The organism is Paenibacillus woosongensis (assembly GCF_009725165.1).
In the GTDB taxonomy this organism is placed as follows: Bacteria; Bacillota; Bacilli; order Paenibacillales; family Paenibacillaceae; genus Fontibacillus; species Fontibacillus woosongensis.
In genome coordinates, this window is record NZ_WNZW01000002.1 from 1 (window position 1) to 115,343 (window position 115,343).

Here is a 115,343-nt window from a genome sequence, read left to right on the forward strand (position 1 = left end):
CCTGTGGGCGCTGCGGCGCAGCCGGCGCCCCTGGCGCGGCGTCCCTCACCTCCGGCAGAATGCCGGGAGGGAGGGAGGGACGCTCGCCGAGCAGCGCGTGGATGCGCGCAGCTCGCTCCTTGGCGGCAGCGCGCAGCGCCTGCAGCCGCCCGGCGGCGCCGGAGCGCGCCAGCAGCGCATCGCGCTGCGCGGCCAGGCTGTGCCGCGCCTCGCTGAGGCGCGGCGCCAGCTCCGCGAGCAGCCCGTCCGCGATCGCGAGGGCTGCGCGGCGGTAGCGGCCGGCGATTCCGGCCGCCACGTCGGCGGCGTAGCGGAGCGTGTACTCGCCGGAGAGCAGCGCGCCTTCGCGTGCAGGACCGGCGATCCACTCTTCCTCTGCCTGCGGAAGCTCCGCCTCCAGCCTGCTCTCCCACTCCGCGCTCCACAGCCCGTGATTCTGCCCGAGACGGCGCAGCAAATCGCGCACATGCCAATCTACCTGCGCTTGCGCTTGCTCCTGCAGCTTGCCTAGGAACAGATCCCTTCTCCGTTCCTTCTCGCGCTCCGTCTTGCCGGCATGGAACAAAAGACCCATCTTAAAGCCGGACTTGCGGCTCTCCAAATACAGTGCGGCAGCTTCCCGAAGATCAGGCGTCATCAAATGCGCATTGGCCAGCAGACCGTCCAATTCCTTGGTCAAATCATTGCGCAGCCGATCGATGAGGCCATCCTGCTCGGTAAGCTCCCGCTCCAGCGCCGACAATTCTGCCTGTAGGCTTAACAGAGCTTCCTCGCCGCCTACTTCCTCAAGCAGCCGCTCCTCTTCTTCCTCGTCGGCATCCTTCAGCCGCTTCAAATACTGTTCCGCTCCGTGGAAAAGCGAGCAGCCGATGCTGAACTCGAGCAGACTCTCCCGAATCTCAAATAGGGAAGCAATCGTCTTCTCCAGCTCGCTCAGCATATTTAACGGATGGGACAGCTCCTTCAGGGATATATAGAACACCCCTGCCGGTACGATTCCCCATAACTCGAAGGCGTCCTCCACGGAACTGCGGTATTTCTCAAACGACAATTCGGTTTCCCGGTGCTTGTCGATCTGATTTACGACGAGATAGAGAGGTTTCCCCCAATCAGCCAGCCGTTTGGCAAACGACAGATTGCTTTCCGACAGAACATGGTTGTAGTCCATGACGTAGAACACGACATCGGCTAAATGCAGCGCCGAATTGGTAGCCATCGCGTGTCCAGCGTCATTGGAATCGACGCCAGGCGTATCCAGCAGCACGCCATGCTGCCCCAATATAGGAACATCATCCCATAGGGAGATCATCGAATATGTATTTCCGTCCCGGCAATAGTCATCCAGCTGATCAAGATGAAGCTCAATCTGCTCCGTATGTGCTTGCTCCGTATCGCTTATATCTCCGTTTTCCGCCTCCGCCCGTGTAAGGACGGCCCGAGGCTCTCCATTGCGAATGGCAGCCACATTGGCGGTTGTCGGTATCGGGCCCGACGGCAGCACCTGCTTGCCGCACAGCCTGTTAATCAGACTGGACTTGCCTGCGGAGAAGTGTCCGCAGAACGATAACGTTAATTCATCAGCTTTCAGCTTCCTTGTTAAATCTTGAATTTCCCGGCAAGCTCTTAGGTCTTTACCTGACTCATATAACTTCAAGAACTGGTCAAGTCGGTCATGAAGCCGCTGATCCCGACCAATTGTCAACGTTTCCATGAATATGTACTCTCCTTATTTATGTTTGCCTAACGCCTCACGAAGCAAGAAGCGGTATTCATTTTTTAGTATTCTCCTCGACATATTCCATGTCTTAGGAAATACATTCATTTTACATGAGTGGCATCCGTCAGGGAAGTCTCATAATTAGTGATTTTCCAGTAAAAATTATAGAACTTCCAGCTTATATATAGAAAAACGCCGCTCAAGGTACATTCTTCGTTGCCAAGAGGCCGATATCTTCGTTTTTGATTAAAAATGAAGCATTTCATCATCTAAAATAAACATTATTTTAGATTCGCCTGTCTTAACCCGTAATATTCCAGATGCCTAAACAAAAAACCGCCTCACGGATATGCCCGCAAGACGGTATTCTGATAGCCAAACCGTTTACACCGAAGGCGCCTCGAGCGAATCGGCCTCGGATGGAATTAGAATTTCAAACACTTTGCCATGCTGTAATATGGTGATTCCTTTCTCCTTATCCTTCATCACGACCACTTCAGGTTTGGCCGCCATGCGCTCCAAGTAATGGCTCGGCACTTCGCCGGAGTCGCTGACAGTCACGCCTTCAATTTCGCGCTCGTCATTCTCCTGCAAGTCGATTTCGATGACCTGCTCGAACATATCGGAGAATTGTTCAAAACTATCGGTGTACACAGAAATACATTTCATGGAGTCTCATCCTCTTCTACCTAGGTTTAAAAGTCACTTCTCTCTATCTTTTCTGACCGGTGACTTTTTCATACGTTTTTTGCCTTCCCGGCAAACATCCAGCAGCGGACAAATCTCGCACTGCGGATTCTGGGCCTTGCAATGATATCTTCCGAAAAAGATCAGCCGATGATGGGTAATCGTCCATTCTTCCTCGGGAACCCGCTTCATCAGCTTCTTCTCGACTTCAAGCACGGAATCGTTCCAGCCTGCCAGACCCAGCCGCTTGCTGACCCGTTCCACATGCGTATCGACGGCGATCGCCGGGACGCCAAATGCGTTCGAAACGACCACGTTGGCCGTCTTGCGGCCCACGCCCGGAAGCTTCACCAGCTCGGCATGCTCGCGAGGAACCTCCCCGTCGTACTGTTCAATGAGAATCCGGCATAAATTCTGAATATGCTTGGCTTTACTCCGAAATAGTCCGATGCGCCGGATATCCTGCTCCAGCTCTTCGAGCGGAACGGCAAGATAATCTTCCGGCGTCTTGTATTTCTGAAATAAATCTTCCGTCACCTTGTTTACGGTTGCGTCGGTACACTGTGCCGACAGCAGCACGGCAATCGTCAATTCAAACGCATTGCTGTGGCGGAGCTCACAGTGCGCATCCGGAAACATAGCGCCGATGCAGTCCAGAATATGACGGACACCCGCGGCATTCATGTCTCCACCTAACCTTTCTTCATGAATCTTCACGACGAAAACCGTCTTGCCCGGGAATGATCCCGCAACAAGACGGTTATTCTCACGAAAATGATTATTGTTTTTCGATTTCAACGAGTCTCTCACCATTGAAATACAAAACAATTTTATCATCATCTTTCAGAGATTGCACGGAAATCGTCGTATCACCTTGGTGAACATACGTATCCGCGTTTACAAAAAAGCGATATTTGTCATCCGCGATGGTCGCTCTTTTAACAACTAGCTCTCTAGCATTTGCATCATAGCGGGAGAATTTCCGCTCTAGCGAAGTCAGAACTTTGACGATAAGGGTACCATCGCTGTCTTTGCGCACCTCTACGCGATCCGCTGATGATAGTCCGCCTGTCCCCGTAGTTACGGACGTTCCGCGAACAACTTTGACGCTGCCCGATAGCGGGAACGATTCGGTTCCGCCGGCAAAGGTTTTGACCGTTAAGGTAGAGGCGTCGATATTTTGCACGCTGCCCAGCGTCAATTTGACAACCTGCAGCGATACCGCTTTATGCCCATTAAATGCCACGTTGATCGTTTGGCCACTTTGGATATTGTTCACCCTGATCGGATTGCCGTTCTCATCCGTGAGAATCGCCTGATCGACATAGAAGCTTTCCGTAAGCCCGTTATTGCTGTTCACCGCTCTGATGCGGCTATAGGACGTATCTACCGAGCTGACCACGAATTGAGCGGAAGACTTTACAGCCAGCGTCTGAACCGCATCCTGGTTCGTACTTAGCATAGCAACTACAGGATCGCCGACTTTTACATCGCTCAGCGTCGCGCTTTTGCCGTACAATTCAATCGTAGGAGCGGTTCCCTGGTAAGGCAGTGCAATTGTTTTATTATCGGATGTCAGCAGCGTAATCTTCTTCTCCGCCGTATTTACAGACACAAAGGTGCCTTCATATTTATAAATCATTTGCACGCTTAGCGCCCGGCTGCCGATATAAGTCACATTAATTTTCCGGTCTTTGTTCAGGACGGATTCCATCCCCGCAAGGGTCGGCTGGTTGGAGTTGTATTCTACCTTCGTCTTATCATCCAAAACAAATACGTGCGGCTTCGCATTCGCATCCAGCACCGTCAGCGTCTTGGACTTGCTATCGTAGTTCACGACCGTAGCGGCCGGCATTTGCTCGGACTGGCGGCCTTCCACCACGATCTTCGTCACCCGCTCCTCAGCATCCAGTGTCAGCTCGACCTTATCGCCGCCGTTCAAATCAGCGATCAGATCGTCAAATGTAGCGTCTTTAATGCCGCCTACGATAATTTCCGGTTTCTCCGTTAACAGCTTCACTTCAGGATATCCGCTGGCATTGCTGTAGGTCAGCAAGCGTCCGTTCTGATCCAATCCAAGCAGCGTCCCTTTGACCGTTCGCTCGATGCTTTGCGTCACCTCAAGGGAATCCAGCACGCTGTTCTTCACCGAATATTTAATGGCCGATTTGGCTTGCAATTCGTTGAGGCTGTTCAGCTTCTGACTTTGGTATAGCAGAATCGTCGTCTCGTCTACTGCATAGGTCTCGACCGTGCCTGAAGCATCGCGAATCGTTACTTTCTTGCCGGTCACATCGACAGATTCAATTGTGCCAGTGCCCGATTTGCTAACCAGAGCAGATTTTACCTGAACAAGCACCGGCTTCCTTGCCGCAGTATAAGTCTCCCGTTGTACGATAATCGTGCTCTCCGGAGTCAAGCTGCTGGCTGCCACTTTATTGCCGTTCTGATCCAGGAACGCTGTTGTATCGTCGAATGTATATTCCACGGAATCGTTATTCACGAGCATCAATATCCGATTACCATTCAGAATACGAAGCAGAGTGCCCTCTGTAGTCTCCAGCTGCTGATTCCCGTCAATGATTTCAACGTACGCCGCCGAACCAATTTTATCGATCGCCAGCACCTTCGTGTAAGTCTTCAAATCGTGCTTCGAGATCTTTAATTGCGAATCCTTGGTGAAGTATACGCTGCGGTTATCGAGAACGAAGCTCTTCAACTGATTATCTACGTACAAGGTCAGCTTGCTGTCGGTCAGCTCGGTCACGATCCCCTCATACACATTAGGATAATTGGCATCTAAATGCTCCGCGCCTTTACCGAAGAAGGTCGCGATTTGTGCCCGTGTCACATTGCCCTGCGGATCGAATTTATTGCCTTCAATCCCTTTCGTAATATCCAATTTGGCGGCCAGATTCACATAACCTCTAACTGAAGAGGTAATTTTGTCGTGGTCTGCAAAGCCAGTTGCCGCTATACCCAGCGCTTTGGCCTCCTCGTCTTTGCCTAAGGCGCGGATAAGAACTTTAGCTACCCATTCGCGGGACGCTTTTTTCTGTCCCCAGGACTCCTTCTCCTTTAAAATAGCCAGCTCTTCATCTTTATCGATCAGATTCTTCTTCAAAGCCAGCTCGACATAAGGTTTCGCGTAACCGCTAATTTGCAGCTCGGCAGGAACCGTATCTCCGCTGCCGACTTCAGCACTTAAATTCATAAAGCGAATCGCCATCGTAATGGCTTCCTGCTGCGTAACGCTATCGCTCGGACGGAACTTGCCGGCATCCCCGACAATGATGCCCTCCGCAGCTAGCTTGTAAATATATTTCTCGGCCCAAAAGCCATTCTGTACGTCGCTAAATAAGGAAAATGCCGTATTTGACGTGTTTGTAATATTTGTTCCCGTTCCCGAATTGGCAGAAGACTCTGCCGGCTCGTCCGCGAAAACGGCTGCGCTGCCGCTTAGGCAGATCGCGGCAGCGAGCATGGCCGATACCGCCTTTTTGGAATTACGTCTATAAGTACGTTTAAATGATGACATCAAATTCTCTCCTTCAACATTGATCTCTTAACCAAGTTCGACGGCGAGCTGCTATTTCCTCCAAAAAGTTGCTATTTTCTTAGAAAAGGATGCTCTAATTCGACATGGCCCATCAATGTGTCCGCCTGCCGGCCATCCACCAGAACTTCTATGGATTGCACTTCTTTGAACTGGAATAACGCCTTCGTCAACGACTCCACGGCGAGAGCTTCGCCGCCAGCTCCAAGCCGGGCCTCGTCTGGCAGAGTTAAATCGACAGTCAGCTTCCCGTCTTCGAGTACAGCCTGCTTGAAATTCACCTTTTCCCAAAGCGGCAGCAGACCAGAAGTCTCGCTTTGCTGCAGCGCCTTTAAAGTCTGCATATATTTCTCGGCATCGGCGCTATACGTAATTTCCTTATTCTCTGGAAACAGTTCGTTCAGCTGATCATCCGTGAAATATGCCTGAATAACCATCGTATTGGCCTGCTCCTCCGGGGAGCTATGATTTGAATCGCCTGCGCCATGAGCAACGGGATTGCTCGGCGGTTCTTGAATCGCCGTTCCGTCTACACTATTGCCGGCATTTCCTTGATTTTCCTGGTTTCCTTGCCCGCCTTCCACGAGCGCATTTGGCTTTTGGCCGCATCCCGCGGTTACGGCAAGCAGAAGCACCAAAACGCCGATGATCCATAGTTTTCTGTTCATGGTCACTTCCTCCTCCTCTAAAGGTGTTCAGGAAGCCGGCAAGCCGGCTTCCTGAATGCACATTTTATGAGCCGCTGGCTATTTTAAACCCAAATACTCTTTGATTCCGTCGACAACGCCCTGGGCTACGCTGTCCTGGAATTTCTCCGTATACAGCAGGGCCTCGTCGCTCTTATTGCTTAAATAACCAACTTCCAGCAGAACCGCCGGCATTGTTGTTTCTCGGGTAACATGCAGACTCTTTGCCCGTACTTTCCGATCGGACAGACCGGAAGACTTGACCAGATATTTATGCATGACATTTGCAAATGGCACGCTTTCTTGCCGCGTATAATATGTTTCTACGCCGCTGGCCGTCGCCGATCCGCTATTGGCATGAATGGATACGAATACGTCGGCATTCAGATTGTTAGCCAGTTTGGCCCGGTCTTGCAGCGTCACATACACATCAGTACTGCGCGTAAGCACATAGTCCAGCTGCGTTTCTTTCTTCAATAACGCTTCGACTTTCTTGACGATAGAGAGGTTAAGATCTTTCTCTTTCTTCTTCGTTACGCTGATGGCGCCCGGATCTGTACCTCCATGGCCCGCATCGATGACGACCAGCGGTTTGCCGCTGCCTTTCGATGGATAGCTCTGATCCACATTCAAATCAATGATGACATAACCGTCGTTTGCATTCAGCAAAGAATAGTTTCTTGCACCTGATAAATCCATGACAATCCTTATCGTTGAAGGATTATCGCTGAACTGCGAGTAGCGGATTTTGGTTACATCCGGATAATCGTTAATGTCCATGAATCCGGTCTGGAATGCATCCAGTGAATGATTAGTTGAAAATGATTCATCAAAGCGGGCATTTGGTATATCGATGACGATCCGGTCTGGCCCCGTCAAGCGAAATACATCGGGGGTTACGTTTTTGTCTACCGCAATAATCAGGCGATTGGCATCAAAGCCGATGCCTTTTACACCCGCCAAATTTTGTTGTTCCGGCACAGGAGTACCGGAACCGTCCCCTGGACTTTCGCTGTCTGAACCGGTGTTGCCAGTGTTTCCGCCTATTCCGTTTCCGCTTCCATGATCCGGGGTAATTAAATATACCGTCTTCGTAGCGTTGTCCCAGCCTACGGTAAGACCCATTTGTTCACTAACAAAACGAAGCGGCACAAGCGTCGTATCCTCTTTCAGTATCGGGGCGACGCCAAGGGCCAGCTTCTTGCCATTCACCGTAGCACTTGCCTGATTCACAACCAGCTTAATCGTTGTATCGCTTTGCTTTATAGTTACCGTGCGCGTCCCTTTTTCCCAATCGACGTCAAAACCCAGCTCCTCCATGACGACACGAATCGGAATCATCACATTGCCTTTCACATTCTGAACCTGGCCGTTCTTTGGCAAGTTCAGCGCTTCTCCGTTCAAATAGATGCTTGTGCCTCCTCCGGCAGCTTGTCCTATTGTCGGAAAAGCGAAAATACATACGAGCATGAATACCAAAAAACCAATTCTTCTCATCCGTCACCCCTACCATCTTAAAATTTTGCCTCGTGATGACCGATGACTTAAGCCCTGTTTCTCGGCATCACCAGACGACATATTAGACGTCCAGAATAACTAAAAGTTGCGTAATCTTTCCTGTTTTCCGACAATAGTCCCTACGACGGCCAGAACAAAAAAAGACTATTTTCAAGCCCGCAAGCTTGGAAATAGTCTTTTTTACTTGAGCAATCCCTGTATTTAACGAGTCATCGGATGGTCGAGCTCCACATGCCCCATGAGACTTTCTACCTGTTCTCCGTCGACCGTAAGCTCCAGGCTCCGAACCTCATCGAATTGAAACATCGTGGCTTTCAGTGAATCGATCGCCAGTACTTCGCCGCCCGAACCAAGCCGGGCCTCGTCAGGCAGACCGATATCAATGCGGAGCTCCCCGTCCGCAAAGGAAACTTTGTTTAGAACGGCCTTCTCCCATAGTGAGAACAAGCCGTTTTCAGAAACCTGAAGCTGCTTAAAAGCTTCGGCATACTTGTCCTCTTGTTGTTCAAACTGGATCTCACGCTGCACCTTCGTCAGCTCCATGAGATCATCATCCGTAAAATACAACTCTACTTGCACGGTCTGCAGATTTGGCTCCTCAACCTGTGTATTATTCTGCCCTGCCCCTTGGGAAACATTAGGTTCGGTTACTTGGGCCGGCTGCTGCTCTCCTTCCGGAGCAGCTTGGGGCTTCTGCCCGCATCCGGCAAGCGCGGCCGCAAGCACAAGCACAGTTCCAGCCATAACAAGCTTTTTCAAAACGATTCCCCCTCTCTGTTACAATCTATACCCGCTTCGTTAGTTTCTGTCACAAGCCTAAATACTCTTTAATCCCGGCTACAATGCCTGCTGCAATTCTATCCTGTACGGCTGGATCTTTCAACACCGCGTCATCCTGGGGGTTGCTGAGAAAGCCTGCCTCCAGGAGTATCGCCGGCATCGTCGTCTCGCGCGTCACTTTCAAATTCTGGTGCTTCACCTTGCGGTCGTTCAACCCTGTTGCTTCGATCATGTATTTATGTACCGTATCCGCAAGAGGAATGCTGACGTCCCGGGTATACAGCGTCTCGGTTCCAGTGGCTGTTGCAGAACCGCTATTGGCATGAATCGAAATAAAAATGTCAGCTTGCAAATCGTTTGCAATTTGTACCCTTTCGTCCAGCGTCGGATATGTATCGTCGCTTCGCGTCAGCACCGTAATAATCTCCGTTTCCTGCTGAAGCAGCTCATTCACTCGCAGCGCGATCGCCAAATTGAAATCCTTCTCCCGTCCCCCCGTTACGCTTGGGGCTCCCGGATCCTTCCCGCCATGTCCAGCATCAATGACAACAAGTCTTTTGCCGTCCGGCCTTGCTGGAATTACAGGAATGACAGGAGGAGTCGCGGCCTCCAAGGTCAGATCGACAAAGAGTGATCCGTTCTCGTTTGTAACAGCAAATTCCCTGCTCTCGTTCAAGTCGATAACGATTCTAATCGTAGATGGATCATTGCTGAATAAGGCATAGCGAATTTTCGCCACTTCCGGGTAACCCTCGACTGCCAATTGTCCTTGGCTTGTCGCGTCCAGTGGCAGCGCATCCATGAATTCGTCGGCAAATTTAGCGTTCGGAATGTCAATCACAATCCGTTCCGGATCTGTCATCTTGAATACGTTCGGCGCTACCGGACGATCGGCTGAGATCATAAGGCGGTTCTCGGTGAAGCTTAAGCTGCTGATCGCCGAGAGATCTCCTTCACTATGATCATTGTCCGCCTGTGAACCGGCATTGCCGCCTCCCGGATTATCCGGCTGCTTTACCGGCTGCTGTGGAACAGCTTCCCCTTCGCCGGCTGGAGGTGTACTGGCCCCTCCACTGACAACGCCACCGCCAGAACCGCCGCTTTCACTGTACAGATGCGCTGATTTTGTTTCGTTATCCCAGCTGACCTTCAGCCCCATCTGTTCACCGACAAAACGCAGCGGAACAAGAGTCGTGTTATCCTGCAGCAGCGGTGGAGCGGACAAGTCAACCTCGCTGCCGTCCACAACAGCCTTAGGGTTGTCTATAAAAAGCTGCAGCAGCCGTTCGTCCTGCTTAATCGTAACCGTCTCCGTCTGCTTCTCCCATCCAACCTCATAACCGAGTCCTTCTGAAATGATACGAATGGGAACCATAACGCTGCCATTAACCAGACCTGCTTGTGCAGCACCTGGCTGCTCCAGCTCCTGGCCGTCCAAATAAATTGAATGACCGGCGGCAGATGCCCCCCCAATGCCCGGCAAAGCCCACAGCATTACAACCAGCATCAACAGAAAACCTAACTTCTTCATCGTATCCCCTACCAATCCCTTTTCCGCCCACCGGCTGTAATATTATACCAGGTTCAAACGACACCAAAATATGACATGCTCATACACGATCCCATGTCACCTTCTAATTAACCCCATACTATCAGAAAATTCGTCCAGATCATAGACTTTAATGCAAGATTCGCGAAAGAGATTCATATATTTGTAGTATGTTTCATAGACAAAAATAGACAGTCCCCCGAACTACTCATGTAGATCGGGGGACTGTCTTTAATGCTGTATTGGCATTATGCGATCGAGTTGCTTGCTCTCTTCGCTTCATAAGCTGAGATGAGATGCTCATGCTGAAGTGTAAGTCCGATATCGTCCAGACCTTGCAGCAGGAACTGGCGGCGGTGCTCATCCAGATCAAACGAAATATTCAGGCCGTATTGATCCGTAATCGTTTTGTTCTCCAAATCAACCGTCAGTTGATAACCCTCATGCGCAGCAGTGCGCTGGAACAGGTCTTCAACCTGTTCTTCGGAGAGCTTGATCGGCAGAATGCCGTTTTTGAAACAGTTGTTATAGAAAATATCCGCAAAAGACGGAGCGATGACACAGCGGAAGCCGTAATCCAGAATCGCCCATGGCGCGTGCTCACGGGAGGATCCACAGCCGAAATTGACTCGCGAGATCAGAATTGATGCACCTTCATAGCGAGGCTTATTCAATTCAAATTCCGGATTTACATTACCTTCCGTGTCAAAACGCCATTCATAGAACAAAAATTGTCCAAATCCAGTGCGCTCAATCCGCTTCAAAAATTGTTTAGGAATAATCGCGTCCGTATCTACGTTTACGCGGTCCACCGGACCGACGATGCCTGTAAGTTTGTTAAAAGCTTCCATGATTAGTTCTCCCCTCTTTCGCCTTCGTTAGCTAACGACTTCGCTTTTCACATTCCATTCGCGGACATCCACGAAGCGGCCTTTAATCGCTGCCGCCGCCGCCATTGCCGGAGAAACGAGATGCGTTCTTCCGCCGCGGCCTTGACGTCCTTCGAAGTTCCGGTTGGAGGTGGAAGCACAGCGTTGGCCCGGATCCAGAACGTCGGGATTCATGGCAAGACACATACTGCAGCCCGCATCGCGCCATTCAAAGCCTGCCTCAATAAATACTTTGTCCAGGCCTTCTTTCTCTGCCTGCAGCTTCACGCGGCCTGAACCAGGAACGACGATTGCCGTTACTTTGTCAGATACTTTGTAGCCTCGTGCGATTTGTGCTGCAGCGCGGAGATCCTCAATACGCCCATTCGTACATGAGCCGATAAATACATAGTCGATTTCGATGTCAGTCATCGGCGTGCCCGGTGTAAGGCCCATATATTCAAGTGCTTTCTCGGCAGCCTTACGTTCGTTTTCCGATGCAAAGTCATTCGGGTTCGGTACAGTTGCGTTGATATTCGTTCCCATACCTGGGCTCGTGCCCCACGTCACTTGCGGAATCAATGCGTCAACGTCAAATTCCACGACACGGTCATACTCCGCGCCCTCATCTGTAGTAAGCTTCTTCCACTCCGCTACAGCGCGATCAAAGGCTTCACCTTGCGGTACATGCTCGCGGCCGCGCAGATATTCGAAAGTCGTCTCATCCGGAGCAATCAATCCTGCTCTGGCTCCAGCTTCAATGGACATATTACATACGGTCATTCTTTCTTCCATCGTTAGCTCGCGGATTGCCTCACCGGTGTATTCGATAACGTAACCAGTTGCAAAATCCGTTCCATATTGGGCAATAACGCCCAAAATCATATCTTTAGCAGTAACGCCAGGTTTGCGTTTTCCGACAAAACGTACCTCCAGCGTCTTCGCCTTGGCTTGCTGCAAGCACTGCGTAGCCATAACGTGCTCTACTTCACTCGTGCCGATACCGAATGCCAGCGCGCCGAATGCTCCATGCGTAGAAGTATGGCTGTCCCCGCAGACGATCGTTTTACCTGGGTGAGTCAAGCCTAGCTCTGGCCCCATAACGTGTACAACGCCCTGATCGATCGTATCCAGATCATAAAGCGTTACGCCGAAATCGCGGCAGTTCTTCGTAAGCGTATCGATCTGCTGCTTGGAAATCGGGTCTTTAATGTTGAAACGGTCTTTCGTCGGAACGTTGTGGTCCATCGTCGCAAAAGTCAGCTCCGGACGACGTACCTTGCGCCCGCTGAGGCGCAGTCCCTCAAATGCCTGCGGAGAGGTTACCTCATGCACCAAATGCAAATCGATATAAATGATGCTTGGTTTTCCTTCTTCCGCATAAATCACGTGATTGTTCCAAATTTTCTCATACATTGTCTTTTTAGCATTACTCATCGTATTCACCCCACTGAAGGATTCGAACATGTAACGAAGCAATAGAGAGAACATAAACTTGCCTTAGTCCACGCTTCGTATGTTGTCATTAATATATCATCTCTCTATTGATTGTTCCAAGATATAATTTCTATAATAGTTATAGGATTTGACTATAAAGGAGGGATGGTAGTTAATTGCCCCGACTAAAAAGAGACCATCACGCATCTAGCCGGCAGGCTATGCCGTGAAAGCCTCTTCTTTCGCCGTGTCGCATAACACCGCGGCATCCCTTGTTATTTATTGAAGCCTTCGATTCCCATGATATGGTCAAGCGGTACAGGCCCGATCATCCGGCTGTCTTTGCTGTTGTTGCGGTTGTCACCCATCACAAAGATATGGTCCTCGGGTACTTCCCATACCTGGCTTTGCTCCGCATACATTTGCTCTTTGATGTAAGGCTCCTCCAGTTGGATTCCGTTTCTGAACACTTGTCCGTCTTTAATCTCGATTACGTCGCCTGGCAGGCCGATCACACGCTTAACGTAAAAGAAGTCCTCCTTCTTGTTGCCTGACAAAATACGGATTAGCGGATGCTCGTTTACGCTGTCCCAAAAAGTTCGGTCGCGGTCAATGCGGCTGTCGATGATGACGATATCTTCATATTTCGGCAGCTTCTCCAGCGCGTGCGCTATTTTCCAGGCATAGATCCGCTGTTTGTCGTCCAGCGTAGGCTCCATGGAATGACCGTTCACCTTATATGGCTGAATAACAAATATGCCGATGAACATGCTGATAATAAAGCCGATGATTATAGACAGGCCCCAGCCCTGAACCTCTTTCCATATTTTCATAGAAACGGCAACCTCCATTTACCAAATCATTTATAATAATTATACAACCAACTCGCCTAATAATAAAATTTTAGAGCAGAATACCTGCTTGAAAGCATTAATAAGTCCTATATTTTATTTAAAAATGATAGGCTATACTTATAGAATGCTAATCACAGTCACGTACTGAATCGCTACACCAATTCAAGAAAAAGGTGATCTCATGGAATTAAGGCAGCTCCTTTATACTTTGAAGATTGCTGAGGAGCGCAACTTCTCCAGAGCGGCCGACAAGCTCCATATCGCTCAGCCGTCGCTCAGCCAGCAATTGTCCAAGCTTGAACAGGAGCTGGGCGTCAAATTGTTCCAGCGAAATACGAGCACCGTCGAGCTTACGCATGCCGGAGCCAGCTTCATCAAGCATGCCCGCAAAATTATGGATGCCGTGGAGCAGCTTCGCCAGGAGATGGACGACATTTCCCAGCTGCGCGCCGGGCGAGTAGTCATCGGGAGCATGCCGATAACTGGCTCGCATTTGCTGCCCTATGTTCTGCCGGCGTTTAAAGAAGCCTATCCCGATATACAGGTTACTCTGCTTGAAGATACATCCTTGAACCTGGAGAAGCTCACGGCAGGCGGCGGCACGGATCTCAGTCTGCTCTCCCTGCCGCTGCAGGAGCCTTCTTTAACCTACGAGACGATCGGCGAGGAGAAAATCGATCTGGCCATCCCCCCGAACCACTACCTCGCCGACCCCGGCAATCGGCCCCCGGGCGGAGTAGCTCTGGAGCAATTGTCCGGCGAATCCTTCATCGTCCTAAAGAAGGGCCAAGGCTTCCGCAAAATCATGATTGATTTATGCCGATCTGCAGGATTTGACCCCGATATCGTGTTCGAGAGCAATAACATTGAGACCGTCCAATCCCTCGTTGCCGCAGGAATGGGCATTACCCTTGTACCGCGCTTTATTGCCCGGGCCAAGCGCAGCGAGCTGATTCCGGTGTATGTCCCGCTGGCGGAGCCGGTTCCAAGCCGCACGCTCGTAATTGCATATCGGAAAGGACGCTATCTGTCCAAGGCAGCCGAAGCTTTTATCGACACGTTCCGGACAACTATTGAGACGCGAATGAAGGAAGAGCCATAACTGCAAAAAGGGCTGTCCCTTAAGCTTAAGGGACAGCCTTTTTTTGCGCTTAGGATATTAAGGTGTTACATTATACAGGCTTGGACGCCGGTCCTCGAACACCGGAATCCTGGAACGAACCTCATCGACCAAAGACAGATCAATCCGCCCGGCAATAATGCCTTCCTCTTCTCCTCCCTCGGCGATGACTTCCCCCCACGGATCGATAATCATCGAATGGCCGAAGAAGTTATCTTTCCCGCTTAGTCCGGTGCGATTGCAGGCTATAACGTACATTTGATTCTCGATCGCCCTGGCCATCAGCAGTGTCCGCCAATGATGCAAACGGGGATGCGGCCATGCCGCCGGCACGAACAAGACCTTGGCCCCTGTCAGCGCAAGCGTGCGCATAAGCTCGGGGAAGCGGATATCATAGCAGATGGAAGCTCCCGAGGTTTGTCCGTCCAAGTCAAAGGTCACTGCGGACTCCCCTGGCGCCAAGTGCTTCTCCTCCTGCATGAGCCGGAACAGATGCATTTTGGAATACGCCGCTACCTCTTCACCACTCACGTCATAAATCCGCATCGTATTGTACACGTCTCCCCCGCGCTTCTCCGCAATCGAGCCGGCTACAATGCAAACCGCATTACGCCGTGCGAAGCCGGAGATCCACTCCCGGGTCTCGCGCCCGTCCACGTCCGCCAATTCATGGATTTGCTCCAGCGCGTAGCCCGTGTTCCACATTTCCGGCAATACGATGACGTCCGGCTTGACGGCCTGGCTGACCGCCTTCTCCATCCAGCTTTCTACGATTTCGCGGTTTTCCGCGGGTCTGCCCATACGAATATCGCATTGGATCATGGCGATGTTCCATGATGTTTGCTGCTGAGTCATGCCGAATCTCCTCTCATCCGTTTAATTCATTTTGAGTACCATCATAAGCGCCCATCCTTAACCATGCAAGTACTGTTTTGATTCAACTGCAAGCAAACGGATAAGCAATCCATTCTATACAGATTGGATAAATCATGTTAAATTATCAATATTGCTATTTTATAGACCGGAGTGTTGAACATGAGCCAACAAAATCGATCACAGGGAGACTCCCTTTTTCCTATTCAGGCCGCTGACGTCATGGATAAGCTGCCGAAGCAGTTTTTTGCTTCGCTTGTCCAAAGCGTAAACCGGGAAATTTCACAGGGACATGATGTGATTAATCTCGGTCAGGGCAACCCCGATCGCCCTACGCCCGAGCATATCGTTAGAGCCGCGCAGCAAGCCGTGGCCAATCCGCAGTACCATAAATATTCCCCGTTCCAGGGCTACAGCTTCCTCAAAGAAGCCGTCTGCCAGCGCTATCGTGAAGACTACGGTGTTACGCTGGATCCGGAGAAAGAGGTTGCCATTCTGTTCGGCGGCAAGACCGGGCTTGTCCAGATCGTCCAGATTCTGCTTAATCCTGGCGACCTGTGCCTGGTTCCCGATCCGGGATATCCCGATTACTGGTCGGGTGCTGCTCTCGCCGGAGCCGAAATGTCCTTCATGCCGCTGAGAGAGGACAACGCCTACTTGCCTGACTATGGAGGCATCTCGCCCCTTGACCGCAAGCGGGCAAAGCTGATGTTCCTGAACTATCCGAATAATCCGACCTCGGCTACGGCGCCGCTATCCTTTTATGAAGACACCGTCAGGTTTGCCGCCGAGAACCAGATCGTGGTCGCGAGCGATTTCGCCTACGGTGCCATCGGTTTTGACGGCCAGAAGCCCGTAAGCTTCCTGCAAGCGGAAGGCGCTAAGGAAGTGGGTGTGGAATACTACACCTTGTCCAAAACCTATAATATGGCCGGCTGGCGTGTCGCCTTTGCGCTTGGAAACGAAAAAATTATTTCGCTGATCAATTTGCTGCAGGATCATATATATGTGAGCTTATTCGGCGGCATTCAGGAGGCGGCCAAGGTCGCGCTAACGGCTCCCCAGGACAACGTCGCCGAGCTTGTAGCCGTGTATCAATCCCGCCGTGACGCTCTATTCGATGAACTGGCGCAAATCGGCTGGGAAGCGCGCAAACCGAGCGGCTCCTTCTTTTCCTGGCTGCCGGTGCCAAGTGGCTGGGATTCCGCCTCCTTCGCCCGCAAGCTGCTTACCGAGGCCAAGGTCGCCGTTGCCCCGGGGATCGGCTTCGGCCAGCATGGAGAAGGCTATGTCAGAGTCGGGCTGCTGAGCAGTGAGGACCGCCTGCGCGAGGCGGTGCAGCGAATCGGCAAGCTTGGCATGTTCTAACTGTTTTGCTTTGCAATGCCGCAGAACGCATGGTATTCTATCAATAAATCCAAATTCGTATTTTCAAATGGATATTTATAAATTTGACTAAACGTGAAGACGGGACCAGTACGATAGACCAGCGTCGTCCAGAGAGTAAATTCCTTAGGCTGTGAGAATTTACCGTTCGCCCTTTCGGAACCCTATCCCCGAGCGGCCGGCCGAGAAGCCGGACAGCGCCCCTGTTACCGGGCTTTGAGTCGGATGAGATATTCATCAATAAAGGTGGTACCGCGGAAGTATAACTTTCGTCCTTTGCGCTGCAAGGGGCGAAGGTTTTTTTATTTTCTTCATCATTAATATTAGGAGTGATCTCCATGCTACGCCGCATCGTTGTCAAAATAGGGAGCAGCTCGCTGACTTCACCGGAAGGAGGATTGAACCGGGCAGCTATCGACTACTTCGCCTCTGAATTAGCCGCCCTCCACGGGCTCGGCTGCCAGGTATTGCTGGTCACCTCCGGGGCAGTAGCCGCCGGATTCCGCGAGATCGGCTATCCGGAGCGTCCAAAGCTGCTTCATGAGAAGCAGGCTGCGGCTGCCGTAGGGCAAGCGCTGCTTATGCAAAATTACCGGGAAGCGCTATCCGAGCACAACGTCGCCTCGGCTCAAATCCTGCTGACCCGCTCGGATTTCCAGAACCGCAAGCGCACGGGCAATGCCAGCATGGCCATCGAGGAGCTGCTTAAGCGCCAGGTATTGCCGATTATCAACGAGAATGACACCGTATCCGTCGATGAACTGAAATTCGGCGATAACGACACCTTGTCCGCGTTGGTTGCGAACCTGCTGCGCGCAGATCATTTGATCATATTAACGGATACGGACGGCCTATATACGGAGGATCCGCGCATCAATCCTGCTGCGAAGCGCATCGGGCAGGTGGACGAAATCACAGACGATATTTACGCTATTGCGGGCGGTGCCGGTTCTGCCGTCGGTACAGGAGGCATGCGCTCGAAAATCGATGCCGCCAAGATCGCCACCCGGGGCGGCGTATCTGTATTTGTCGGCAAGATGACGCTGCCCGGCCAGCTGAAGGACATTCTGGAAGGACAAGGCCAAGGCACATACTTTGAAACGCGCTCCTCTACTCTGCCCCGCAAGAAGCAATGGCTTGGATTTCTATCCACGCCGCTGGGGACGCTGACCGTAGATCAAGGCGCTGAGGAAGCGCTTATCCATGGCGGCCGCAGCCTGCTTCCCGTCGGCGTAAGACAAGCGCAGGGATATTTTCATGCCGGGGATGTCGTTGAAGTTGTTAATCAGGACAAGGAAACGCTGGGCCGGGGAATCGTGAACTATGATTCTGAGCAATTGCAGGATATTATGGGATTAGCGAGCACAGAAGTCGTCAAGAAGCTGGAAGGCATCCACCGTCTCGAAGTCATTCATCGGGATGAATGGATTTCATTAAAATTATAAATAAAGAGCTTTATATTTTTATGATTCCAAGGAGGTATTCAAATGAGCGAAGTAAGACAAAAGGCAGAACTTGCCCGAAAAACAGCAAGCATATTGAACAGTCTGACCACAGAACAGAAAAACCAGGCATTGCTGAACTGCGCCCAGGCTTTGATCGATCATAGCGAAGCCATCATTGAAGCAAACAAGGAAGACCTGCAGCGCGGCCGGGAGAACGGTACTTCGGTTTCCCTGCTGGATCGTCTGGCGCTTACAATAGAGCGTATCGCCGGCATTGCGGAAGGCCTGCGCCAAATCGTAGAGCTGCCGGATCCGGTCGGCGAGACGCTGGAGACGATCGACCGTCCTAACGGCCTGCATATCGTCAAGAAGCGGGTGCCCCTTGGCGTAATCGGCATTATTTATGAAGCGCGTCCGAACGTGACCGTCGACGCCCTTGGCCTGTGCCTAAAGACCGGCAATGCTGTCGTACTTCGCGGCGGCTCCTCGGCCTTGTCCTCCAACCGCAAAATCGTGGAGATCATTCATGAATCTCTGTCGGGCAGCGCCGTTCCTCGCGATGCGGTGCAGCTGATCGAAGATCCAAACCGTTCTTCGGTTGACGAACTGATCAAGCTGAACGGCCTGATTGATGTTGTCATCCCGCGCGGCGGCAGCTCGCTGATCCAGACGGTCGTTCAGAACGCAAGCGTGCCTGTCATCGAGACCGGTGCCGGCATCTGCCATACGTACCTGGATGCGTCGGCTGATCCGTCTATGGCCGCAGATATTACGATGAACGCTAAGGTTCAGCGCCCTTCGGTGTGCAACGCAATGGAGACGCTGCTAGTGCATAAGGACTTTGCGCAGTCCCATTTGGCGGATATCGCTGGCAAGCTGCGCGAGGCGAGCGTAGAACTGCGGGGATGCGACGAGACTCTTCGCCTGATCTCCTGGGCCAAACCTGCGGCCGAAGAAGATTACGCTACCGAATATAATGATTACATTCTTAACATCAAGATCGTCGATAACCTGGATGCGGCTCTGCGGCATATCGACCGCTTCGGCACGAAGCATTCGGAATGCATTGTGACCGAGAATGGTTCGAATGCGGAGCGATTCCAGCAGGAGGTCGATGCCGCGGCAGTATATCATAATGCTTCCACCCGCTTCACGGATGGATTCGAATTCGGTTTTGGAGCCGAAATCGGAATCAGCACGCAGAAACTGCATGCCAGAGGACCGATGGGTCTGCCTGCGCTAACCTCAAGCAAATACATCATTAACGGCAGCGGACAAATTCGGAAGTAAGGAGGCTTCATACGATGACGATAAACAACACGAATAACGCCCCTTCAATATGCTTCTACGGCGCCGGCTCCATGGCGGAGGCTATCGTGCGAGGACTGATCCACCGCAAGGTAGCCCTGCCGGAATCCATTACGATGCTGAACCGCAGCAATCAGGAGCGATTAGCCCATTTGGAGTCTGCCTACGGCATCAAAACGGGACGCAGCGATGCGGAGAAGGAATCGAGTCTCCTCTCCGCATCGGTCATCGTCCTGGCCATGAAACCCAAAGACGCTGGAGAAGCGCTCAAGGCACTAGGACCGAAGCTTAGCCAAGAGCAGCTCATCGTATCCGTCATCGCGGGGCTTTCCATCTTTACGATTCAAGCCTTGCTTGGATATAAAGCGCCGATCGCGCGTACGATGCCTAACACTTCTAGCTCGATCGGTTTTGGCGCCACCGGCATCTCCTTCTCTGCGGAGGTGAACGAAACGCAAACCGCTCAAGTACTGAAAATGTTCGAAGCCGTTGGCACCGTTCAGGTCATCCCCGAAGAGCAAATGGAGATTTTGACCGGTGTATCTGGAAGCGGCCCGGCATACATCTATTATATGATGGAAGCGATGATCGAAGCAGGCATCGAAGGCGGGCTTAGCGTAGAGCAGGCACGCGAGCTTACCGTACAAACCGTGCTCGGTGCTGCTGCCATGATGAAGGAGACGGGTGAAGAACCAGCCAAGCTCCGCAAGGACATTACTTCCCCGAATGGATCCACGCAGGCAGCGCTCGAGACGCTGGCAGCCGGCAGCTTCAACGCTACCGTCAAGGCTGCCGTGCATCGCGCCGCCGAGCGTTCCAAGGAAATGGGCGAAGCCGTAAAGGAGGCATTGTTATGAGCTATTGTACGGCCACGTACCGTATTTATGATGATAGAGCAGACTTTCATAAGAAGGCCGAGTCCATCGCTATCGGCATGACCGTCGGTACATGGACTGAGCTGCCGCAGGTTAAGCAGGATCAGATGCGGGGGCATCTTGGACGGGTCGAGAGCGTCCAGGTCCATGACCCGGAAAGCGGCGTGCCGGGGGAGCGTTATGCCGACGTATCGATCTCCTACCCGGACATCAATTTTACTTCTGACATTCCGGCACTGCTCATTACTGTCTTCGGCAAAATTTCTATGGACGGTAAAATCAAACTGCTCGACCTGAAGCTGTCCGAAGCTTTTCTCAGCGCCTATTCCGGTCCGAAATTCGGTATCCAAGGCGTTCGCGAGCTGCTTGGCGTCCCCCATCGCCCGCTGCTTATGAGCATCTTCAAATCCGTCATCGGCTACGATCTGGGCGGACTCCGCGAGCAATTCATGGCGCAGGCTTTGGGCGGCGTCGATCTTATTAAGGATGACGAGATTCTGTTTGAGAATCCGCTAACGCCTATCGAGCAGCGCGTACGCGTATGCCGCGAGGCTGCGGAGGAAGCCAAACAGGTTACCGGCAAGGAACTGCTCTATGCGGTCAACCTGACTGGACGCACGTCGTCCCTGAAGGAACAAGCACTGCGGGCGATCGATGCAGGTGCAACCGCCCTGCTGTTCAGCGTACTGCCGTATGGATTCGACGTCCTGCACGAACTGAGCAGCGATCCAGACATTACCGTGCCAATCGCAGCGCATCCATCGCTCGCAGGAGCGCTCTACCCGTCGCCGCATTACGGCATTGCCGCATCCTTGCTGCTCGGGAAACTCATGCGCATTGCCGGAGCCGACCTGGTTCTGTTCCCTTCTCCTTATGGATCGGTCGTCATGCCGCGGGAAGAGAACCTGGCCATCCAGCGCGAGCTCATAACCCCCGAGCTGGCGATCCGCAGCAGCTTCCCTGTTCCATCTGCAGGCATCCATCCCGGACTCGTTCCGCAAATCCTAAGCGATTTCGGTACGGAGGTTGTCGTAAATGCCGGGGGCGGAATTCATGGCCATCCAGATGGAGCCAGCAGCGGCGGCCGCGCCTTCCTGCAAGCAATCGACGCCTCATTGAACGGGGTGCCGCTCGAGCAGGCGGCAGAGAGCCTGCCTGAACTGAAAGCCGCGCTCGATATTTGGGGAGGTCGCAAATGAATAGCCGTAAGCAGCCCGTCATTTTCTGTGATTTCGACGGGACGATCACATTAAGCGATAATATCGTAGCGATTATGAAGCATTTCAAGCCTGAGGGCTACGAACCGATCATGGAGCAAATTTTATCCCACGACATATCTATCCGCGAGGGAGTCGGGCGGATGTTCGCCCTGCTCCCTTCCTCCATGAAACGGGAGGTTACGGATTTCGTCTTGGGGCAAGCCGGCATTCGCGAAGGCTTCGCAGAATTTCTAAGCTATCTGCGCGAACGAGGCATTCCGTTTTATGTGACCAGCGGCGGGATCGATTTCTTTGTACTGCCGCTGCTCGCCCCTTTTGATATACCGCAGGAACATATCTACTGTAATAGCGCCGATTTCAGCAGCAAAGGTATCACGATCACGTGGCCGAATCCCTGCGATGAACATTGCGACAACGACTGCGGCATGTGCAAAACGACGGTCATGCGGCGATTCCCGGCCAGCCAATACGAACGCATCCTGATTGGCGACAGCCTGACCGACTTCGAAGGCGCCAAGCTGGCGGACCGCGTCTATTCCCGAGCCCGCCTGACGGAGAAATGCCAGGAACTCGGCGTTAACCACACGCCGTTTGAAACTTTCCATGACATTCGCCAAGACCTTATTCAACGAGAAGGAGATATAATAAGAAAATGAGTTTCCATGCCATTTCTTTAGAAGAGAAGCAATCCGCCCTGGACGAGCTGCGTAAGGCCAAGGAGCAATTTGCCGCGCGCGGCTGGTTTCCGGGCACAAGCGGCAACCTGTCCATCCGCGTCGGGGAGTTCTCTCCCGACTCGTTCCATTTCGCGGTAACGTCAAGTGGTAAAGACAAATCGATCCATACCCCGGAGGATTTCCTGTTCGTTGATGCGGCCGGCGAACCCTGCGAGACAACGAAGCTGAAGCCCAGCGCGGAGACGCTGATCCACGCCAAGATCTACCGCATGACCGGGTGCGGTGCGATCTTCCACGTGCATACCGTGTTCAATAACGTCCTAAGCGAGCTCTACGGCGATCAAGGTTATGTTCCCGTGCAGGGAATCGAGCTGATTAAGGGGCTGGGCATCTGGGAGGAAAATGCGGCCATCGAAATTCCGGTGCTCCCGAACTACGCCGACATTGCTGCAATTGCGAAGCTTGTTCCCGACGCCCTGAAGCCGGAAATCCCCGGCATACTGCTGCGCAACCACGGGATTTACGTTTGGGGCAAAAATGCCTTCGAAGCGAAGCGGCATTTAGAAGCGTTCGAATTTATTTTCGAGGTGGAATATCGCAGACTTGCTTTAAAGTAAATAACGGCCTAATTCCTATGCAACCAGCCCCCTTTGGCTAACGGACACAAGAACCCCTTTTATACTGAATTTGGCAAGGTAAGCGGACATAGGATCCGTTATTCGCTCTATGTAAGCTTGTTTAGTTTACTTTTCGGCCTAATAGCTATCTACGGTCCGATTAGAACGAGCCATAGTACGATTTAGAGTAATTTTACCGAAGAACTTAAAAAGGCAGTTTCATGCTTAGCGCAAACTAAGTACGAGACTGCCTTTCATCATTGACTTAATTAGAAAAATACGATCCAAATAACAACGGCGAGCAATATCCGGTAAATGGCGAACGGCATCAGCTTAATGCGGTTGATCAGTTTCAGGAAGAATCGGATCGACAGCAGAGCAAAAATGAAGGCGCTAATGAAGCCGGCGATGAAGAACGGCAGCGCATCCAGCGTCATATACTCCCAATTCTTGTACAGGGAGATCGCGCTTGCCCCACACATGATCGGAACAGCCATAATGAACGTAAAATCCGCCGCCGCCCGGTGGCTCATCCCCGCCAGCACCCCTCCGGAAATCGTGGAGCCTGAGCGGGAGAATCCTGGCCAAATCGACAAACACTGGATTAAGCCTACGATTAATGCATGTCCATAGGTCATTTGATCGACTGTTTGAATCTTCGGCTCCTTCGGGCCGAATTTATCGGCAGCAATCATCAAGATTGCTCCGAGCACAAGTCCGATCAATACTGTGGATGTAGAGAACAAATACTCATCGATATAATCCTCAAACAGTACGCCCAAGATCCCGGCCGGGATCAACCCGACGATAACCTGCCCCAGCTTCAGCCGCGGCCCCCCTGCGGTTACGGCCTGTTTGCTGAAACGCGACAAGCCAAGCAAATTGAGGATCCGATCCTTGAACACAACCAATACCGCCAAAATCGATCCAAGCTGGATCACGACCTTAAACGTATTGGCGGCATATTTGGAGGACAATAACTGCTCCGTTTTCAGCCACATATCATCTACGATTATCATATGTCCCGTCGAGGAGACCGGCGCAAATTCAGTGACACCTTCTACCAATCCCAGAATGATGGCTTTAATAATATCCAAAAATAACATGCTCCTACTTCCCCTCTTCTCCGATGTGCCGGAAAACTGCTAGATTCGCGTGTTTGGCAGCATACCGCTTGCCTTCCAGCTTTTAAAACTCCTTTAATAGGATAGATGGTTTGCGGCCATTTTTCAAGAAGCCCTCTTCCGTCTGCGCATGAACCAAATGAAAAAGACAATCAGGCCCGCGCCTATGATCACATAAGCAATGTTGGAATAAACGTCCATGAACGCGACGATCTTCTCCCAGGAGCTGCCTACCGCAGCGCCTACGGACACCAGAATCACGTTCCATATCAGCGTCCCGACGGTCGTATAGAGGAGAAACAAGCCGAATTTCATCTTAGCCATGCCAGCCGGAATCGAGATCAGGCTGCGAATGAGGGGAATCATCCGGCAGAACAGGACCGTCCAGTAGCCATATTTATCAAACCAGGCGTCCGCTTTGCGAACATCCTCCTTTTTGAGCCGAAGATACTTTCCCCACTTGTCGATGATCGCTTCCAGGCGATCGACATTTAGCATATAACCTGCGCCGTACAGAATAACAGCTCCAAGCACAGAACCTAGCGTAGCAGCAATGATAACCCCAGTCATCGTCAGACCCGAATACGTCGTCATAAAACCGCCAAACGTCAGGATCACCTCGGAAGGAATCGGCGGAAAAACATTCTCGAGCGCAATGAGTAAAAATATCCCTATGTACCCGAACTGCTCCATAAATTCAGTAATCCAGTTTTCCATATCGTAACCTCCACAGATTGTCTTATCTCTTATTCTCTCAGCCAAGGGCCTTTCTTAAATTGCGCAAATACCGTCTTCTAATGAAGAAGAAGTACATGATTTGAATAACGAAGAAACTCATCAAAATAAATCCGGCCTCCATCGCGATGGAGAAATTCAAGTAGCTCTGCAAAGCAACAAAAGCAAAAAAGCTGTGGATCATCGCCAAAACGATGGGCACGAAGAAAAGCAGTCCGATTTGCCGGGTGATCATCGTGTCGATCTCCTTCCTCGTTACCCCGATTTTCACCATAGTTGTATACTGGCGGCGGTCATAGTCCAAATCCGCATACAGCCTGAAATATAAAAAACTACCCGACGCAATGAAAAACACAGTGCCGACGAGCAGCGCAATAAACAGCATCGTGCTGTAAATGCTCTTCTGAACGGCGAACAGCGTACCGCTGACGGTCATTGCATATGGCTGCTCCTCTTCATAAGCCATTTTCCCCCGGCGGGTCAAGGCATTCCCGATTTCCTCGCCCTGAGCAGGATCCTTGAAGTAAAACCCGAAATAACGGTCTTTCTGCACGGATGCAGGAAGACGGTCCATCCACTCATCACTGACGACGAGGCCGCTGAACTTCCCTTCCATACTGCCGCCCAGCTCCAGCATTAAATAATCAGGGATTGGCACATGCTTCGTAATTCCTCTTTCCACGATCTTCAGCCCTGTGCCAGGTATCGTGTACGAGGCAAGCGGCCGCTCCTTCAGCAGCGGTCTCTCGCGCTGCGAGCCCAGCATAATGAGCGCATCCTGGCCTGTCAACGGCGCTTCCTCAAATGGGATTCCCGCCGCAGCGATCAAACGCGCGTAATCCGAGTACGCTACAAGCGCCATACGCATAGCCGCCGGTGTTGATCTGGATGCTTGAACAACGTCGACGATTCTGATCGGCAGGCTGATGCGCTCATAGGTTATTCCGTGCTCCGCTAACTCGCTTTCTATCTCTAGCAAATGGTCGCGCTCAAGCAAATTAGCCGCTTTGGATACATAGCCGATCCCCGCAAGGTAATCCTGCCGGAATTCATCAGACAACCGGTGTATGGAGGCAAATACCCCGATAGCGCAGAACGTGATCGTGGATATGATCGTCACGAGGAACAGCATTTGCGCATTCCTGCTCATCCGCTGCGCCAGCGCGGGAACCGTCACGATATTCGTCCTCCGCCAGAACAGCCGGGGCCGCCTCCTCACAAATGCCAGGAAGTACGCGCCGAAATGGGCATACAACAGGTATGTGCCGACCACCGTCATCAAGGTTACCGGTATCATACGCATGACAACACTTGCCGCGGTTGAGGTTGCCGCCAAATAATAACTCAATATTACGAGAACTGCGCCTAAACCGGATAGTACCGGCGACTTTCTCGGCGGCTCGACTACCCGCTGATTCGACTGAAACAGCGTCATGAGCTTGCTTTTGCCGATCAGGGCGGGCGTGCACAGAGAGATGAGCAAAAACAGTGCCGCAAACGACAGCAACGTCAGCAGCAGGGCCGCCCAGGAAATGTGAAAACTTAGCCGTTCAATGCCAAGCATATTAGCCCCGGCCATTAGGAACAGCTTCGCCGATACAAGGCCTGCAGCAAGCCCGGTTACAATGGATGCGCCGCCGATTGCCACATTTTCCAGGAACAACATGCGGTTGAGCTGCTTTACGGTCATCCCGTGCAGCCGTAATATCCCAAACTCTCTTTTGCGCGACTGCAAAAAAGAAGCTACTGAATAAATAACGAAAAAAAACGAAAAAAAGTATACAGTCCCCTCCGCCACCTGCAAAGCCTGTACTGCCTGGTCATAAATCATGTTCTCTTGAATGCCGGGATGAAACAGAAACAGAGCGCACAGAAAAAAACCATGACCGAAAACGAGCTGCTTAAATAGTAAGCGGCATAGGTCCGCTTGTTGCGGAGCACATGACTAAAGGCGAAATGTCGAAAGGTCATGCGTATCCCCTCCGAGCAGCGATAGCATATCGATAATTTTCTGAAAAAAAACCTGCCGGCTGCTGCCCCGGTAAATTTCGTTATAGAACTTCCCGTCCTTGATGAATATAACCCGGTGGCAGTAGCTCGCAGCTACGGCATCATGCGTAACCATAAATATCGTCGCCTGCTCCTTCTCATTCAAGGCGGTAAATGCCTCCATCACTTCGCGGGAGGATTTCGAATCCAGATTCCCTGTCGGCTCGTCAGCCAGGATCAAGGAAGGGCGGTGAATCATCGCCCGGGCGATCGCTGTTTTCTGCATCTCTCCGCCGGATACCTCGAATGCATATTTCTTTAACAGTCCGCCGATCCCTAGTCTTTGCGCGATGGCTGCGGCCCTGCTCTCCATTTCCCGTACTGGCGTGCCATCCAGCGTCAATGGAAGCACAATGTTCTCTTCGATCGTCAAGGTGTCCAGCAAATTGAACTGCTGAAAAATGAAGCCCAGCTTACGGCGGCGGAACAATGCAGTATCTTCCTCGCTCATCTGATGCGGCTCTCTTCCTTCGATCAGCACGCTTCCTGACGTTGGTTCATCGATCGTGGCCATGACATTCAGAAGCGTCGTCTTGCCGCTGCCGGACGGCCCCATCACGCCGACGAACTCCCCGCGTTCCATTCGGAAAGTAACACCCTTAAGCGCTGGCGTGGGAACTTTGCCTTCGTATATTTTTGATAAAGCACGCACTTCTAGAACCGACATAGCTCAATATCTCCTATCTGACAGGGATGATCATAGTATAAGTTCTTCCGCCTTCACGAAGCCACATCTTAATCTTACACTTCCCTTACAACACTGTAAGCTTGTGCTTATGAGACGAATCCAAGGCTAGAATATTATTCGGACAAGAGTACCCCGCCTCTCATCCGACTCTATTTCAAGCTCATGGCCCAGTTTACGGCAGATTTCGTTGGCCAAATACATACCCATCCCCGTCGATTCCTGAAACCTGCGGCCATTCTCTCCCGTGAAATAAGCGTCGAATACGCGCGGCAGGTCACTCTCCGGAATACCGATTCCTTCATCCTCGATTTCCAGCATGGTTCGCCCGTTCTTTGCGTAAGCACGGAAATACAGACTGCCGTTCTCCTTTAACGTATAACGGACGGCATTCGTGATCAGCTGGGTCAACACAAAGGTCAGCCATTTCTCGTCGGACACGACGGACAGCTGCGGTTCCATTTCTATGACCGGAAATACCCTTCCGCGAATGAACAAGCGTTTTTGTGCCGTAATCAACGAACGGACTAATTTCTCCAATCCAAGAGTCTCCACATAAATATCATGCTCGAATTGATCAAGACGGGCGGTATAAAGCACCATATCTAGCCCTTTTCTCAGCTTGTCCAGTTCATCAGCGATCGCCACCGATCGTAAATCGCTCTCCTGCTGCACCATCAAATGAACGACAGAAATTGGCGTCTTCATCTGGTGCACCCACTGGTTGATGAAACGGATATGACCTTCGATCTTCTCCGTCTGCCCGCTCACCTCGGAGATATAATGCCGATATTGCGATTTCAACAGGCGATGCAAGCCCTCGGATAACGGCGATGACGGCTTCACATCGGTGAAATCCCCGATCGATTCGGCCGGTTCCTGCAAGCGGCGGTAGAAGGAACGATGCGTCAAATAGCGGAACACTAAATATCCGGCCAGGAGGCAGCTGCTCAGCAGCACCGCATACATGCTGACCGCAGCATTACGATGGCCGTCCAGCCAATAAACAAAGGTAATGACCGCAAGTTGAATAAAGTAAATGACAACGACGGGCCGCTGCTCCCGCAAAAACAGCCTCATGGCGTGTTCTCCCAGCTGGGAACGAGCCGGTAGCCCAGCCCCCGCACGGTCTGAAGCGCATCCTCGATGCCTAGCGCGGACAGCTTCTTGCGAACCCGAGTTACATATACATTTAGCGTGTTGTTATCGACGAAAATTTGTTCATCCCAAATTTTCTCCAACAAACGGTCTCTGCTGACCACCTGCTCTGCTTTTGTCATCAGCTCATCCAATATTTTCATTTCCGTATGGCTCAGCTCGATCCTCATCTCATGAAGGAACAAACACAACCGTTCCCGATCCAAGCGAAGACCGTGCACCTCTACCGGGCGGCCTTCTGCTTGCGCCGCATATGTTCCATAAGCTCGGCGAAGATGGCTATTAATTTTGGCCAGTACGATATCATAATCGAACGGTTTTGTTATATAATCATCCGCTCCGTTATCAAGCCCCATCACCTGATCCATTTTGCCGTCGCGGGCAGACAGAAAAATGATCGGACAGGTCGACAAGCTGCGGATTTGGCGGCACCAATAATATCCGTCATACTTTGGCAAATTGACGTCCAGCAGTACGAGATGGGGAGCAAACTCCCTAAACTGCGTAAATATGCTCTCGAAATCAGTTACAGCAAAAGTCTCATAATCAAACTTATGCAAATATTCCTCCAGAAGCTTGACCAGCCCCTGATCATCCTCGACAATGAAAATTTTGAACATCATCGTTCTCCTTTTTACTACCACGATCTAAAAGTGGCCTGTGGTTCTTAGCCTCTTCTATCTTAGCAAAGAAACGCCCCTATATGCGAAAAAGAAGCCCTGCTGAACTGCAGAGCTTCTACTCATTTTCAATATTCCTCATGCCGCTTGTCTTTGTGCCTTGTCCTGGACAGGAGTTTGACTCCGCCTCCGATAAGCACAAGCGAAACAATAAGCGGCCGCAAATAGCTTGTAATAAACTGGTTAATCCGGAATTCCGGGAGGAATCGGTCGAATAACGGAATCACAAGGCTCATCGTTACATAGTAGATGCCAAGCAGCAGCAGAATCAAACCCAACCAATTCTGGTTATCGCCTTTCCAATCCAAGAGCGGACGATCCTCAAGCTGCAGAACCCGGTCATATCGGCTTGCTGCCTGTAATCCGTCAAAGAAGCTGTAGAACCAGATGACCGGAACAATAAATAGAAACAAGGACAACCGCAGAACATCGATAATATAGAAGCTGCCCAGGAACAAAACCATCAGCTGCAGACCGCGCTTCTGCATCCCGAGGTACATTTGGCCAGCCCCGGGAAAAGCAGACAGCAGCGTCGCCAGCACCTTACTGCGTTTTCCTTCCACCCGGCCCGATTCCCATTCGTCAAACAGCGTTCGATCGACTAGCAGTTCTCCTGCCTGTTTGCGGTGAACCAGCTGCACAGCGTCGAACATGCAGTACAGCCAAATAATCGGCAACAGGCCGAGGAATAGCAGAAACACGGTTTGATGCGTCAACCCGGTGACAACAAACATAATCGTGATTAAGCCGAAGAAGCTGATTAGAAAGGACAGACCCCGCTGCATTAAACCGAGCTGAAAATGACCCAGCCCGGGCACGAACGACAGTAAAATCGTATAGAAACGCTCTGCATCAGCTTCGCCTTTGCGCGGCGTCTCGTACGGATAGGCGGACATATCCGCCTCGGGGGCACGCAGCAGAGTGATGATCAAATCCAGCATGCAGATGCACCAAAGCGCAAATGCACAGATAGCGGCGGCAAGCATAAATTCCCCTTCATTGCTGGCAACGGCAGCAAGGAAGCCAAGCAGCAATCCCCCGAAGAAAAACAGTGGATATAAGACCCCCCTTATCCTGCGTCCCCAATACAAGTGGCCTAGGCCGGGAATGCAATTTAGAACGAATGCCAGCATTTTATTTCGATAACGAGGCAATAGAATCCCTTCCTTTCATGTAATTTATTTAAGGTTTCAAATGATCAATCCAGCCTGCGGTTCTGTCCATAATTTGCTTGCTTACGGACGGCTTGGTTGAAGGAGGCAGGATATGCTCGGTCCCGGAGCTCAGGTGATCAAACGCACCCAGCGATAACAGGAATAAAGTAATCGACGCCGCAATGACGTAATTAAACAGCGGGTGCTCCCTTAAGCCTTTTTTCCGGATTAACGGCTCCGCTGATTCTCTCACTGGCTGCGCGTCCCCATGGATAGAAGTCTTGCGCATCACCGCTTCGATGAATGCTTCCTCCTGCTGCAAGCCGGGCAGTTCCTGTTCATGTTCAGCTAACGCAGCCATATAAGCTGCCAGAGCTTCGTCGTCATGCAGCAGCAATACTTCGGCCTGCCGTGCCTGCTGCTCACATAGTTCTCCTCGGATGTATTTATCCCAGCAGATTTCCCTGCTCTGCTCATTTCTAATGTCCTGCCCCTGGTCATTCATCGCCACTCCTCCTCCTTCCAATGCTCGCGAATCCATGATCTTGCCCGGTATAATCTCGATTCTACCGATTTCACCGCAATAGACTGCTCCGCTGCGATAACATCGTAGCTCTTGCCCTCTAAATAAAACGCCGTAATGATATCCCGATGCCCCGGCGGAAGCGTCAAAATACGGGTTCGCAGCTGCGCTTTGCGTTCCTCATCCATCATTTGCTGCAGCACATCGTCTTCCTGGGCTGGTGCGATATGTAACACTTCCGCAGGATCCCACTGCTCCTCTCTGCGGCGATCCCGTTTCCGCTTTAAATCGATTGATTTATGAATCGCAATACGTGTCAACCAGGTTTTGAAGCCTTCAAACCGGTATCCGGGGAGAGATTTGTATACTTGTAAAAATATTTCCTGTGCGGCGTCCTCGGCTTCCTTATGATCATGAAGCACGGAATAAGCGACCCGGAACACATATGGCCCATATTGGCTGACCAATTCACGGAATGCTCCGCGATCGCCCCGCTGTATTTTTAGAATAAGCTGCTTTTCCTCAATGACTCTCCCCTCCTTCCCATCTATATAGACGAAGCAGCCTGGTGCCGCCCCTGCAAATTATTTGAAAAAACTTATAATTTCTTTATATCATAACAAAGACGCTGGCGATTCCGTGATCGCTAGCGTCTCTACCTCCCAGGCTAATCTCTCATATCTCTTCATTTGCGGTTGTAGCGATTCAGTCATACCGATGGATACGAACCCGAAGGAAATTATAGATTTCCTCCGGGATATTCACATTACAGCACGATTCGAGACCCTCGAAGCCTGGCGAAGAGTTGGCCTCGCATATTTTATAATGGTCGCCATCGAAAAGCAGGTCGATCCCTGCGATATCCAAATTAAGAATCCGTGAAGTTTCCAGCGCAAGCCATTCGATTTCCGGCGTAATTTCATAGGGCTCCACCAAGCCGCCCCGCGAGAAATTGGCCTTGAAGCTATCGCTTCCAGAATAGCGCTTCATGGCAGCCACTGCTCGTCCGCCGATCGTAATTACCCGCAAGTCTATGCCCCGGCTCGTTTCGACGAACTCCTGCAGGATCATCGTGGCATCTTCTTTATAAGCACTAATCATTTCAATTAAATCAATAAATTTGTTGCGACTTTCGGCCAGGAACACGCCGCAGCCCTGGGAGCCCGCAATCGTCTTCACCACGACGGGAAAACCCAGATGCTTGTCCACCAGATCTACATCAACCTTCGAGCGAATCAGCATCGTTTTGGGAACGGGCAGATTATGCTCCGCCAAAATTTGCAAGGTATACATTTTATCCTTTACCGTCTCAATGCTCTGGGACGAGTTGAACGTCTTAACGCCCAACCGCTCCAGATGCCGGATTAATGCCAGACCAAAATAATTCGTCCCGGCCCCCATACGCGGCAGGACGAAATCCGGCAGCTGCAGTACTTCGCCGTCGACCATAACGCTCTTGCGGTCATCCCGGGTAACGATCAATTCGAACTGCTCCGGTGAAAAAACGCGGACGTCCATACGGTGTCTTTCCGCCTCTTCCAGCAATCGTTTCAGTTCGAATGTTTCGGGTCTTACTTCGTTGGTAGCGCTCTTGTAAATGATCCAGCCTTTCATGACATTCTCCTCCCGATCTAATGAATGCACAAACTGGTCTATAGTCAAGATGTCCTAGCACTGCATACCAAACATAACATATTTCGGCCCTACTAAAAAAGAGGAAACCTCTCCTTGGAGAGATTTGGAATTGCTAGGGTTACTAGCACCAAACTCTCCAAGGAGAGGTTCCATTTCTTGTAACACAAATTAGATTATCGCCCCAAGCTCCGGAATTTCTGAGCATATGCCTTGGCATCCTCAACCGTGTGGACGCGGTTACGATTCCACTCCAGCAATATCCGGTCGATATAGCGAAAGTGCACTTTGCCGGCGAAGACGGCTTCCTTCAATGCCAGCAAAATAAGTTCCTCGGGGTAACCATCCTGATCCACCCAGCTTGAAATCGTCTCGCATTCCATCGGCGATAGGGGTCTTGCGAACTCTTTTTCGAATATAACGAATAGGTTCCGTTCGTTCGCCTCCGGTTTGGCTGCTTCCGGCTCACGCTGATGGCTCTGCTGCCGCAGCGCGGCCCGTTCTTCAGCCAAGCACTGCGCCAGGCGTTCATACATCCCAGCCAAATTGTAACTCTCAAACTGGATGCCTGTGCGTTCGTCCCATTCCATATCGATGGAGATCCATTCATTCTTCATCAGCCGCTGAATGACGGAGGAGACCTCCCCAGGCGCTTTTCCCATCCGCTGCTCCAGCTGCTCCATCGAAGGAAAATCATTATGCTCCAGCTGCTTGTATGTAACTAGCTGCAGCAGAAGCATGACTTCCGTATCACTTAAACCGAGTTTTCGGTAATGTGTCAGCAGAGAGGAGGGTACATGCACAACACCTGCTTCCATACCGAATGCGACTCCTTTTGCCCACACCTTCCAACCATCGGTCAATGCCATACGTCCTCACCTTTCTCATCCTTACGAACCCGTACTTGTATTGTATAACGCAGATGACGTCCGGGCTACTGTCCTTTTACGGATAAAGGCGATACAGCATCCGCGGGAACGGAATCGTCTCACGGACATGATCCAGTCCGCAAATCCAGGCGACCGTCCGCTCGAGACCAAGCCCGAAGCCGGAATGCGGTACTGAGCCGTATTTGCGCAGATCCAGGTACCATTGGTAAGCTTCCGGCGACAGCTCGTGTTCCTGAAAGCGGGCCTCCATTAATTCCGGATCGTCGATCCGCTGCGAACCGCCGATAATCTCTCCGTAGCCTTCCGGAGCAATCATATCCGCGCAGAGTACAACCTCCGGACGGTTAGGATCAGGCTTCATGTAGAATGCCTTAATGCCGGCAGGATAATGCGTGATGAATACCGGCTTGTCGTACTGCTCGGCAATCGCTGTCTCATGCGGCGCACCGAAATCCTCGCCCCAAGGAAGGTCAAAGCCTTTCCCATGAAGAAACTCGATAGCTTCGTCATAAGTAATCCGCGGGAACGGGGCTTGAATGCTCTCCAGCTTGGATATGTCGCGGCCAATCGTCTCCAGCTCAGTCCGGCAGTTCTTCAGGACGGATTGAACGACGTGCGTAATAAACTGCTCCTGAACAACCAGGCTTTCTTCATGTTCGGTAAAAGCCATCTCCGGCTCAATCATCCAGAACTCGATCAAGTGACGGCGGGTCTTGGATTTCTCCGCCCGGAATGTCGGGCCGAAGGAATACACCTTTCCAAGCGCCATCGCCGCCGCTTCCATATAAAGCTGCCCGCTCTGCGTCAGGTAAGCATCCTCGTCGAAATATTTCGTATGGAACAGATTGGTCGTGCCCTCCGCGGAAGTTGGCGTCAAAATCGGCGGGTCGACGAGTGTAAAATGATTCTGATCAAAGAACTGCTGGATCGCTCTGATGATTTCCGCGCGAATAACCATGATCGCCCGCTGCTTCGAGGAACGCAGCCATAAATGGCGATGATCCATCAGGAAATCAACGCCGTGCTCCTTCGGTGTAATCGGATAGTTTTCCGTCAGATGGATGACTTTGATTTCCGTCACCGTCATTTCATATCCCGATTGGCTGCGCGGCTCCTCACGGATGAGACCTGTCACATACAGCGAGGATTCCTGGGTCAAGCTTTTTGCCGCATCCCACGTCTCCTCGGATACTTCGCTTTTGACGACGACAGCCTGAATGTAGCCTGTGCCGTCACGGAGCTGAAGGAACTGTATTTTACCGCTTGAGCGTTTGTTGTTTAACCAGCTGCCGATGACCACTGTCTCGCCGACATGCTCGTTAACCTGACGAATCACCGTTTTGTTCGCCATTTATGAACATCTCCTCTAACTAAGCTGATTTATGCATTCTTTTTATTAACAATATGATGGGTATCCCGGGCAATGACCAATTCCTCGTTCGTAGGAACAACAAGAACCTCTACTTTGGAATTTGGCGTGGAAATGCGCCGCGGATCGCCGGAACGGATTTTGTTCAGCTCTGGATCAAGCTCTACGCCAAGATAAGTCAGGTTTTCGCAGACCTTCTCGCGCACGATCGCCGAGTTCTCGCCTACACCCGCCGTAAATACGATGACATCCACACCGTTCATTGCCGCTGCATAAGAACCAATATATTTGCGAAGACGGTACTCATACATTTCAAAAGCAAGCGTCTCGTTGGGTTCGCCGGCTTCCAGCCCATCGGTAATATCACGCATATCACTGCTGCTGCCGGAAATTGCCAGCAAGCCGCTGTGTTTGTTAAGCATGGAGTTGACTTCACTGATCGAGAGCTCTTCTTTGTTCATGACAAACGTGACGACTGCCGGGTCCAAGTCACCGCTGCGAGTACCCATCATGAGGCCTTCCAGCGGGGTAAGACCCATCGAGGTGTCAACGGACACGCCGCCTTGAACAGCGGTCAAGCTGGCACCGTTACCGATATGGCAGGTAATGATCTTAAGGTCTTCGATCGGACGCTCCAGGTAAGCTGCAGCCGCTTTGCTTACATAGTCGTGCGACGTGCCATGAGCCCCATAGCGGCGTACGCGGTGTTTCTTATATAATACTTTCGGGATCGGATATAAGTACACCTTCTCCTCCATCGTTTGGTGGAAAGCCGTATCGAAAGCCACCACCTGAGGAACGCCTGGCATATTTTTCTCTGCCGCGTTTATCCCCATAATTGCCGGCGGATTGTGCAGCGGAGCCAGGTCGAACAAACGGCGAATTTCGGATTTTACTTCTGGAGTAACAAGCGCCGAGCCTTTAAAGAATTCCCCGCCGTGAACGACGCGATGCCCGACGGCCTGAATTTCCTCGACGGAATTCAGGACGCCGTGCTCTTTATCGGTCAGCTTCTCCAGAACTTTACGAATTGCAGTCGTATGTTCCAGAATTTCGCTAACCTCCGTAACTTCCTCTTTGCCTGTCGGCTTATGGGTCAGAATGGAGGAATCCATGCCAATCCGCTCAACGAGACCTTTCGCCAATACGGATTCATCATTCATGTCATACAATTGATATTTCAGGGAAGAGCTTCCCGCGTTGATTACGAGAACTTTCATAGCCGGTCACCATCCTTGTCGTATTTGAAAAATCCTTCACCTGTCTTCACACCCAAATTACCGGCGCGGACCATCTTTTTCAATACGAAGGAAGGGCGGTATTTCAAATCGCCGAATTCGCGGAACATGCGCTCAAGCGCCGCCAAGACGGAATCCAAGCCGAAACGGTCAGCCATTTCAAGCGGACCGTACTGGAACTGATAACCGACGCGCATGGCATTGTCAATGTCCTCTGCCGTAGCAACGCCTTCGCCCAGCACGTGCAACGCCTCATTAATCATGACGCAAATGATGCGGGAAGTGACGAATCCTGGTGATTCATATACCATGATGCCGCGTTTATCGACAACTTCCTCCACAAAATGCTTCGTTTCTTCAAATGTTGCATCCGAGGTTTTCAGTCCGCGGATAATTTCCACGAGGTTGATCTTGGAAACAGGATAAATAAAGTGCATGCCGATCACGCGCTCGGGATACATGGTCGAGCCGGCGATCTCCGTCAAGCTGAGCGTGGACGTGTTGCTGGCCAGAATAATATTGCTCGGGCATACGTGATCGAGCTGCTTGAACACTTCTTTTTTGGCATCCAAATCCTCCGAAATGGTCTCGATAACCATATCACAGGTACCGAGTTCGGCAAGATGGGTTACTTTATGGACTTTGGATAAAATCAGCTTCTTCTCGGCCTTCGTAATGGCCCATTTCTCCAGCTGCTTATCCAAGCTTGTCTCTATCATATTATAAGCGTGGTCCAATTTCTCAGGCGTTTCCTCCACTAGCAGCACATCGAGTCCTTTGGCTGCCAGCATTTCGCTGATCCCCTGACCCATCGTGCCGCCGCCGATGACACCTATTCTTTTGAAGTTCATGGTTCTCTCGCTCCATCCTTTCATCATCTACACATAATATTGTACCCTTCATGTCGAATAATACAATTTTTTATACCCAACATATAATAATATCTTAGCACGGACAAAAAGTAAAAAAAATAACCGGCATACGATTTATGCCGGTAAAAGTGCACTGTCACCAAATTGACATCTAAATTGCTCCCCAGAGAGGCGTTCCTCTCGCAACAGGATCTCCAGTGACTTGTCGAATGCCGCCGAATGATCAAGCAGCAGCTGCTTTGAACGAGCCGCCAGATTATCCAAAATCGCGGCGTTCTCCTTCATGAGCACTTCCTTGGTCATCATCTCCATATTGACGATGCCAAGCGATGTTAACCCTGAAGTCATCATCGTATGCACGATGTTGATCGCCTGCTCAAAATCGTTGCTGGAACCGGTGCTGCGCTCCCCGTAATAAATTTCTTCGGCAGCCGCTCCGGCCAAAGCGATAATGATCTGTCCTTCCAAATAAGCTTTTGTGTATAAATATTTGTCTTCCTGCGGATTGTGCCGGACATAACCAAGCGCTCTGCCGCGCGGACTCAGCGCAACCTGATTCACGCTTCCCGGTGCAACTACCTCGGCGGCGATCGCATGACCCAGCTCATGAATCGCAACGCGCCGTTTCTCTTCTTCTGTAGACACCCGGTCAGTCCGTTCACCGAGCATAACCTTGTCAATGGCCATCGACAAATGGCGCTGCTCGATTTCCTTCTTGCTCTCTCTCATTGCATAAATTGCCGCCTCATTCATGACGCTTTCGAGCTGCGCCCCGGAGAATCCGAAGGATTCCTCGGCGACCTTCTCCAGACTCACGCTGTCATGCAGCGGCTTATTGTTGGCGTGAAGCTCCAAAATATGCATACGGCCCTTCTTATCCGGCAAATCGACCTGGATATGGCGGTCGAACCGCCCCGGGCGCAGCAGGGCGCTGTCCAGCATTTCCTTGCGGTTCGTCGCCGCCATAATTAAAATACGCGGTGTTTCCGTAGAATAAATACCGTCCATTTCCGTCAACAGCTGATTCAGTGTTTGATCGTATTCGCGCTGCTGGCCGCCTTCTCTTTTACCACCGATCACATCGATTTCGTCGATAAAGATAATCGCATTGTCCTTGTTATCTTTAGCGGCACGTGTCCGCGCTTCCTTGAACAGTTCGCGGATCCGTCCTGCCCCGACCCCGACATACATCTCTACGAATTCGCTGCCGGAGGCGGCGACGAAGACGGAATTCGTATAGTGGGCTGCGGCTTTGGCCATCAAAGTCTTACCCGTTCCCGGAGGGCCTGTCAGCAAAATCCCTTTAATTGGCCGAATGCCGAACTGCTTGATTTCCTCATGGCGCACCATGAAATCAAGCGCTTCCTGCAGCTCCTGCTTAGCGCTTTCCTGGCCGCCGATTTCTTCGAAAGTCAGCTTCGCCGGTCCCGCCTTTTTTCGCTTCCGCTCCTGAGCTGCGCCAATCGCAATGCCTCCGCGCATTTTAAGCACAGTGAATACCGCGCCCACCATCAGGAGTGCGAAGATCAGCGGAACTACGTTAAGTCCCATATAAGCCATAAAAATCAATAAAACAGGAACAAATCCGGCAATGGCTTCCCACATCCATTTACGCATTTGGCCACACCCCCATTTTTTGCGGAATGCGTGGCAAAATAACATACTTGCTTGCAGTTCCATAGGTCAACGTCACATAGACGTTCTCATCATCCATATCCGCGGTCGCCTGCAGCGCTTCGTGCTGCTGCACCAGTTGATCCAACGTATGCTGGATTTCGGTGTATTGTTTGTTTTCCATCGCCTGAGCTACGGAAAACAGCGTTTCACTCCATATTTTATCTAAATCCGGTGTTGAATGGTCCGTCACTTCCAGCTTCAGGTTGCGATTGCCGAGCAGCTTCTTGCCGTCTTTCTCAATGTGTCGGACAAGTCCACCCATATCCGTACCCGCTGCAAGATCAAGTTTCAACCCTACCTCTTTAGGGGTAATATTAAATTGAACGCGATTTACGCCCTCGTATTGCTTAACCAGCTTTTGGAACGGGGCTTCAATCGCCCATTGGCGATAGCCAAACCAACCGCCAAACAGCAGTATGGCAGAGACAGCAGCGATAGCGACAGTTTGTCCGATACGTAATTTCATTCGCGGCTTCCTCCTATCCTATATTGTATATATAAATTATTGCATTAAATGATATACTTCGATCTATCACAAACTACAAATAAGAGTATAACATATAGTTCGCGCAATATCGAAACCAAAGTATGAATATATTTAAAATTTTTAGGGAATTGCAAAGAACCTCGCTCCACCCGAGCGAGGTTCTCCCTTTTTACTTTATGGATATCGCAGCTTAATCAACGATTCGGCAGCGTAAATTTATCAGGCAGAATCGAGCCGTCACTAAACTTGAAAAACTGATAGTAGTGATGCTCCTTCTCCTTGTAAAAGAGCTGCCAGACATATTCGCCCTCATAGATCCCCGGCATGAGCCTGACGATTCTGATTCCCGGCAGCTGGCTTTTGATGATATCCCGGATCTGCTGCTCGCTTGTTCCGCTGCTAAGAAGCTCTTCATGCGCTTCCCCGCCTTCCGGCAGCCAGACCATCAGTTCCTCACCGTTCTCGTTTTGTCCTTGAACTACCCAGCATACCTCGTCCCACACTGATTTCCACGTCTTGTCGACCGATACGATGCCCGTTTGCTGTTTAGCCGTCTGAATCGCCGCTGATTCCTCATTCCAAGTATCCTGCATGATGTATACATAAAAACGATGAAGGCCAAAGAGCACAAGCAGCAGAATGAGGATAGAAAGCAGGATCCATTTGGTTCTCTTCTTCAACCTTCTCTTCCTTTCCTAAACAAGCTTGAGGCTATCTGGATAACAGACCTTCAAAAGCCGCCTGTGCTTCATGGCGAATCCGCTCTTCATCCAGAGTGAGGCAAGCGCCGTGCTTAACGATTTGCTTCCCGTCGACCCATACATGCTCTACATCTTTCGGTCCGGCGGAATATACGACATGAGAAACGTAATCGGTTCTCGGTACAAAATGCGCCTGCTCGGTGTTGAGCGCGATGAAATCCGCTTTCATTCCTGCGGCAAGTTTGCCCGTATTGTTAAGGAACACGGATTGGGCCCCGTATTCTGTCCCCATCCGCAGTGCCTCCAGCGCCGGGACTGCCGTCGGATCTCCTGATACCCCCTTGTGAATCAAAGCGGCGAGACGAATCTCTTCAAACATGTCTAAATTGTTGTTGCTCGCTGCACCGTCGGTACCAAGCGAAACGGTAACCCCCGCTTTCAGCAGTTCAGGAACCCGCGCAACGCCGCTAGCCAGCTTCAGATTGCTTCCTGGATTGTGTGAAATCGCAACTTTATGGGCAGCGAGCACTTCAATCTCTTCATCTGTCAAATGAACGCCATGCGCAAGCAGGGTCGGACGCGAGAACATGCCCAGCTTTAGCAAATGCTCCACCGGTCTTGCTCCGTAATCGGCGACGTTTTGCTCCACCTCGGCCTGCGTCTCCGACATATGTGTATGCATCGGCAAGTCAAGATCATGTGCTGCCTGCACGAACTGCTCAATGTAATCCGGCGGGCAGGTATAAGGCGCGTGTGGCGAAATCATCGCCGTAATCCGGCCGTCCGCCTTGCCGTGCCAATTGCGGGCAAAAGCAACCGCTTCATCCAGCTTCTGCTTCTGTACGTCAGGCGGGCACAGCCCGATCGCCCCGCGCATCAGTACCCCGCGGATGCCGGATTCTTCCGTCACCTGTGCGACCTTGTCCATATGATCATACATATCGAGGAAGGTTGTCGTCCCCCCCTTAATCATCTCCAGTACGGACAGCGCAGTTCCCCAGTACACATCATTCCCTGTGAACTTCGCTTCCATCGGCCACATTTTCTCCTGCAGCCATTTTTGCAGCACCATATCGTCCCCGTAACCGCGCAGCAGCGACATAGCTGCATGACCGTGCGTATTGATCAGACCAGGCAAAAACAACAGGCCTTTTCCGTCCATAACTTCCGCATTCTCGCAGCCTTCCGGACGCTCGGAGCCAATATAGGTAATAAGGTCGTCCTCAACGAGCATATAACCGTTAACGACAGGTTCTTGTTCTTCCAGAACGGCAAACGTACCGTTTGTGATTAGCAGTTTACGACTCATTCGAAGTAAGTTCCTTTCCGTCATTCAAATAGTAGGCAAGACTAAGCAGGTCCGTCGTGAAATCAGCCGCATGTATTCTTACCTCCGATGGCACCTTCAAAATAGTTGGCGCGAAGTTAAGAATCGCTCCGATCCCGGCGGCAACAAGCTGATCCGCCACGCGCTGGGCCTCGAAATCAGGAACCGTAATGATACCGATCCGTATGTTCATCGCTTGTACCGTCTCCACGAGCTCCTCGATCGGTTGAACGGTAATATTGTTGATCTTGGTGCCAATTTTGGACGGTGAGGCATCGAATACCGCCACGATTTTCATATTGTCCTTCAGGTAGGCATTATAGTTAGACAGCGCTTGGCCTAGATTACCAGCTCCGACAAGAGCTACATTGATCTGCTGATCCAGATTCAGGATCTGCCGGATTTTTTCAATGAGATAGGACACGTCGTAGCCGATGCCTTTACGGCCAAAATCCCCAAAATAAGCGAGATCCTTACGGATTTGCGCGGGATTAAGATCAAGCTTCTGACCCAATTCCTGAGAGGATACCGTAGGCACTTCACGAAGGCTCAGCTCATTGAGGAAACGCAAATACACTGGCAATCTGCGTACAACCGCATCGGAAATTTTTTCTGATTTCATAGCTTTTCTCCCCTTATAATGGCGCGATATGAATTACGGTTATTGCTCCTTTGCCCCCTGGACTTCGTGAACATCCAGCCATTCGGAAATTCTCGGTACCATTTGCTCGGTCGGCATATGTTCCATTTTCGGCCCAGGCAGCGAATATAAGAAATATTTCCCGTAGTAAGATTCCAAGATGCGCGTATCGTACACCACCACTATCCCGCGATCCTGAGAAGAGCGCACCAGGCGTCCAAACCCCTGTTTGAAGCGGATGACGGCCTGCGGCACGGACAGCTTCATGAATGGGTTCTTCTTCTCCTTCTGAAGCCTTTCGCTCTTCGCCTCGACGAGAGGATGGTTCGGCGGCTGGAATGGCAGGCGGACAATAGCTAGGCTGGTCAGCGCCTCCCCCGGTATGTCCACGCCTTCCCAGAAGCTGCTCGTGCCGAGCAGCACGGATGCTTCCTGGCCCTGGAATCTGCGGGTCAGCTTCGTGCGGCTGCCGCTATCCATTCCTTGGCCGATGACGGTAATTCCCTCGGAGGATAATTGCTCCTTCAGCGGGTCATAAACCTGGCGGAGCATCCGGTATGACGTGAATAACACCAGCATCCGGCCGCGCGTTGCTATTGCCGTCTCGGCTAACGACTGCACCAGCATCTTCACGAAATGTTCATCCCCCACGCTGCCTTTAACGCTCGGGAAATCACGCGGAATGACGAGCAGCGCCTGGTTTCTGTAATTGAACGGCGAAGGCAGCATGGAGGTCAGCAGCCTTTCGCTGTCAGCGGCTTCCTGCAGTCCAAGCTGTTCGATCATGTACTGGAATGACTTATCCACGGACAATGTAGCCGAGGTCATAACCACGCTCTTCTTTTTGTCGAAGAAATAGTTTTTGAGCTGCTGGCTCACATCGATCGGGACCGCGTAAATTTGCAAGGAGCGGCTGCGGTAATTCCCGTTACCTTCGATCCAGTATACGGTGTCCTCGTCATCAAGCTTCATAAACGTACGGATCGCTTCCCGCTCTGTCGCCAAGTCCTTGAGCAGACCGCTGATATCCGTCAGCAAGCTGTCCGCCCCGTAATCCTCCTGCTCGTCCCGGATGTCGTTCAGCACCCGTTCCCCTTTGCGGACGATATCGCCCAGCAGCACATAGATATGATTCTCTAGCGCGCTGAGCGTATCCCAATCCTTAGGTTTCTTGTGCGGCAGCAAGCGAAGAACAAATTGCCCCGGGTCGCCAGGAGCCGCATCGCTTCGTTCCGGCATTAGGGCGAACAGCATTTCGCTCAGCTTGTCCCAGCTTTCCTTCACATCTAGCAGCGAAGGATAAATGCCATCGATTACACTGCACCAGTCCGCGGCTTTCTCGCCGGGCGTACTCTGCAGCAGCATTCTCAAACTAGGCAGCTGCCCTGTCTTACTGTCCTTGAAAAGGCGGGTTAATGTGTGTACGACCGTGAAGTATTTCATGTGAAGCCCCAAATGCTTGCCTGCCACATCTTCCAAATGATGTGCCTCGTCGATGACCAGCCGTTCGTACCCCGGCAGCAGCTGATGCCCTGCCTGGATATCCGTGAACAGCTTGGAATGGTTCGTGATCACGACATCAGCTACGCCAGCCTCGTGTTTAGCCCGGTGGTAGTAACATTTGCGAAACCATGGGCAGGAACGCCCCAAGCAGGAATCAGAATCACTGGCCACCGTCTCCCAGAAATCGCCGCCGCGGCTGCTCAAATTTAGTTCCTCATCGTCGCCCGTTTCGGTCTGGGTCAGCCATACGATCATCTGGGCTGCTGTCATGACATCTTCTTTGGGAGAAACGAAATCTCTCCTACTTATTTTATGTTCAAATTTGCGCAGACACAAATAATGCTGTCTTCCCTTAAATACTGCCGCACGAAATGGAAATGGCACAACGTCCGTTAACAAAGGGATGTCCCGCTCGCGAAGCTGCTCCTGCAAATTGATCGTGTGCGTACTGACCATGACGTTCTCGTCGTGCTTTACGCTGTGATAAATGGCTGGCAGCAAATACCCGAGTGATTTCCCCGTGCCAGTTCCGGCCTCGACAAGCAGGTGCTTGTCTTCGTCGAAGGCGCGCATTACTTCCGCAAGCATCATGTTCTGCGCCTCGCGCTCCTCATATCCTGGCAGCTTGGCGCGCAGATGTTCACTCACCTGCTCCTTGAACTCCGTAAAGCTGATGTTATCTAGCGGATTGTCCAGCATATTCTCCCTAGCGGGCATAATATCCATCCAATCCTCCACTTGCAAAGCGTACTGGCGGTAATACGTAAATCCGTCCATGTCCTGCTCGCCCTGCAGCTGTCTTTCCTGCAGCGCAGCATCAAAGAACCAGCCCAGATCGCTGTCTTCCCCTGCAAACAGGTCGGCGAGCCGCTGCACCGTGAGAAGCGGCAGGTCGTTTAATTCATCCAGGCATTTGAGGAATATATAAGCCGTGGCCAGCGCATCGCTGTCAGCTTGATGGGGCCGGTCATGCTCTATGCCGAACTCGGCAGATACCAGACCGAGCTGATAAGAACCAAGCGAAGGGTACAATATTTTCAAAAAATCCATCGTATCCAGAATGCGCCCGGTAAAAGGCAGGTAGCCTGTTTTGTCCAATGCGCTCTGAAGATAATTAAAATCAAAAGCCACGTTGTGGCCGACAAGCACGACATCGTTTAGAAGCGGAACCATTTCCATCATGACTTCATCCAAGTCCGGCGCATCTTTGACGTCATCCTCGGTAATCCCCGTCAATCCTGTAATAAAAGGAGGAATCGGTATCGTCGGCTTGATGTACGAATGATATACCTGGGAAACGGTCAAATTATCATCTATAATGGCAAGTCCAACTTGAATGATCTCATCGGAGGACTGATTGCCCGTTGTCTCAAAGTCAAGTACAGCATATTTCATTTCTGTTCTATGGTCCCTTTCGTTCCAGTCTCTATTTCTCTTAACAGCATAACAGAAGATGGGCGTTTTGAAAATTGACACAGATGAATACAAAAGAAGCGATGCGCCGCAAAATAACGGATTCCCGCATCGCTCCTGCATTCGGCCCGCCTACATCAATTTCGTAAGCTGAGTGCCATACTGAAGTTTTCCTGTGCTATGCAGACAGGCTTCCCAATTGGCTAACGGTTCCGGCAAGCTAGGGTCGCTGTGGTGAGCAAGGGTGAAAAATTCTCTCGCTTTACTGCGATTTCCCTTTTTCGCCTCAATGCAGCCAAGCGCATTGTAAATAATGGAACGCAGCCGCTTGTTTGGCGCACTCCTAAGGACTGCTTCAAAATGGATTGCGGCCTCCTCGCTTTCATCCAGATGAAGATGGCACATCGCCAAATAGGTGCGGCCGATCAAGCTGTTAGGATATTCCGTGAGTACGGCCTGAAACTGATCCAGGGACTGGGGAAACATCAGCAATTTGTAATATCCCTGGCCTTTGACAAAAGCGTCGGCGCTCATTTCCGGATAATCCTGCTCATATCTATCCTCGAGACTAATGCCGGATTGGCGCAGCGTTCCCATCTTCTCCTCGAAAATAAGCCACTCTTCAATCATGCTATCGCTCATTTGCCGCAGAAGATGCCACTTTCGGGCAAGTTCATGCTTATGAGTCCCTTGGGCGATCGGGTATTGCCGGGCAATTTCATCCAACATTTCATTCATTTCCGCAAACACATGTTGAAACATCATCCGCAACCCACCCTTTAACGAAAATGAAATCAGTGCGAGGCCTTATGTTCATTTTTTGTTCCCGGGGGGCTTTTCATTCCCGAAGGCATTAATTGCATAACACGGGCTGCGAGCATTAACGAATCGTAGCGTGGACTTCCTCTTTGGCAGTCTCTACGGGACGATTGTGCTCATCGACGAACACGACGGTCGGTTTATGGCTTCTCAGCTCCTCCGCGGACATTTGTGCATAGGAAATGATAATCACATTGTCTCCGGGTTGAACCAGCCGGGCTGCCGCCCCGTTCAGGCAGATCACTCCGCTCCCGCGCGGCCCTGGAATGACATAGGTTTCAAGACGCGCGCCGTTATTATTGTTCACGATTTGCACCTTCTCATTCTCGAGAAGATCCGCCGTCTCCATCAGATCCTCATCGATCGTAATGCTTCCAATATAATTCAAATTCGCCTCGGTTACTGTAGCCCGGTGAATTTTCGATTTCATCATCGTTCTATACATGGCTATTTATCTCCCTCCATCGTCAAAATAACGTTGTCGATCAACCGGGTGGCCCCAAATTTGACCGCGGCGGCAATCAGCAGCTTCCCATCTTCATCCTTGACGCGCATCGAGTTTGGTACGGACTCCAGGGAAGGAAATCGGCGGATGTCCGCATAGTCGATCACAGCGGCCGGCTCTGCTTCGATACTCCGAACCAGCTCTAAGACAATATCCTCTGCCGTAGCCGATTCCTTCTCTCTGGCCATCTGTTCCGCCAGCCGCAAAGAACGGGAGATGACCAGCGCCGCCTGACGCTGCTCCGGCGACAAATATACGTTGCGGGAGCTAAGAGCCAGCCCGTCGTCTTCTCGTACGATCGGACAAGGAACGATTTCGACATCCATATTGAGATCCTGAACCATTTGCGTAATAACCGCAACCTGCTGTGCATCCTTCTGTCCGAAATAAGCCCGGTCAGGAGCAACGATATTCAGCAGCTTGCTGACTACGGTAGTCACCCCGTCGAAATGGCCAGGACGCGCTGCCCCGCATAGGTGATCCGTCAGCTCAGCCACGTGAACCGTCGTCTTCGTCGGCTGTGGGTACATCTCATCGACGGACGGCAGGAATACAATATCTACGCCTTCGCGTTTGGCGAGCGCCATATCCTTGTCACGGTCCCGCGGATAACGGTCAAAGTCCTCATTAGGTCCGAACTGGAGCGGATTTACAAAAATGCTCAATACGACAAGATCATTGTCCATCCGAGCGCTCCGCAGCAGGCTGGCATGTCCTTCGTGCAAATATCCCATCGTTGGAACGAAGCCGACCTGAAGCTCCCTTCCTTCTTTAGCGGCGGCAAAGCGCTCAGCCCGCAAATGCTCCCTGACATCTCTGATCTCCGTTAACACAATCATGACTAACCTTCCACCTTCCCTTTTCCATACAAACCATCGACTACTTTCTCGTCGGCGGCAAAAACATGCTGCTCTCCAGGGAAAGCGCGCGTCTTCACATCGTTCACATATTCTGAGATGCCTTGTCGGATCTGCTCACCGATATCGGCATAGGTTTTCACAAACTTCTTCTCCCGGTAATCCGGGGCATATTTCAACACATCATGGAAAACGAGCACCTGCCCATCGCATCCTCGCCCCGCTCCGATGCCGATCGTTGGAATTGCAAGCTCCTTGGAAATCGCTTCAGCAACCTGCTCGGTTACCAGCTCCAGAACAATGGCAAACGCTCCAGCCTGCTCCAGTGCCTTGGCGTCAGCCATGAGGCGCTCGGCATCCGCTTGGTCTTTCCCTTGAATGCGATATCCTCCGATCTGATTGACGGATTGCGGAGTCAAACCGATATGGCCCAACACGGGCACGCCAGCCTGTACGACCGCTTGAACCGTATGAGCGATTTCTGCGCCCCCCTCCAGCTTCACAGCATGTGCATGGCCCTCCTGCATGATCCTTCTGACCTGGCGCATAGTCTCATCGATGCTGCCATGATAGGTCATGAATGGCAAGTCTGTTACGATAAAGGTGCGCTGGGCACCCCGGGCTACGGCACGGCTGTGGTAGACCATATCCTCGATCGTTACCGGTATCGTCGTGTCGTAGCCAAGCACGACATTGCCGAGCGAATCTCCGACCAGAATGAGGTCTACGCCCGCTTCCTCCGCCAGCCTGGCAGAAGGATAATCGTATGCGGTAATCATGGTGAGCGGGGTTTGCTCCTGCTTCATTTTTTTCATTTTCACGATGTTTAAGGCATGTTTGACTGTCATTTCCTTCATCTCCTTTGGTTTTCAAGCCTCGCGGATGGTTCATCATCCTTCAGTCCGGCGCCAACGACAAATAAACCTTCTATCGCCATCGTCGCAGCGCTAAAAAGGTCCGAATCCAAAGAAGAGTCACTCTCTCATTCGTCCCTTCTGTCTCGGTCCTTTCCGGCTCAGAGCAGAATCCGACGCAACCGAACAAAACCACGGTCATGACGGTTTTTCACTTCCTTCAAATAACAACAATGTCCACAAGAGTGCAGCTCGAATCATCGATACCGCCTCATGTGGACAGTATAACAAAGTTTCTTAAGGATTACACCCGTCAAAATGCACTTCCCCGGAGAAAATTGTGGTGAGGCTGTTATCCTCTTGCATAATGAGGAGTCCTCCCCTCTCATCCAAGCCGATCGCTCTTCCGCTTACTTCTCCCTGTGCAGTTTTGACAGTAATTTGCTGACCGGTCGTCACGGATAAAGCCTCCCATAAGTGACCGATCGGGGCGAACCCCTCTTCCATGTATAGCCCATAGAGCTTTTCCATTTCTGTCATCACTGCGCCGATCAATACAGCCCGGTCCACCTTCCGGCCGCTTTCGATTTGCAGAGAGGTCGCAATGGATGCCAGCTCCGGCGGCAGGTCATCGGGTTCTAGATTGGCATCGATGCCGATTCCCGCAATGCAATAGCGAATCATTTCATCCTCACCTACGGACTCCAACAAAATTCCGCAAATTTTGCGTCCGCGGACCAGCAAATCGTTCGGCCATTTAATGCCGACGCCGATTCCCGTTACTGCCCGAATGGCGCGGCATACTGCCACCGCAGTGAGCAATGTAAGCTGGGGTGCAGCGGATAAGGGTAGCTGCGGACGAAGCAGCAGGCTCATCCAAATTCCCTTGCCAGCAGGAGAATGCCACTTGCGGCCCTGACGTCCTCTGCCGATCGTCTGCTCCTCGGCAATGACAAGCGTACCTTCACTCGCTCCGTGTTCTGCCAGCAGGCGAACCTCTTCCTGCGTAGATGTGGTTACGTCCATTAGCTTTAAGGTCTGGCCGAAAGAGACCGTGCTCAATGCCTGGAGCAAGGTACTGTATTCGAGTTTCTCCGGTTTGCTTACCAAACGGTATCCTTTACGGGAGACAGCCTCAAATTCATAGCCTTCCTCACGAAGCTTGTTGATTTGTTTCCATACCGCCGTCCGGCTTATCGACAATTTCCGGCTGATTTCTTCACCGGATATATACTCGCCTGGCCTGGACTGCAGCATATCAAGCAAGCGGCTATCACTCATTTTGTTTCACCACAGCTTTCACATAATCGAGCAAGAGCTCCTTCTCGTTTGGCACATCGCCGACGGCTACGAGCTGCAGCAGCCGCTTCATTAGATCCCCCAGCCATGGGCCGCCTCTCTGGCCTAAAGCCGCAAGTACGTCCCCGCCGCGAATCGCCAGCTCCTTTAGCTCGTGAACAGGCACGCCGCGGTGCCAGCGCAATTCCTCCTCATTCAGACGAAGCAGCGCCTCTTTCCCCGCGCTTCCCTGGCAAGACAACCATTGACGCTCACGCTCCAGCCACAGTAGGCTGATCATGTGTCCGTAGTGCAGCTGAAGCTCGACCCAGCCCCGGCGAAGCCGGTCCGACCCGGCCGCACCGTGTCTCGCTTTTATTTCACCCCATGCCTCGTCAAATCTTATGATGTCTGACGTAGTCTCAGCGACCTGGTTCGAGAATGTCCATGCTTTCATCTTGGCCTTCGCCTCATACCTGGATATTCCTAATCCTTGAAGGAGCATAGACCATCTTAGCTCCTGGGGATCGGCCGGCATATGGCTCAGCGCCTGAAGCTGCCCCTCCTGCCGGGGGCTTCGCCCGTCACCTTCTTTAAATGGCAGCTTGGCATAATGCAGCAGCCGGCTGCGGCGAAGCAGCTCCAGTCCCCGGAGAGGATCCGGTCCCAGCATCAGACGCTCCAGTTCGGCCCGTACGCGCTCCATCGCCACGTAGGTTAGTTTATCCCTGCCTTGAATAAGCGCCCGCCAGAGGCTCTTTACGGGGCGGAAACCGAACACCGACGCAAAGCGAACAGCTCGCATCATACGGAGCGCATCCTCGTCAAACCGCTCCGCAGCCTGTCCAACGCAGCGGATGACTCCTTCCCGAATATCCGACCAACCCTGAAAAGGATCCGTCAGTTCGCCATCCAAACTGCGAGCAATCGCATTCATCGTAAAGTCGCGGCGCTGTAAATCCTGGGTAATCTCGTCCACAAATTCGACGGCTGCAGGGTGGCGATGATCTTCATAATGGGATTCTGTGCGAAACGTCGTGACCTCAAACGGATAGTCTCCCATCAGCACTGTAACAGTGCCATGCTGCAAACCGGTCGGAATTGTACGTTCGAATAATTCCATAACGAGCTCAGGCTTCGCTGAAGTCGCGATATCCATATCATGCACCGGGCGGCCCATCAATTCATCCCGAACGCAGCCTCCGACGAAGTAGGCGCTGTAGCCGGATTCGATCAATGTTCTAAGCACCCGTTCCCCCTGATGCAGCATCAGGGGGTCTACCTGCTTCCATACTTGCATAACTATAACCTCCAGAGGCCAACCCTCTTTACATTCAAACAGTCAGGCAGCGCATCGTGGCATTCCATGCCTGCCCAAATGAATTATTTCACCCGCAAAGCGGCTTCGGTACAGGCATTTTACGTCCCAGCACTTTATAATAAATGCTCTCATACTGCGCTGTAATGAGATCGCTGCTGAATTCGTTTTTTGCACGCGCCAAACATGCCTCACGGAATTTATGCGCAAGCTGCTCGTCTTTAAGCAGCGAGAGCGTGTCGTCCGCCATCTGGCGCGTATCGCCGATGGGGGACAGGAAGCCCGTCTCTCTGTGAGCGACCAGTTCGGGAATCCCCCCCGCCATCGAACCAACGGTTGGAATGCCGCAGGCCATCGCTTCCAGGGCAACAAGACCGAAGCTTTCCTTTTCGGACGGCAGAAGCAGTACATCCGCCATTGAGATAACGTGAGCGATATCATCCTGCTTACCGAGGAAATGAACGCGATCCGCCAATCCCAGTTCTTTTACTTTCCATTGGATTTTGGGAAGATCCGGACCTTCGCCGACGAACAGCAGCTTGGAAGGAACCTCTGCATTGACCATATTGAATACATCCACAACATCGCTTACCCGCTTGACAGGGCGAAAGTTGGAAATATGCATGAGCACCTTCTCGCCGGGACCGGCGAATTCACTGCGGCAGGATTTCGCGTCACGCGGGTAATACACCCGCTCATCCACGAAATTATACGTGAGCTCAATATCTCTCGAAATGTCAAGAACCTCACGCGTCTCTCTCATAAGATCGCGGGACACCGATGTAACTGCGTCGCTCTCATTGATCGCCAGCCGGATCAAGTCCTTCAGCGATTCATCCTGCGCAAGTACTGTAATGTCCGTTCCGTGCAGCGTGGTGACGATTTTCAGTTTATCGCCAACCATTTGTTTGGCCAAGAAAGCGCAGACCGCATGCGGAACCGCATAATGCACGTGTAAAATATCCAACTCCTGCTGCTTGGCTACCTGCGCCATCTTCGTGGCCAGCGATAAATCGTAAGGCGGATATCGGAAAACATAATAATCGCTGACCTCTACTTCATGATAAAAAATATTCTTGTGGTAGCTGCCCAAGCGAAAAGGAACGCTATGCGATATGAAATGAACCTCATGTCCTTTCTCTGCCAGCAGCTTGCCTAACTCAGTGGCAACAACCCCGGAACCGCCAAGCGTCGGATAACAGGTTATGCCGATTTTTAGAAATGGGTCCATAAAGTGAGGGACCTCCTTCGTAGTCTTGTGCCTTACTTTGAATTTATATGCTGCTGGATCCGAATCGTTCTATCAAAAAGGGCGACTTGACCGCAAATCCTTCCGCATAAGGAATAAGCTTGCGCTGGCCAAGCAAAGCATCCCTTGCTTTCACCCGATCCACATACCCCTGATTCAGAGGCGTCGGAGCGATATCCTCTCCGGGAGCGGCCTGTCCAAATTGAGAACGATAGCATTCCAGCGCTTGCTCCTTGACTGGGTAATACTCGGTAATATCTACGAGCAAGTCCGGCGTTCTCCAATCATTAATGAAGTAAAAATATAAATCAGGAAGCGGGATCGCAGGAATTTCCGGCATATAGCGCCGCAGCTTGGCGTTGAAGACGGCTTCCTCCACAAGCTTGCTCGCTGCCACATGATCAGGATGGCGATCATCCCAGTACGGAGCGAAGACGATATCCGGCGCATGCGACCTGATCACCGCAGCAACAGCGGCTATATTGTCAGACGTGGGATCCAGTCCCCGATCTGGCAATCCCAAATTTCCCCGATGTGCCAGGCCGAGTACCCGGGAAGCTGCGGCCGCTTCCTCTTTGCGTAATTGAACACTGCCATTTGAGGACAACTCGGCTTCCGTCAAATCGATGATGCCCACTTTAAATCCGGCAGCAACCTGTTTCGCGATCGTGCCGGACATGCCGATCTCCGCATCGTCAGCATGAGCGCCAATGACGAGAATATCCAGCTTTATGCTCATTACGCTAACCCCGGCTTGTTCTGCTCTACCAGCTCACGCCAGGCGAAATCTCCCCGGTCGAGAGCCCGGATCAGGATTTCCGCAGTTGCCATATTCGTTGCCACGGGGATGCCGTGCACATCGCAAAGGCGAAGCAATGCTGTGATGTCCGGCTCATGCGGCTGAGCCATCAGCGGATCACGCAGAAAAATGACGAGATCCATTTCATTTTGTGCGATCAGCGCGCCGATTTGCTGATCGCCGCCGAGCGGCCCAGACAGGAAACGGTGTATGTTCAGGTTTGTGCTCTCCATGATCCGCGCCCCTGTCGTTCCCGTCGAATATAATTTCTTATCCATGAACACATGTTCATAGGCTATGGCGAGGTTAACGATATCTTCTTTCTTTCGATCGTGAGCAATAAATGCGATGTTCATCATATGCGTTTTCTCCTTTTTGAGCAGCATCTCTAAATATCAGTCCACTATCAGTCTACAAAATGCTCAAAGCCGTAAATCAAGCCTTCATATTCGAGCACTTTGCTGATCGCAAGGTTGACCCCCGGCATATATCCGGCGCGCTCGTAGGAATCGTGGCGAATCTTCAATGTCTGGCCAAATCCGCCGAAAATAACTTCCTGCTGGGCGAAAACCCCAGGCAGACGGACGCTATGGATACGGAAGCCATTATAGTAGCCTCCTCTTGATCCTTCGATCGTCTCTTCCTCATTCGGATTGCCTTGGCGCAGCTCCTCACGGTTCATGGCGATTAATTCCGCGGTTTTCACTGCAGTTCCAGAGGGAGCGTCTAATTTCTGATCCCCATGATATTCGATAATTTCAAGATGAGGGAAATATTTAGCCGCCTGGGCCGCAAATTTCATCATCAGGATAGCTCCGATGGAGAAGTTGGGAGCAATCAGCCCGCCGATTCCCCGCTCCTGACACTGCTTGTCCAAATCCTCGATTTGCTCCGGTGTGAAGCCCGTTGTTCCGATTACCGGACGAACTCCATGCTTAATCGCCGTCACCGTGTTGGAATACGCCGACTGCGGCGTAGTGAAATCGACCAGCACCTGAGGTTTGCCTTCCACCAGCGCCAGCTCCAAATCCTTGCTGAGCGTTACGCCGCAAGCGGGAAGACCGACTAACGTACCTGCGTCCAGGCCTTCATCCGATAAATTCACCGCTGCCACCAGGCGCAAGTTCGGATCCTCAAGAACCATCTTTACTACTTCTTTACCCATTCTGCCACCAGCTCCGGCAACAGCTACTCTAATTTGTTCAGTCATTCGAAATTACCTCACATTTCCTAGGATGATGATTGATTAATCTTGGATGCGAACCGTTGTTCCAATTGTTGAAGCTGCTTTGTGATAGCCTCGTCCTGCGGAAGCTGCAGCGCCTCCCGGACGGCTCGTAAAGCAAGCGTGTACTGCTGCAATTCACCATAGGCTATCGACAGCCATAGCTGAGCGATGACCGATAACGGGTCCAATTGGACCGCCCGTTCCAGCAGGGCAACCGCGGATTTCGCCAACCCGCGAACAGGATCCTGGGACTTCTCCACCAGTTTCTTCGCCATGAGCGTCAATTCCTTGGATTGCAGCCGGTCATAATGCGATTTATATTCCTTATGGGCAGGTTCTAGCGTGGCAGCTAAACGGGCATGATGAATCGCCTTCTCCAGTTGACCGCTGCGCGCGCAAGTAATTGACAAGCGATAATGAATGTCTGCATTGTCCTGTCCCTCAGCCAGCGCCTGCTCGAACCAGTGAATCGCTCCCTCAAAATCATTATCAAAGATGCTGCGATAAGCCTTCTGCAAATTTTGTTCAACCTGCATATGCTGTCCCCCCACAGTATGGGCTGAAATTACTACAGCATATGATGTAATGAATTAATCGGTGTCCTTTTTGGTCCAACGCTCAGCATCGCGGGTATTAAATTTATGCATAACCTTATCATGCGCTTCCGTCAGGTCGATGCCGAGCGAATTCGCAAAGCAAATCGTAATGAACAATATATCGCCTAGCTCCAGTTCGATGGAATTGTCGGCTTCATCCGGCTTTTTCGGCTTCTCGCCAAAGCGGTGGTTCACTTCCCGGGCCAGCTCGCCGACCTCTTCGCTCATCCGGGCAAGCATGCTAAGCGGACTGAAGTAGCCTTCTTTGAACTGCGATATGTATGCATCCACTTCCCGCTGCATTTCCGACAGTGTTTTCTCTTGCAATGCCTATGCCTCCCCGTCTTTACTCGGTTTTATCCCTATGTTATCGTAAAGACGTTTTGAAAACAAATCATTTTTTAATCGCTGCGCAAAAGGTATACTATATGAGTTGAGCATCGATCTTTAGAGAAAAATCAGCGGAGTTGAACAACGATCAATACTTCTAACGCAAATCGGTGAAAATAAGAAGATAACGCAATTTATTTTACTGCAGGCGAGGGATTTTAATGAGAACTCTTAAACTGGCAAGCTATCTGCGTACTATACTTCCCATCATGCTGGGGACGGCGATTTATGCGTTCGGGCTGCTCTATTTCATTATACCGAACCAATTAATGGAAGGCGGGGTAACCGGTGTGACGATCCTGCTCAACTACGCGTTCGGCATTTCCCCTTCCATCTCCAACCTGGTGCTAAATATCCCTTTATTTCTATTAGGGTGGAAAATATTAGGCGGGCGCTCGATCATATATACAGGACTCGGCATCGCATCCTTGTCTTTCTTCCTCTGGATGTTCGAAAATATGATTCGTACCGGCTGGATCAATCCCTTTACGACCGAGCATGATTACATTCTGGCCTCCCTTTATGCCGGGGTTACGCTTGGAGCAGGTTTGGGCCTCGTTTTCCGCTTTGGGGGCACGACGGGAGGCTCGGACATCATCGCCAGAATTCTCGGCCGCAAATACGGCTGGAGCATGGGACAAGTGATTTTAAGCCTGGACGTGATCATTATCGGCTTGTCTCTGTTCTATATCAGGGAGGAAAATATTCTATATACGCTGGTTGCCGTCTTTATCGCCTCCAAAGTCATTGACTTCATCCAAGAGGGCGCCTACTCCGCCCGGGCCTTCACCATCATCAGCGACTTCGCTCCGGAAATCGCCGACATCATTACGAAGGAGCTCGAACGAGGCGTGACGCTCATCCCTGCTGTCGGCGCCTATTCCAAGCAAGCCAAGCATGTTGCTTACTGCGTCGTTTCAAGGCAGGAAATGCGGCGGCTGCGGGGGATCGTCAGGTCCATTGACCCTAGAGCATTTATCATCATCAGCGACGTTCATGACGTACACGGGGAAGGCTTTAAAGAGGATTAGCCCCGCTTCGTAAGGAAGCAGGGCTAACCGGAACAGTCGCTTGATTTGCTATTCTCCCGTCTTTAGAACGGTACCGCCATTTTATTTAGGCCTTTGCACCGGAGATACGTCTTGTTCGGCCTGGTATTTGCGCATCGCCGTATAAGTCAGCGCAAGCATGATCCAGCCGCCGATCAGGGCGCTCCAGTACCAGGGACTCCTAATCCCGATGATCGGCAAAAAAACGGGCTCATGGCCTTTGCGCCCAAACAGCTCCTGCAGCAGCGGCCCCCCTTGATCGATCGCTCCTCTCAGCGCCGCCTCATCCCAAGAAGTGTCACCTCCGAGCCGCTCAATATAGGACAGCCATGAATCGAACTTGTTCACGTCTGCTGCGTCTCGTTGAATGAGCGCAGCCGGCCTGATCATTTCATAGTTCGCCTGCAAGGATTGGAACGCTTCCTTGAATCCGGTCCGGTCACCACCCGAGCGAGCCTTTCCCATGTCCTGCAGACTGCTGGACATCACTTTATAATATTGCTGCCATAGGGCATCCCGTTTATGCGTCAGGCTATTTACGGCCAGTCTTAAGCGTGCCGACGTCTCAACCCACGCTTCAGGCGACAGCTTCACCCGGTTGATCGTTTCCCTAGTATCCATAATGCATTCCGCAAGAGCATGGATGCCATCTACAGAAGTCACCCCCCGAAACGACAACCCCTCCAGGGTCCGGATTAATTGATCCATTTCCTGGTGCGCCGCCGAAGTATCTCCTTGCTGCATGACATTGTATAGGCGCTCTGTCACGGTTTCAAAGCTCTTCAGCCTCTCGTCCCGTTCCATTGAAGATGATACTTCTGAATCGCTATGCATGGCCGCAGCCATGCCCGGATGCTGCACCATCCAACATACAGTCAGCAGTGCATACAACAGCACGAGCAGTCCCCGTCTCTTCTTGTCCCGCGTCACGGACATCCCCCCCTTACCAATCATGGTATGGCAAGCTGTCCTGCCTTAGAACCGCTTATATTCTTTTGGCTGCTCTCATGGCTATCCAACCGGCTGCTATGCTGGCTCCCGTCAGCGCTACGGTAAAGACAGCCACATACCCAACATCGTCCCAGAGCGCCTGCGGCAGCCAAGGATAGACGCCAAACGAATAATCTATGAAATCATTTAGGAATGTCCAAACCCCCGCTGCAAGCAGCATAACCGTGCCGTATTTGAAGAAGCGGACGAAGAGCAGCGCTTCAACAGCCATGGCTAAATGGGAAGCCACCAGCATCCAATCCTGCCATACGAGCACCTCGCCCTGATATGCACCTGCAAAAATAATGCTTACCGCCCATACGCCGTACTTTACACTCGTCACCACCGCTAACGCTTCAATTAATGTGCGAATCCGATTATACTTCGACAATGTGGTCGGAAACATTAGAAACAGCAGCGCCAGCGTAAAAAACAAACTAGCCGTAGGGCTATCCGGCACGAAAGGAATCAGCCAGCGCGGATAATTGGCCCAAGTCTCACGAAGCTGCGCCTCATACCATATGTACCCATAAACCGTGCCTAACAGATTACTTATGAACAAAGCCCATAGAATGAACCGGCTCGTCAGAAACTCCCGGCTCCAAAACGATGACAGCCTCAACTTTCATGCTCCTTCCATGCAGCAGGCTTGCACAGCCGCAATTGTCCTTGGAAACCAAAAACCTGATCGACGCTGCGATCAGGTTTTGATTTATTTCTATTTTACTGTTCGGCTTTTTGTTTCGCAAGCCATTCGGCCAAGTGATCGATCTCCTCATCGGACAGACCTGCCTTGGTCGCAACATCATACATTGGCGGCATCGTTTCATAGCCTTCATGGATGATCGTCAGAATCTCATCCTTGCTATGCTTGTCTCCGATTCCACGCAATGACGGAGCCGCAGTTCCCTTCAAATCAGCAGCATGGCAGTTGATGCAGGTAGCTTTCTTGTATGTCTCCATCGCCGGATCATCTTTATCCACGATGGCCACTTCTTTCTGCCGAATCGCGTTCGAGGTAGGCAATCCTTGTTCCCGTTTCTCCCTAGCCTCTTCCTCGCGTTGAATGTGCTCCGGCTTCGCGCCCGTCTTCTCCAGCTCATCCGTGTAATGTGTCCAGGCTACGTTCGTCAAATAAACGGTGGCTGCCAGCGACAGAAACATCAACGATGAAGCGATTGGACGGCGATAGAAGCGGCGCTCCTTCCCGCGATCAAGGAACGGAGCAAGCAGTAAACCGCCGAATGCCACGCCCGGAATACCGAGTGTTCCGAGCACGACCCAGTCTCCCGAAGCATAAGGATATTTCAAATACTGGTACAGAAATAGAAAATACCAGTCCGGCATCGGAATAACCGATGCGCTTGGGTTAGCCGGATAACCGAGCGGAGCGGGCTCCGAAATGGTCAATACGAGAAACCCTACAAGCACGACGACTCCGACCATCCATTCTTTTAACAAAAAGTTCGGAATAAACGCCTCCGATTTGCCCGGATATGCCGTATAATCGGGAGGAGTGATAAATCCGTTACCCTTGCGTACGCGCGAATCGCCGACAAATACGACTTTTTCTTTCGATTTGTCTACGTGAGCCATGTTAGTGCCTCCCTTCTCAATTTTATAGCGGACCGGAAATACCCTGTCTGCGGATCATAATAAAGTGTCCTACCAGAAGGATAAGCAGCACGGCCGGAAGGAAGAACACGTGAATAGCAAAGAACCGAGTAAGCGTCTCAGCCCCTACGATGGTGCCGCCCTGAAGCAGCTCTTTGATAACAGGCCCGAGAACCGGTACAGAGTTAGCGATTTCAAGCGTAACCTTCGTTGCAAAATACGCTTTGTTGTCCCATGGCAGCAAATAACCAGTCAGACCGAGTCCGATCATGACAAAGAAAATCAGCATGCCCACAACCCAGTTCATCTCCCGCGGCGCCTTATAGGAGCCCGTGAAGAATACCCGTAGCGTGTGAAGGAACATCATGACGATGACCAAGCTTGCTCCCCAGTGGTGCATACCGCGGACGATTTGGCCGAATGCGACCTGTGTCTGCAAATACTCCACACTGGCGTAAGCATTAATAATGTCCGGAACGTAATACATCGTAAGAAACATCCCCGACAGAATCTGGATTACAGTAATAAAGAACGTCAAGCCGCCGAAGCAATACACGAAAGCGGAGAAGTGATGCGCCGGGTTAACGTGCTCAGGAACCTCGTGGTCCGCAACATCTCTCCAAATCGGCGTGATATCAAGACGTTCATCAATCCAGTTGTACACATTTTTAAACATCCGAATCTACGCCTCCTTATTTCACGATACTATTCGGGATAATTTCACCCAAATAGACCCAATCATCCTTCAGCATGACCTTGTATTCGTCAAGCGGAGCGGACGCAACAGCGAGTTGCTTGCCCTCTTTCGTATAATGCGCGCCATGACAAGGACAATGGTACTGCTCAGGAAAACTCGCATTAGTGTTCCATCCGACCGTGCAGCCCAAATGCTTACAGATCGGTGAAAGCGCATAAATATTGCCGCTCTCATCCTTGCGGATCCAAGCGACGAGTGATGCTGTGCTCGAATACCAACCGTCCTGCTGCTGCAGCTCGAACGTGAATTCCTGCGGCTCAGTCGTGATCTTGCTGACTTCAACTACCTTAACAAAGGTGCCCTCGCCTTTCTTCTGCAGAATCGGGTCTACAGCAAAACGTACCATAGGCAGCGCTGCACCCCCTACCATAAAAGCGGTAGCGCCCCCCAGCGTATATGTAAGAAACTGCCGACGGGACATTTCCTTACGTGTAGGCGGTTTATGCGATGATTCATGCTCGTCGTTATGAATGCTCATACTGTCTTCAACCCCCTTTGCAAGCCAATTCTCTCTCCCGTTTCAATGATAAATCTCACATGTTTTGGTAAGACATATTAATAATATATTAGGGTTCTGAGAGCGTCAAGAATATCCGTCGTCTTTTTCAGCCCCTGGTGCTCAACGAACGCATAAAATGTTGATAATTTGTCACAATTGGTGTTTTTAGCCCTGCTGCCACATTTGCTGAATTTTTCTGCCTACCGCGGCGCTTGCTTCGGTACCCTGAACTTCCTTAAATTCGCTTGCGGCAACGATTAAATCTGCATGAGGAATATATTCGGCCGGAAGCTCGACATCGGCAGACGCGACGATGATATATTTAAAACCAGATAACTTGACATTATGACAAATTTCATTTACTTGCGACAATATATCGTCCCGTCCATATTGAAAAGAAGGATATGTTACGACTCTTCCCTTGAATGGAATCTCGATCCAATCCATGACGTCTCTTAACCTCTCAAGCGCAGCGGTCACTTCATATGGCTGCTCGCTCCCGGTAAGCCCGGTGACCGGAATGAGGCAAGTATCCAGATACGGCTGCAGCTCTTCCCATAACGTCGCCTCGATTTCACTGAATTTCATATGTATCCCCTTCCTGTTTTCCTTTAAACATTATATACAGAGGATATCGTCAATTAAAAGCTTGAAAAAAAAGAATGCCGTTAACGGCATTCCTTCAAATCCTCTAGCGCTTTAAGTTCTTCTGTCAAAGCTCGAAAGGCTTCTTCGTCACCCTTGGCCAAAGCGGAATCTATTTCACTGTAAATTTGCTCGGAACGGTGTTTGCGTAGAGCTTCATCCCATACCATCTCCGCGGCCAGGCCAAGCATCACTTCGTAAGTTACCTTCATTTGATCCATAGGATGCACCTCCAACTAGATCCTGTATTCTTTTCCTTTCGCAACATAGCTGTCGGTCGTCAGTTTCATTCGCTGCAAATCGGCTTCCGTAAGTTCGCGGACAACCCTTGCGGGTGAGCCCAAAGCAAGCGTATAAGCGGGGATGACTGTATTTTCCGTGACTAAAGAACCTGCTCCTATTAAAGCATATTCACCGATAGCTGCTCCGTTTAAGATGATAGCCCCCATGCCGATTAAAGTGCCCTTGCCTATATGACAACCGTGAATGATCGCGGCGTGACCAACAGAGACATCGTTTTCGACGATTAAGGGCTGCCCGGTATTGACGTGGCCTACAACCCCATCCTGAAGATTAGTTCTCTCCCCAATTCGGATTCCAGCCAAATCTCCACGAAGCACCGCGTTGAACCAAACGCTGCTGTCTTTACCGACGGTTACGTCACCGATCAGTTTAGCGCCTTCTGCAATGAATACTGATGCATCCACCACAGGCTGTTTTCCCCGATAATTCAGTAACAAGATAACCACTCCTCCGTTTTGAATTGGGAGTGATTGTATCAGCATGGTTTGTCATTGTCAATGTACGCGGCAGGCTACCTCTATCCGATGCAATTAGCGCTTTATCAGCTGATGAACGCAGTGTTTCCCGAAAGGTGTCGTCTGCACAAATCTTTCACGCGTTTCTCCTTCGCCGATTCGCAGCATACCCAGATGCAGCATCATGTGCAAAATGCGTTCTTCGAAAATGGACTCCGGAGTATCGTAATAAAACGGCTTGATCAAAAGCTTCATTTGCGCGAACAGCGAAACTGCTGTTACCCATTCACTGGAGCAGCGCTCTATCCAGTAGATCAGAGAGAGCAAGTTAGGGATAGGCCCTTTATAAAGTCTTAACCAAAAGCTAACAAACTGTATCATCGGTTCTTGCTTGTTTTCCGCAAGGAACGCACTGCCGTTAGCCGTCAGGACCAATAATCCGCCTTCCTCCCTTATCCATTTCATGTGATAGGCATAGTCGTAGAGCAGCGCCAGGCGGTTCGGATAATCCTTGAACCTTCGCCCATAGCCAAACCTCCAGCCCTTGCCGACCAGGGGCTCGGCCACGTGAAGTTTATCCAGAAGCTGCATCTGATTTCTTCTGTACATGACGCCTTCGGCATTCAGCGGTATTTCGTGGTGATAAACGTAATCCAGCAGCTCTCTTAAATCCTTCGGAAGCAAATCATACTCCTCCCTGTAGACGGTCGGTTCCGCACCCGCTGGTGTGACGGCCGATTTAAACCGCGACTCCAGAGATGCTCTGAAACGCCGCTTCAGGTCCTCGGGAACTTCGAACAAGTACTTTGTGCTTGCGGTTGAACCGTTAAACAGCCATCCACGCTGCCTGAATCTAGTGATGACATCCCTGGGGCTCTCGCGCTCTTTGGCATCCTGCGTGAAACGCGATTGCTGAGCACAGGCGATCAATTCTTCCAAGCTGAACTGGCGTCTTCCGTCAAATAGCAGCCTATTCAGAAATCGCAAATCTTCCAAACTCAATTGATCAAGATGCTGCTCGATAAACTCCCTGCGCCCGACCGTCTGTAAAATCGACTGAATCAGATCGTTCTTAGAGTTTCCGTTGCAATCACATTGGTAATGATCCGCTATTCTGCTAAGCTGTCCGATATCGGCAAAAGTGAGCATATCCGCCAAGTCCATATTTTACCGCCTCGCTGTTTTACTACCATTATGGGAAAATTTGCAGCTTTTATTCCGTATTCACAAAAAAAATAACCCGCGGCTATGCGGGTTATTTCGAATCCTTCAAATTTTCTGTAAGATGCTTCGTACAATTATAAAGCAGCATGTACCAATCTTGATCCTTCTTCTCCAGAATCGTGAGCGACAAGTTGCCAATCCGTTCTGTGTACTTATTATCATATAACGCAGTATATAACTGGGCCAACAATGCCCCATGTGAAATGACAAGGATGCGCTTATCCGGATAACGCTCGCCTAGCTCTTCCATAAATTCGAGGGCTCGACGCCGGATGTCATCCTCCTTCTCCTGGCCCAAGTCCAGCATGTACCAATCTTTACCCCAAAGGGTCTCCCTCTCCTCCGAGGTCAAGCCCTCGATTTGGCCGAATGCCCGCTCCATTAATCTGGAATCGGGGTCGTATACCGGGATTTGCAAAATTTCGGCAATGATTGCGCCTGTCTCTTGAGCGCGCGATAATCCACTCGTAATAATAAAGTCCCATGGGAGTTCACCGCTCTCGCGTTGAAGCCTCTCGGCAAGCATCAGAGCTTGTCTGCGCCCCTCGTCGTTGAGCGGGATATCGCTTTGGCCTTGGATTTTCCCCGCTGCATTCCAATCTGTTAGTCCATGACGAATTAATCCGACAATCATGCTGAACCTCCGCGTAATTTGCTTCGATATTTTATTCATTTGAACAGTACTATAATATATTATTGCCTTTAAAAACAAGCGCTTCTTCCCGCAAATAGGTGAAGAAGCGCTTGAACTGTTATTGAATTATCTCCTTGCCCGGCGTATGCCGCTGTAGGATATGAGCGCCAGCAGCATACCTGCCATCGACAGAACCATCCAATATTGCGGATAGGCAGGTCCCATTTGCATGACAAAGGGCTCTACAATCCCTCGCGAAACGTTCGACAAGTCAAATATCGGGAGCTCCGCCGAGGAGGCCATATCCTCAGTGATAACAACGGGCTTAAGCACACCTGTAGCCGGTTTGATCGAATCATTGCTCTGGCCGTATCCACCGATCAGGAATACGAGGAAGCTGCACAAGAATACTGCCAGGAAACAGGCGGACCAAATGGATACGCGCCGTCTAATCCGATTGGTAACTTTGCTATGCTCGCCGCCAGGTGCGAGCCAAGGTGATTCCGCATAGATGCGATCCATGACTTTGCGGTTCACCCGCTCCGCCTCATCTGCTGACAACTCCACTGGCAGTTCATGAATCATTTCTATACTATCCTGCCATAAGGAGTATTCAGCCGCACAGTATTCGCAGCCCAAAATATGCCATTCCAGCATTTTACGCTGGGGATCATGATCCGGCAAGTCGGAAATTAATCCGAACAGCTCTTGGGCCTCTCTACAATTCATCTGCTTTTCATCCCTTCATACGGCTCGTAAATCTGTTCATAAAAGTAGGGTTCAAGCTGACTTTTCACGCTGCTGCGTGCACGGAATAACAGAGATTTCACTGCGCTTACGCTTTGACCCAGCACACCTGCGATCTCTTGATAATCCAGTTGGTCGTACTCGCGAAGGATAAGCGCCGACCTCTGCTTCTCCGGAAGGTTATTAATCGCTTCACGCACCAATTCAACCTTCTCGCTGCGCAATATCGCTTGCTCCGGTGCAAGTTCGTTAGGCGCCACCGGTACAATACCGCTCTCTTCCAGCGGGACGCTGCCTGCGCGCTGCTTGCGCAGCTCACTTAGCACCGTATTTCTGGCGATCGTATACAGCCAGGTTGAGAATGATGCATCCACTTCGCGGAAGGAGTTCAGACTCCGAAATGCTTTATAGAACGTTTCCGAGCATAAATCTTCTGCGAGCAGCTCCATATGAGCGCTCTTCAACATGTGATAGATAAAGGCCAATATCTTACGCTGGTATCTCCGCATCAATTCCGAATACAGCTCCGTATTGCCTTCCTTAATTTCACGAATCATTTGGGAATCCGTCATTTGAGTGCGATCCTCCTCGCCCATCCATGTGCTTCTTCCCGTTCGACTCTCTCTTCATTATTACCGAACAGGATTCAAAAAGTTGCGGTCTTCAAGCCATATTTTTTTATAAACCAAATTATTGCTGAATTAGCAGGTGTTCGTACAATCCTTGAATATTATACCATAGATTCTTAATAAGAAAAATAATGCTATGTAACCGCCAACTACATTCTAAACGAAATCAGCAGGAAAAAGGTTGCTTAAATTTGACAATTATTTAAAACGCAAAAAAAAAGGCCACTTCGTAAAGTGGCCACTGCTCAATTTAGAGCAACAGTTATTGGATAGGAGTGGAGAGAAACCATACTGTAGTTCTATTATATTGTATACGTTTTCATTCTGTCAACACTATTTTTTAATCGCTTTCATTTACATTTGGCAAAAGGTGCAATGCACCTATGCCGCCTACACATACACCTTGTAATTTAAAGACTGCAAATGCTGCTTTGCCCGTTCCATTTCCGACTCTTGGCGGAAGGATAAGCGCATGACCCCAGGGACGTCCTCCCGGCTCTCGATAATCTGCATGTTGCTCAGGTTAATATGCTGGTCGCCGAGCTGCGTCGCGATTTGACCGATAATTCCCGGGTGATCCGGCACATCGATATAAATATCGTACAGTGAAGTAATTGCGCCTTTACGCCGCTCTGGAAGCTCGCTGCGGAATTGGTTAGCGGTGGCGAACGCGGTCTCGATGCCCTCCCCGTCCCGCGATTCCAGTAAATGAATAAACCCATCGATTTCGCGGTTCCAGTCCTTAAGCAAAGTTAGGAGAATATCCCGGTTACTCAGTAAAATATCACGCCAAATAACCGGATCGCTTGAAGCGATTCGCGTAATATCGCGAAATCCGCCAGCGGCAAGCAATCGGTACAAGCCGTCAGCGTCCGTGTTGTTATAGGTGCGAATTTGATTGACGAGCGCTACCGCAATAATATGCGGCAGATGGCTGATAGCCCCGACAATTTCATCATGCAGCACCGGGTCTACCCGGACAATTTGCGCTTTGGTATAGGACAACAGTTCCTCCAGCTTCCGGTAGGAATCCTCCGGAACATCCTCTGAAGGAGTCAACACATAATACGCATTCTCGAATAACAGCGAGGAGGCAGCCTCAACGCCGGAACGCTCCGACCCGGCCATCGGATGGCCGCCAATGAAATGTACGCCCGGACGGCTTAGCATCGCCGCGCAGGCGGCTACCGAAGCTTTTGTGCTGCCGACATCCGTAATGATACATCCCTGCTTAAGCGGCAGCTCGCTGAGTTTCCGCAGATACGGCTCCAAACTGCCGACGGGTACACACAAAAAAATGAAGTCGGCGTCGCACGCCGCTTCTTCCATAGATAAAGTCACGGCGTCAACGACGCCGCGATCCATAATTCTTTGTTGGGATTCGGGACGATGGCTGTGCCCAATGACGGTTAAGCCGGGCTTGCCTCTCAGGCAAAGCGCCAGCGAACCGCCAATCAATCCTACTCCGAATATTGCTACTTTAATTGGCATGAATTCTCACTCGATTTCTACGATTTGGATTTAAGACGCGCTCCTACAGGAACTATACCTGTACCTGGTCTTTCTCTAGGACCTGCTCCAGAGCGGCGATAAACTTCACGTTCTGCTCTTTGGTTCCTACGGTCACGCGAATGTAGTCCGGATACTTGCCGAAGCCGGAACGAATAATAATGCCCAGCTTCATCAATTCCTGAAACACTTCCCCTCCCGGCCGTTTGACCTGAACCAGCATGAAATTGCCATGGGCCGGAAAATAGGCCAATCCAAGCCGCTCAAACTCCGCGCTCAAATAACGGACCCCTTCAGCATTTTTTTCCCGGCATTCCTTCACAAAATCAAGATCTGCAATAGAGGCCTTGGCAGCTGCTTGACCAAAGCGGGACGTATTGAACGGCTCGCGAACGCGGTTGATCAGCTGAATCACCTCCGGCTGTCCAACGCCGTAGCCGATCCGCAAAGATGCGAGGCCGTAGATTTTGGAGAAAGTCCGCAGGACGATCACATTAGAATATTTGCCAAGCAGGCTGATTCCGTCCGTGTAGGAAGCATCGGTCACATATTCGGCATACGCCTCGTCAAGCACGACAAGAACATGGGCGGGCACCCGGTCAAGGAACGATCTGAGGGCATCGTCCGTGACGATGGTGCCCGTCGGGTTATTCGGGTTGCAAATCCAGACAATCTTGGTCTTCTCCCCCACCTTAGCGAGCATGCCTTCAAGGTCATGCGTGCCGTCCTGCAGCGGAACTTCGATAATCGTCGCCCCTTCGATGCGTGAATTCGTGTCGTACACGGAGAAGGTCTGATCAGCCATGACCGTTTCGTCCCCTGGCAGCAGGAATGCACGGCAGATCAAGGCGATGACTTCATCGGAACCGCAGCCGAAAATGATCTGCTCCCTGCTGACCCCAAGATGCTGTGCAAGCACCTCGGTCAATTCCGCAGAGCTGCCGTCAGGGTACTGGGTAATATTAGCCAGTTCTGCTTCAATCGCCGCGCGAACGCGTGGAGAGCAGCCATATGGATTTTCATTGGAGGCCAGTTTAATAACTTCCTCCAGGCCTAGTTCCTTCTTCACTTCCTCAGCAGGCTTGCCTGGCTGGTACACAGGAAGATTAACTATTCGGGATTTGGGCAGCATCAGAAGTTCCTCCTTCAATAAAAACTAATAAAAACTATGATTTTAATTGTGCCACAAAGTCGCGGATTTGCAATAAGCCTTGTGATTTTGTTTCTGGATCTTGCAACAGAGGAATGGATTCCTCAATTTTACGTACGATCGCGCTGCCGATGACCACCCCATCGCAAATTTCCGAGAAGCGGCGCACCTGCTCGCTGCTTGATATGCCAAAGCCGATCGCCACAGGCAATTCCGTCTGTTCCTTGACGGAACTGATAAACTGCTCGACTCCTTCGAAGAAGGACGATCTTTCCCCCGTCACACCTACCGATGATACACAGTAAATAAAGCCGCGGGCCGAAGACATAATGCGTGCGATGCGGTCGTTGGAAGTTGGCGCAACAAGCGGCACTAGCCGTATATTAGCCGCATCCGCAAGAGCGAGCACCTCTGCCGATTCTTCAAAAGGCAAGTCAGGGATGATCAATCCGCTGATTTCCGCCTCCTGCAGCTTGGAGAAAAAACGATCCAATCCGATCTGCAGGGCCGGATTGTAGTAAGTAAACAATACGAATGGCATCGTCACGCCGCGTTCCTTAGCCTTCCTTGCCGTATCGAGACATGTGTCAATCGTGATGTGATGTACAAGAGCCCGCTCGGAAGCGCGTTGAATGACCGGTCCGTCGGCAAGGGGATCCGAATAAGGAACGCCAAGCTCTACAATGTCAGCTCCTGCTTCCTGCAGGGCGACAAGGATGTCCACAGTCGCAGCCGGATCCGGGTCGCCAACCGTGATAAAAGGCATCAGCGCCGTTTTTCCCTCGGCCTTAAGCCGCTCAAAAGTAAGATCTAGTGCATTGGTTGCCGCTGCTGCATTCATGATTGCTTCGCTCCTTCCGTGTAAGCCATAATCGACTCAACGTCTTTATCTCCACGCCCCGATAGACAGATGACGATAATCTCATCCTTACTCATCGATGGCGCCAGCTTCACAACCTGGGCTACAGCATGGGCAGATTCCAGCGCGGGAATAATGCCTTCAGTCCGGCTGAGAAGCCCGAGCGCATCGAGCGCCTCAGCATCGGTAATCGGTACATACTTCGCTCGCTGGATATCCTTCAAATAAGAATGCTCCGGGCCCACGCCGGGGTAATCAAGGCCTGCCGAGATAGAATGCGCAGGCAGCACCTGTCCATGTTCATCCTGCAAGAGGTAGCTCATGGAGCCTTGGAATACCCCTCTCGTCCCCTTCGTCATCGTTGCGGCGTGATACTCGGTGTCCACTCCTCGGCCAGCCGCCTCCACGCCAATCAATTGAACGGACGTATCCTCCACGAACGGGTAGAACATGCCGATCGCATTGCTGCCGCCGCCTACTGCTGCGACAAGCATATCCGGAAGCCGCCCTTCGGCTTCAAGGATTTGCCGGCGCGTCTCATCGCCGATAACCCGCTGAAAATTCCGTACCATCATCGGATAAGGATGCGGACCCGTAGCCGATCCGAGAATGTAGAACGTGTCCTGAACGTTAGCTACCCAGTAGCGCAGCGCTTCGTTGCAGGCATCCTTCAACGTCCGCGTACCGGACAGCACGGGCACCACCTCGGCTCCGAGCAGCTTCATGCGGAATACGTTAAGCTGCTGGCGCTTCGTATCCTCCTCACCCATGAACACCTTGCATTCCAGCCCAAGCAAAGCAGCCACCGTCGCTGTCGCTACGCCATGCTGCCCCGCCCCAGTCTCGGCGATTACCTTATTCTTACCCATCCGTTTAGCCAGCAAGGCTTGCCCGATGGCGTTATTAATTTTATGGGCTCCGGTATGGTTCAAGTCTTCACGCTTCAAATATATTTTGGCTCCGCCCAAATGCTCTGTCAGACGCTGGGCATAATAAAGCGGAGTTTCCCTGCCTGAATACTGCTTCAGCAAATAGCGGATATCCTCGAGAAATTCGGGGTCATCCTCGTATTTCCGATAAGATTCCTCCAGTTCGATGAGCGCGTTCATTAAAGTCTCCGGCACATATCGGCCGCCAAAGGGACCAAAGCGCCCCTGTTCGTCAGGTACTTGCGTCATTTCCCTTTCACCCTCTCCACGAATGCTATAATTTTATTTATATCTTTTACTCCGTCTGTCTCAACGCCGCTGGAAACGTCAACCCCGTCAGGGTTTAGGCAGCCGATTAGCTCCTCCACATTGCCGGGATGAAGGCCGCCCGCAGCAAGGAACTCTATTTCATGCCGGTTGGCCCAAGTCTTATATGGCTCCGCGCGCTCCCAAGCGAAGGTCTTGCCTGACCCACCGCCATAGAGCGGGTCATACGTATCCAGCAGCAAGCCGTCAATGACGCCTTCATAGCCAGCCAAAGGCTGCTCATGATGAATCGAGCCGTCATCTTTCACCGAAAGCGCCTTAAATATTTTCACCCCGAACGCCTGCTTCACTTCCCTGCAAAATTCTGGCGTCTCCGAACCGTGAAGCTGAATAATATCGAGAGGAGCCTCCGCTAATATTCGCGAAAGCTCCGGTAAAGTCGGATTAACGAACACGCCGACGCTGGCCGGCGCCGTCCCCGTGATCCATTCCTGAAGTATGGGAATTAACTCGGCAGCCTGAGCCCCGCTGACCTGGCGCTTGCTCTTGGCGAATACAAAACCAATATAATCTATAGGTAAGTGTACCATAGATTTTAGCACTTCAACGGATTGAAGTCCACAAATTTTTACCGCAGTGCTGCTCATCATGCATAGGGCTCCCTTCTACTGGCCATAATTATTGTCCAGCCCGGCATGCCGAGCCCATGACGTTGACAACGGCCTGCTGCACGTCCTCATGGCGCATGAACGTTTCCCCGATGAGAACGCCTTTGGCGCCGCAGCCCGCCAAAAATGAAATATCCTCTGGCGTTTGAATGCCGCTCTCACTTATAAGCGTAATATCCGCAGGTACCTGCTTCGCCAAGTCAGCGGTCACCTGAAGTGTCGTCTCAAAGGTCTTCAAATTACGGTTGTTGATCCCGATCAGCTTAGCCGTATTTAGACTGAGTACGCGCTCGAGCTCAGTACGGTCATGGACTTCCACCAAGGAATCCAGGCCAAGCGAAGACGCTGCCTGCAAATAATCCCGAAGCTGGACATCGTCTAAAATGGCCGCGATCAGCAGTACCGCATCCGCCCCAAGCAGCCTGGCTTCAAAAATCTGCCGCTCATCAATAATAAAATCTTTGCGCAGCAGCGGCAGCTTGACGGCCTCGCGGATCGCCTGCAAATAATCACCGCTCCCTTGGAAGTATGTCTCGTCCGTAAGTACGGAAATGCAGTCTGCTCCGGCCGCCTCATAGCTGCGGGCAATTTCTACCGGATGAAAATCCGCACGAATCAGCCCTTTGGATGGAGAGGCCTTTTTCACTTCGGCGATCAAGCCCATCTCCCTGTTGCGTCCTTCCGCCAATGCCCGGTGAAAGCCTCGGGTCGGACCCATGTCCGCAATAAGCCGCTCCGCTTCGTTTATTGAAAAATGCGCCGCGAGCGCGGCGACCTCCTGCCGTTTCGTTTCCACAATTTTATCAAGATACATAGCTCAGTGCCTCCGTCGTTTTAATAAGCTCCTCCAGTTTACCATACGCTTTGCCCGAATCAATCGATTCCGCTGCGATGGCAACGCCTTCGCGAATGCTGTCTGCAAGGCCGGACACATAAATGCACGCTCCGGCATTGGCCAGCACGACATCCCGGTATGCGCCCTTCTCCCCCTGCAGCACACGGCGGATGATAGCTGCATTGACAGCCGGATCCCCGCCCATCATTTCGCTGAGCGGGTATGTTCCCAGGCCTAGATCGCTCGGATGCACATCATAAGTCGTTACGTTTCCGTTTCTTAATTCCGAGATGCGTGTCGCGGAAGAAATGCTGATTTCATCCAGGCCTTCATGGCTCGTCACGACAAGCGCACGCTTCAGCCCAAGCTCCCTTAATACTTCAGCGACAGTCTCCGTCTTCTCCCGATCATAAATGCCCAGCACCTGGCGGTCCGCTCCCGCCGGATTCGTCAGCGGGCCAAGCATATTGAATATAGTGCGTACCCCCAATTCCTTGCGCGGGGCAGCCGCATATTTCATCGACGGGTGATACAGCTGGGCGAAGAGGAAGCAGATGCCGATATCGTCAAGGCAATGCTTGGCCTGATCCGCGCTAAGATGAATGTTAACCCCAAGCGCCTCCAGCACATCCGCGCTCCCGGCACGGCCCGAAGCCGATCGGTTACCGTGTTTGGCAACGCGGACGGACACCGACGAAGCCACAATGGCTGAAGTCGTCGAGATGTTGAATTTGTGTATTCCCGAACCGCCGGTACCGCACGTATCCAACAGCTGCTTCGTTTCCGTTTGCAGCCGGTTGGCGTGGCTGCGCATCACTTCGGCAAACCCGGCGATCTCGTCAACCGTCTCTCCTTTAATCCGAAGAGCCATCAGAAGCCCTCCGATCTGGGCATGCGTCATTTCGCCGTTCATCAGCATTTCCATGACCTCGCGGGCTTCCTCCCGCTTCAAATTCTGACCTTGTATCAAACGGTTAAGCACCGATTGCAGCATTTCCTGTCCGCTCATAGTCCCTTCCTCCTCATCCTATATTTAAGGGGTATATTCATACAAATAATCCTGGTTAATGACCGCTTCGTCGCCCGATTCTGTCGGGAACATTGCTTCTGCTGTCCGAATCGCCTTCAGCAGGGCCTTCGCTTTGTTCATCGATTCCTGATATTCATTCTCCGGCAGCGAATCCCAGACAACCCCGCCCCCGGCCTGCACATAAGCTTTGCCATTCTTGAACACAATCGTCCGAATGGTAATGCAGGAGTCCATATTGCCGGAAAAACCGAGGTACCCGATCGCTCCGGCATAGGTGCCCCGGGCTTCCCTTTCCAATTCGGCGATGATCTCCATCGCCCGCAGCTTCGGAGCCCCTGACACCGTTCCTGCCGGTAGGCAGGAGATAAAGGCATCGAAGAAATCCTTGTCGCTCCGCAGCTTGCCTGACACCTTGGATACCATGTGCATGACATGGGAATAGCGCTCGATGTCCATGTAATTTTCGCATTTTACAGTACCGAATTCGGATACGCGCCCGAGATCGTTACGACCAAGATCTACGAGCATCACATGCTCGGCACGCTCCTTCTCGTCCTGCAGCAAATCCGCCTCCAGGGCCGCGTCTTCCTCTGGTGTCGCTCCCCTTGGCCGCGTTCCAGCGATAGGCCGCGTCTCCACTCGGTCGCCCTCAACCTTTACCAGTGCCTCCGGGGAAGTGCCGACGATAATCTCATCACCCATTTTCAAATAATACATATATGGAGACGGATTCATCGTACGCAGCACCCGGTAAACGTGAAGCGGATCGACCGCCGTCTCGATGTGAAAGCGCTGGGACAGCACTACTTGGAAAATATCCCCGGCACGGATATATTCTTTGCCTCTCACCACCATATCGAGGTACTGCTGCTTGGTCATATTCGACTGGATTTCTCCCAGCTCGACGTCCCCGGGAACCGGTCTGTGGTTCAAGCGTTCGCCCGGCCCTTCATCCAGCAGTAAATCCGCCATTTCATCCAGCGCCTGCTGCGCCTGCCCATAGGTGCGGCGAATATCTTCGTCGCTATCGCCCTCCTGGACATGGACATTGGCTACGAGCAATATGTGCTGTTTGACGTGATCGAATACGATCACCCGGTCGCAGAACATAAATTGAATATCCTGCATATTCATATCGTCAACTTGATGGGCCGGGAGCTTCTCGTAATATTGCAGCAGATCGTATCCAAAAAATCCGATTGCCCCGCCCGTAAACGGCGGCAGTTCCGGCAGCTTCGGGCTGCGGTATTTTCGCAGGATCGCCTTCAGCTCTTCCAGCGGCTTACCGGGCAGCTCTGACTGTTCGCCTGCTCGCTCAATGACCACCTTGCCCTTCTTCGCCTTGACCATCATGAAAGGATCAGTTCCGATGAAGGAATATCTGGCCCATTGAATTCCTCCCTCTACACTTTCCAGCAAAAATGCCTGCTCCCGCTGGGCAACCCGGCGAAAAATACGGATCGGCGTCTCCATGTCAGCCAGCAGTGGACGTACTATGGGGATTAAATTGTATTGCTTAGCCAGTTTGATTACCTCTTCTACATGCGTGGTTATCATGTCCTTCACTTCCTTTTCCTCAACATTATGGCGCTTCAATGCGATGCTTCGAGCTTTGCTGTTCAAATAAAAAAACCTCTACCGAAGTAGAGGTTTGAATAGACTCGCAAGTATTATACTGCTACGCAAATACCCGAAGAAATATAAGAAATAAAGAGTCATCGAAGGAAGTTCCATATCTTAGCTAACGACAAACCAGGGACGTCCCCCAGCGTCTATCATTATCTGATATTCGATTTCACGACTCCATGTTTCTATATCTGCACTCAAGGTACTGCTACTCAGCTCAACTCTGCTCATCTAAAGCTCTACTCAGCTCAAAACACACGATCAAAACTAAATTCTGTTATTAATAATACATGATTCCATGTTCCATGGCAACCACCCGGCGCAATTTATCCTAGGAGCCGGATGCCGCGAGATCTGGACGCAGGCTCTTCGCTTCATTCAAGTACACATGTTTCATTTCGCGCTGGCTCTTGTTCGTATTCACTTGGATCAACAAGCGGATGCACATCGGCAAGCTGCCTTTGACCGGAATTTCCGTCGAGCACATAAGGGGCACGAGCTCCCATCCCTTTAGCACACGGATGGCCCGTGCAGGAAATGTAGCATCCAAATCTGCCGTCACTGTTATCCATACGCTGCAAATGTCCTCTGGCTCGATTTCGTTACGAGCGACGATTTCTTTCAGGAGCACAGCCGTTTCCTGTAAAATTTCCGCCTCCTCATTACGGGTAACTGTTGTGGCTCCCCGAATCCCCCGATTATACATGCTGCCCTTCCCCTTTCAATTGTTTGATGACTTGTCGCACTTCATCCAACGTCATGTCGGATACAATTTCAACCTCTCCAATTCGGACAGGTAAGATGAAGACGATTTGGTTTTCTTTGAATTTCTTATCATGGAGCATCGCGGAAATGATCTCCTCATCATTCAAATGCCCGGGAATCGTCGTCGGCAAGCCGAACTTGGCGAGCAGGGCCGTCGTCTCCTCGTAAATGGAACGATCCCTGCCCCTGTTGACAGCAAGCTGGGCAGCCGCGGCCATGCCTATCGATATCGCCTCGCCATGCAGAAACTCGCCGTAACCGCCGATAGCCTCCAGCGCATGACCAATCGTATGACCCAGGTTTAGGATCGCACGCAAACCTTGCTCCGTCTCATCGGATGACACGACCTTGGCTTTAACAGAACATCCCTCCGTCAGCCCGTAAGTGAGCGCTTCGCGGTCCAGCGCGAGCAGCCGATCGGCGTTATCCCGGCACCAGTAAGCAAATTGTTCATCCCAGATCAAACCATGCTTGATCATTTCGGATAGGCCTGAGCGAACGTCCCGTTCTGGCAAGCTCTGCAGTGTGTCTACATCATAAAGCACCATGGCCGGCTGATGGAATGCGCCGATCATATTCTTGGCCAGACGGTGATTGACAGCCACTTTGCCGCCAACGCTGCTATCATGGGCCAGAATCGTTGTTGGCATCTGCACGAAATGCACCCCGCGCATAAAGGAAGCTGCTACAAAACCGGCCAAATCCCCGACGACTCCGCCGCCCAAGGCAACCACGGTCGATTTGCGGTCAAGACCTCCCTCGATCGCCGCAGTCATCACCTCTTCGAAGACGTCCAGCGATTTTGATTTCTCGCCGGCCTTCACGACCGAACTAACGGTTTGGTATCCGCTCGCTTGCAGCGAATTTACGACGGTCTGCAGGTATTTCGGAGCGATATTCTCGTCGGAGACAATCAGCACTGGACTCTTCGTCGTCAGTTGATGCTGCAGAAAATACTCTCCAGACTTGCTCAGCATGCCTTCACCAATATAAATAGGATACGAACGATCCCCTAAATCTACCGTTAACGTCCTCATTTATGATGCGTTCCCCCTTTAAAACTGCTAAACTGTAAAGAGCTAAAATCCGAACATATCTTTGCTAATTATAGTATATGTGCTTTCCTTTTGACAAGGAAGCGTTATGCCCTTCTATGCTTAAAAAGACGCACCGCCGCTGCTGCTTGAAGCAGCAACTACGGTGCGTCTGGATCGTCTCTACTACCGACTAGCTTGAGGCCGGACGATTGTTCGCCGAAGCAGCAATGATGCGCAGCGAATCCGCTGGCAAATCAAGAAGCCCGTTTAATTGGCCGCGTTCCACGCCAAGTACTTGCGCGCATTCCTGCGGCGTCAGGAACCCTCTGCGATAAGCATCGATCACTTTTCTCTTATCCATGACTAACCTCCACGACATTGGATATTTCAAGTATCGGGCAAGACTCGCATGAATATACATCAATCTTTTTTGCGGTAGAAAAAAGTTTCCGAAGCTTCCAAACCATAATTGCCCGGAGAGAATATTTGCTCCGTACTGCCCACAAAAAGGATGCCGCCTGGACGAAGCGCCTGGGCAAAGCGGTGATAAAGTCTCTGCTTCGCTTCTTCCGTGAAATAGATCATGACGTTGCGGCAAACAATCAGGTCGAAGCCTTCCTCGAAATCATCGAGCAGCAAATTCTGCTTCTTGAAAGTAACCGCCTTCTTCAGCTTGGGCTCGATGCGGTACATCACGCCCTCGGGGGTGAAATACCGCCCAGCCACATCGGGCGGCACATCCTTCAGCGACCGTTCCAGATAAAGTCCCTCGTTAGCCTTCCCGAGCGCGCCGTCATCAATGTCGGTTGCCAACAGGTATGTATTTTGCAGCAGGCCATAGTCGTTCAGAATCATAGCTAGCGTATACGGTTCTTCTCCGGTGGAGCAGGCCGCGCTCCATACACGCAGCCGGGACTTCCCTGCCGCCAGAGCGGGCAGTACGGTATCCCGCAGCGTCTCCCAACGATTGGGATTTCTCCAGAACTCGGACACATTGATCGTCATTTTATCTAAAAATTCATAGAATAACGGTTTATCGTTCGTCATCGCCGAGAAAAAAGACGCGAAGGTCGAATATCCATTCTTGTTTCGCAGCGTCGTTAAGCGCCGTTTCATCTGAGCCTCTTTATACTGCGCCAAATCAATCCCTGTCAGTTGTTTGACATTACGGATAAAGCCCTCATAATCCGGATCGGGTATTCCGTCTTGGCCGGAGCGAATCTGATTGGAAATCAACTCTTTCATATCCATGGATCAATGCTTCTGGAGTAGTTTAGTATTTCATGAGGCTCGAAAAAGTTGGCGATTTCCCGTTCTGCGCTCTCCAAACCGTCAGAACCATGGATAAGATTAAATGGCGTGTGGGCTGCGAAATCCCCGCGGATCGTGCCCGGCAAAGCCTCAGTCACCTGAGTTTTACCGATAACCATTCGGGACAATGCAATGACATCATCGCCCTGCCAGACCATTGCGAATACCGGACCAGACGTAATGAAGCGCACCAAGCTGTCAAAAAAGGGCTTGCCCTCATGCTCGGCATAGTGACGCTTCGCCTGCTCTTCCGTCACGTGTACGAGCTTGCCGGAAATCAGTTTCAATCCTTTGTCTTCAAACCGGCTAACGATTCTTCCTACCAAACCACGCTGAACCCCATCTGGCTTAACCATCAAAAATGTCCGTTCCATGGTTTACCTCCCCTAATGTTGTCACATTGAATACTACGATGATATAGTGCATTCTTTTAAGCTACGACTACAGCGTATTTTACCAGAAATCAGGGAATAAGGGTACCATAAAAATCACGCTCCTAAAGAAGGTGCATCCTCCTAATAGGAACGTTTATTGATGAATAAAGCAATCTCCTTCAAATGGGTTCTAGCCTTGCTCTCCGGAAGCTGATCAAGCGCCGCCAGCGCCTTATCGGTAAAAGTCTCCGCCAGCCGCTCGGCCTGCGCAATACCTGAGCCCGATTTGATAATATTGATCGCCTCCGAGATATGCTCGCTTCCATCCGCGCTGCGTATCCCTTCGATGGCCTGAAGCAGCGGCCTGCTAAGCTCCGGGTCTTGGAGCGTATAAATAACCGGCAGGGTAATATTGCCCTGACGCATGTCACTGCCTGGCGGCTTGCCGATGCTCTTCTCCGTACCGCATAAATCAAGCAGATCATCGCGAATCTGGAAAGCCATGCCGATATTATAGCCGTAGCGGTACAGAAGCGAACTCGCCCTCGCATCGGCTCCCGAAGCCACTGCGCCAAGCTGACAGCTGATCGCAATCAACAGGGCGGTTTTGCGCCGGATACGCAGCAGGTAATGGCGAACCGACTGTCCGGTATTGAAGAAATCGCGAATTTGCTCCATTTCCCCGATCGACATTTGCACCATCGCTTTGGACAAAATCTGGTGCACCTCAGGGTCAGACAGCTGGGTAGCCAGCATCAAAGCTTTGGCATAAATGTAATCGCCCGTATACATTGCGATTTTATTGTCCCACTTCGCCTTGACCGTCGGCTTGCCCCGCCGTGTTCCCGCGTCGTCGATCACATCGTCGTGTACGAGCGATGCCGAGTGGATCAGCTCGAGCGGTACGGCGACATACTGCAGCCGCTCCAGATCGTACGTGCCAAACTTGCCGCCCAGCAGCACGAAGATCGGGCGCAGCCGTTTGCCTCCTGCCTTCAGGAGATGGAGCGAGGTTTCGTTCAGCAACTCCTCATCGCCCTCGACGCTCCGGTACAACTGCCGTTCGATGAAGTCCATGTCTTTCTTCAATGTACCGAAAATATCCATTAGTTTCATTCTTTCACCCGTATCAACGTATTATCGCTCCATATGTTCAAGCTTACCTCGTGCTCTAGAAGGCCGAGCTCGCGAGCATAAGCGAAATACAAAGCTAATCCAGCCTGCTGTTCTTCGTTAAAATCATAACATAAATTGTTAAAATAATGCCGCCAGTACTGGGGCGTCCCGCCGATTTCCCGGCACGCCTGATCCATGAGGGGACTTAAATCGCTCAGGCTGCGGCACTTGCTTTCTTCGAAAGCAGAACATACGCGCGAGAGAAATACTGGATGCTCCTCCGCAAAAGACTTCTGCACGGCCCACACCGCAAAGGTCATTCCGTACCCCGTCCATCTTTTCCAGACTTCCCCTAAATCCGTCACGATATAATTATGATCCCGCCAAGACGCTTCAATCGCGTGGTCACCGATCAGCAGAGCCGCATCGCTGCTCTCCATCATCACGTCCAGATTCGGCTCGCTGTCCCAGTAGGTCGGCTTGCCGCCGTAGGCTTTCTCCATAATAATCTTCAGCAGATTAACTGAGGTCGCAGACGTATTGGTCAAAGCAATGACGCCATTACGGATCTCCTGCGGGGGTTTCCTGGAGAATAAAAGAATAGAGTTCACGGGGCCGTCCGAGCTAACAGACAGTCCCGGAAGCAGCCAGAACCGTTCCCAGCCCAGCCCGAAGGCAAACGAGGATACCGGCGCGATATCAAGCGATCCGCTTAGCATGCCCCGGTTCAGCAGCGAAGGCACCTCCGTTACGAGACGAGGGCTGCCGGGCAGCATATTGATATCGAAATAATGAAATACAGGCCAGACGTTGCTGTACTTAATCCGTCCAATCAAGACGTCGTCATTGTTCCTGTTCTTCAAGTTGCTCCCCCCATCTGGTAAACAGATTATGTTCAATTCTCAAGCTGTCTAGTACTTTACCAACCAAGAAAGAGACCAGGTCATCGATATTCTGCGGGCCGAAATAAAATGCTGGCATGGCCGGAACGATCCGGACTCCAAGCTTGGCCAGCTTCAGCATGTTCTCCAGATGAATCGCATGCAGCGGCGTTTCACGCGGAACTAGAATGAGCGGCCGTCCTTCTTTCAGCATCACGTCCGCCGCACGGGTCAGCAAATTATCCGACGCACCGTGGGCGATTCCGGAGAGAGTCCCCATCGAACACGGCATGACGACCATGCCGTCTACCAAATAAGAACCACTAGCGATCGTTGCGCCGATATCGGCGATCGGATGATAAATGTACTGCCCCGAGAAACCCGCAAAGTGCTCTTGCAGGACCGCTTCACGGTTCGATGTATTCCAGCCGAGCTCCTCTTTGATGACCCGCCAGCCTGCATTCGTAATGACAAGATGCACATCAAATCCCAGCTGCAGCAGGGACTGTACCAATTTCACGCCATAAATCGAGCCGCTGGCACCCGTTATGCCGACGACCATCCCTTTCCGTCTCTCAGTGCTGCTGCCCATCAATAGTGCCGCACCACCAAATCAATCAAGGTGAACGAGAATACCACGATGCTGAGGACGCCGTTCATCAGGAAGAAGGATGTCTGCAACCGGCTGAGATCGCCTGGCGAAACGATGTAGTGCTCGTAGAATAAAATCAAATAGGCGATAATCATTCCGGCGATGTACCACCAGCCAAGATCGCTGAGCAGCAGCAGAGCAATAAAGCCTACAGCGGTGATGATATGAAACGCCTGGGCAATCTTCAGTGAAGCCGCCACCCCGAATCGCACCGGGATAGAATGGAGTCCCTCCGTCTTGTCAAACTCGACGTCCTGACAAGAATAGACGATATCGAAGCCTGCCACCCAAAACGTTACGGTAGCAAACAGGATCATAGCGGTCAAATCCACCTTGCCTGTCACAGCAACCCAGCCGCCAAGCGGAGCCAGCGCGATCGTCAAGCCCAGCACGACATGGCAGAGCCAGGTAAATCGCTTCGTATAGGAGTACAGCACCAGCATGACGACGGCAATCGGCAGCAGCTTCATAGCCAGCGGATCCAGCTTGGCTGCAGCCCAGAACAATAGGGCAAACGACACGATAATAAAAATGACGACTTCCCCGATCTTGAGGAGCCCGGCAGGAATCGCCCGATTCGCCGTTCGGGGGTTCTTCTTGTCGCTTACCCGGTCGATGAGCCGGTTAAGCCCCATCGCAGCACTTCTTGCACCGAACATCGCCAGCAGCACCCAGCCGATCTGCCCCCATGACGGAAATGTCTGTTGAATCATCACGGAGCCGAGCAATGAGCCCATAAAGGCAAATGGAAGGGCAAAAACGGTATGTTCAAATTTAATCATCTGTAAAAAAATAATAGCTTTTCTAAACATGAGGCGTCTCCTTTGTTCCGATATGTAAGGCGGCGACTCCACCCGTTAAAGGATACGCTTCGACCTTTTGCAGGCCGATTTCACGGAAAATCTGAGCCAGCTCGTCCCTTCCTGGAAAAGCGACAAGCGAATTAGGCAGCCATTTGTACTGCTCATAGCGTTTGGCGAACAGCTTGCCAAGCAGCGGCATCACCCTCTGGAAATAAAAATAATAAATTCCCTTAAACGGCTGCCAGGTCGGCTTGGACATTTCCAGGCAGACAACCATGCCTCCGGGCTTGACTACCCGCTGCATTTCGCGAAGCACCTGATGCAGGTCGGGCACGTTGCGCAAGCCAAAGCCGATCGTGGCATATTGAAAGGTATTATCCTCAAAAGGAAGATTCATCGCATTGCCCTGCACAAGCGAAATGCGATCGCTCAGCCCGCGTTCATTCACCTTGCGGCGGCCGAACTGCAGCATATTCTCGCTGAAATCCAGGCCAGTTATTTGTCCCCCGCTGGCCTCGGCCATGCTGATGGTCCAATCGCAGGTACCGCAGCAAAGATCGATTGCCGTATCCCCCGGCGACATGTTCATCTTTGCCATCGTAAACTTGCGCCATGCTTTATGCCGCCTGAAGCTGATAATATCGTTCATGATATCGTATTTGGGAGCTATATTCTCAAATACCGCATGGACAAACTGCTCCTTTGGTTCAGATGTAGAATTACTCATACTCGTCTCTCACCTTACCCTTCCTGCATTGCACGCCGCTGCGTTGATAGTGCGGTACGAAACGGTTCGACAATCGCAGCCAGCTCGGACTGCTCCTTGTCCCCCTTTAGTTCCTGAACGAGCGCTTGAACCCGCTCTACGGATTGATGCAGCTTGTGAACGAGCTGCTCGTTCACGTCATATTTGGCCAGAAGCGAAGACCACTCCCGCCGGTCGACCTTGCGCCGCGAAATGGCTTCCTTGTCCTCGGCCGTACCCGTTTCCATAATCCGCAAATAAGCAAAGCCTCGGCGTTCCTCCGGCAGCATGCTGCTGGCCTTCATTTCAGCAAGCACGACCTCGCAGCGGCTAAGCTCAGCCAGCAGCAATCTCCACAGATTTTGCAGCGGCTTGTCCATCAGATGGGAGAACGATTGGAACAAGCCCATCTTGATTTGTGTGCACTCCTTCAAATATTCCTCCGTCGGCAGAAGCTTCTTCAGCTTGTTGTAGAGCCCAACCTTCAGCCGGTTGACTTCGCAAATCGCCGTGCTCATGGAAGACACCTGTTCGATTTGTCCCGCCTTCGCGAGCAGCTCATAGAACAAGCTGCTGAAATAATCGCCCGCCAGTACCTTAAGCTGGCGGGATCGCATGCTCCGCTCCTCCTTGCAGGTCGAGTCGACATCGATCATGTCATGCGTGTCGAGCCCGAGCTGAACGAGAAATGCCGCCAGTGCGGAGGTCTCATGCGCCCGAATTTTGCTGCTGTCACGGATGTTTAGAAACATATAAAGCAAACGAACACGGGCAACCGGATATTCCGGAAGCGCCGTGTGGTTGGTAATCATGTCGTATCCGACATATTTATGTGCCATTTCAGTTATGCGATAAGGTTTCATCCTCTGCCTCCGAGCCGCTAATACTGACAATCTCTTCTGAATGATGGTTAATTCAAAGAGATGTCACAATCCTGTCTATTATAGCATATGTTATTTCGCCGCGCACAAGATACGGCGCTTATTTCGCAATAAAATATAAGTCTTCGCAGGCCTGCGGGTTACTTGCGGATCATCGTCTTCCACAGACTTGTTTCCGTAACCCTGAACCAGCGTTTCAGCTCATGGCTTAATTCCCGGTTGCCCCGGGTCCGTAACTCCTCAAGGGCATCCTTGGGCCACTCCCCCCGGCGCACATCCGCAGCCAGCAGCAAGTATTTATTTCCGAGCCACCTGTCCTCCGCGATGAACCGCACCAGCAGACGATGCACGTTGCTCGTATCTGCAAAGGCGCGATCAATGGCTTGAGCAAGTCCTTGGTATAGTCTGTCCGGTTGTTCGGCGCCTTCCGTAATCCTGAAATCAAGCGACAACACACTTCCGCTCAACTCGACCTTAGCAACGGGGACAAGCAGCTCCCAGGCGATCAGCTCATCGACTAGGTTATCATGATTCAGCTCCACAGGCTGCTCATGCTTGTCGAGCAGAGCAGCATTGGCCGGGACGCCCTTGCCTGCCTCCCCGCTGAGCCAAGAAACGGCTGCCAACAAGACGGCACAGCCCATCGAAATCAGCAGCGCCTGTACAATAATGGTGGTATGCTTCATGAGGCATTCTCCCTTGGTTTTTGACCTGGTTATATTCTGCCCTATTTGGTCTATACCCCATTGTACAATTAAAAAAAGCAGGCTATGCCTGCAAAATCAAAATCATTCTTCCGTATCGATTCTGCCGTGCTTGGTCATAACGACAGCTTTACCTCTAATTTTCACCGCCGACGTATGGTCGGTAAATTGGGCGATGAGCACCTCGCCCTTGTCCAGCTTCTCCGTATGATGGAAGCGCGTGTCCTTGCCACGGGTAAGCCCGATGACCTGCACGCCCTGCTCCTTCGCCTTCACGACGAAATAATCGCCGTTATTTACGTTTCGCTCTTCCCCGCTGCCGGCACTCTGATTGTGCTGATCCATCCTGTGCGATTCCTCCCATCGGATAAATACACTGAAGAACTACATCCATCCGTCCCTTAAAAGAAAAGGCCGTGAACAAGCGCCCACGGACTTTTTACCAGAGAAGATATGTAGAAATCTTTATTTAATTCCGTCTTTGAGCGCTTTACCTGGTTTGAATGCAGGAATTTTGCTCGCAGGGATTTCGATTTCCTCTCCTGTTTGCGGGTTGCGTCCTTTACGGGCGGAACGTTCGCGAACTTCAAAGTTGCCAAAACCAACCAGTTGTACTTTGTCGCCGTTTTGCAGCGCCGTGGAAATCGCCTCAAATACAGCGTCAACCGCTTTAGCTGCGTCTTTCTTGGAAAGCTCCGTGCTCTCGGCTACTTGGTTCACCAAATCGGATTTATTCATCAAAACTCACCTCCCCGTTCAAAAATACATCACTCTGATATTCTGTGTTTCCGTTTTACCGCAGAATATACGTTATTCTACATTATTACTGGATATTTGCCCAGCAAAAGTTCATTTGGCCGCAGCCGTCAAAGGCGCGGAACAAACTTATAGTAATACAGCCCATCTAGAATTTCAAGTTTTTTAAGTCCTAGACCGGTTCAAAACATAAAATGTGATCGACAAAGCAAGCACTAGTACCGAGCCCTTCACGATGTCATGCGCGAAATATTGGACGTTCATCATGGTCAGTCCGTTAACGAGTACGCCGATGAGCACCGAGCCAATAAAAGTACCGATAATGTTCGGTTTGCCCGCACCGAAGACGGAAAAACCGACAAAAGTGGCGGCAACTGCCTCCATCAGCAGAGGAGCCCCGGCGTCGATTTGTCCCGAACCAACCCGCGAAGCGAAGAGCAGTCCGCCAATGGCCGCAAATACGCCGGACGCCATGTAGGCGAACATCCGCACTTTTTTCACCTTGATCCCCGACAGTCTTGCCGCTTCCTCGTTGCCCCCGGTGATATAGATTTGCCGGCCATATTTGGTCCGGGTCAGAAACAGATGAACGACGATCACGAAAAAGATTAGCAGAATGACGCTGATCGGAATTCCGAGGAATTCCCCCTGTCCCAGCAGCAGGAAGGTTTTATCCATTTTGCCCGCCGCTTTGCTTCCGTCCGGGAACTGCATATTGTTGTAAATCGTATACCCTTGAGCGTACGTTTTCTGGATTCCCGCGACGATATACATCATGGCCAAGGTCGCCAGCAAATCTGGAATTCTCATTTTGATGATTAGAAAAGCATTCAAGAGACCGATCAAAGCCCCGATTAATAGCGGAAAAATAATCACTACATACAGGGGCATCTGATACCAGATCATCAGCGAAGCCGAAACGACTGTAGTTAGCGAAACCGTTGATCCTACGGATAAATCAAAGCCATCTACGGCCAGCGACAGCGTAACGCCAATCGCTACAAAGGTCACGATTGCGATCGAATTCAGAATGTCGCTTAAATTGCTGTAAGTGAAAAAGTAAGGCAGTCTGATCGAGAAAAAGGCGATCACCGCCAATACGACCGTTATCGTTCCATACCGGAACGTGACATTCATCAATCTGTCTTTCACAATTCTTCCTCCCGTCCACCGCTTGCAAAGTACATAATCTTCTCCAGGGTCGCCTCGCTGCGCGGCAGTACAGCCGCAATTCTGCCGTCATACAGTACGGCAATCACGTCCCCGATCCCCAGCCCTTCATCAAGTTCGCTCGTCAAATACAGCACGCCTTTCCCCGCAGCCGCCAATTGTCCAATAATACGAAAAATATCGCTCTTCGCCCCGATGTCGACCCCTTTGGTTGGCTCATCGAACAGAATAATATCCGCTTCTTTCTCCAGCCATTTGCCGATAGCCACCTTCTGCTGGTTTCCTCCGCTCAAATATTTCACGGGCAGCTTGGACGAAGCGGTCTTTATGCCCAGCGAGGAAATTGTGCGCTCAGCTAGGCTCCGCTCCCGGTTTCCGGAAATAAAGCTGAAACGGCTGATCCGATTGAGCAGGGGCAGGCTGATATTGCGCTCCACAGACTCCTCCATGACAATTCCCTGCTTGCGCCGCTCTTCGGGTACGCTGACGATACCCGCGGCAATGGCATCCGCCGGCTGCTTGAACAGCATTCTGCGGCCTCCCATGCAAATCTCCCCGCCGTCCGGACGGTCCGCCCCGGCAAGCATCCGGGCGATTTCCGTCTTGCCGGCGCCAACCAGGCCGACGACGGCCACGATTTGCCCGCTGCGCACCGTTAGATCGACGCCTTTGACCTTGCGGCCCTGACGCAGCCCGTTAACGTTTAGAACGATGTCGCCAATCTCGGCAGGAACTTTGGGAAACTCCTCCGCAAAGCTCTTCCCCAGTATTTGCGCGACCAGCTCCTCCATGCTCAAAGCGCCGACCGGTCCGGAATGCACCTTTGTTCCGTCCCGCATCACCGTGACATAATCAGCATGCTCCATCACCTCGGGCAAACGGTGAGTTATAAAGACGCATGCCGTCCCCCGATGTTTGAGCTCGCTTAATATGCGAAAAAAAGTATCCGCCTCCGACCCGCTAAGCGGAGCTGTAGGCTCGTCGAAAATGATGACCTTCGCATCCTGCCTGACGATCCGTGCGAGCAGTACCATCTGCTTCTCAGCAATAGTTAAATCGGCGACCTTTCTCTTGACAGGAATATCTACTTGAAGCGATGTCAGTATTTGCTCCGCCTCTTGCGCCTGGCGCCTAGGATTGATCCACGCCTCGCCGTCCGAGGCTCCAATCGCATCCAGCATAACGTTCTCCGCGACCGTAAGTTGGGGAACGAGACTGGCGTCTACCTCCTGATAGACGCAATGAATGCCGAGCCGCTTCGCATCTGCAGGCGATTTATGCTTGACGGTCCCTCCGTCCAGCAGCATTGTCCCTTCATCGGATTCGTAGGCCCCTGCCAAAATTTTCATCAACGTGCTCTTGCCTGCCCCGTTCGCACCGAGCAGCGCATGCACCTCCCCGCCTCTTAAGCCAAAATCGACGCCGCGGAGAGCCGGAATGCCAGCGAACGACTTTGTAATTCCTTTCATCTGCAGCACATACTGTTCTTTCGTTCTCTTTATTGCCGATGTCGCCAATTAGCAGCACTCCCTTATTCAAAAAAGCGCGCCCTCCGGCGCGCCTTTCGCATTTTACAGCCCTAGCTCCTACTCTACGCCATACTCTTTCATCCACTCTTGAATTCCTTGCTTGGAGCCGCCCCAGCCCTCAACATACTCGGACAGGTCATCCGTGGATACCTGCTGATCAGGCAGGGCATCCCGCGCGACGAGCACCGCCTTCAGAACGACGTTATCCTCCGTTTCATCGCCGTGCAGCTTCTGGTAAGCGTATCTGACCTGTACCCGGCCGATATCTTTCGGGTCCACCGCGGCGGAAGCGACCCACGGGCTCTCCGGGTCCTGAATAATCTGCAAGTCCTCGTCGCTTAAATCGATGCCGTATACTTTGATTTCATCCCGGCCCGCAAGCTGAATCGCTCTGGCCGCACCTTTGGCGAACTCATCCCAAGCAGCCCATACTGCTGTAATTTCGCCCTTTGGATATCTTTTTAGAACGGCTTCCATCTGGGTTTGCGAGTCGAGCGCCGGATTGGACGCCGTTCCGAAGCTGGCGATTTCCTTCATTTCCGGGTTGTCCGCCAAAAACTTCTGGTATTCAATATCACGGCGTTCCATAGGTGCGAATCCGGCCACCCAAACCTTGACGATATTGCCCTTGCCGCCCGAGTCCTGCTTCAGCTGCTCCAGCGACAATGCAGCCATGCTCTGATCGTCCTGGGACAATACGGTTACGCCAGGTACTTCTACCGTCGCATCAAATACAACTACGGCGATTCCTTTCTCTACCGCTTTCTTGATGCCAGGCTCCAAAAACTCGGCTGCGCCGTGATCTGTCAAAATAATATCAAAATTTTGATTCACTGCAGATTCGAGCAGCGAGGACATTTTCGCCTTATCATTTTCCGCGACGAACGTAGTAAGCTCCCCGCCGAATTTCTTCACTTCTTCCGTTACGCCCTGAACATATTGCTGCGAGAACGTACCCGTATTGAATTCCATGACCAGCGCTACCTTCTTGCCCGCAAGCTCCTTGCCGCTCACATCTATCGCCCCGCTGCCCTGCTCTGCCGCTGGCTGAGATTCCGCCCCCGAAGCCGGTGCTGGCTCCTTCTTGATGCCGCACGCACTGACGACGAGAACGAGCAGTAGAATTAGCGCCGTCGTCCATGTTTTTTGCCCAAACGTGATTTTTTTCATGGTTTCTCCCCCTCTAGGTATGTATCTTTAAAAATCTTTATACATTAATATATATCTTAATTCCAAGTATGTAAATCGGTTTTTACTATTTAAACAAAATAAAAAACCGCACACGCTGTAACAGCTTCGTGCACGGTTGGGATAGAAAGGTTATGCTTCTATAAAATGATAGCGATCAGTCCGCCAGAGCCTTCATTGATGATGCGGCCTAGCGTCTCCTGAAGCTTGTAGCGGGCGTTGTCTGGCATCATGGCGATCTTGCCCTGGATGCCTTCCCGGACGATGGAGTGCAAGGAACGGCCAAAAATATCAGATTCCCATATTTTAATCGGGTCATTCTCGAAGTCCTGCATCAGATAGCGTACCAGCTCTTCACTTTGCTTCTCCGTTCCGATGATCGGCGCGAATTCGGATTCGACGTCGACCCGAATCATATGAATCGATGGCGCAGTTGCTTTCAGGCGCACCCCGAACCTGGATCCTTGGCGGATAAGCTCCGGTTCATCCAGCGCCATTTCGGCCAGAGATGGAGCAGCGATGCCGTACCCAGTCGTCTTGACCATTTCCAGCGCTTCCGCAAAGCGGTCATATTCCTTCTTGGCATGCGTGAACTCCTGCATCAGCTGCAGCAGATGATCCTTGCCCCTGATTTCAACGCCAACGACTTCCATCAGGATTCGATCATACAGATCGTCCGGCGCGTACAAATCGATTTCCGCTACGCCCTGGCCCATATTCAGGCCGCTGAGTCCGGCACGGTCGATAAATTCATATTCGAGAAAGTTGCTGACGACCCGGTCAACGTCGCGCAGACGGCGGATGTCCTTGACCGTATCGCGGACAGAGTTTTCGTAATTGCTGCGCAGCCAGTGGTTCTCGTTCAGCACCATCACCCAGCTCGGCAAATTCACATTGACCTCGTGCACAGGGAATTCGTACAGCACTTCCCGAAGCACTCCGGTAACGTCCTCTTCGGTCATTGTCGCTGCGCTTAATGCAATGACCGGAATATCATACTTCTCGGCAAGCTCACCGCGGAGCTGCTGCGTTTCCTCGCTAAGCGGGCGCGTGGAATTGATCACGAGGACGAACGGTTTGCCGACCTCCTTCAATTCAGCGATGACGCGCTCTTCGGATTCTACATAAGAGTAGCGCGGAATGTCGGCGATCGTACCGTCTGTCGTCACTACGACACCAAGCGTGGAATGCTCTTGGATGACCTTGCGCGTCCCGATCTCCGCCGCTTCCTGGAACGGAATCGGCTCTTCGAACCACGGCGTAGAAATCATGCGCGGCCCATTTTCATCCTCATAGCCTTTTGCCCCTTCGACGGCGTAGCCGACGCAATCCACAAGCCTGACGTTGACTTCCAGCCCTTCTGCCACTTTGATTTGCACGGCATTATTTGGCACGAATTTGGGCTCTGTCGTCATGATCGTCTTGCCGGCTGCGCTTTGCGGAAGTTCATCCACTGCACGGATCCGATCGGCTTCGCTGGAAATGTTCGGCAGAACGACCGTTTCCATGAAGCGTTTAATAAAGGTCGATTTTCCGGTTCGGACGGCTCCAACCACACCGAGATAAATATCTCCCCCGGTGCGTTCGGCAATGTCCTTGTAAATGTCCACTTTCTCCAATACCAATGATATCCCCTCCTCAAAATTCGCCGAAGGAAAAATGCTTTGAGAGCATCCGCTTCGTTATTTGCAACAACTCGTACATTCGTTTGGACTAGTATCATCATATGTAGCAAATGCACTATTATGACGGATTATACCGTCCGCGCCTACTTTTTTTTGCTATACCGCCGCGCCGGGCGGCACCAATGTTTCCGCCATATAACATTGTATGATCGGTGCCCGCTTCCTATGACATGCGAAAAAAGCCTCCCTATGAAGAAATCATAGGAAGGCATCCAAATGAGCTTAGAACGCTCTCTTGATTTAATTTTCGGCTTGCGCCACCGGAGTACCGTCTACCCAGGCATATGGGAGGGATTTTACCGGAACAAAATAAGACTGCTCCGTCAGCAGCACCCTAAGATCTCCCTGCTCGCTGCTGGCCGCTGTGCCGGATTTATCAATCGCCTGCATAATATCCCAGGCGTAATCGACGTATACCCGTCCCGATTTATCGATCAAATAGGGAAGGGGCTGTCTGGAATAGACGCTAAGCAGCTCATACCCCTCACCGCGGATTTTCTTTAAATCCACCTCATGCAGGCCCGGGTATGTTTCCTCTTCTTGAGTTACCGGCCATTTCCCAGGATGAGATCTTTCGTATTCATCGACAAGCCTCTGAACGTCGTTCACCTTCTGTACCGTGATCAAATCCATCACTTTGACCGTGGGATTACTCTCTTCATCGATGACGAGAAAATAAGCGCTGCCCCCCTGCTCGAAAGCCGTATCAGGGATTTGATCCATATACCCCTGCTTGTTCAGCTGGTCCAGGTTGATCCGGAATTTTTCGTAGCGAGGCACCTCTTCCCCCGCCGTAATAATCGGCAGGATTCCCGTATCCTGCTGGAAAGCGTTTACTGCGCTTTGGATCCGCTCGACGCTTTCCCGGTAAGACACGCTCTGTTCCTGCTGCTTGGCCCCCGGATACATACAGCCTGACAGTAGTGTTATTCCCGCTGCAACAATGATCATACATGCGATGTATCTCATATAAGTCTTATTCACAACTCTTCATCCTTTGCAAATATCATCCGTTATTCCAACACCTTACCACAGATCATCCTCTTGCTGGCGCTCCAATTGCTTGCGGATCGCCGCCTTTAGTGGATCCTCCGGCAGCCGAACCTCGGCAGCCCCGATAATTTTGGCCTGGCAGGCCAGCCGAATTCCCCGCTCTAGAAGCGGCCCCAGCTTGCGCTGCTCAGCAGCGGTAGGCGGGCTTAACGACGAGTTATGCCCTGTATCCGCCTCCACCTTACACATCAGGCAGGCAGCATTGCCGCCGCAGCGCGTCGCGACATGAACTCTGGCATTCCGCGCGGCCTGCAGGACGGTTGTCCCTGGACGGACTTTTGCCGTCTTATCCTGAGGCATAAATCTGATCGTATAGTCCATACGGAATTCCTCCTATTGCTGTTGCCTTGCCTTTAGCAGCCATTCCTCGTGTATTTCGGGAGCTGCCAGCAATTTCGCTACGGCAGATACCATTTCTGCTTCCCATGCGTTGCGGGCAAGCAGCAGCTTCAGCAGACCCACATGCCGCTCCGGCGACTTCCGGATCGCCTCAGCAACTGCATAATAACGGTCCGGGCGTTCTCTCAGCACATTGAAAAGCAGCTCATGAGCAAGAGGCATTAACCGAATCGGCACGCCTTCCAGCATGATCTGCTCTGCATGTCCGGACAGAACGCCGTTCACTTCCGTTCGGTACATCGAGTTGCCGTTTCTTATTTCGAACCCCCCGACCAGTTCCATCGTCAGCGCCCCCAGACGGTAGTGGCTTAGCATGGAGGAGTAGCGACCGCTTTCATCCCACACAGGCTCGTCCAGCGCCAAATCCGTTAAACGGTTATGCAGCTTCTTCGCTTCAGCGCAATCATAATAAACGTCAATGTCCCGAGGGGAGCGTTCCAGCGGCACTCCCTGCAGCCACAGGCCGCAGCTTCCACCCAGCAGCCAGGCGGCATCAGCTTGATCCAACCGGCTGCCTAAGTTCTTCAAGGCAGCTACCAGCGGGGCCTGTCCCTCCTCTGCGATGTCTATGCTCATTACATACCTCTTCCCTTGACTCCGTTATACTTAGTCTTATCCTTCTGCAATGCTTCATCCACTTACGTGATCGACACAAGCCCCATCAGGAAACCGGTAAGCATCACAATAAAAGCGAGCAAGGACAAAATCCCTTTGACGATGCCTTTTGTTTTGGTGCGGGCAAAAGTGACCAAAAAGACGGACACGCCCATTACGAGAATCGCTGCGATCGATAACCACATCTTCGTCATTGCATCCATGAACGTAAACTCTCCCATTTCCCATAATCGATATGATGAATATTATAGCATTTTGAATAAGAACAGGCTATGCAGCACGCAAAGGATTCCTCCAAAATTATACACACAAATAGAAAAAGCACCTTTCGGTGCCTTTCCGTCAAATCGCCGTATTTCTACTTCTTAAGCATTAATTTCATCAATGCTTCCATATTGTTCGGATTCATGCCGCTTTTCTTCACGGCCCCGATAATTTCCGAAATCGTGCTTTCCGTAACAGGCACCTTGGCCATCGCGGATACCTGCTTAATCAGCCTCCGCAGTTCCGCTTCGCTCTGCAAAGTAGACGGCTTCACTGTACTTGCCAGCTTTTTGACGGAGCTCTCGGAAATATTCTTTCCTGCCTTCTTGTTAATCGCGTTCAGGGCTTCTTTGGAAATTTTGCTCATATTCTCCCCCCTTCGCATTGCTCTTCCACAGTTTATGAAAAGCAAACGAAAAAGGTGTTAGGATACGAGCCAGCTTCCTATGGGTGCCCAGGCCTAAAGTTAGGCGTGCCACTGCTCCCAGGTTTCCAGGGTCATGACCTCCATCTCAGTCTTGCGATCGCGTCCCATCAGGGCTTCCACAGCGACCCTTGGTTCGACTCCATCAAACAGCACGTGATACAACTGCTGTGCGATCGGCATCTGTACATGGTATTTCTCTGAAATGGTGCGGGCAGCCTTCGTTGTCCGAATGCCTTCAACAACCATCCCCATAGAGCCAAGCACGGTATCTACCGATTTGCCCTCGCCAAGCATGTAGCCAGCGCGCCAATTCCGGCTGTGACGGCTGGTTGCGGTTACAACCAGGTCTCCCACCCCGGCCAGACCTGCAAAAGTAAGCGGGTTCGCGCCCATTTCTACTCCGATGCGGGTAATCTCCGCTAATCCACGCGTCAGCAGCGCGGCCTTGGCATTGTCTCCGTAACCGAGCCCATCGGACATGCCCGCCCCGAGGGCGATAATATTTTTCAGGGCACCGGCCAGCTCCACGCCCAGCATATCTCGATTTGTATACACCCGGAAATAGGAGTTCATAAATAAATCCTGCGCTATCTGTGCCTGCTTTTCCTCCAGCGAAGCGACGACGACGGTCGTCGGGCAGCGCTTCACGACCTCCTCCGCATGACTGGGACCGGACAGGACTACAATCCGCCCTTCCTCACAGCCCAGCTCCTCGGCAATGACCACGGACATCCGCTTTAAGCTCTCCGTCTCAAAACCCTTGGTTGCATGGACGACGGTCATATCCTCATTCCAGTGGGGCTTCAGCGCCCGGGCCACATCCCGCATCGCGGAGGATGGCGCGACGATGACGACTGCCTTCGCTCCGTCAACGGCCTCCCTCATGTCGCTTGTAGCGACAATCCGGTGCGATAGATCAACTCCCGGTAAATATTTTTCATTGCGGTGCTTCTCGTTAATTTCATCTCTTTGCGCCTCGTTACGAGTCCAGATCATCACATCCATCTTATCGGCGAGGACGCTGGCTAATGCTGTTCCCCAGCTTCCTGCCACTAATACGGCCGCTTTCTCAGACAACTCGTTTACCTCCCTTGGAGCCAAGTTTATTCTCTTTGCCTTGGACCAATTTCACGATATTCGTACGATGTCTCCAAAATGCAAAAACAAAAATAATAAGACTCGTCCACAAATAAGGACCGGTTTCTCCCGTGAGCACCAGAAATAATGGAGTCAGCAGAACAAACAGCAAAGAACCGAGAGAGACGTATCTCGTAAAAACGATCGATAAAATAGCGATTATTCCTGCGTAAAGCGCCGGGAAGAAAAACAAGGAAGCCATAACGCCAATCGTCGTGGCAATCCCTTTTCCCCCGCGAAACCGGAAATAGACCGGCCAGTTGTGGCCGATAATGGCAGCAAGCCCGCATAAGAGAGGTACCCATACATGCTCACCGCCAAGCCACCTGCCAATCCAGACCGCAGCTATTCCTTTTAGCACATCAAGAGCTAGCACCATGATCGCCGGCCCCTTGCCGAGCACTCTCAGTGTGTTGGTTGCTCCAGCATTGCCGCTTCCATGCTGACGGATATCAATTCCTTTCAAGGATTTCGCCAGCAGGACACTGAAGCTGACAGATCCCAACAAATAACTGAAAATTACTGCAATCACGGGTAAAATCACATTTTTCCTCTCCTAACCTTCATCAGACTTACGGCGTGTGAACAACCGAATTGGAGTACCTTCAAAATCAAATGCCGCCCGGATTCTATTCTCCAAGTACCGCTCGTAGGAAAAATGCATCAGCTCCGGATCGTTGACGAACACCACGATTGTCGGCGGTTTGACGGATACCTGGGTCACGTAGTTGATCCGCAGTCTTCTTCCCTTATCTGTCGGCGGTGGATTGATCGCAATCGCATCAGATACGACATCGTTCAGCAAGTGCGTTTGCACCCTCTTCGCATGCTGGTCCGCGACATGCTGCACGACGGGCAGCAGCTTATGCAGGCGCTGCTTCGTCTTCGCGGACAGGAAAACGACAGGCGCATAAGTCATGAACAGGAAATGATCACGGATCTTCTGCTCGAATTGATGCATCGTCTTATCGTCCTTCTCAACAACATCCCACTTGTTTACGACAAAGACAGAAGCCTTGCCTGCCTCATAGGCATAACCGGCAATATGCTTATCCTGTTCGATGATGCCTTCCTCCCCATTGATCAATACAAGAACGACGTCGGCCCGTTCAATCGCTTTCATCGCCCGCATGACGCTGTATTTCTCCGTCGTCTCGTAGACCTTGCCGCGCTTGCGCATGCCTGCCGTATCAATCAGCACATAACGCTGGCCATCCTTCTCGAACGGTGTATCAATCGCATCGCGGGTCGTTCCGGCAATATCGCTGACGATGACCCGCTCTTCCCCGAGAATTGCATTAATCAGGGACGATTTGCCTACGTTCGGCCGGCCGATTAGAGCGACGCGAATAACATCCTCGTCATATTCATCATCCGCAAGTTCTGGTAAATTGTCGGCAATGGCATCCAGAAGATCGCCGATCCCTGTACCATGGCTGCCCGAAATGCCAATCGGCTCCCCAAAACCCAAGTTGAAAAATTCATATATGTGATCGGAGCGGCCGATATTATCCACCTTATTGACGGCTACGATAACCGGCTTGCCGCAGCGGTACAGCAAATTGGCAACTTCCTCGTCCGAGCTCGTTACCCCGGCTTTGGCATCGCACATGAAAACAATGACGTCCGCTTCCTCAATCGCCAGCTCGGCCTGCATGCGAATCGACTTCAAAATCGGTTCCTCATCCCCCAGCTCAATCCCTCCCGTGTCGATGATGCTGAACGGCTTGCCATTCCATTCACCTACTCCGTAAATACGGTCGCGGGTAATACCGGGCTTGTCTTCTACGATCGCGAGCCGATCGCCGATAATCCGGTTAAAAATCGTCGATTTGCCCACATTCGGCCTTCCTACGATAGCCACAACGGGTCTTGCCATACGGATACCTCCTAAATTTTTGTCCTTATATTTAAACGAAATGCTTACTAAGTCATGATTCACGATTATCATCATAGCAAAAAAAGCACTAATTGGCTAACGTTTCATTGCTTATTTTAAGGCGTTACGTTTTGCCCATCTTTCGGCAAAGTAAACGTTTTTATTATAGCCGTCTGCTATTGCTTTACTCCCCGTGGACCATGCCAAAACAAAAATAAAAATCGGCGAACCCGTGTTAGGGGGCCGCCGATCCTTATGCCTGCTAAATCCCGTCTATTTCCACTTGCTCAATTTGTCACCAAACCGCTCGCCAAGGGTAACGCTCAGGCCTTGATTATTCAGCGAAACGTTAGGGTTGTCGTTCAAGTCTTCTTTCCTTACGCTGCTGCCTCTGGATGGCTTCTCGCTCTTCGGTGCCGGTGCTGGAGCCTCTTCCGTCTCCTTGATGCTCAGGCTGATGCGCTGCTCGGCTGTATTCACATCCAGGACTTTAACTTGAACCGTCTGTCCCTCTTTCAATACCTCATGTGGTGTACCGATATGTTTGTGGGAAATTTGCGAAATATGAACTAGTCCTTCTACTCCAGGCGCAATTTCGACAAAAGCACCAAAGCTAACGAGACGCTTCACTTCGCCGCTAACGATATCTCCCGACTTGAATTGCTCTGCCGCAGTATCCCAAGGACCAGGCGTTGCTGCCTTGATGCTCAGGCTGATTTTGCCTTTCTCAGGATCTACCTTCAGAACCTTAACCTTCACTTGTTGTCCTTCGGAAAGCACATCCGACGGTTTGTCAACATGGTTCCAGGCAATTTCGGATACGTGAACAAGTCCGTCTACGCCGCCTACGTCTACGAATGCACCGAACTGAGTCAGGCGCTGAACCGTTCCTTCGATGACTTGGCCTTCTTGCAGCTCGCTCATGACTTTTAGCTTGTTCGCTTCGAATTCCTCATCTAGAACATCTTTTTGCGACAGGATCACTTTGTTGTTCTCCGGATCGATTTCCTTCACTTTAACGCGAAGCGTGCGACCTTTGTAATCGCTGAAATCTTCCACGAAATGACGCTCCACCATCGATGCAGGAATGAATCCGCGAACGCCAACGTCCGCCACGATACCGCCTTTAACGACATCGGCAACAGTTACTTCAAAAGTCTCTTGGCTCTCGAAGCGCTTCTGCAGCACTTCCCACGCATTCTCGCTGTCGATCGCCCGTTTGGATAGCACAAGACGCTCTTTCTCATCGTCAATGCTAACGACTTTGGTCTCTACTTCTTGGCCTACTTGAACGGCATCCGAAGCGCTGTCCAAATGAACAGAGGACAATTCACGAATAGGAATAACGCCGTCATATTTATATCCAATGCTCACATAAGCCTGGTTGTCCTCGATTTTGACGATCGTTCCTTTAACGGTGTCCCCTTTTTTCAAGGATACGATTTGATCCAGTTCATCCTGGTTCGCTGCCTCAACAGCTTCTTGATTCTTAATTTCTTCCGACATGTCAATACCCTCCTCAATTCAGCAACCCATTTATTTAAACCCGCTTGAAGCGAAGTTCAAAACAGCTTGATGTTGATAGCTTTCCAAAAGTCTCCTGCCTTCATGCATATAAACTCTTGTCCAGCGATCAATCCAGTTACCCCTGCGCCTTAAGTTCCGCAATCCGGGACATAATCATTTCCGTCACGCGCTCTGCGGCATCAGGATCAGAACCTTCCTTGAACTCCGATATATCAATCGGAGCCCCGTAAACAACTTTCATTTTCTTGAATAACTTATAATTTCCCACAATGGCTACGGGAATAATGACCGCATCGCTGCGAAGCGCGAAGGTCGCCGCTCCCCTCTTGCCCATCCCGCCGGAGCGGGATCCTTCCGGGAAAATCCCCATGATTTTACCCGTACGAAGAATGGTTAATGCCGTTTTGATCGACTCCTTGCTCACGCCGCCTCTCTTGACTGGGAATGCGCCAAGCTGCGTAATAAGCCAGCCAAAACCGAAAATGTCGAACAATTCCTTCTTGGCCATGAAGTGTACTTTCCGCTTCAGGAGTATGCCGATCGTCGGCGGATCCAGCAAGCTGATATGGTTGGAACAGAGTAGCACGCCGCCTTCCTTGGGGATATGCTCAAGTCCTTCCCCCTCCAAACGGAATAGCGCTTTATAAATAAGTAGTAATGCACCACGGCAAAAGCTATAAATCATTTCTGTTCTCTCTCCCATAAGATTGGCTAAATGAAACGATGCGCTCTGCCACTTCACGAGGCGTCAAATGCGTCGTATCCAGCAGAATGGCATCCTCAGCCTGCCGAAGGGGGGATACTTCCCTCTCTTGGTCCAGCCGATCCCGCTCTGCGATATCGCGGGCGATCATTTCCAACGTAATTCCTTGCTGATCCTGCATTTCCTTGAATCTGCGGCGGGCACGCTCTTCTACGGTTGCCGTCATGAACACCTTCACTTCAGCATCCGGCAGCACCGTCGTGCCTATATCGCGTCCATCCATGACGACGCCTTTGCGCAGAGCCATTTGCCGCTGAAGAGACACGAGCCAGTTTCGCAGCCCTTCGATTTGAGCGTAACGGGAAACTTGGGAGCTCACCGTTAAAGAGCGGATTTCCGCGGTCACATCTTGACCGTCTACGAGAACCTTCTGTCCGTCTTCTCCCGGCATTAATTCTATACCCAAATTTTGCACCGAATGAAGCACTTTATCGACTTCTTCCGGCCCGATTCCAAGATTCTGCAAATGCCAGGTAGCTGCCCGGTACATTGCACCGGTATCTACATAGACATATGACAGCATGCTTGCAACCATTCGGGCAATAGTACTCTTCCCCGCACCGGCAGGTCCGTCGATCGCGATGTTGATCTTGCCGTTATGTGATGACGTTGTCCTAGCCAACGCGGACGCCTCCTCAAAACACGGTCTCAATAAAAAAGCAGGCATTGCCTGCGACGTGAAAATTATACCACACAACGTGGGCGGATGCAAAAGGCGGGAAACGCCAGCTGTCTTTACACCATTCCTTGTTATCGTTCCTTGGAGCGGTCAAGCGCCACGCCTTCATAACGGTCAGCTGAAGCAATATAAGCCCGAATAGCCGGAACCCTAAGGACAATCTGACAGACGCAAAGTCCTGCCAGGGCAACGATAAGCGCCTTTTTCAGAAAAGCCTCCATCCCGCTGCTGAATTTCAAAAACAACTCCGTATATTCCTCGGCCTCGTGGTCTCTCTGCAAATGAACTCACCTCTGCTTGCATAGATATGCTTATCATATCCAAAGCAAGCCGATGCCAATCTTGTCAGCACTTAGACACCGCGGTTTTCGAGAAGGAATCTAGCGGTTTTTAAAATCGAATTGGCGTTCGAAACAATACCGGATCAGCTTCTGCCTTTCCATATCGGAAATGCTGACGAATTTCAGCATCGCCTTCGTTCGCCCCGTTTCGAGCGGCTTCGTGCGTACGATTTCAGCTTCGAACGGAACATGGTCGATGCTTCCGTTCTTATAGGACAGCAGCAGCCAGCAATACAGCTGCTCGCCTTCGGACAAGTGGTATTGGCTATCGGCGATCAAAGACACGCCACCGCCTCCCACGTCCTCCGTCAATGCCACGAACCGGGTGTTGTCTTTCAGCTTCACCGCAAGGTCCAGCTTGGATACAACCCGCAGGAAATGGCGCCGCTGTACCTTGGTAATCGTCTCAGACTCCGGCTTTCTGACTCTGACCAGTTGGACGACATCATCCGCGAAGCCAAGAACGTATGTATTGAAATAATTTTTGACTCCTTGATCGGACAGGAAATATACCGACAGTTCGTCGCCCATATACAGCCGCTTCATATGTCCGCTGCCGCTTTCGATCGGAACTTCGATCAGAAGCGTATCGTCTTCCACATCGGCGATGCGTGACTTGTATTCCTTATCCATATTTTTGCCGTCTGCCGATGCGACCTGGATATACAGCAGGTCATTTACACTAGGAAACAAGTCCCTCCACCACCTTGTTTATTATAGGTTATCATTACCATTTGATTATACCACGGGCTGGATCAAATAAATAATCCGATGACAATAAAAAACGGACCAGATCATTTCAATCTGGTCCGTTTTTGGTTTTACCGGGAAGTCTTCTTAGCGTGCCCATCGCGGATTTGTTCGACGACTTCCTCATTGCCGTTATCGGCATTAAGATAGATACGATATTTCGAGCCATTAATTGCACCGCCGAATTCATATGTCAGCACTTTCTCCGCCATATCGTTCTCGATCAGCGCAAGCCGGTTATACTGCTCTTTGTATTCAGGATTCAAAAACTTGCGGGCCTGCTCAAGCGTTAGCTTCGGAGTCGAGAGTTTTTGCTCCTTCCCGTCCTGCTGCTCATAAACATAATCGCTTGCCTGCATGCCAATCACATGCCCGTTGTCCAAAGCGACCCGAACCGATACTTTCTCCGGATAAATTAGCACGTCTTTATTCTTTTTGACAAATGTGAAGCTGCCGATATTGTCGTATTCATCGTAAGTCACCGGCGTTAAGTCGTGATAACCCTTGTTCTTCAGGAAATGAGCCGCCGACTCTCTGGCCTGCTCGTGAGTGACCGCTTTAGGTCCAATATGGCGGTCGCTCCAGAAATTGATCAGATGGCCGCCTTGACGCGTGAAATCGAGCGTAACGGATTCGGACTTGTTTCCTCCTTGAACCTTGGCCGTATAGGAAGCCCATTCCGTTCCCTTTCCATTTTCGGTAACTTGGATATTATGCGGCGAATGAACTCCAGCAAATTGGGCGGCTTTCGTTTTGATTTCATTGACGGTAACAGGTTTCCCTCCGAGCTTCTTGACGGACCGTTTGTTATAAATGCTTGCCACGGATGGTCCCCAATCCAGCTCCGGATACTCCCCGACTCGCTTGTCTACCGTCTTGAATCCGTCGATAATCGTATTGTCCTGCTGACTGTTCGGATTGGCTAGCGTAGTCTCCACGTCCATCCAGCGAAGGCGTTTGGAAAGGACCTTGTCCTGAACTTCCTGCAGCTGTTTGGAAATGTGCTCAGAGCTCTTGTAAAGCTCCTTCAAATTTTTCATTTCACTGTCGGTCAACGGCTGCTTGGCCAAATCGCGGACTCCCGCCTGATAAGAAAATTTCGAAATTCTGGACAGGAATTCTTCCGTTTTGTTAAAAGGAAGCATGGTCAATGGCAGCTGATTGATTTCATTCTGCGCTTCGCTTGTGATCCTCCATACGTTCACCAAACCCTTGCGCTGCGATCCGGTCGAGTTGCTATGCACGGCCAGCGTATTCCCTAGCTCTCCGTGAAGCTTGTCGACATGGAACGACAAACTATGGAATGCGCGCTGATACTGGTTTTCCGCTTTGATGAGAATCGCGTTCTTTTCTTGGTTTTCCTGATAGCCCCACATTAATGCACCGATTAACAGAACCGTGGCGATCGGAAATAGTATGGCACTCAAACGTCTATACATATCATCTACACTCCTTCCTTCAACGAACTGAAGTTAGTTTGACTAGAAGGAAGAAAGATTATTCACTTTTGACAGCTCTGCTGAAAAATGTTCTTTATGTCCATTTGTTACCCATTGCCCATCAAGGCATGTCCTCTTCAATAACGAAATCATGGCGGTTATCGCATAGACATTGCTTGAACCCGGTCTCGATCTGACCGCGCTCCTTTTTGCCGCGCAGAACGAATCGTTCGCCGCATGTTTTACAAGTGATTTTCACTTTTACACGCACTAAAAAAGGCACCCCTTTCAGCTTCACGACATGGATAGCCGCGAATAAGCTGTCATTAGGATGCCCTATTTTCGGTCTTGTTAACCCTATCCTCAAGCAGTCTTCGGAAAGGGGATCTCTTGTTGGCCCTGTACATTTTTCCGATGCCTCCATACCACAGATATGCCATGAGAGGAACAATATACCAAATCCAGTAGTGCGTAATATTATCCAGTATCCAGTCATATACACCATGATAGAACAGAGGCATTAGCAATGAATAGACCAGAAATCTTCGGCTATCCTTGCCTGTAGAGAATTTGGCCCGGCCCATGTAATAACCCATCATGACACCAAACATGGCATGACCCGAGACAGGCAATAAAGCCCGGAGAAGCAATGTTCCGACAGTAGCTTGCTGGGCAAAGGAATAAATGACATTCTCTACCGTAGCGAAACCGAGCGAAATGGCTGTAGCGTATATAATCCCGTCGTAAGGTTCATCGAATTCTGTATGGTTATATATCATATGGAACAGTACAAACCACTTAAGCGATTCTTCTACGCCTGCCGAAATGACGAATGCGTTGACCAGAGAGCCCTCACCCAGCCAGAGCATCAAACCGCTCTGCAGTATCATGACCGGGAGAATAATAATAAATCCAAGTAAAAAAACCTTAATGACCATATGCAGCGGTTCGGCTTCATACTTGTCCTTAAGGTAAAAATAAGTCAACAAGGCGATTCCGGGGGCTACCGCTGCGGTCGCAATCGAGAAAAAAATCAACGGTATTCCCCCTCATCGACCATTCGAAATATTCAAGCTTTCGCTGATCCGATACAATACGTACCGCACCATCGCTTAGTCCTGACGCTTGAAGTTACTGCAAATAACTCCGATTGCATTCTCGGACATGACCTGGTTTCCGTACTCTTCCAGCATCGCCGGAGTAACAGAGGTCGCCTCGCCGAACTCAGCAAGAACCGCAATGACTGCCGGATGCTTTCCTTCTTCCAAATCTTCTGGCTCTAATTGAAGAACCCATTTCCCATTATATTTAAATAGTCTGCCAGCTTCAGTAAGCATAGGCCGCAGAACGTGAGCCGCTTCAATCAATACTTCGAAATCATCAAAGGAATATAGAATCGTATCACTCTGCTCCAGCGTTACTTCCATCTCATAGACTTCGTCCGGTAAATCATCCTCATAGTGCGGCCCAACCCCATGATGGTGGTCGAATTTGCCGCGCGTCACTATGACGACCATTCCTTGAGCAGGAAGCGCAAAAACTTCAACGGCCAAAGGGCCTGTAGCGTCAAATCCCACTTCATTGTAAGCCTGATCCATCATTTCCGTGAACAGGTCATGAACCTTGGGAATTTCCTGCCACATGTCCTCTTTCTGGATACCGCGTTCGCTAAGGTCGTCAAACGTGAGGAAAATCCGTATCTTATCTTGGCCCAATCTTTCAATTTTCATACAGGATCCTCCTCCCCAAGCCTTGTTATAACAGATTATGAAACCTGCTGTAATATGTGCTGGAAATGGTTCTTTGTAAGTATGTTATCATTTATCTTACTTAAATGCACGTAATAAAATAGACAAAAAAAGAATCATTTTCTGCTCGACCCCGAGGGAGCTGAAAATGATCCATAAATCGGCAATTTTTAGAGCCCGGGAATGACCGAATTCGTCTCTTTCAAAATTTGCTCCACCTCACGGCGGACATCCGCATTTCCTTTGATGAAGTCCGTAATTTGCTTCACACTGTATTCCTTCGAATGACTCGCATCGTGCGAGGATGAAGCTGAACTGGGATGCACCTTCGATTCGCCCATGCCGGACGAGCCGTGCTTATGCTCGCTTGCAGACGAATGCCCATGTTCGCTCCCTTTGCCTGCAGAATTCATGGTCATTCCAGCCAGGTTCATTATTCCTTTGCCGCCTGTAAGCTTGCCTCCGTTTCTTTTGGCCGACCAAATCACCGCTGCAGCCCCAACTAATGCACCACATAAGAACGAGACAGATTTCACCCTAAAAACCTCCTTGATTGTGTTAAAATCATTTGTAGTGTTCACGCTTTGGTTCAAACTCATGCGCAATAAATACAGGAAGAAACACGGAAAGGGAGATGAAATCATTTGCTCAACAAGAAGGTTCTGCTTATCGCGGCCTGCTGCATCATTCTTGCCTCATGCGGCTCCGTTCGTCCATCCGCCAATTCTGAAGCTGCCAATGCAGGCCAAACCATGTCAACCGAAACGAATTCCCCCGGAATTCCGGTTAATGGCCAAGCTCTGGATGACGCTACAGACGGCAGCAGCAATGCTTCCGCGGGAGCAGAGGAAGCAAGTCCCGACAGCTCTGATGCCGAGGCTTCGCCCGAATATAAGTACCACATCAACAAGGCCTATAATGTAGTTCCGAATGAGGAAGACACCGAGAAGAAGGTCGTTCTGCTGACCTTCGACGACGGCCCAAAAGAAAAAGATATGCTGGAAGGGCTCCTGGATACCCTCGATAAATACGAAGCTAAAGCGATATTTTTCGTCAATGGCTACCGTGTCAAAAAAAATCCAGACTTGCTGAAGCTCATCCATGATCGCGGGCAAATTATCGGTAATCACAGCTGGGATCACATCGACTTGAAGAAGGAATCAGCAGATAGCGCTCGCAAGCAGATCGAGGACGTGCAGAACATTGTTGAAGAGACCGTCGGGGAACGCCCACGATTCTTCCGTCCCCCTTTTGGCTCGGGTAACGATACACTTCACGGCATCGTCAAGGATAATGAAATGATCTATATGACCTGGTCTAACGGATCCTTGGATTGGGACGCCAAATTCAAGAACAAGCCGGAAGGCGTCATTCAGAACGTAATGGATCAGCTCCATCCCGGCAGCAATATCCTCATGCACGAGCTTCCTTGGACGGAAGAGGCACTTGACGAGCTGCTGATGAAAATTCAGGCGGAAGGCTACAGTTTCGTGGATCCGCGGACAATTTCCGCTCTGCCCGAGGACTCTACTGAATCGTAAAGGATCTGGCAGGCATATCATATATGAATCAGGAATAAGGGGCTCCCTTGGTCAATCGTAGACCAAGGGAGCCCCTTATATTCAGGCTATTATGTTCGGATTGAACCGCTCCCTGCCTCCTACATATTGGCGAAGCGCTTTAGGAATATAAATGGAACCGTCCTCCGCTTGATGATTCTCCAGAAGTGGGATAAGAATGCGCGGAGAGGCAACCGCTGTATTGTTCAAGGTATGGCAGTACACAGGGTGGCCTTGCTCGTTAATGCAGCGTATATTGGCACGACGCGATTGGAAGCTGTGCAGATTAGACGAAGAATGCGTCTCTCCGTAGCTGCCACGGCTGGGCATCCAGGTTTCTATATCGTACTGCTTATACGTTCTGGCCGACATGTCCCCTGTACATACCGACATTATGCGATAGGGAAGCTCCAGAAGGGTAAGCAGTTCTTCGGCATGGCTCGTGATTTCCTGCAGCATTTGTTCGGACAATTCCGGATCAGGCTGACAGAGCACGACCATTTCCACCTTGGCAAACTGATGCACGCGGTATAAGCCTTTCACGTCCCGGCCGGCAGAGCCCACCTCGCTGCGAAAGCAGTTTGATACAGAAACTAGCCTTAGCGGTTCACTTAGATCCAGCACATCTCCTCCAAAATAGGAAATGAGCGGAACCTCCGATGTACCCGCAAGCCACTTCTCTTCCTCCTCAATATAAAAGGATTGATTCTGCCCAGCAGGGAAATATCCGCTATGAACAAATGGTTGTTCCTTAAGCAGCAACGGAACCTCCACAGGAGTGAAGCTGCGCTCCATTAACAGATCGAAAGCGAGCTGTTGTACGGCTCGATGCAGAAGCACCCCCGTTCCTTTCAGATAATAGCTGCGGCTTCCGCCTGCCTTGACTCCCTTTGGGATATCAAACATATCATGCATCATGCCCAACTCTACATGATCCTTTGGCATAAAGCTCCACTCCGGAGCTCTGCCCACGCGCCTAATTTCCACGTTATCTTCCTCCGAGCTTCCAATCGGAGTGTCTTCAGATATAACGTTAGGGGCCAGAAGTGCCAGTTGAGTAACTTTTTCAACTGCTTCTTCCCACCGTTTGCTCGATTCCTTCAGCGCCTTATTGACACGCTTGGAGGCCGTCTTCAGCTCGCCGGCTTCGGCCTCTTTCCCTGCAGCAAGCAGCACGCTTGCTTTTGCTGCTCCTTCATTTCGCAACCGACGAAGCTCTTCACATTCCAACTGATACTTTTTTCTGCGATCATCCCATTCCAAAAGTTCACGAACCGAAAACTCAATCCCTTTATACTTCGCTGCTTGTTGGATCTGCTCGGCATGATCCCGAATCCATTTCATTTCCATCATACCAACACCGCTCCTTCCCCCGGATGGGGTTATTTTGGGTAAGCTTGCAAAAAACACAAAGAGCGCCCTCATCCTTTGGGACGAGGAGCGCTCTGCTCGCGGTGCCACCCAACTTATTGAACTGTGTTGACAGTCCAATCACTTTGGTTCCGCGATAACGGGCGGTGCCGGTTAACTTAGGAAAGCAGCGCAGCACTTGCAAACTCCCTTGGCGAAAACGCCTCCGAGTTGGATTCTCTTCATTGGCATATTCCGAATTTGAAATTATTCTACATAGTATATGATAAAAAGAAGCCACATAACAAGGTTGTAAACTACATGCCGTTGTTTTGTCCCCATGGCGATTCGCTGATCCCCCACCAGAACAACGATACCATCACCGTAATAAAGATAAAAAGCAAAGCATTGAAAAAATATTTTGTCAGTTTTACCCGTTGGGAAGGATAAACCTCCCGCCTGGACGGAAGCTCCTGGGCTGTTATATCCAAATCTGCCCCGGCTGCATCTTGCCGACTGACCGGATCAACTGTATAGCTCCTGCGGGCTATACGGGCAGCTTCAACAGGATCAGCGCCTTGCTTGGCGCTAATTCTCGCTTGTCGATTTGGTTTGCGCGAGACCTTAGTTTCCTTTAAAGGCTTTTTTGAATTTGCCTCGTTGCTTTTTAGAACCCTTGAATTGGCTTCGCTCGATCTATGTTGCTCTGGATGCTTCCGGGCCGCCCCGGATCGTTGATGTCTGTCTTTCGGATGGCGGCGCTGACCGTACCGCTCCATCCTGCTCAAGCGTTCACTCATGTTCCCCTCCGAAATTTAATGACGAGTCCCGATATGAAATCAATGAGAAAATGGCACACGATCGGAGCCCATAACGTACCCGCCTGTATATAAATGTATCCCAACGCATAGCTGCTAAGAAATACCCATCCTGTCGGAATCCAGTGCCTAAGGTAGCGGACATGGATCAAGGCAAAAATAATACTCGTCCAATACGGTCCGAGCCCGTGCTGAATCGCTCCACGAAACAGCAGTTCTTCGCAAATAGACACGATGACGCATATGATTGCGATATGCCACACCGGACGATTGCGAAACAGCATCTCATTGACTCCCCCATCATCCAGGCTCTCCTCCTTAACGAACCTCGACAACAGGAAATCGACGCCAAACATCGTCGCGGCCAATCCACAGCCCCATAGCAGAAAACGATAATTTTCCGGAAATTGGAGCAGTGAAATCACGCTTCGCTTCTGAAAAAAAAGGATGATGATTCCGATAATTAAAGTAATACCTTGTGTAATGTATAAATTAATCAGCAATAGGCGCTCATTAAGTTGACCCGGATCGACTCTTTGAATTTTTATTTTGCCGAACTTGTCTTTTTTCATAGTATTCGTCAAATCCTGTCCTTTATTATAGTTCTATACACAAACCAGTACCAGGCATATAAGCTATCTTAGTGCTCTTGGACTAAAAAATACTTGTAAGAGGAGCGTTTTTGATTATGCAGAAAAAATCTTACCGGTTCGAATTATTGTTCATGCTCGGGTTTCTGTTTACCCTGGTCGCGGCCTTCGGAACTTTCTTCCTTGGCTTCAAAATGGGCATCACTCAAGCTGAAGCGAAATATGCCCATCTAACGAACCTACCGGGATTTGAGACGACGACTTCCTACGAGCAACAGGACCTCGTCGCCTACTATTACGTTGTCTTCCAGCCTTACGAGCAATTCAAACAAGAGTATTTCGGGCTCGTCGACCAGCTGAGAAGCAGCGATTCCAGGGTAAAATCAATCGGCATCATGAAGGATATCCGCAATGCATCACGCAAGCAATATGAGCAGATTCAAGCTCAGACGATTACGGTGTCCTCCCCCTTGTTACAAGATGCACAAAGTGATATTTTGAAAAGTCTAAAGCTCTTTGATGAAAGCACAAGCCGGATTGAAATCGGCAACAAAAACGGAACTGAGCTTGCTAAATTGCTCGCTGAGGACGATTTTACGAATAATGCCGAACAATACGGACTGAAAGCCCAGCAAAAATATTATACTTCCATGATGAAATGGGCCGCTAAAACCAACAAGTCGATTCCTTCGGACGTAGTGCTCAAGGAAAATACCTCCATCAAAGAGTGGGCATCCTATCCACTGGCGGTTAAAAATAAAATTGTCAGCGACTTGATGGTCAGCAGCAACCTCTATGTATCGTATCTTCCGCAGGATATGACGGCTAAAATCGACCAGATGATCGACAGCGGCAAGGCAGGCTCCATGAAGCTGAACTCGGTAACTTCCATTGTCAACGTCCTTATGGATACCGAAGCCGTGCAAGGAAAAGAGTTCCTGAAGTGGAAATCGGCCTATTATGCAACGGAATTCCTTCCGGAGGTGCCATTTTTCTCCGAACAGTAGCTGCTGTCTGTATGGCGGGGTCTGATACAATTCGACAACATTAAAATCATAACCAAATTACCAAGGTTATTCAAGGCTACCCCGGACCCTATCATTTACGGTATTGACACTTTCCTTAAGGTCATGATACATTATGAAAAATTGCATTTGTTAAACACGATGAAGGAAACGAGTTGTCGCGAAGCTTACAGAGAGCCGGTGGTGCTGCAAACCGGTAGCGGAATGGGAACTCTAGCGATCCTGAGTAATTGTGCTGAACGATAGGAGTAGGCGCAATCGGAGGAACTCCGTTATCAACATGTCATTATGACAACTGAGGCTGTATCTGCGAGGAACAGCGAATTAGGGTGGTACCACGAACAACTCTCGTCCCTTACTACGGAAGTAGTGTGCGGATTGAGAGTTTTTTTATGCTTGTGGCAGCCTGCCTGCAGCCTTTAGCAAACAGCTTGAACCTCGATCCTTCGCTCCTCTAACGCATTGGAACGGTATCGGGATATAGTGTTTCCTATTTTAAGCGAATGCTTCCGAAGAAAGTTTTGTATCGAAGACTTTCCGAAGAAGCAATGCTATATACAAAACTTTTAGGAGGAAAAGAAATCATGTTCAAAGTACTAGTATCAGATCCCATCAGCGACCTCGGAATCCAACAGTTGATGGACGCAAGCGACGTTGTAGTAGAGAAAAAGACGGGACTTTCGGAGGATGAGCTCATCCAAATCATTCCCGGCTACGACGCTCTGCTCGTACGCAGCCAAACGAAAGTCACCGAGAAGATCATGGAAGCCGGAACCAATCTGAAAGTGATCGGCCGCGCAGGCGTCGGTGTCGATAACATCAACCTGGATGCAGCGACCAAACGCGGTATCATCGTGATCAATGCCCCGGACGGCAACACAATTACGACATGCGAGCACGCTTTTGCGATGATGATGGCTCTTGCCCGTCATATTCCGCAAGCTTACGCTAAGACGATCCAGGGAACCTGGGATCGCAAGTTCCTCGGCGTGGAGCTGCGCAACAAGAAGCTGGGCGTTCTTGGCATGGGCCGTATCGGCAGTGAAGTCGCGAAACGCGCTAAGGCATTTGGCATGGACATTCTCGGATACGATCCGTTCATGACAGAGGAACGCGCCGAGAAACTGGGAGTGAAGCTGGCTACCGTCGATGAAATCGTACGGAACGCTGACTTCATCACAGTCCATACGCCGCTTACTCCTGAAACAAAGCACATGATTTCCCGTCCACAGTTCGAGGTTATGAAAAAAGGCATGCGCATCATTAACTGCGCCCGCGGCGGCGTAGTCGATGAGCAAGCATTGGTCGAAGCGATCGATCAAGGCATCGTTGCAGGTGCAGCCTTCGACGTATTCGAGCAGGAGCCACCGGCAGCGGATCATCCATTTCTGAACAATCCAAAAATCATCGTTACTCCTCATTTGGGCGCATCAACGGTAGAGGCTCAAGAAAACGTAGCGATCGACGTGTCGGAGCAAGTGCTGCATATCTTGCGGAACGAACCGTTCAAGAACGCGGTGAACATGCCTCCAGTCGCGGCAAGCGTGATGAACAAGCTGCAGCCGTTTTTCGAGCTTGGCGAAAAAATCGGTGCATTTGCTGCCCAGTTGAACAACCAGGCTGTGCGTGAAATTCATGTCGAATACGCCGGCGATCTGGCAGAGGTAGATACACAACCGCTAACACGCTACATCATCAAAGGTGTATTGTCCCGCCATTTCGGCAACGATGTGAACATCGTCAACTCGGTGCATCTGGCCAAGGTACGTGATATCGATGTGGTTGTATCGCAATCCTCGGCAAGTAAGGGCTTTACAAACCGCATCAGCGTTACGCTGAAAACAGAAGACGGCAAGGATCGCCGCATCGCAGGCACCTTGCTTAAAGAATATGGCGCGCGGATCGTGCGGATCGATAAGTTCCCAGTCGATATCGCTCCGGAAGGCAACTTGATCTTCATTTCTCATAATGATAAGCCTGGCATTGTCGGAAGCGTAGGCACCCTGCTCGGTAAAAATGATGTAAATATCGCTTCGATGCAAGTTGGACGTAAAATTATTGGCGGCGAGGCGATCATGGTACTGACCGTGGACAAGACAGTTTCCAAAGAAGTGCTTGATGAATTAATGAGCCTGCAAGAGCTGAACACTGCTCTGCAGATCGAATTTAAATCATAATAATTAGCCTGCAATTTAAGTAAGGGGCTTCAGACGTGGTATCTCCCCGTCTGAAGCCCCTCTCCTGTTGTTCCACGATGAACAAGATTTATCTTCGAGATCAGAAATTTTTCAACAAAAACATCCTTACGAGGTAAGGATGTTTTACGATTATTGTACCTTTTCGACAGGAAGGGTGATCTGGAAATGCGCCCCTTTCCCGATGCTGCTGTTCACCTGAATGGAGCCGTGATGGGCATCGATGATATTTTTTACGATAGCAAGGCCAAGTCCCGTTCCGGCAGCCGTTCCCCGTACCCGGGCTTTATCCGCTTTGTAGAACCTCTCAAATACGAAAGGTAAATCCTCTGTCGGTATCCCGGTGCCTTCGTCTCGAATGGAAATGTGCAGCTCACGTCCTTGCTTGCCTTCCTTGGCGTCCGTAGCAATATAAACACTCCGTCCCTCCGGCGTATGCCTGAAGGCATTGTCCAGCAGGTTCGTGAGAACCTGCTCCAACCGGTCTTCGTTGGCTGCTTCAGCAACCATCGGTCCGCTCCCCAGATCCAGCTCCAGTTGAACATTGTGCTCTTTGGCCCGTACCGCAAACTTGCGATATACGCGTTCAATGAGCTCCTTGACGTCAACTCTGTGCATGGCGATATCGGTATGTCCCGCTTCCATCCGGGCCAGGTCGAGTAAGTCACGGACCAGACGACCCATGCGCAGAGACTCGTCGTGGATAACCTGCACGAGCTCCTGGCTCTCTTCTGGAGAAGCGGCCATTCCATCGAGAAGCGCTTCGCTGTATCCCTGCATCATCGACAGCGGTGTCCGGATTTCATGCGATACATTGGCCACGAAATCCCGGCGCATCTTCTCCAAACGCACTTCTTCGGTCACATCGCGCAAAACCGCTACCGCGCCTCTAATTTCGCCATCCGACGAAAGCGGCGCCATATGCACGGACCACACGCTTTGCTTAACGTGAATATTGGCGCTTTGATCCCCCTCCTGATCCAGCACCTTCCGGAACATCGGCAGGAGTGGTTTCGGAATCTGGATCGCCCGTTCGCCATGCACACTTAATTGAAGCGCGTCATTCTCTTCGTCCGGCAAGTCGCCCCACAATTGAAGCAGTTGATCGCCTGGAGGATTGGTCAGAATGACCGCTCCTCCCCAATCCAATGTAATCACTGCGTCATTCATACTTCTTAAAACGCTGGACAGATGTTCCTTCTCATGGTTCAAGCTGCGGATCGTATTCTCCAGTTCCTCAGCCATATGATTAAAGGTGTTGGCCAACTCACCAATCTCATCGCTTGTTTGCAGCGATAGTCTCGTATCGTATTTCCCCTTGCGAATCGCATCGGCAGCGCTGATCAGCTGCTGCATCGGCTGCGTAATTTTCGTGAAGAGGAATAAGGCAAAAAACGTCGTCAGCGAGAAGCCGATGATTGAAACGATAACAAACAGCTTCTTGACTGCTGCGGGATCGGTGAAATTCGTATCGATATATGGCAGCAAAAACAATCCCATGCTCATCAGCACAAAGGCCACTAAACCGATGATCGTAATCCACAGCTTGCCTACAAGCGTTCTCCAGAAGCTCACTTATTTCGCGACCTCCAGCTTATAACCAACGCCCCATACGGTAGTAATCATCGCTGCCGACTCCGGCGATACCTTATTCAGCTTCTCGCGCAGCCGTTTCACATGGGTGTCCACGGTCCGCAGATCGCCGAAGAACTCGTAATTCCATACGTCCTTCAGCAGCTCCTCACGGGAAAATACTTTGTCGGGAGAAGTGGCCAAATAATGGAGCAGCTCGTACTCCTTCGGCGTAAGACTAACCTCTTGTCCGCTTGCGGTTACCCGATGGGCATCGTGCTCAATGACAAGATGAGGGAATACGATATTATTGCTCGTACCGCTCTCTTTGGTCAAATAAGCTGTAGCCGATGCGCGCCGCATGATCGCCTTGACCCGATATATGACTTCACGGGGACTGAACGGCTTGACAACATAGTCGTCTGCCCCGACTTCAAATCCCTGTACCCGGTTGATTTCTTCCCCTTTGGCCGTGAGCATCAGCACCGGCGTCGACTTGATCTGCCGCAAACGGCTGCACACCTCGACTCCATCAATTCCCGGAAGCATTACGTCGAGAAGGATCAAGCCGTAATCATTGGAAGTTGCTTTTTTGAGAGCGGTCTCACCATCTTCCGCTTCATCAATTTCGTAACCCTCTTTTTCCAAATACATTTTGAGCAGACGGCGAATACGTTCCTCATCGTCCACTACGAGAATGCGGTTTTCTTGATCTGACATGAACAACAACCCCTTCATCATCTTCCCATTCGCTTAAGCACTAGTAAATGGTTACATTATATCATTAGTCCGTACCCGCGTAAGAATGCAAACCGGCGATGATCAGATTAACGCCCACGAGCGTGAACATGACAACCAGAAATCCTAATACAGCAAGCCACGAGGCTTTGCGGCCATGGAATCCCCGGGATAACCGAAGATGGAGATACACGCTATAGAATAACCAGGTAATGAGCGCCCATACTTCTTTAGGGTCCCACCCCCAGAATCTGCCCCAGGCCTGCTGAGCCCAGATCATCGCAAAGACGAGCGCGCCTAGCGTAAACACCGGAAATCCGATGGCAATCGAACGGTAACTGATTTCATCGAGAAGATCAGCGTCCAAGCCTTTTACGGCCGGTGACACCGCTTCGCTAATCGGCTTGCGGATAATAAGCCTTAACAAACCGTATAGAACCGTCCCTGTAATGAACGCCCATACAAGTGTATTGGTTTTGCGGCCTGAGCTCTCTCCTTTGAACCAGGACGGAACCTCCATCCACGGCTTGCTCATGCCAAGGAAAGAACCGGCGCTAACCAATTGGCTGTTATGCGGCGCCACGATCGGCGGCAAGTTGTACACCATTTCAACTGTTCTAGACTGCTCGGTTTCCGTAGGTTTAGGCGTAAACACGGCTTCGTACCCGGCGGCACGGAAAGCAAAAACCGATACGATAAATCCCACTACTATAATAATAGAATAAAACGTAAATTCAAGCCATAGCTTCTGGCGGCGCGCTGATTTGTCGGTCCCCTTGAAATCGACGGTACGCAATAGATACATCAGGCCTGCGGCACAAGCGATTGCAAAAAAGGATTCCCCGGCCGCGGCCAGCGTGACGTGAATATACAGCCAGATCGAGCGCAAGGACGGGATCAAAGGCTGCACGTCCTTCGGAAACACCGCCGCATACGCCATGACGACGATCCCTAGCGGTGTCGCGAACAAACCAAGCAAGGCTTTGCGGTAAATCAAATACAATATCGTAAATGCCATGATGATCATTAGAGACAGAAAGGACATGAATTCATACATATTGCTGACCGGGATATGTCCTGACCAAGCCCATCTCGTAGCTACGTACACCATATGAGTGATAAGTCCAAGCGTGGAAGTAATAAACGAAATTTTTCCCCATTTGCGCTCATGTACCTGCGGATCGCGATTTTTCCACGTTTTTCCCGTGATCGTCACCACATAAAAACAAAATGCCACACAATAAAGTAAAAAAGCAATGACAAATGCCTGTTTACTAATATCCAATAAATTCATGACCGGTTTCCTCCGTTATCCAAAGACTTCTCATCCACTTCAATTCCCATCGTTTCCAGGAATGACGACACTTCGCGCCTCATTCCAAACCAATTCTTGGTCGTATGCCCGCCCAACGTCAGGATGCCGTCATCGATGCGCAGCCAAATTCTGCGATGCTGCCAGTAGAAGCCCATAATGAGCCCCACCATGACGATTCCGAGTCCGGTCCATACAAAAGGCATAGCGCGGTCGATGCGGATGTTCAAAAAGCTTGTGAAATGAATGAAGTCAACGTCCTCCATCGCCAGCATATCGAATCTCAGCTTGTGGTTAATGCCTCCCAGCGCTTCATTCAGCTTATCCTGACCGAAAAGCTCCTGCTGCTGAAGGTACGGAAAGTAGATGAATTGTCCCCCATCTTCGGGCAGACCCGGTCCGGTGATCGTAAACAAGAAGGCCGGCGCATTCGGCTCGCCCGATTTCGTAATCGGTTTATTATTCTCGTCCAGGCCGAAATCCAAATACTTGTCTTTTAGCTTCAAATGATAAGGTCCTACGTCATATTCCGTCTCGGGGTCGTTCATACGGAGCATAAACTTACCATAGACTTCCCCCGTCTCCTGATCCACTAGTGTCGGCTGGACGGAACGCAGCATCGTAACCTCCTCGAAGTCGAATTGATAGGCTTGAAGTCCTTTGTAGCTTAGAGGATCGTTGACACGGATGTTGTGCCGGTCGACCTCTACAAGCTCGGGTTCGTTCAATGGGTCGTTACAGCTGGCGACGCACTTGTACAGCACGGCTTTCGTCTCGAACAGCTTTGGAACGATTTTCCCCTTCTGTCTGAATTCATCGGACATCTCATCCTCGGTATAATATTCCACGGTAAATTTCTCATTTTTCAAATAATAGTTCGTATCGGGAATCTGCGTGATTTCTCCTTCGGGAAACCAATAGTGCTCGTCCAAATGAAGGCCGGGCAGCCCGCGGAACAACACGGCGAGCAGGAAAACAATCAGGCCGATGTGAATGACGTACGGACCCCAGCGGCTGAAACGCTGCTTCTCCGCCAGCAAAGCCCCGCCGTCGGTATGAACCCGGTAACCCTTCTTCTTCAGCGGAGCGATGGCCCGGTTCACCCATTCCTCCCCACTGCCAGAAACGGGTCCCTGATAGACCACCCTTTGCCGGGTCAAGAACTGCATGTGCTTGCGGATTTTCTGCTTGGACAGCGCTCGATAGAGCGGCAATACCCTGTCCAAACTGCAAATCACAAGCGATGCGCCAATCATGACAAGCAGCAGAATGAACCACCAGGAATTGTATGTGTCGGATAATCCGAGCATATAGTAAATTTCACCAATGGTTCCATACTTCTGTTTATAGTACGTGGAAGGATCGAAATTTTTAACAAACATGGTCTCCTGGGTAAATACGGTGCCGAGCATTGCTCCAACCAATGTAATGCTGATCAGGTACACCGCTACTTTAACCGAGGAGAAAAAATTCCAGATTTTATCAATGAAATTGGGATTGGCCCGCTGTGAGCGGCGGGCTACCCCATCGTAGCGCATCTCCAGCAATTCACTGGAGCTGCGGCCCGCTTCCTCGTATTGAGGTTTGCCGCATGCTTCGCAGAGCACCGTGCCGACCGGATTCTGATGCCCGCATTCGCATTTCGTATTTTTAATCAATGTCTGATCCTCCTATTCATCAATTGGATGCAACGAGCGTGGCGATTTGTTGGTTAAGCGTCTTCAAATTCAGCTCGCCCTGATGGATGGAGATAATTTTGCCTCGCTTATTCACGAAAAAAGTAGTCGGCATTGGCACAACCCCGTATTTACTGACGATTTCATTCTTCTTATCGAACAAGATCGGAAAATCGACTCCGGTTTGCTTCACAAAATTGGCCACGGTCAAATCGTCTTCCCCGGTATTGATTCCCAGGATAACGACGTCCTGATCCTTCCATTTCTCCCATTGTGTCTGCAAGGCCGGCATTTCATTCACGCAGTACGTACACCAGGTCGCCCAGAAGTTAATGACCAGCGCCTTGCCCTGGTATTTCTCCAGATTATGTACCTGTCCGTCTAAACCGCGTAGATTGAAGGCAGGAGGTTTATCGCCAGCTTGAGGAATCCCCTTCTCGCCTCCAAACACAGCCGTGCCTATCGCATAACCTCCCAATATGACGATAAGCGTCAATATGATAATTTGTACCGGACGCCTTGCCTTACCCATTATCAGCACTCCTTC

Annotated in this window: 120 protein-coding genes and 1 other annotated feature; of the genes, 12 read left to right on the forward strand and 108 right to left on the reverse strand. The window is 51.0% G+C overall.

Going from position 1 to position 115,343, the window contains the following annotated elements; translation table 11 throughout:
* From GNP95_RS06390 to lepB, 11 genes are all read right to left on the reverse strand, one after another.
* Window positions 1-1,711: dynamin family protein (locus GNP95_RS06390; RefSeq protein ID WP_196427097.1), on the reverse strand; the 1,711-nt coding region annotated here is incomplete at its 3' end.
* 390 nt (window positions 1,712-2,101) lie between these two features.
* Window positions 2,102-2,386, reverse strand: coding sequence for an NAD/NADP transhydrogenase alpha subunit (locus GNP95_RS06395; protein ID WP_155610061.1), 285 nt, complete (start codon window positions 2,384-2,386; stop codon window positions 2,102-2,104).
* Between the two features lie 33 nt (window positions 2,387-2,419).
* On the reverse strand, window positions 2,420-3,088 hold the full coding sequence (gene nth / locus GNP95_RS06400) for an endonuclease III (RefSeq protein ID WP_155610793.1): 669 nt from the start codon (window positions 3,086-3,088) through the stop codon (window positions 2,420-2,422).
* A 94-nt stretch (window positions 3,089-3,182) separates the two neighbouring features.
* Entirely contained in the window at window positions 3,183-5,942 is a 2,760-nt protein-coding gene (locus tag GNP95_RS06405; RefSeq protein ID WP_155610062.1) for an S-layer homology domain-containing protein, read from the reverse strand.
* Window positions 5,943-6,013: 71 nt separating this feature from the next.
* A complete protein-coding gene (locus GNP95_RS06410) occupies window positions 6,014-6,628 on the reverse strand; it encodes a GerMN domain-containing protein (protein WP_155610063.1) in 615 nt (204 codons plus the stop codon).
* A 78-nt stretch (window positions 6,629-6,706) separates the two neighbouring features.
* Window positions 6,707-8,143 (reverse strand): N-acetylmuramoyl-L-alanine amidase family protein, encoded by a 1,437-nt coding sequence (locus GNP95_RS06415; RefSeq protein WP_155610064.1) that lies wholly within the window; start codon window positions 8,141-8,143, stop codon window positions 6,707-6,709.
* A 222-nt stretch (window positions 8,144-8,365) separates the two neighbouring features.
* Window positions 8,366-8,923 carry a GerMN domain-containing protein gene (locus GNP95_RS06420; protein ID WP_230873718.1) on the reverse strand — a complete coding sequence of 186 codons (558 nt, stop codon included), beginning with the start codon at window positions 8,921-8,923 and terminating at the stop codon, window positions 8,366-8,368.
* Between the two features lie 49 nt (window positions 8,924-8,972).
* Entirely contained in the window at window positions 8,973-10,475 is a 1,503-nt protein-coding gene (locus GNP95_RS06425) for an N-acetylmuramoyl-L-alanine amidase family protein (protein WP_196427098.1), read from the reverse strand.
* Between the two features lie 266 nt (window positions 10,476-10,741).
* A complete protein-coding gene (gene leuD / locus GNP95_RS06430; RefSeq protein ID WP_155610066.1) occupies window positions 10,742-11,344 on the reverse strand; it encodes a 3-isopropylmalate dehydratase small subunit in 603 nt (200 codons plus the stop codon).
* A gap of 27 nt (window positions 11,345-11,371) precedes the next feature.
* On the reverse strand, window positions 11,372-12,799 hold the full coding sequence (leuC, locus tag GNP95_RS06435) for a 3-isopropylmalate dehydratase large subunit (RefSeq protein ID WP_196427099.1): 1,428 nt from the start codon (window positions 12,797-12,799) through the stop codon (window positions 11,372-11,374).
* A 275-nt stretch (window positions 12,800-13,074) separates the two neighbouring features.
* Window positions 13,075-13,632 (reverse strand): signal peptidase I, encoded by a 558-nt coding sequence (lepB, locus tag GNP95_RS06440; RefSeq protein WP_155610067.1) that lies wholly within the window; start codon window positions 13,630-13,632, stop codon window positions 13,075-13,077.
* Between the two features lie 202 nt (window positions 13,633-13,834).
* On the opposite strand from lepB, the gene GNP95_RS06445 reads away from it, so the two are divergent.
* A complete protein-coding gene (locus GNP95_RS06445) occupies window positions 13,835-14,755 on the forward strand; it encodes a LysR family transcriptional regulator (protein ID WP_155610068.1) in 921 nt (306 codons plus the stop codon).
* A 57-nt stretch (window positions 14,756-14,812) separates the two neighbouring features.
* On the opposite strand, the gene GNP95_RS06450 is transcribed toward GNP95_RS06445, so the two are convergent.
* Window positions 14,813-15,628 (reverse strand): carbon-nitrogen family hydrolase, encoded by an 816-nt coding sequence (locus GNP95_RS06450; RefSeq protein WP_155610069.1) that lies wholly within the window; start codon window positions 15,626-15,628, stop codon window positions 14,813-14,815.
* 180 nt (window positions 15,629-15,808) lie between these two features.
* Here GNP95_RS06450 and GNP95_RS06455 point away from each other — a divergent pair, with 180 nt between their 5' ends.
* The 7 genes from GNP95_RS06455 (at window position 15,809) to mtnB (ending at window position 23,174) form a co-directional block, all read left to right on the forward strand.
* A complete protein-coding gene (locus GNP95_RS06455) occupies window positions 15,809-17,014 on the forward strand; it encodes a pyridoxal phosphate-dependent aminotransferase (RefSeq protein ID WP_155610070.1) in 1,206 nt (401 codons plus the stop codon).
* Window positions 17,015-17,370: 356 nt separating this feature from the next.
* A complete protein-coding gene (gene proB / locus GNP95_RS06460) occupies window positions 17,371-18,477 on the forward strand; it encodes a glutamate 5-kinase (RefSeq protein ID WP_155610071.1) in 1,107 nt (368 codons plus the stop codon).
* 42 nt (window positions 18,478-18,519) lie between these two features.
* A complete protein-coding gene (locus tag GNP95_RS06465; RefSeq protein ID WP_155610072.1) occupies window positions 18,520-19,767 on the forward strand; it encodes a glutamate-5-semialdehyde dehydrogenase in 1,248 nt (415 codons plus the stop codon).
* A 14-nt stretch (window positions 19,768-19,781) separates the two neighbouring features.
* On the forward strand, window positions 19,782-20,642 hold the full coding sequence (gene proC, locus GNP95_RS06470; RefSeq protein ID WP_155610073.1) for a pyrroline-5-carboxylate reductase: 861 nt from the start codon (window positions 19,782-19,784) through the stop codon (window positions 20,640-20,642).
* Window positions 20,639-21,859 carry a 2,3-diketo-5-methylthiopentyl-1-phosphate enolase gene (locus tag GNP95_RS06475; RefSeq protein ID WP_155610074.1) on the forward strand — a complete coding sequence of 407 codons (1,221 nt, stop codon included), beginning with the start codon at window positions 20,639-20,641 and terminating at the stop codon, window positions 21,857-21,859. Before proC ends, GNP95_RS06475 begins: the two co-directional genes overlap by 4 nt.
* A complete protein-coding gene (locus GNP95_RS06480) occupies window positions 21,856-22,536 on the forward strand; it encodes a 2-hydroxy-3-keto-5-methylthiopentenyl-1-phosphate phosphatase (RefSeq protein ID WP_155610075.1) in 681 nt (226 codons plus the stop codon). Before GNP95_RS06475 ends, GNP95_RS06480 begins: the two co-directional genes overlap by 4 nt.
* Entirely contained in the window at window positions 22,533-23,174 is a 642-nt protein-coding gene (gene mtnB, locus GNP95_RS06485) for a methylthioribulose 1-phosphate dehydratase (RefSeq protein WP_155610076.1), read from the forward strand. Before GNP95_RS06480 ends, mtnB begins: the two co-directional genes overlap by 4 nt.
* 269 nt (window positions 23,175-23,443) lie before the next feature.
* Here the strand turns inward: mtnB and GNP95_RS06490 are convergent, their stop codons facing one another.
* The 32 genes from GNP95_RS06490 to GNP95_RS06645 form a co-directional block, all read right to left on the reverse strand.
* Entirely contained in the window at window positions 23,444-24,280 is an 837-nt protein-coding gene (locus tag GNP95_RS06490) for an undecaprenyl-diphosphate phosphatase (RefSeq protein ID WP_155610077.1), read from the reverse strand.
* 123 nt (window positions 24,281-24,403) lie between these two features.
* Window positions 24,404-25,015: a DedA family protein gene (locus tag GNP95_RS06495; protein WP_155610078.1), complete on the reverse strand. Its 612-nt coding sequence runs from the start codon at window positions 25,013-25,015 to the stop codon at window positions 24,404-24,406.
* 37 nt (window positions 25,016-25,052) lie between these two features.
* Window positions 25,053-26,864 (reverse strand): FtsX-like permease family protein, encoded by a 1,812-nt coding sequence (locus tag GNP95_RS06500; protein ID WP_230873719.1) that lies wholly within the window; start codon window positions 26,862-26,864, stop codon window positions 25,053-25,055.
* 114 nt (window positions 26,865-26,978) lie between these two features.
* Window positions 26,979-27,749 carry an ABC transporter ATP-binding protein gene (locus GNP95_RS06505; RefSeq protein WP_155610079.1) on the reverse strand — a complete coding sequence of 257 codons (771 nt, stop codon included), beginning with the start codon at window positions 27,747-27,749 and terminating at the stop codon, window positions 26,979-26,981.
* A 126-nt stretch (window positions 27,750-27,875) separates the two neighbouring features.
* Window positions 27,876-28,847, reverse strand: a complete 972-nt coding sequence (locus tag GNP95_RS06510; RefSeq protein WP_155610080.1) for a sensor histidine kinase — start codon at window positions 28,845-28,847, stop codon at window positions 27,876-27,878.
* Complete coding sequence (locus GNP95_RS06515; RefSeq protein WP_155610081.1) at window positions 28,844-29,545, reverse strand: response regulator transcription factor; 702 nt, start codon at window positions 29,543-29,545, stop codon at window positions 28,844-28,846. The genes GNP95_RS06510 and GNP95_RS06515 overlap by 4 nt, the downstream gene beginning before the upstream one ends.
* Before the next feature lie 128 nt (window positions 29,546-29,673).
* The gene (locus GNP95_RS06520; protein ID WP_196427100.1) at window positions 29,674-30,738 is read right to left on the reverse strand and encodes a hypothetical protein; all 1,065 of its coding nucleotides are present in this window, start codon (window positions 30,736-30,738) and stop codon (window positions 29,674-29,676) included.
* Between the two features lie 49 nt (window positions 30,739-30,787).
* Window positions 30,788-31,264 (reverse strand): hypothetical protein, encoded by a 477-nt coding sequence (locus GNP95_RS06525; protein WP_155610083.1) that lies wholly within the window; start codon window positions 31,262-31,264, stop codon window positions 30,788-30,790.
* Window positions 31,261-31,749: an RNA polymerase sigma factor gene (locus tag GNP95_RS06530; RefSeq protein WP_230873720.1), complete on the reverse strand. Its 489-nt coding sequence runs from the start codon at window positions 31,747-31,749 to the stop codon at window positions 31,261-31,263. Before GNP95_RS06530 ends, GNP95_RS06525 begins: the two co-directional genes overlap by 4 nt.
* 238 nt (window positions 31,750-31,987) lie before the next feature.
* Entirely contained in the window at window positions 31,988-32,896 is a 909-nt protein-coding gene (locus tag GNP95_RS06535; RefSeq protein ID WP_155610084.1) for an ATP-grasp domain-containing protein, read from the reverse strand.
* Between the two features lie 194 nt (window positions 32,897-33,090).
* On the reverse strand, window positions 33,091-33,783 hold the full coding sequence (locus tag GNP95_RS06540; protein ID WP_155610085.1) for a DnaD domain-containing protein: 693 nt from the start codon (window positions 33,781-33,783) through the stop codon (window positions 33,091-33,093).
* Window positions 33,784-33,859: 76 nt separating this feature from the next.
* A complete protein-coding gene (gene asnS / locus GNP95_RS06545) occupies window positions 33,860-35,155 on the reverse strand; it encodes an asparagine--tRNA ligase (protein WP_155610086.1) in 1,296 nt (431 codons plus the stop codon).
* A 29-nt stretch (window positions 35,156-35,184) separates the two neighbouring features.
* A complete protein-coding gene (locus GNP95_RS06550) occupies window positions 35,185-36,393 on the reverse strand; it encodes an acetate/propionate family kinase (RefSeq protein ID WP_155610087.1) in 1,209 nt (402 codons plus the stop codon).
* Window positions 36,390-37,262, reverse strand: coding sequence for a 3-hydroxyacyl-CoA dehydrogenase family protein (locus GNP95_RS06555; RefSeq protein ID WP_155610088.1), 873 nt, complete (start codon window positions 37,260-37,262; stop codon window positions 36,390-36,392). The genes GNP95_RS06550 and GNP95_RS06555 overlap by 4 nt, the downstream gene beginning before the upstream one ends.
* Before the next feature lie 135 nt (window positions 37,263-37,397).
* Window positions 37,398-38,900 carry an AAA family ATPase gene (locus GNP95_RS06560; protein WP_155610089.1) on the reverse strand — a complete coding sequence of 501 codons (1,503 nt, stop codon included), beginning with the start codon at window positions 38,898-38,900 and terminating at the stop codon, window positions 37,398-37,400.
* Window positions 38,893-39,426 (reverse strand): hypothetical protein, encoded by a 534-nt coding sequence (locus GNP95_RS06565; RefSeq protein ID WP_155610090.1) that lies wholly within the window; start codon window positions 39,424-39,426, stop codon window positions 38,893-38,895. Before GNP95_RS06565 ends, GNP95_RS06560 begins: the two co-directional genes overlap by 8 nt.
* Window positions 39,427-39,641: 215 nt before the next feature.
* Window positions 39,642-40,127 carry a cell wall elongation regulator TseB-like domain-containing protein gene (locus tag GNP95_RS06570; RefSeq protein WP_155610091.1) on the reverse strand — a complete coding sequence of 162 codons (486 nt, stop codon included), beginning with the start codon at window positions 40,125-40,127 and terminating at the stop codon, window positions 39,642-39,644.
* A gap of 31 nt (window positions 40,128-40,158) precedes the next feature.
* Window positions 40,159-41,457 (reverse strand): amidohydrolase, encoded by a 1,299-nt coding sequence (locus GNP95_RS06575; RefSeq protein ID WP_155610092.1) that lies wholly within the window; start codon window positions 41,455-41,457, stop codon window positions 40,159-40,161.
* Window positions 41,447-42,097: a redox-sensing transcriptional repressor Rex gene (locus GNP95_RS06580; protein ID WP_155610093.1), complete on the reverse strand. Its 651-nt coding sequence runs from the start codon at window positions 42,095-42,097 to the stop codon at window positions 41,447-41,449. The genes GNP95_RS06575 and GNP95_RS06580 overlap by 11 nt, the downstream gene beginning before the upstream one ends.
* 39 nt (window positions 42,098-42,136) lie before the next feature.
* The gene (dinG, locus tag GNP95_RS06585; protein ID WP_155610094.1) at window positions 42,137-45,013 is read right to left on the reverse strand and encodes an ATP-dependent DNA helicase DinG; all 2,877 of its coding nucleotides are present in this window, start codon (window positions 45,011-45,013) and stop codon (window positions 42,137-42,139) included.
* 150 nt (window positions 45,014-45,163) lie between these two features.
* Window positions 45,164-45,796: a tetratricopeptide repeat protein gene (locus GNP95_RS06590; RefSeq protein ID WP_196427101.1), complete on the reverse strand. Its 633-nt coding sequence runs from the start codon at window positions 45,794-45,796 to the stop codon at window positions 45,164-45,166.
* A gap of 115 nt (window positions 45,797-45,911) precedes the next feature.
* Window positions 45,912-46,295: an aspartate 1-decarboxylase gene (gene panD, locus GNP95_RS06595; protein ID WP_155610095.1), complete on the reverse strand. Its 384-nt coding sequence runs from the start codon at window positions 46,293-46,295 to the stop codon at window positions 45,912-45,914.
* 2 nt (window positions 46,296-46,297) lie between these two features.
* Window positions 46,298-47,194, reverse strand: a complete 897-nt coding sequence (panC, locus tag GNP95_RS06600; protein ID WP_155610096.1) for a pantoate--beta-alanine ligase — start codon at window positions 47,192-47,194, stop codon at window positions 46,298-46,300.
* Window positions 47,195-47,196: 2 nt separating this feature from the next.
* On the reverse strand, window positions 47,197-48,060 hold the full coding sequence (gene panB / locus GNP95_RS06605) for a 3-methyl-2-oxobutanoate hydroxymethyltransferase (protein ID WP_155610097.1): 864 nt from the start codon (window positions 48,058-48,060) through the stop codon (window positions 47,197-47,199).
* 303 nt (window positions 48,061-48,363) lie between these two features.
* Window positions 48,364-49,347: a biotin--[acetyl-CoA-carboxylase] ligase gene (locus GNP95_RS06610; RefSeq protein ID WP_155610098.1), complete on the reverse strand. Its 984-nt coding sequence runs from the start codon at window positions 49,345-49,347 to the stop codon at window positions 48,364-48,366.
* Window positions 49,340-50,644: a CCA tRNA nucleotidyltransferase gene (locus GNP95_RS06615; RefSeq protein ID WP_155610099.1), complete on the reverse strand. Its 1,305-nt coding sequence runs from the start codon at window positions 50,642-50,644 to the stop codon at window positions 49,340-49,342. The genes GNP95_RS06610 and GNP95_RS06615 overlap by 8 nt, the downstream gene beginning before the upstream one ends.
* 88 nt (window positions 50,645-50,732) lie before the next feature.
* Complete coding sequence (bshA, locus tag GNP95_RS06620) at window positions 50,733-51,893, reverse strand: N-acetyl-alpha-D-glucosaminyl L-malate synthase BshA (protein ID WP_155610100.1); 1,161 nt, start codon at window positions 51,891-51,893, stop codon at window positions 50,733-50,735.
* Window positions 51,894-51,936: 43 nt separating this feature from the next.
* Entirely contained in the window at window positions 51,937-52,644 is a 708-nt protein-coding gene (gene bshB1, locus GNP95_RS06625) for a bacillithiol biosynthesis deacetylase BshB1 (protein ID WP_330163346.1), read from the reverse strand.
* Window positions 52,645-52,649: 5 nt separating this feature from the next.
* Window positions 52,650-53,069 carry a methylglyoxal synthase gene (locus GNP95_RS06630; protein WP_196427102.1) on the reverse strand — a complete coding sequence of 140 codons (420 nt, stop codon included), beginning with the start codon at window positions 53,067-53,069 and terminating at the stop codon, window positions 52,650-52,652.
* Between the two features lie 47 nt (window positions 53,070-53,116).
* A complete protein-coding gene (gene dapB / locus GNP95_RS06635) occupies window positions 53,117-53,920 on the reverse strand; it encodes a 4-hydroxy-tetrahydrodipicolinate reductase (protein WP_155610102.1) in 804 nt (267 codons plus the stop codon).
* 20 nt (window positions 53,921-53,940) lie between these two features.
* Window positions 53,941-54,474, reverse strand: coding sequence for a tetratricopeptide repeat protein (locus GNP95_RS06640; protein ID WP_155610103.1), 534 nt, complete (start codon window positions 54,472-54,474; stop codon window positions 53,941-53,943).
* Window positions 54,475-54,528: 54 nt separating this feature from the next.
* On the reverse strand, window positions 54,529-54,837 hold the full coding sequence (locus GNP95_RS06645; RefSeq protein WP_155610798.1) for a nucleotide pyrophosphohydrolase: 309 nt from the start codon (window positions 54,835-54,837) through the stop codon (window positions 54,529-54,531).
* Between the two features lie 248 nt (window positions 54,838-55,085).
* On the opposite strand from GNP95_RS06645, the gene GNP95_RS06650 reads away from it, so the two are divergent.
* Entirely contained in the window at window positions 55,086-55,955 is an 870-nt protein-coding gene (locus GNP95_RS06650) for a YitT family protein (RefSeq protein WP_155610104.1), read from the forward strand.
* Between the two features lie 81 nt (window positions 55,956-56,036).
* Here the strand turns inward: GNP95_RS06650 and GNP95_RS06655 are convergent, their stop codons facing one another.
* The 56 genes from GNP95_RS06655 to GNP95_RS06925 form a co-directional block, all read right to left on the reverse strand.
* Window positions 56,037-56,903, reverse strand: a complete 867-nt coding sequence (locus tag GNP95_RS06655) for a sporulation protein YpjB (protein WP_330163293.1) — start codon at window positions 56,901-56,903, stop codon at window positions 56,037-56,039.
* Window positions 56,904-56,958: 55 nt separating this feature from the next.
* Window positions 56,959-57,585, reverse strand: coding sequence for a DUF1405 domain-containing protein (locus GNP95_RS06660; RefSeq protein ID WP_155610105.1), 627 nt, complete (start codon window positions 57,583-57,585; stop codon window positions 56,959-56,961).
* Window positions 57,586-57,686: 101 nt separating this feature from the next.
* Window positions 57,687-58,559, reverse strand: coding sequence for a menaquinol-cytochrome c reductase cytochrome b/c subunit (locus GNP95_RS06665; RefSeq protein ID WP_155610106.1), 873 nt, complete (start codon window positions 58,557-58,559; stop codon window positions 57,687-57,689).
* A gap of 22 nt (window positions 58,560-58,581) precedes the next feature.
* The gene (gene qcrB, locus GNP95_RS06670) at window positions 58,582-59,253 is read right to left on the reverse strand and encodes a menaquinol-cytochrome c reductase cytochrome b subunit (RefSeq protein WP_016311825.1); all 672 of its coding nucleotides are present in this window, start codon (window positions 59,251-59,253) and stop codon (window positions 58,582-58,584) included.
* A 16-nt stretch (window positions 59,254-59,269) separates the two neighbouring features.
* Window positions 59,270-59,812, reverse strand: a complete 543-nt coding sequence (locus GNP95_RS06675; RefSeq protein WP_155610107.1) for a Rieske 2Fe-2S domain-containing protein — start codon at window positions 59,810-59,812, stop codon at window positions 59,270-59,272.
* Between the two features lie 186 nt (window positions 59,813-59,998).
* Window positions 59,999-60,421 carry a DUF2487 family protein gene (locus GNP95_RS06680; RefSeq protein ID WP_155610108.1) on the reverse strand — a complete coding sequence of 141 codons (423 nt, stop codon included), beginning with the start codon at window positions 60,419-60,421 and terminating at the stop codon, window positions 59,999-60,001.
* An 80-nt stretch (window positions 60,422-60,501) separates the two neighbouring features.
* The gene (locus tag GNP95_RS06685) at window positions 60,502-60,699 is read right to left on the reverse strand and encodes an IDEAL domain-containing protein (protein ID WP_155610109.1); all 198 of its coding nucleotides are present in this window, start codon (window positions 60,697-60,699) and stop codon (window positions 60,502-60,504) included.
* 15 nt (window positions 60,700-60,714) lie between these two features.
* Window positions 60,715-61,218 carry a gamma carbonic anhydrase family protein gene (locus tag GNP95_RS06690; RefSeq protein ID WP_155610110.1) on the reverse strand — a complete coding sequence of 168 codons (504 nt, stop codon included), beginning with the start codon at window positions 61,216-61,218 and terminating at the stop codon, window positions 60,715-60,717.
* Between the two features lie 93 nt (window positions 61,219-61,311).
* The gene (locus tag GNP95_RS06695; protein WP_155610111.1) at window positions 61,312-62,400 is read right to left on the reverse strand and encodes a hypothetical protein; all 1,089 of its coding nucleotides are present in this window, start codon (window positions 62,398-62,400) and stop codon (window positions 61,312-61,314) included.
* Window positions 62,401-62,491: 91 nt separating this feature from the next.
* Entirely contained in the window at window positions 62,492-63,094 is a 603-nt protein-coding gene (locus GNP95_RS06700) for a histidine phosphatase family protein (RefSeq protein WP_155610800.1), read from the reverse strand.
* Window positions 63,095-63,220: 126 nt separating this feature from the next.
* Window positions 63,221-63,823 carry an anti-sigma factor gene (locus GNP95_RS06705; protein WP_155610112.1) on the reverse strand — a complete coding sequence of 201 codons (603 nt, stop codon included), beginning with the start codon at window positions 63,821-63,823 and terminating at the stop codon, window positions 63,221-63,223.
* Window positions 63,820-64,413: an RNA polymerase sigma factor gene (locus GNP95_RS06710; protein ID WP_155610113.1), complete on the reverse strand. Its 594-nt coding sequence runs from the start codon at window positions 64,411-64,413 to the stop codon at window positions 63,820-63,822. Before GNP95_RS06710 ends, GNP95_RS06705 begins: the two co-directional genes overlap by 4 nt.
* A gap of 447 nt (window positions 64,414-64,860) precedes the next feature.
* Window positions 64,861-65,961 (reverse strand): prephenate dehydrogenase, encoded by a 1,101-nt coding sequence (locus GNP95_RS06715; RefSeq protein WP_155610114.1) that lies wholly within the window; start codon window positions 65,959-65,961, stop codon window positions 64,861-64,863.
* 52 nt (window positions 65,962-66,013) lie between these two features.
* Window positions 66,014-67,111, reverse strand: a complete 1,098-nt coding sequence (gene hisC / locus GNP95_RS06720) for a histidinol-phosphate transaminase (protein ID WP_155610115.1) — start codon at window positions 67,109-67,111, stop codon at window positions 66,014-66,016.
* A gap of 34 nt (window positions 67,112-67,145) precedes the next feature.
* Window positions 67,146-67,970, reverse strand: coding sequence for a tryptophan synthase subunit alpha (gene trpA, locus GNP95_RS06725; protein WP_155610116.1), 825 nt, complete (start codon window positions 67,968-67,970; stop codon window positions 67,146-67,148).
* Window positions 67,967-69,166, reverse strand: a complete 1,200-nt coding sequence (gene trpB, locus GNP95_RS06730; protein WP_155610117.1) for a tryptophan synthase subunit beta — start codon at window positions 69,164-69,166, stop codon at window positions 67,967-67,969. The genes trpA and trpB overlap by 4 nt, the downstream gene beginning before the upstream one ends.
* On the reverse strand, window positions 69,163-69,831 hold the full coding sequence (locus GNP95_RS06735; RefSeq protein ID WP_155610801.1) for a phosphoribosylanthranilate isomerase: 669 nt from the start codon (window positions 69,829-69,831) through the stop codon (window positions 69,163-69,165). The genes trpB and GNP95_RS06735 overlap by 4 nt, the downstream gene beginning before the upstream one ends.
* Window positions 69,832-69,862: 31 nt before the next feature.
* Window positions 69,863-70,666, reverse strand: coding sequence for an indole-3-glycerol phosphate synthase TrpC (gene trpC, locus GNP95_RS06740; protein WP_155610118.1), 804 nt, complete (start codon window positions 70,664-70,666; stop codon window positions 69,863-69,865).
* A complete protein-coding gene (gene trpD, locus GNP95_RS06745; RefSeq protein WP_155610119.1) occupies window positions 70,656-71,696 on the reverse strand; it encodes an anthranilate phosphoribosyltransferase in 1,041 nt (346 codons plus the stop codon). The genes trpC and trpD overlap by 11 nt, the downstream gene beginning before the upstream one ends.
* 24 nt (window positions 71,697-71,720) lie before the next feature.
* Entirely contained in the window at window positions 71,721-73,274 is a 1,554-nt protein-coding gene (trpE, locus tag GNP95_RS06750) for an anthranilate synthase component I (protein WP_155610802.1), read from the reverse strand.
* 400 nt (window positions 73,275-73,674) lie between these two features.
* Entirely contained in the window at window positions 73,675-74,049 is a 375-nt protein-coding gene (gene aroH / locus GNP95_RS06755) for a chorismate mutase (protein WP_155610120.1), read from the reverse strand.
* Window positions 74,042-75,145 carry a 3-dehydroquinate synthase gene (gene aroB / locus GNP95_RS06760; RefSeq protein WP_155610121.1) on the reverse strand — a complete coding sequence of 368 codons (1,104 nt, stop codon included), beginning with the start codon at window positions 75,143-75,145 and terminating at the stop codon, window positions 74,042-74,044. Before aroB ends, aroH begins: the two co-directional genes overlap by 8 nt.
* A gap of 190 nt (window positions 75,146-75,335) precedes the next feature.
* Window positions 75,336-75,506, reverse strand: coding sequence for a hypothetical protein (locus GNP95_RS25700; RefSeq protein WP_196427103.1), 171 nt, complete (start codon window positions 75,504-75,506; stop codon window positions 75,336-75,338).
* A gap of 59 nt (window positions 75,507-75,565) precedes the next feature.
* The gene (locus GNP95_RS06765) at window positions 75,566-76,396 is read right to left on the reverse strand and encodes a CheR family methyltransferase (RefSeq protein ID WP_155610122.1); all 831 of its coding nucleotides are present in this window, start codon (window positions 76,394-76,396) and stop codon (window positions 75,566-75,568) included.
* Window positions 76,387-76,830, reverse strand: a complete 444-nt coding sequence (gene ndk / locus GNP95_RS06770) for a nucleoside-diphosphate kinase (RefSeq protein WP_155610123.1) — start codon at window positions 76,828-76,830, stop codon at window positions 76,387-76,389. Before ndk ends, GNP95_RS06765 begins: the two co-directional genes overlap by 10 nt.
* 141 nt (window positions 76,831-76,971) lie before the next feature.
* Complete coding sequence (locus GNP95_RS06775) at window positions 76,972-77,946, reverse strand: polyprenyl synthetase family protein (protein ID WP_155610124.1); 975 nt, start codon at window positions 77,944-77,946, stop codon at window positions 76,972-76,974.
* On the reverse strand, window positions 77,943-78,809 hold the full coding sequence (locus GNP95_RS06780) for a menaquinone biosynthetic enzyme MqnA/MqnD family protein (protein ID WP_155610125.1): 867 nt from the start codon (window positions 78,807-78,809) through the stop codon (window positions 77,943-77,945). Before GNP95_RS06780 ends, GNP95_RS06775 begins: the two co-directional genes overlap by 4 nt.
* Window positions 78,790-79,419 carry a UbiX family flavin prenyltransferase gene (locus tag GNP95_RS06785; RefSeq protein WP_155610126.1) on the reverse strand — a complete coding sequence of 210 codons (630 nt, stop codon included), beginning with the start codon at window positions 79,417-79,419 and terminating at the stop codon, window positions 78,790-78,792. The genes GNP95_RS06780 and GNP95_RS06785 overlap by 20 nt, the downstream gene beginning before the upstream one ends.
* Complete coding sequence (locus tag GNP95_RS06790) at window positions 79,419-80,291, reverse strand: UbiA-like polyprenyltransferase (protein WP_155610127.1); 873 nt, start codon at window positions 80,289-80,291, stop codon at window positions 79,419-79,421. Before GNP95_RS06790 ends, GNP95_RS06785 begins: the two co-directional genes overlap by 1 nt.
* Entirely contained in the window at window positions 80,284-81,009 is a 726-nt protein-coding gene (locus GNP95_RS06795; protein WP_155610128.1) for a demethylmenaquinone methyltransferase, read from the reverse strand. The genes GNP95_RS06790 and GNP95_RS06795 overlap by 8 nt, the downstream gene beginning before the upstream one ends.
* Before the next feature lie 14 nt (window positions 81,010-81,023).
* Window positions 81,024-81,866: a heptaprenyl diphosphate synthase component 1 gene (locus tag GNP95_RS06800; RefSeq protein WP_230873721.1), complete on the reverse strand. Its 843-nt coding sequence runs from the start codon at window positions 81,864-81,866 to the stop codon at window positions 81,024-81,026.
* Between the two features lie 182 nt (window positions 81,867-82,048).
* Entirely contained in the window at window positions 82,049-82,594 is a 546-nt protein-coding gene (locus GNP95_RS06805) for a hypothetical protein (protein WP_155610130.1), read from the reverse strand.
* A gap of 102 nt (window positions 82,595-82,696) precedes the next feature.
* The gene (mtrB, locus tag GNP95_RS06810; RefSeq protein ID WP_155610131.1) at window positions 82,697-82,957 is read right to left on the reverse strand and encodes a trp RNA-binding attenuation protein MtrB; all 261 of its coding nucleotides are present in this window, start codon (window positions 82,955-82,957) and stop codon (window positions 82,697-82,699) included.
* A gap of 120 nt (window positions 82,958-83,077) precedes the next feature.
* On the reverse strand, window positions 83,078-83,350 hold the full coding sequence (locus GNP95_RS06815) for an HU family DNA-binding protein (protein WP_055107762.1): 273 nt from the start codon (window positions 83,348-83,350) through the stop codon (window positions 83,078-83,080).
* Window positions 83,351-83,533: 183 nt separating this feature from the next.
* Complete coding sequence (locus GNP95_RS06820) at window positions 83,534-84,505, reverse strand: ABC transporter permease (protein ID WP_155610803.1); 972 nt, start codon at window positions 84,503-84,505, stop codon at window positions 83,534-83,536.
* 11 nt (window positions 84,506-84,516) lie between these two features.
* Window positions 84,517-86,007: a sugar ABC transporter ATP-binding protein gene (locus tag GNP95_RS06825; protein WP_155610804.1), complete on the reverse strand. Its 1,491-nt coding sequence runs from the start codon at window positions 86,005-86,007 to the stop codon at window positions 84,517-84,519.
* 117 nt (window positions 86,008-86,124) lie between these two features.
* Window positions 86,125-87,237: a sugar ABC transporter substrate-binding protein gene (locus GNP95_RS06830; protein ID WP_155610132.1), complete on the reverse strand. Its 1,113-nt coding sequence runs from the start codon at window positions 87,235-87,237 to the stop codon at window positions 86,125-86,127.
* A gap of 158 nt (window positions 87,238-87,395) precedes the next feature.
* Window positions 87,396-88,874, reverse strand: coding sequence for a stage IV sporulation protein A (gene spoIVA / locus GNP95_RS06835; RefSeq protein WP_155610805.1), 1,479 nt, complete (start codon window positions 88,872-88,874; stop codon window positions 87,396-87,398).
* Between the two features lie 306 nt (window positions 88,875-89,180).
* Window positions 89,181-89,924, reverse strand: coding sequence for a hypothetical protein (locus GNP95_RS06840; RefSeq protein WP_330163294.1), 744 nt, complete (start codon window positions 89,922-89,924; stop codon window positions 89,181-89,183).
* A gap of 42 nt (window positions 89,925-89,966) precedes the next feature.
* Window positions 89,967-90,314: a 2Fe-2S iron-sulfur cluster-binding protein gene (locus GNP95_RS06845; protein WP_155610133.1), complete on the reverse strand. Its 348-nt coding sequence runs from the start codon at window positions 90,312-90,314 to the stop codon at window positions 89,967-89,969.
* A gap of 12 nt (window positions 90,315-90,326) precedes the next feature.
* Window positions 90,327-90,968: a nucleotidyltransferase domain-containing protein gene (locus GNP95_RS06850; protein ID WP_155610134.1), complete on the reverse strand. Its 642-nt coding sequence runs from the start codon at window positions 90,966-90,968 to the stop codon at window positions 90,327-90,329.
* Window positions 90,969-91,030: 62 nt separating this feature from the next.
* Window positions 91,031-91,210, reverse strand: a complete 180-nt coding sequence (locus GNP95_RS06855) for a DUF2768 family protein (protein ID WP_155610135.1) — start codon at window positions 91,208-91,210, stop codon at window positions 91,031-91,033.
* A gap of 155 nt (window positions 91,211-91,365) precedes the next feature.
* A complete protein-coding gene (locus tag GNP95_RS06860) occupies window positions 91,366-91,638 on the reverse strand; it encodes a stage VI sporulation protein F (protein ID WP_155610136.1) in 273 nt (90 codons plus the stop codon).
* A 99-nt stretch (window positions 91,639-91,737) separates the two neighbouring features.
* Window positions 91,738-92,775 carry an NAD(P)H-dependent glycerol-3-phosphate dehydrogenase gene (locus tag GNP95_RS06865; RefSeq protein WP_155610137.1) on the reverse strand — a complete coding sequence of 346 codons (1,038 nt, stop codon included), beginning with the start codon at window positions 92,773-92,775 and terminating at the stop codon, window positions 91,738-91,740.
* Window positions 92,768-93,379: a glycerol-3-phosphate 1-O-acyltransferase PlsY gene (gene plsY, locus GNP95_RS06870; protein ID WP_330163295.1), complete on the reverse strand. Its 612-nt coding sequence runs from the start codon at window positions 93,377-93,379 to the stop codon at window positions 92,768-92,770. Before plsY ends, GNP95_RS06865 begins: the two co-directional genes overlap by 8 nt.
* A 12-nt stretch (window positions 93,380-93,391) precedes the next feature.
* Entirely contained in the window at window positions 93,392-94,714 is a 1,323-nt protein-coding gene (gene der, locus GNP95_RS06875; RefSeq protein ID WP_155610138.1) for a ribosome biogenesis GTPase Der, read from the reverse strand.
* Window positions 94,715-94,987: 273 nt separating this feature from the next.
* Window positions 94,988-96,220 carry a 30S ribosomal protein S1 gene (gene rpsA, locus GNP95_RS06880; protein ID WP_155610139.1) on the reverse strand — a complete coding sequence of 411 codons (1,233 nt, stop codon included), beginning with the start codon at window positions 96,218-96,220 and terminating at the stop codon, window positions 94,988-94,990.
* 136 nt (window positions 96,221-96,356) lie between these two features.
* Entirely contained in the window at window positions 96,357-96,926 is a 570-nt protein-coding gene (locus tag GNP95_RS06885; RefSeq protein ID WP_155610808.1) for a lysophospholipid acyltransferase family protein, read from the reverse strand.
* A complete protein-coding gene (gene cmk / locus GNP95_RS06890) occupies window positions 96,916-97,626 on the reverse strand; it encodes a (d)CMP kinase (protein WP_155610140.1) in 711 nt (236 codons plus the stop codon). The genes GNP95_RS06885 and cmk overlap by 11 nt, the downstream gene beginning before the upstream one ends.
* Before the next feature lie 128 nt (window positions 97,627-97,754).
* A complete protein-coding gene (locus GNP95_RS06895; protein ID WP_155610141.1) occupies window positions 97,755-97,964 on the reverse strand; it encodes a hypothetical protein in 210 nt (69 codons plus the stop codon).
* Window positions 97,965-98,063: 99 nt separating this feature from the next.
* Window positions 98,064-98,717, reverse strand: coding sequence for a flagellar brake protein (locus GNP95_RS06900; RefSeq protein ID WP_155610142.1), 654 nt, complete (start codon window positions 98,715-98,717; stop codon window positions 98,064-98,066).
* A gap of 128 nt (window positions 98,718-98,845) precedes the next feature.
* Complete coding sequence (gene ypeB / locus GNP95_RS06905; RefSeq protein WP_155610143.1) at window positions 98,846-100,213, reverse strand: germination protein YpeB; 1,368 nt, start codon at window positions 100,211-100,213, stop codon at window positions 98,846-98,848.
* Between the two features lie 121 nt (window positions 100,214-100,334).
* Window positions 100,335-100,484, reverse strand: coding sequence for a hypothetical protein (locus tag GNP95_RS06910; RefSeq protein ID WP_196427142.1), 150 nt, complete (start codon window positions 100,482-100,484; stop codon window positions 100,335-100,337).
* A gap of 55 nt (window positions 100,485-100,539) precedes the next feature.
* Entirely contained in the window at window positions 100,540-101,250 is a 711-nt protein-coding gene (gene prsW, locus GNP95_RS06915; protein WP_155610145.1) for a glutamic-type intramembrane protease PrsW, read from the reverse strand.
* Window positions 101,251-101,325: 75 nt separating this feature from the next.
* Window positions 101,326-101,943: a genetic competence negative regulator gene (locus tag GNP95_RS06920; protein WP_155610146.1), complete on the reverse strand. Its 618-nt coding sequence runs from the start codon at window positions 101,941-101,943 to the stop codon at window positions 101,326-101,328.
* A gap of 188 nt (window positions 101,944-102,131) precedes the next feature.
* Window positions 102,132-102,497 carry a hypothetical protein gene (locus GNP95_RS06925; RefSeq protein WP_155610147.1) on the reverse strand — a complete coding sequence of 122 codons (366 nt, stop codon included), beginning with the start codon at window positions 102,495-102,497 and terminating at the stop codon, window positions 102,132-102,134.
* Between the two features lie 108 nt (window positions 102,498-102,605).
* On the opposite strand from GNP95_RS06925, the gene GNP95_RS06930 reads away from it, so the two are divergent.
* Entirely contained in the window at window positions 102,606-103,502 is an 897-nt protein-coding gene (locus tag GNP95_RS06930; protein ID WP_230873722.1) for a polysaccharide deacetylase family protein, read from the forward strand.
* 81 nt (window positions 103,503-103,583) lie between these two features.
* Here the strand turns inward: GNP95_RS06930 and serS are convergent, their stop codons facing one another.
* The 3 genes from serS to GNP95_RS06945 all read right to left on the reverse strand — a co-directional run bounded on the left by serS (window position 103,584) and on the right by GNP95_RS06945 (window position 106,260).
* Window positions 103,584-104,873 carry a serine--tRNA ligase gene (gene serS / locus GNP95_RS06935; protein ID WP_155610148.1) on the reverse strand — a complete coding sequence of 430 codons (1,290 nt, stop codon included), beginning with the start codon at window positions 104,871-104,873 and terminating at the stop codon, window positions 103,584-103,586.
* A 314-nt stretch (window positions 104,874-105,187) separates the two neighbouring features.
* Entirely contained in the window at window positions 105,188-105,670 is a 483-nt protein-coding gene (locus tag GNP95_RS06940) for a hypothetical protein (RefSeq protein ID WP_155610149.1), read from the reverse strand.
* Entirely contained in the window at window positions 105,667-106,260 is a 594-nt protein-coding gene (locus tag GNP95_RS06945; RefSeq protein ID WP_155610150.1) for a CPBP family intramembrane glutamic endopeptidase, read from the reverse strand. Before GNP95_RS06945 ends, GNP95_RS06940 begins: the two co-directional genes overlap by 4 nt.
* Before the next feature lie 116 nt (window positions 106,261-106,376).
* Here GNP95_RS06945 and GNP95_RS06950 point away from each other — a divergent pair, with 116 nt between their 5' ends.
* Window positions 106,377-107,285: a hypothetical protein gene (locus tag GNP95_RS06950; protein ID WP_155610151.1), complete on the forward strand. Its 909-nt coding sequence runs from the start codon at window positions 106,377-106,379 to the stop codon at window positions 107,283-107,285.
* A gap of 150 nt (window positions 107,286-107,435) precedes the next feature.
* Window positions 107,436-107,662, forward strand: a binding site (T-box leader).
* A 225-nt stretch (window positions 107,663-107,887) separates the two neighbouring features.
* The gene (serA, locus tag GNP95_RS06955) at window positions 107,888-109,480 is read left to right on the forward strand and encodes a phosphoglycerate dehydrogenase (protein WP_155610152.1); all 1,593 of its coding nucleotides are present in this window, start codon (window positions 107,888-107,890) and stop codon (window positions 109,478-109,480) included.
* Window positions 109,481-109,630: 150 nt separating this feature from the next.
* On the opposite strand, the gene GNP95_RS06960 is transcribed toward serA, so the two are convergent.
* The 5 genes from GNP95_RS06960 to GNP95_RS06980 all read right to left on the reverse strand — a co-directional run bounded on the left by GNP95_RS06960 (window position 109,631) and on the right by GNP95_RS06980 (window position 115,328).
* Window positions 109,631-111,073: an ATP-binding protein gene (locus GNP95_RS06960; RefSeq protein WP_330163296.1), complete on the reverse strand. Its 1,443-nt coding sequence runs from the start codon at window positions 111,071-111,073 to the stop codon at window positions 109,631-109,633.
* The gene (locus tag GNP95_RS06965; RefSeq protein WP_055107737.1) at window positions 111,074-111,790 is read right to left on the reverse strand and encodes a response regulator transcription factor; all 717 of its coding nucleotides are present in this window, start codon (window positions 111,788-111,790) and stop codon (window positions 111,074-111,076) included. It abuts the gene before it with no gap.
* A 64-nt stretch (window positions 111,791-111,854) separates the two neighbouring features.
* Window positions 111,855-113,102 (reverse strand): c-type cytochrome biogenesis protein CcsB, encoded by a 1,248-nt coding sequence (ccsB, locus tag GNP95_RS06970; protein ID WP_155610153.1) that lies wholly within the window; start codon window positions 113,100-113,102, stop codon window positions 111,855-111,857.
* Entirely contained in the window at window positions 113,099-114,778 is a 1,680-nt protein-coding gene (resB, locus tag GNP95_RS06975) for a cytochrome c biogenesis protein ResB (protein WP_155610154.1), read from the reverse strand. Before resB ends, ccsB begins: the two co-directional genes overlap by 4 nt.
* 19 nt (window positions 114,779-114,797) lie before the next feature.
* Complete coding sequence (locus GNP95_RS06980; RefSeq protein WP_155610155.1) at window positions 114,798-115,328, reverse strand: redoxin domain-containing protein; 531 nt, start codon at window positions 115,326-115,328, stop codon at window positions 114,798-114,800.
* Window positions 115,329-115,343: the final 15 nt, after the last annotated feature.

Bases quoted from the DNA above. Each gene is read 5' to 3' on its own strand.
- GNP95_RS06710 (WP_155610113.1), bottom strand. From the start codon at position 64,413: ATGACGGATTCCCAAATGATTCGTGAAATTAAGGAAGGCAATACGGAG.
- leuC (WP_196427099.1), bottom strand. From the start codon at position 12,799: ATGAGTAATGCTAAAAAGACAATGTATGAGAAAATTTGGAACAATCAC.
- GNP95_RS06830 (WP_155610132.1), bottom strand. From the start codon at position 87,237: ATGAAAAAAATCACGTTTGGGCAAAAAACATGGACGACGGCGCTAATT.
- panC (WP_155610096.1), bottom strand. From the start codon at position 47,194: ATGATTGTGTTAACGGAGATCAGAGATGTCAGGGAGCATTTGCGGGCT.
- GNP95_RS06765 (WP_155610122.1), bottom strand. From the start codon at position 76,396: ATGGATATGAAAGAGTTGATTTCCAATCAGATTCGCTCCGGCCAAGAC.
- lepB (WP_155610067.1), bottom strand. From the start codon at position 13,632: ATGAAAATATGGAAAGAGGTTCAGGGCTGGGGCCTGTCTATAATCATC.
- serS (WP_155610148.1), bottom strand. From the start codon at position 104,873: ATGATGGAAATGAAATGGATTCGGGATCATGCCGAGCAGATCCAACAA.
- GNP95_RS06560 (WP_155610089.1), bottom strand. From the start codon at position 38,900: ATGCGTAAATGGATGTGGGAAGCCATTGCCGGATTTGTTCCTGTTTTA.
- GNP95_RS06415 (WP_155610064.1), bottom strand. From the start codon at position 8,143: ATGAGAAGAATTGGTTTTTTGGTATTCATGCTCGTATGTATTTTCGCT.
- GNP95_RS06705 (WP_155610112.1), bottom strand. From the start codon at position 63,823: ATGAATTGTAGAGAGGCCCAAGAGCTGTTCGGATTAATTTCCGACTTG.
- trpB (WP_155610117.1), bottom strand. From the start codon at position 69,166: ATGACGCAAGTACCTGACGAACAGGGGCGCTTTGGTCCCTTTGGCGGC.
- GNP95_RS06845 (WP_155610133.1), bottom strand. From the start codon at position 90,314: ATGGACTATACGATCAGATTTATGCCTCAGGATAAGACGGCAAAAGTC.
- GNP95_RS06455 (WP_155610070.1), top strand. From the start codon at position 15,809: ATGAGCCAACAAAATCGATCACAGGGAGACTCCCTTTTTCCTATTCAG.
- GNP95_RS06610 (WP_155610098.1), bottom strand. From the start codon at position 49,347: ATGAGTGATAGCCGCTTGCTTGATATGCTGCAGTCCAGGCCAGGCGAG.
- serA (WP_155610152.1), top strand. From the start codon at position 107,888: ATGTTCAAAGTACTAGTATCAGATCCCATCAGCGACCTCGGAATCCAA.
- trpA (WP_155610116.1), bottom strand. From the start codon at position 67,970: ATGAATGCAGCAGCGGCAACCAATGCACTAGATCTTACTTTTGAGCGG.
- GNP95_RS06715 (WP_155610114.1), bottom strand. From the start codon at position 65,961: ATGCCAATTAAAGTAGCAATATTCGGAGTAGGATTGATTGGCGGTTCG.
- aroB (WP_155610121.1), bottom strand. From the start codon at position 75,145: ATGAGGACGTTAACGGTAGATTTAGGGGATCGTTCGTATCCTATTTAT.
- GNP95_RS06495 (WP_155610078.1), bottom strand. From the start codon at position 25,015: ATGGAAAACTGGATTACTGAATTTATGGAGCAGTTCGGGTACATAGGG.
- GNP95_RS06410 (WP_155610063.1), bottom strand. From the start codon at position 6,628: ATGAACAGAAAACTATGGATCATCGGCGTTTTGGTGCTTCTGCTTGCC.
- mtrB (WP_155610131.1), bottom strand. From the start codon at position 82,957: ATGGATCAGCACAATCAGAGTGCCGGCAGCGGGGAAGAGCGAAACGTA.
- GNP95_RS06520 (WP_196427100.1), bottom strand. From the start codon at position 30,738: ATGCTGGCATTCGTTCTAAATTGCATTCCCGGCCTAGGCCACTTGTAT.
- GNP95_RS06685 (WP_155610109.1), bottom strand. From the start codon at position 60,699: ATGGATCAAATGAAGGTAACTTACGAAGTGATGCTTGGCCTGGCCGCG.
- GNP95_RS06950 (WP_155610151.1), top strand. From the start codon at position 106,377: ATGCAGAAAAAATCTTACCGGTTCGAATTATTGTTCATGCTCGGGTTT.
- ypeB (WP_155610143.1), bottom strand. From the start codon at position 100,213: ATGTATAGACGTTTGAGTGCCATACTATTTCCGATCGCCACGGTTCTG.
- qcrB (WP_016311825.1), bottom strand. From the start codon at position 59,253: ATGTTTAAAAATGTGTACAACTGGATTGATGAACGTCTTGATATCACG.
- GNP95_RS06525 (WP_155610083.1), bottom strand. From the start codon at position 31,264: ATGAATGACCAGGGGCAGGACATTAGAAATGAGCAGAGCAGGGAAATC.
- hisC (WP_155610115.1), bottom strand. From the start codon at position 67,111: ATGCTGCCCAAATCCCGAATAGTTAATCTTCCTGTGTACCAGCCAGGC.
- GNP95_RS06800 (WP_230873721.1), bottom strand. From the start codon at position 81,866: ATGGCACATAAATATGTCGGATACGACATGATTACCAACCACACGGCG.
- proB (WP_155610071.1), top strand. From the start codon at position 17,371: ATGCTACGCCGCATCGTTGTCAAAATAGGGAGCAGCTCGCTGACTTCA.
- mtnB (WP_155610076.1), top strand. From the start codon at position 22,533: ATGAGTTTCCATGCCATTTCTTTAGAAGAGAAGCAATCCGCCCTGGAC.
- GNP95_RS06855 (WP_155610135.1), bottom strand. From the start codon at position 91,210: ATGGATGCAATGACGAAGATGTGGTTATCGATCGCAGCGATTCTCGTA.
- aroH (WP_155610120.1), bottom strand. From the start codon at position 74,049: ATGTATAATCGGGGGATTCGGGGAGCCACAACAGTTACCCGTAATGAG.
- GNP95_RS06820 (WP_155610803.1), bottom strand. From the start codon at position 84,505: ATGAATGTCACGTTCCGGTATGGAACGATAACGGTCGTATTGGCGGTG.
- GNP95_RS06700 (WP_155610800.1), bottom strand. From the start codon at position 63,094: ATGATTGTCGGATTAATTCGTCATGGACTAACAGATTGGAATGCAGCG.
- GNP95_RS06580 (WP_155610093.1), bottom strand. From the start codon at position 42,097: ATGAAATCAGAAAAAATTTCCGATGCGGTTGTACGCAGATTGCCAGTG.
- GNP95_RS06815 (WP_055107762.1), bottom strand. From the start codon at position 83,350: ATGAATAAATCCGATTTGGTGAACCAAGTAGCCGAGAGCACGGAGCTT.
- GNP95_RS06395 (WP_155610061.1), bottom strand. From the start codon at position 2,386: ATGAAATGTATTTCTGTGTACACCGATAGTTTTGAACAATTCTCCGAT.
- GNP95_RS06615 (WP_155610099.1), bottom strand. From the start codon at position 50,644: ATGCAAGTATGGAAGCAGGTAGACCCCCTGATGCTGCATCAGGGGGAA.
- ndk (WP_155610123.1), bottom strand. From the start codon at position 76,830: ATGGAACGGACATTTTTGATGGTTAAGCCAGATGGGGTTCAGCGTGGT.
- leuD (WP_155610066.1), bottom strand. From the start codon at position 11,344: ATGGAAGCTTTTAACAAACTTACAGGCATCGTCGGTCCGGTGGACCGC.
- GNP95_RS06640 (WP_155610103.1), bottom strand. From the start codon at position 54,474: ATGCAGGTTGAACAAAATTTGCAGAAGGCTTATCGCAGCATCTTTGAT.
- panD (WP_155610095.1), bottom strand. From the start codon at position 46,295: ATGTATAGAACGATGATGAAATCGAAAATTCACCGGGCTACAGTAACC.
- GNP95_RS06920 (WP_155610146.1), bottom strand. From the start codon at position 101,943: ATGAAAATTGAAAGATTGGGCCAAGATAAGATACGGATTTTCCTCACG.
- GNP95_RS06475 (WP_155610074.1), top strand. From the start codon at position 20,639: ATGAGCTATTGTACGGCCACGTACCGTATTTATGATGATAGAGCAGAC.
- GNP95_RS06680 (WP_155610108.1), bottom strand. From the start codon at position 60,421: ATGAAATTCAGTGAAATCGAGGCGACGTTATGGGAAGAGCTGCAGCCG.
- dapB (WP_155610102.1), bottom strand. From the start codon at position 53,920: ATGACTGAACAAATTAGAGTAGCTGTTGCCGGAGCTGGTGGCAGAATG.
- GNP95_RS06980 (WP_155610155.1), bottom strand. From the start codon at position 115,328: ATGGGTAAGGCAAGGCGTCCGGTACAAATTATCATATTGACGCTTATC.
- dinG (WP_155610094.1), bottom strand. From the start codon at position 45,013: ATGAAATATGCTGTACTTGACTTTGAGACAACGGGCAATCAGTCCTCC.
- GNP95_RS06590 (WP_196427101.1), bottom strand. From the start codon at position 45,796: ATGATGTTTCAACATGTGTTTGCGGAAATGAATGAAATGTTGGATGAA.
- GNP95_RS06850 (WP_155610134.1), bottom strand. From the start codon at position 90,968: ATGAGCATAGACATCGCAGAGGAGGGACAGGCCCCGCTGGTAGCTGCC.
- GNP95_RS06785 (WP_155610126.1), bottom strand. From the start codon at position 79,419: ATGGGCAGCAGCACTGAGAGACGGAAAGGGATGGTCGTCGGCATAACG.
- GNP95_RS06500 (WP_230873719.1), bottom strand. From the start codon at position 26,864: ATGATTTATGACCAGGCAGTACAGGCTTTGCAGGTGGCGGAGGGGACT.
- GNP95_RS06790 (WP_155610127.1), bottom strand. From the start codon at position 80,291: ATGTTTAGAAAAGCTATTATTTTTTTACAGATGATTAAATTTGAACAT.
- GNP95_RS06675 (WP_155610107.1), bottom strand. From the start codon at position 59,812: ATGAGCATTCATAACGACGAGCATGAATCATCGCATAAACCGCCTACA.
- GNP95_RS06505 (WP_155610079.1), bottom strand. From the start codon at position 27,749: ATGTCGGTTCTAGAAGTGCGTGCTTTATCAAAAATATACGAAGGCAAA.
- GNP95_RS06550 (WP_155610087.1), bottom strand. From the start codon at position 36,393: ATGAAAGTTCTCGTAATCAACGCGGGAAGCTCTTCCCTGAAATATCAA.
- GNP95_RS25700 (WP_196427103.1), bottom strand. From the start codon at position 75,506: ATGGATAAGAGAAAAGTGATCGATGCTTATCGCAGAGGGTTCCTGACG.
- GNP95_RS06860 (WP_155610136.1), bottom strand. From the start codon at position 91,638: ATGAGCAAAATTTCCAAAGAAGCCCTGAACGCGATTAACAAGAAGGCA.
- GNP95_RS06825 (WP_155610804.1), bottom strand. From the start codon at position 86,007: ATGAAAGGAATTACAAAGTCGTTCGCTGGCATTCCGGCTCTCCGCGGC.
- GNP95_RS06885 (WP_155610808.1), bottom strand. From the start codon at position 96,926: ATGATTTATAGCTTTTGCCGTGGTGCATTACTACTTATTTATAAAGCG.
- asnS (WP_155610086.1), bottom strand. From the start codon at position 35,155: ATGGCGAACAAAACGGTGATTCGTCAGGTTAACGAGCATGTCGGCGAG.
- GNP95_RS06565 (WP_155610090.1), bottom strand. From the start codon at position 39,426: ATGAAATTACGTATCGGACAAACTGTCGCTATCGCTGCTGTCTCTGCC.
- GNP95_RS06480 (WP_155610075.1), top strand. From the start codon at position 21,856: ATGAATAGCCGTAAGCAGCCCGTCATTTTCTGTGATTTCGACGGGACG.
- trpE (WP_155610802.1), bottom strand. From the start codon at position 73,274: ATGATAACCACGCATGTAGAAGAGGTAATCAAACTGGCTAAGCAATAC.
- GNP95_RS06630 (WP_196427102.1), bottom strand. From the start codon at position 53,069: ATGATGAACATCGCATTTATTGCTCACGATCGAAAGAAAGAAGATATC.
- trpC (WP_155610118.1), bottom strand. From the start codon at position 70,666: ATGTATCTTGATAAAATTGTGGAAACGAAACGGCAGGAGGTCGCCGCG.
- GNP95_RS06450 (WP_155610069.1), bottom strand. From the start codon at position 15,628: ATGACTCAGCAGCAAACATCATGGAACATCGCCATGATCCAATGCGAT.
- GNP95_RS06795 (WP_155610128.1), bottom strand. From the start codon at position 81,009: ATGAGTAATTCTACATCTGAACCAAAGGAGCAGTTTGTCCATGCGGTA.
- GNP95_RS06515 (WP_155610081.1), bottom strand. From the start codon at position 29,545: ATGTTCAAAATTTTCATTGTCGAGGATGATCAGGGGCTGGTCAAGCTT.
- GNP95_RS06650 (WP_155610104.1), top strand. From the start codon at position 55,086: ATGAGAACTCTTAAACTGGCAAGCTATCTGCGTACTATACTTCCCATC.
- GNP95_RS06695 (WP_155610111.1), bottom strand. From the start codon at position 62,400: ATGGACTTGGCGGATATGCTCACTTTTGCCGATATCGGACAGCTTAGC.
- der (WP_155610138.1), bottom strand. From the start codon at position 94,714: ATGGCAAGACCCGTTGTGGCTATCGTAGGAAGGCCGAATGTGGGCAAA.
- GNP95_RS06735 (WP_155610801.1), bottom strand. From the start codon at position 69,831: ATGAGCAGCACTGCGGTAAAAATTTGTGGACTTCAATCCGTTGAAGTG.
- GNP95_RS06555 (WP_155610088.1), bottom strand. From the start codon at position 37,262: ATGAACTTCAAAAGAATAGGTGTCATCGGCGGCGGCACGATGGGTCAG.
- ccsB (WP_155610153.1), bottom strand. From the start codon at position 113,102: ATGAATTTATTGGATATTAGTAAACAGGCATTTGTCATTGCTTTTTTA.
- GNP95_RS06665 (WP_155610106.1), bottom strand. From the start codon at position 58,559: ATGGCTCACGTAGACAAATCGAAAGAAAAAGTCGTATTTGTCGGCGAT.
- trpD (WP_155610119.1), bottom strand. From the start codon at position 71,696: ATGAGCGGACAGGAAATGCTGCAATCGGTGCTTAACCGTTTGATACAA.
- GNP95_RS06645 (WP_155610798.1), bottom strand. From the start codon at position 54,837: ATGCAGCGGGAAGTGGATGCATACATATCGCAGTTCAAAGAAGGCTAC.
- GNP95_RS06490 (WP_155610077.1), bottom strand. From the start codon at position 24,280: ATGTTATTTTTGGATATTATTAAAGCCATCATTCTGGGATTGGTAGAA.
- GNP95_RS06575 (WP_155610092.1), bottom strand. From the start codon at position 41,457: ATGAGTCGTAAACTGCTAATCACAAACGGTACGTTTGCCGTTCTGGAA.
- bshA (WP_155610100.1), bottom strand. From the start codon at position 51,893: ATGGACCCATTTCTAAAAATCGGCATAACCTGTTATCCGACGCTTGGC.
- GNP95_RS06540 (WP_155610085.1), bottom strand. From the start codon at position 33,783: ATGGCATTGACCGATGGTTGGAAGGTGTGGGCAAAAGGAGTCGCATTC.
- GNP95_RS06465 (WP_155610072.1), top strand. From the start codon at position 18,520: ATGAGCGAAGTAAGACAAAAGGCAGAACTTGCCCGAAAAACAGCAAGC.
- panB (WP_155610097.1), bottom strand. From the start codon at position 48,060: ATGACAGTCAAACATGCCTTAAACATCGTGAAAATGAAAAAAATGAAG.
- GNP95_RS06445 (WP_155610068.1), top strand. From the start codon at position 13,835: ATGGAATTAAGGCAGCTCCTTTATACTTTGAAGATTGCTGAGGAGCGC.
- GNP95_RS06805 (WP_155610130.1), bottom strand. From the start codon at position 82,594: ATGAAGCATACCACCATTATTGTACAGGCGCTGCTGATTTCGATGGGC.
- GNP95_RS06535 (WP_155610084.1), bottom strand. From the start codon at position 32,896: ATGAAAGGCTGGATCATTTACAAGAGCGCTACCAACGAAGTAAGACCC.
- GNP95_RS06945 (WP_155610150.1), bottom strand. From the start codon at position 106,260: ATGAAAAAAGACAAGTTCGGCAAAATAAAAATTCAAAGAGTCGATCCG.
- GNP95_RS06775 (WP_155610124.1), bottom strand. From the start codon at position 77,946: ATGAAACTAATGGATATTTTCGGTACATTGAAGAAAGACATGGACTTC.
- GNP95_RS06940 (WP_155610149.1), bottom strand. From the start codon at position 105,670: ATGAGTGAACGCTTGAGCAGGATGGAGCGGTACGGTCAGCGCCGCCAT.
- rpsA (WP_155610139.1), bottom strand. From the start codon at position 96,220: ATGTCGGAAGAAATTAAGAATCAAGAAGCTGTTGAGGCAGCGAACCAG.
- GNP95_RS06510 (WP_155610080.1), bottom strand. From the start codon at position 28,847: ATGAGGCTGTTTTTGCGGGAGCAGCGGCCCGTCGTTGTCATTTACTTT.
- nth (WP_155610793.1), bottom strand. From the start codon at position 3,088: ATGAATGCCGCGGGTGTCCGTCATATTCTGGACTGCATCGGCGCTATG.
- GNP95_RS06965 (WP_055107737.1), bottom strand. From the start codon at position 111,790: ATGTCAGATCAAGAAAACCGCATTCTCGTAGTGGACGATGAGGAACGT.
- GNP95_RS06425 (WP_196427098.1), bottom strand. From the start codon at position 10,475: ATGAAGAAGTTAGGTTTTCTGTTGATGCTGGTTGTAATGCTGTGGGCT.
- GNP95_RS06405 (WP_155610062.1), bottom strand. From the start codon at position 5,942: ATGTCATCATTTAAACGTACTTATAGACGTAATTCCAAAAAGGCGGTA.
- proC (WP_155610073.1), top strand. From the start codon at position 19,782: ATGACGATAAACAACACGAATAACGCCCCTTCAATATGCTTCTACGGC.